The 114,198-nt window shown below is 62.0% G+C and carries 106 protein-coding genes, 1 tRNA gene and 1 pseudogene (2 of these 108 running past the window's edge); 55 read left to right on the top strand and 53 right to left on the bottom strand.

The window, feature by feature from the left end; all coding sequences use genetic code 11:
- From GRI38_RS00925 to GRI38_RS00915, 3 genes are all read right to left on the bottom strand, one after another.
- Positions 1-463, bottom strand: the 5' portion of a protein-coding gene (locus GRI38_RS00925; RefSeq protein ID WP_160682375.1) for an N-acetylmuramoyl-L-alanine amidase. The gene continues 176 nt to the left of window position 1, outside the view; 463 of the gene's 639 nt are visible here — the first part of the coding sequence; its start codon is at positions 461-463; its stop codon lies beyond the left edge, outside the window.
- A 110-nt stretch (positions 464-573) separates the two neighbouring features.
- On the bottom strand, positions 574-1,233 hold the full coding sequence (locus GRI38_RS00920) for a histidine phosphotransferase family protein (protein ID WP_160681149.1): 660 nt from the start codon (positions 1,231-1,233) through the stop codon (positions 574-576).
- Positions 1,234-1,281: 48 nt separating this feature from the next.
- Entirely contained in the window at positions 1,282-1,677 is a 396-nt protein-coding gene (locus GRI38_RS00915) for a M67 family metallopeptidase (protein ID WP_160681148.1), read from the bottom strand.
- A gap of 18 nt (positions 1,678-1,695) precedes the next feature.
- Between GRI38_RS00915 and GRI38_RS00910 the strand changes: the two genes are divergently transcribed.
- The 4 genes from GRI38_RS00910 (at position 1,696) to GRI38_RS00895 (ending at position 5,365) form a co-directional block, all read left to right on the top strand.
- The gene (locus tag GRI38_RS00910; protein ID WP_160681147.1) at positions 1,696-2,643 is read left to right on the top strand and encodes an RluA family pseudouridine synthase; all 948 of its coding nucleotides are present in this window, start codon (positions 1,696-1,698) and stop codon (positions 2,641-2,643) included.
- Positions 2,644-2,770: 127 nt separating this feature from the next.
- A complete protein-coding gene (rpoH, locus tag GRI38_RS00905; protein ID WP_160681146.1) occupies positions 2,771-3,676 on the top strand; it encodes an RNA polymerase sigma factor RpoH in 906 nt (301 codons plus the stop codon).
- Positions 3,677-3,750: 74 nt separating this feature from the next.
- A complete protein-coding gene (gene mtgA, locus GRI38_RS00900) occupies positions 3,751-4,422 on the top strand; it encodes a monofunctional biosynthetic peptidoglycan transglycosylase (protein ID WP_160681145.1) in 672 nt (223 codons plus the stop codon).
- Positions 4,403-5,365, top strand: a complete 963-nt coding sequence (locus GRI38_RS00895; protein WP_419880254.1) for a cation diffusion facilitator family transporter — start codon at positions 4,403-4,405, stop codon at positions 5,363-5,365. The genes mtgA and GRI38_RS00895 overlap by 20 nt, the downstream gene beginning before the upstream one ends.
- Before the next feature lie 9 nt (positions 5,366-5,374).
- On the opposite strand, the gene GRI38_RS00890 is transcribed toward GRI38_RS00895, so the two are convergent.
- From GRI38_RS00890 to GRI38_RS00880, 3 genes are all read right to left on the bottom strand, one after another.
- A complete protein-coding gene (locus GRI38_RS00890) occupies positions 5,375-5,854 on the bottom strand; it encodes a hypothetical protein (RefSeq protein ID WP_160681144.1) in 480 nt (159 codons plus the stop codon).
- Positions 5,854-7,125 (bottom strand): ATP-dependent Clp protease ATP-binding subunit ClpX, encoded by a 1,272-nt coding sequence (clpX, locus tag GRI38_RS00885; protein WP_160681143.1) that lies wholly within the window; start codon positions 7,123-7,125, stop codon positions 5,854-5,856. Before clpX ends, GRI38_RS00890 begins: the two co-directional genes overlap by 1 nt.
- A gap of 193 nt (positions 7,126-7,318) precedes the next feature.
- Positions 7,319-8,026 carry an ATP-dependent Clp protease proteolytic subunit gene (locus GRI38_RS00880; protein ID WP_160681142.1) on the bottom strand — a complete coding sequence of 236 codons (708 nt, stop codon included), beginning with the start codon at positions 8,024-8,026 and terminating at the stop codon, positions 7,319-7,321.
- Here GRI38_RS00880 and GRI38_RS00875 point away from each other — a divergent pair.
- A complete protein-coding gene (locus GRI38_RS00875; RefSeq protein ID WP_237487297.1) occupies positions 8,025-9,791 on the top strand; it encodes an amidase in 1,767 nt (588 codons plus the stop codon). The two genes, GRI38_RS00880 and GRI38_RS00875, sit on opposite strands and share 2 nt — an antisense overlap.
- Positions 9,792-9,860: 69 nt before the next feature.
- On the opposite strand, the gene tig is transcribed toward GRI38_RS00875, so the two are convergent.
- Positions 9,861-11,498, bottom strand: a complete 1,638-nt coding sequence (gene tig / locus GRI38_RS00870) for a trigger factor (RefSeq protein ID WP_160681141.1) — start codon at positions 11,496-11,498, stop codon at positions 9,861-9,863.
- A 65-nt stretch (positions 11,499-11,563) separates the two neighbouring features.
- Positions 11,564-11,648, bottom strand: a tRNA-Leu gene (locus tag GRI38_RS00865).
- 169 nt (positions 11,649-11,817) lie between these two features.
- Between GRI38_RS00865 and GRI38_RS00860 the strand changes: the two genes are divergently transcribed.
- The 5 genes from GRI38_RS00860 (at position 11,818) to GRI38_RS00845 (ending at position 14,690) form a co-directional block, all read left to right on the top strand.
- Positions 11,818-12,078, top strand: a complete 261-nt coding sequence (locus tag GRI38_RS00860; protein WP_160681140.1) for a hypothetical protein — start codon at positions 11,818-11,820, stop codon at positions 12,076-12,078.
- Between the two features lie 26 nt (positions 12,079-12,104).
- Complete coding sequence (locus GRI38_RS13870) at positions 12,105-12,278, top strand: hypothetical protein (RefSeq protein WP_202389812.1); 174 nt, start codon at positions 12,105-12,107, stop codon at positions 12,276-12,278.
- Positions 12,279-12,338: 60 nt separating this feature from the next.
- The gene (locus GRI38_RS00855) at positions 12,339-12,656 is read left to right on the top strand and encodes a DUF3297 family protein (RefSeq protein ID WP_160681139.1); all 318 of its coding nucleotides are present in this window, start codon (positions 12,339-12,341) and stop codon (positions 12,654-12,656) included.
- A gap of 128 nt (positions 12,657-12,784) precedes the next feature.
- Positions 12,785-14,170, top strand: a complete 1,386-nt coding sequence (gene der / locus GRI38_RS00850; RefSeq protein ID WP_160681138.1) for a ribosome biogenesis GTPase Der — start codon at positions 12,785-12,787, stop codon at positions 14,168-14,170.
- Positions 14,160-14,690, top strand: coding sequence for a DUF2721 domain-containing protein (locus GRI38_RS00845; RefSeq protein WP_160681137.1), 531 nt, complete (start codon positions 14,160-14,162; stop codon positions 14,688-14,690). Before der ends, GRI38_RS00845 begins: the two co-directional genes overlap by 11 nt.
- Before the next feature lie 202 nt (positions 14,691-14,892).
- Here the strand turns inward: GRI38_RS00845 and GRI38_RS00840 are convergent, their stop codons facing one another.
- On the bottom strand, positions 14,893-15,282 hold the full coding sequence (locus tag GRI38_RS00840) for a MerR family transcriptional regulator (protein ID WP_337191212.1): 390 nt from the start codon (positions 15,280-15,282) through the stop codon (positions 14,893-14,895).
- 75 nt (positions 15,283-15,357) lie between these two features.
- Between GRI38_RS00840 and GRI38_RS00835 the strand changes: the two genes are divergently transcribed.
- Genes GRI38_RS00835 through GRI38_RS00825 form a run of 3 tightly spaced genes read left to right on the top strand, consistent with a single transcriptional unit; the run spans position 15,358 to position 17,234 of the window.
- Positions 15,358-15,705: a mercuric transporter MerT family protein gene (locus GRI38_RS00835; protein WP_160681135.1), complete on the top strand. Its 348-nt coding sequence runs from the start codon at positions 15,358-15,360 to the stop codon at positions 15,703-15,705.
- Positions 15,698-15,910, top strand: a complete 213-nt coding sequence (locus GRI38_RS14190; RefSeq protein WP_160681134.1) for a GDCCVxC domain-containing (seleno)protein — start codon at positions 15,698-15,700, stop codon at positions 15,908-15,910. The genes GRI38_RS00835 and GRI38_RS14190 overlap by 8 nt, the downstream gene beginning before the upstream one ends.
- Complete coding sequence (locus GRI38_RS00825; protein ID WP_160681133.1) at positions 15,903-17,234, top strand: FAD-dependent oxidoreductase; 1,332 nt, start codon at positions 15,903-15,905, stop codon at positions 17,232-17,234. The genes GRI38_RS14190 and GRI38_RS00825 overlap by 8 nt, the downstream gene beginning before the upstream one ends.
- Positions 17,235-17,857: 623 nt before the next feature.
- Here the strand turns inward: GRI38_RS00825 and GRI38_RS00820 are convergent.
- From GRI38_RS00820 to GRI38_RS00805, 4 genes are all read right to left on the bottom strand, one after another.
- The gene (locus GRI38_RS00820; protein ID WP_160681132.1) at positions 17,858-18,061 is read right to left on the bottom strand and encodes a hypothetical protein; all 204 of its coding nucleotides are present in this window, start codon (positions 18,059-18,061) and stop codon (positions 17,858-17,860) included.
- 479 nt (positions 18,062-18,540) lie between these two features.
- Positions 18,541-19,890, bottom strand: a complete 1,350-nt coding sequence (locus GRI38_RS00815) for a glycosyltransferase family protein (RefSeq protein WP_160681131.1) — start codon at positions 19,888-19,890, stop codon at positions 18,541-18,543.
- A gap of 312 nt (positions 19,891-20,202) precedes the next feature.
- The gene (locus GRI38_RS00810) at positions 20,203-20,667 is read right to left on the bottom strand and encodes a hypothetical protein (RefSeq protein ID WP_160681130.1); all 465 of its coding nucleotides are present in this window, start codon (positions 20,665-20,667) and stop codon (positions 20,203-20,205) included.
- A gap of 41 nt (positions 20,668-20,708) precedes the next feature.
- Positions 20,709-21,134: a hypothetical protein gene (locus GRI38_RS00805; protein ID WP_160681129.1), complete on the bottom strand. Its 426-nt coding sequence runs from the start codon at positions 21,132-21,134 to the stop codon at positions 20,709-20,711.
- 532 nt (positions 21,135-21,666) lie between these two features.
- Between GRI38_RS00805 and GRI38_RS00800 the strand changes: the two genes are divergently transcribed.
- Entirely contained in the window at positions 21,667-21,867 is a 201-nt protein-coding gene (locus GRI38_RS00800) for a hypothetical protein (protein WP_202389811.1), read from the top strand.
- Positions 21,868-21,899: 32 nt separating this feature from the next.
- Here the strand turns inward: GRI38_RS00800 and GRI38_RS00795 are convergent, their stop codons facing one another.
- Entirely contained in the window at positions 21,900-23,192 is a 1,293-nt protein-coding gene (locus GRI38_RS00795) for a DUF418 domain-containing protein (RefSeq protein WP_337191211.1), read from the bottom strand.
- 55 nt (positions 23,193-23,247) lie between these two features.
- Positions 23,248-24,348, bottom strand: a complete 1,101-nt coding sequence (locus tag GRI38_RS00790) for an SPOR domain-containing protein (protein WP_160681127.1) — start codon at positions 24,346-24,348, stop codon at positions 23,248-23,250.
- 274 nt (positions 24,349-24,622) lie between these two features.
- Here GRI38_RS00790 and GRI38_RS00785 point away from each other — a divergent pair, with 274 nt between their 5' ends.
- The 3 genes from GRI38_RS00785 to GRI38_RS00775 are packed head-to-tail and all read left to right on the top strand — an operon-like array spanning position 24,623 to position 27,271.
- Positions 24,623-25,342 carry a ParA family protein gene (locus tag GRI38_RS00785; protein ID WP_160681126.1) on the top strand — a complete coding sequence of 240 codons (720 nt, stop codon included), beginning with the start codon at positions 24,623-24,625 and terminating at the stop codon, positions 25,340-25,342.
- A gap of 29 nt (positions 25,343-25,371) precedes the next feature.
- The gene (locus GRI38_RS00780) at positions 25,372-25,875 is read left to right on the top strand and encodes a hypothetical protein (protein WP_160681125.1); all 504 of its coding nucleotides are present in this window, start codon (positions 25,372-25,374) and stop codon (positions 25,873-25,875) included.
- A gap of 31 nt (positions 25,876-25,906) precedes the next feature.
- Entirely contained in the window at positions 25,907-27,271 is a 1,365-nt protein-coding gene (locus tag GRI38_RS00775; protein WP_160681124.1) for an SPOR domain-containing protein, read from the top strand.
- Between the two features lie 181 nt (positions 27,272-27,452).
- Here the strand turns inward: GRI38_RS00775 and GRI38_RS00770 are convergent, their stop codons facing one another.
- Both GRI38_RS00770 and GRI38_RS00765 read right to left on the bottom strand, forming a co-directional pair.
- On the bottom strand, positions 27,453-28,685 hold the full coding sequence (locus tag GRI38_RS00770) for a dihydroorotase (RefSeq protein ID WP_160681123.1): 1,233 nt from the start codon (positions 28,683-28,685) through the stop codon (positions 27,453-27,455).
- Positions 28,682-29,707 (bottom strand): aspartate carbamoyltransferase catalytic subunit, encoded by a 1,026-nt coding sequence (locus GRI38_RS00765; protein WP_160681122.1) that lies wholly within the window; start codon positions 29,705-29,707, stop codon positions 28,682-28,684. Before GRI38_RS00765 ends, GRI38_RS00770 begins: the two co-directional genes overlap by 4 nt.
- 156 nt (positions 29,708-29,863) lie before the next feature.
- On the opposite strand from GRI38_RS00765, the gene sppA reads away from it, so the two are divergent.
- On the top strand, positions 29,864-31,741 hold the full coding sequence (gene sppA, locus GRI38_RS00760) for a signal peptide peptidase SppA (RefSeq protein ID WP_160681121.1): 1,878 nt from the start codon (positions 29,864-29,866) through the stop codon (positions 31,739-31,741).
- An 81-nt stretch (positions 31,742-31,822) separates the two neighbouring features.
- Here sppA and GRI38_RS00755 read toward each other — a convergent pair whose 3' ends face one another.
- The 3 genes from GRI38_RS00755 to GRI38_RS00745 form a co-directional block, all read right to left on the bottom strand.
- A complete protein-coding gene (locus GRI38_RS00755) occupies positions 31,823-32,080 on the bottom strand; it encodes a hypothetical protein (RefSeq protein WP_160681120.1) in 258 nt (85 codons plus the stop codon).
- 75 nt (positions 32,081-32,155) lie between these two features.
- On the bottom strand, positions 32,156-32,362 hold the full coding sequence (locus tag GRI38_RS00750; RefSeq protein WP_160681119.1) for a hypothetical protein: 207 nt from the start codon (positions 32,360-32,362) through the stop codon (positions 32,156-32,158).
- Between the two features lie 2 nt (positions 32,363-32,364).
- A complete protein-coding gene (locus GRI38_RS00745; protein ID WP_337191210.1) occupies positions 32,365-33,657 on the bottom strand; it encodes a sulfotransferase family protein in 1,293 nt (430 codons plus the stop codon).
- A gap of 140 nt (positions 33,658-33,797) precedes the next feature.
- Here GRI38_RS00745 and serS point away from each other — a divergent pair, with 140 nt between their 5' ends.
- From serS to GRI38_RS00695, 10 genes are all read left to right on the top strand, one after another.
- On the top strand, positions 33,798-35,081 hold the full coding sequence (serS, locus tag GRI38_RS00740; RefSeq protein WP_160681117.1) for a serine--tRNA ligase: 1,284 nt from the start codon (positions 33,798-33,800) through the stop codon (positions 35,079-35,081).
- Positions 35,082-35,155: 74 nt separating this feature from the next.
- Positions 35,156-35,932 carry a 5'/3'-nucleotidase SurE gene (surE, locus tag GRI38_RS00735; RefSeq protein ID WP_160681116.1) on the top strand — a complete coding sequence of 259 codons (777 nt, stop codon included), beginning with the start codon at positions 35,156-35,158 and terminating at the stop codon, positions 35,930-35,932.
- On the top strand, positions 35,929-37,026 hold the full coding sequence (locus GRI38_RS00730) for a potassium channel family protein (RefSeq protein ID WP_160681115.1): 1,098 nt from the start codon (positions 35,929-35,931) through the stop codon (positions 37,024-37,026). Before surE ends, GRI38_RS00730 begins: the two co-directional genes overlap by 4 nt.
- An 86-nt stretch (positions 37,027-37,112) precedes the next feature.
- Entirely contained in the window at positions 37,113-38,534 is a 1,422-nt protein-coding gene (gene rimO, locus GRI38_RS00725) for a 30S ribosomal protein S12 methylthiotransferase RimO (protein ID WP_160681114.1), read from the top strand.
- Between the two features lie 47 nt (positions 38,535-38,581).
- Positions 38,582-39,394 (top strand): transglutaminase-like domain-containing protein, encoded by an 813-nt coding sequence (locus GRI38_RS00720; RefSeq protein WP_160681113.1) that lies wholly within the window; start codon positions 38,582-38,584, stop codon positions 39,392-39,394.
- Positions 39,395-39,511: 117 nt separating this feature from the next.
- Positions 39,512-40,951 carry a glucose-6-phosphate dehydrogenase gene (zwf, locus tag GRI38_RS00715; protein ID WP_202389810.1) on the top strand — a complete coding sequence of 480 codons (1,440 nt, stop codon included), beginning with the start codon at positions 39,512-39,514 and terminating at the stop codon, positions 40,949-40,951.
- Positions 40,944-42,755, top strand: a complete 1,812-nt coding sequence (gene edd / locus GRI38_RS00710; protein WP_160681112.1) for a phosphogluconate dehydratase — start codon at positions 40,944-40,946, stop codon at positions 42,753-42,755. The genes zwf and edd overlap by 8 nt, the downstream gene beginning before the upstream one ends.
- Positions 42,755-43,735, top strand: coding sequence for a glucokinase (gene glk / locus GRI38_RS00705; RefSeq protein WP_160681111.1), 981 nt, complete (start codon positions 42,755-42,757; stop codon positions 43,733-43,735). Before edd ends, glk begins: the two co-directional genes overlap by 1 nt.
- Positions 43,736-43,740: 5 nt before the next feature.
- Complete coding sequence (gene eda / locus GRI38_RS00700; protein ID WP_160681110.1) at positions 43,741-44,352, top strand: bifunctional 4-hydroxy-2-oxoglutarate aldolase/2-dehydro-3-deoxy-phosphogluconate aldolase; 612 nt, start codon at positions 43,741-43,743, stop codon at positions 44,350-44,352.
- Complete coding sequence (locus tag GRI38_RS00695; protein WP_160681109.1) at positions 44,349-47,123, top strand: phosphoenolpyruvate carboxylase; 2,775 nt, start codon at positions 44,349-44,351, stop codon at positions 47,121-47,123. Before eda ends, GRI38_RS00695 begins: the two co-directional genes overlap by 4 nt.
- 7 nt (positions 47,124-47,130) lie before the next feature.
- Here GRI38_RS00695 and tilS read toward each other — a convergent pair whose 3' ends face one another.
- The 5 genes from tilS to GRI38_RS00670 form a co-directional block, all read right to left on the bottom strand.
- The gene (gene tilS, locus GRI38_RS00690; protein ID WP_237487296.1) at positions 47,131-48,198 is read right to left on the bottom strand and encodes a tRNA lysidine(34) synthetase TilS; all 1,068 of its coding nucleotides are present in this window, start codon (positions 48,196-48,198) and stop codon (positions 47,131-47,133) included.
- Complete coding sequence (locus GRI38_RS00685) at positions 48,101-49,021, bottom strand: tetratricopeptide repeat protein (RefSeq protein ID WP_160681107.1); 921 nt, start codon at positions 49,019-49,021, stop codon at positions 48,101-48,103. The genes tilS and GRI38_RS00685 overlap by 98 nt, the downstream gene beginning before the upstream one ends.
- A gap of 116 nt (positions 49,022-49,137) precedes the next feature.
- The gene (locus GRI38_RS00680; RefSeq protein WP_237487295.1) at positions 49,138-49,995 is read right to left on the bottom strand and encodes a RodZ domain-containing protein; all 858 of its coding nucleotides are present in this window, start codon (positions 49,993-49,995) and stop codon (positions 49,138-49,140) included.
- A gap of 137 nt (positions 49,996-50,132) precedes the next feature.
- The gene (gene ptsP, locus GRI38_RS00675) at positions 50,133-52,403 is read right to left on the bottom strand and encodes a phosphoenolpyruvate--protein phosphotransferase (RefSeq protein WP_160681106.1); all 2,271 of its coding nucleotides are present in this window, start codon (positions 52,401-52,403) and stop codon (positions 50,133-50,135) included.
- Between the two features lie 89 nt (positions 52,404-52,492).
- Complete coding sequence (locus GRI38_RS00670; protein ID WP_160681105.1) at positions 52,493-52,648, bottom strand: YdcH family protein; 156 nt, start codon at positions 52,646-52,648, stop codon at positions 52,493-52,495.
- Positions 52,649-52,865: 217 nt separating this feature from the next.
- Between GRI38_RS00670 and GRI38_RS00665 the strand changes: the two genes are divergently transcribed.
- Both GRI38_RS00665 and GRI38_RS00660 read left to right on the top strand, forming a co-directional pair.
- Positions 52,866-53,075, top strand: coding sequence for a YdcH family protein (locus GRI38_RS00665; RefSeq protein WP_160682369.1), 210 nt, complete (start codon positions 52,866-52,868; stop codon positions 53,073-53,075).
- A gap of 99 nt (positions 53,076-53,174) precedes the next feature.
- Entirely contained in the window at positions 53,175-53,669 is a 495-nt protein-coding gene (locus GRI38_RS00660; protein WP_160681104.1) for a DUF1465 family protein, read from the top strand.
- 212 nt (positions 53,670-53,881) lie between these two features.
- On the opposite strand, the gene glpK is transcribed toward GRI38_RS00660, so the two are convergent.
- The gene (glpK, locus tag GRI38_RS00655; protein ID WP_160681103.1) at positions 53,882-55,357 is read right to left on the bottom strand and encodes a glycerol kinase GlpK; all 1,476 of its coding nucleotides are present in this window, start codon (positions 55,355-55,357) and stop codon (positions 53,882-53,884) included.
- A gap of 205 nt (positions 55,358-55,562) precedes the next feature.
- On the opposite strand from glpK, the gene GRI38_RS00650 reads away from it, so the two are divergent.
- The 4 genes from GRI38_RS00650 (at position 55,563) to nadA (ending at position 59,025) form a co-directional block, all read left to right on the top strand.
- A complete protein-coding gene (locus tag GRI38_RS00650; RefSeq protein WP_160681102.1) occupies positions 55,563-56,432 on the top strand; it encodes an MBL fold metallo-hydrolase in 870 nt (289 codons plus the stop codon).
- Positions 56,417-57,127: a DUF4230 domain-containing protein gene (locus GRI38_RS00645; RefSeq protein WP_160681101.1), complete on the top strand. Its 711-nt coding sequence runs from the start codon at positions 56,417-56,419 to the stop codon at positions 57,125-57,127. Before GRI38_RS00650 ends, GRI38_RS00645 begins: the two co-directional genes overlap by 16 nt.
- 75 nt (positions 57,128-57,202) lie before the next feature.
- A complete protein-coding gene (locus GRI38_RS00640; protein ID WP_160681100.1) occupies positions 57,203-57,946 on the top strand; it encodes an adenylate cyclase in 744 nt (247 codons plus the stop codon).
- An 89-nt stretch (positions 57,947-58,035) separates the two neighbouring features.
- A complete protein-coding gene (nadA, locus tag GRI38_RS00635) occupies positions 58,036-59,025 on the top strand; it encodes a quinolinate synthase NadA (RefSeq protein WP_202389809.1) in 990 nt (329 codons plus the stop codon).
- Between the two features lie 7 nt (positions 59,026-59,032).
- Here the strand turns inward: nadA and GRI38_RS00630 are convergent, their stop codons facing one another.
- Together GRI38_RS00630 and GRI38_RS00625 are read right to left on the bottom strand one after the other, a co-directional pair.
- Positions 59,033-59,851, bottom strand: a complete 819-nt coding sequence (locus GRI38_RS00630; RefSeq protein WP_160681099.1) for a Brp/Blh family beta-carotene 15,15'-dioxygenase — start codon at positions 59,849-59,851, stop codon at positions 59,033-59,035.
- Between the two features lie 3 nt (positions 59,852-59,854).
- Positions 59,855-60,763, bottom strand: a complete 909-nt coding sequence (locus GRI38_RS00625; protein WP_160681098.1) for a bacteriorhodopsin — start codon at positions 60,761-60,763, stop codon at positions 59,855-59,857.
- 145 nt (positions 60,764-60,908) lie between these two features.
- Here GRI38_RS00625 and GRI38_RS00620 point away from each other — a divergent pair, with 145 nt between their 5' ends.
- Both GRI38_RS00620 and GRI38_RS00615 read left to right on the top strand, forming a co-directional pair.
- Entirely contained in the window at positions 60,909-62,201 is a 1,293-nt protein-coding gene (locus GRI38_RS00620; RefSeq protein WP_160681097.1) for a DUF2254 family protein, read from the top strand.
- Complete coding sequence (locus GRI38_RS00615) at positions 62,202-63,521, top strand: DUF2254 domain-containing protein (protein ID WP_160681096.1); 1,320 nt, start codon at positions 62,202-62,204, stop codon at positions 63,519-63,521. It abuts the gene before it with no gap.
- Here GRI38_RS00615 and GRI38_RS00610 read toward each other — a convergent pair.
- Positions 63,518-64,420, bottom strand: a complete 903-nt coding sequence (locus GRI38_RS00610) for a DMT family transporter (RefSeq protein WP_160681095.1) — start codon at positions 64,418-64,420, stop codon at positions 63,518-63,520. The genes GRI38_RS00615 and GRI38_RS00610 overlap by 4 nt on opposite strands.
- A 52-nt stretch (positions 64,421-64,472) precedes the next feature.
- On the opposite strand from GRI38_RS00610, the gene GRI38_RS00605 reads away from it, so the two are divergent.
- Complete coding sequence (locus GRI38_RS00605) at positions 64,473-65,573, top strand: alkene reductase (RefSeq protein WP_160681094.1); 1,101 nt, start codon at positions 64,473-64,475, stop codon at positions 65,571-65,573.
- A gap of 23 nt (positions 65,574-65,596) precedes the next feature.
- Here the strand turns inward: GRI38_RS00605 and GRI38_RS00600 are convergent, their stop codons facing one another.
- Positions 65,597-65,995, bottom strand: coding sequence for a hypothetical protein (locus tag GRI38_RS00600; protein WP_160681093.1), 399 nt, complete (start codon positions 65,993-65,995; stop codon positions 65,597-65,599).
- Positions 65,992-66,684: a lipoyl(octanoyl) transferase LipB gene (lipB, locus tag GRI38_RS00595; RefSeq protein ID WP_160681092.1), complete on the bottom strand. Its 693-nt coding sequence runs from the start codon at positions 66,682-66,684 to the stop codon at positions 65,992-65,994. Before lipB ends, GRI38_RS00600 begins: the two co-directional genes overlap by 4 nt.
- Positions 66,685-66,774: 90 nt before the next feature.
- Between lipB and GRI38_RS00590 the strand changes: the two genes are divergently transcribed.
- Positions 66,775-67,593, top strand: a complete 819-nt coding sequence (locus GRI38_RS00590; RefSeq protein ID WP_160681091.1) for a hypothetical protein — start codon at positions 66,775-66,777, stop codon at positions 67,591-67,593.
- Between the two features lie 9 nt (positions 67,594-67,602).
- Here the strand turns inward: GRI38_RS00590 and GRI38_RS00585 are convergent, their stop codons facing one another.
- Positions 67,603-68,259, bottom strand: coding sequence for a class I SAM-dependent methyltransferase (locus GRI38_RS00585; protein ID WP_160682367.1), 657 nt, complete (start codon positions 68,257-68,259; stop codon positions 67,603-67,605).
- Between the two features lie 94 nt (positions 68,260-68,353).
- Here GRI38_RS00585 and GRI38_RS00580 point away from each other — a divergent pair, with 94 nt between their 5' ends.
- Positions 68,354-69,751, top strand: coding sequence for an MFS transporter (locus GRI38_RS00580; RefSeq protein ID WP_237487293.1), 1,398 nt, complete (start codon positions 68,354-68,356; stop codon positions 69,749-69,751).
- Here GRI38_RS00580 and arsC read toward each other — a convergent pair.
- On the bottom strand, positions 69,748-70,092 hold the full coding sequence (arsC, locus tag GRI38_RS00575; RefSeq protein WP_160681090.1) for an arsenate reductase (glutaredoxin): 345 nt from the start codon (positions 70,090-70,092) through the stop codon (positions 69,748-69,750). The two genes, GRI38_RS00580 and arsC, sit on opposite strands and share 4 nt — an antisense overlap.
- A gap of 159 nt (positions 70,093-70,251) precedes the next feature.
- Between arsC and GRI38_RS00570 the strand changes: the two genes are divergently transcribed.
- A complete protein-coding gene (locus GRI38_RS00570) occupies positions 70,252-72,351 on the top strand; it encodes a TonB-dependent receptor (protein WP_160681089.1) in 2,100 nt (699 codons plus the stop codon).
- Here the strand turns inward: GRI38_RS00570 and GRI38_RS00565 are convergent.
- The 3 genes from GRI38_RS00565 to GRI38_RS00555 are packed head-to-tail and all read right to left on the bottom strand — an operon-like array spanning position 72,348 to position 73,911.
- A complete protein-coding gene (locus GRI38_RS00565; RefSeq protein ID WP_160681088.1) occupies positions 72,348-72,917 on the bottom strand; it encodes a (2Fe-2S)-binding protein in 570 nt (189 codons plus the stop codon). The genes GRI38_RS00570 and GRI38_RS00565 overlap by 4 nt on opposite strands.
- A gap of 11 nt (positions 72,918-72,928) precedes the next feature.
- The gene (locus GRI38_RS00560; protein ID WP_160681087.1) at positions 72,929-73,147 is read right to left on the bottom strand and encodes a PF20097 family protein; all 219 of its coding nucleotides are present in this window, start codon (positions 73,145-73,147) and stop codon (positions 72,929-72,931) included.
- On the bottom strand, positions 73,147-73,911 hold the full coding sequence (locus tag GRI38_RS00555; RefSeq protein WP_160681086.1) for a class II aldolase/adducin family protein: 765 nt from the start codon (positions 73,909-73,911) through the stop codon (positions 73,147-73,149). Before GRI38_RS00555 ends, GRI38_RS00560 begins: the two co-directional genes overlap by 1 nt.
- Positions 73,912-74,048: 137 nt before the next feature.
- Here GRI38_RS00555 and GRI38_RS00550 point away from each other — a divergent pair, with 137 nt between their 5' ends.
- From GRI38_RS00550 to GRI38_RS00515, 8 genes are all read left to right on the top strand, one after another.
- Positions 74,049-75,407, top strand: coding sequence for an MATE family efflux transporter (locus GRI38_RS00550; RefSeq protein WP_160681085.1), 1,359 nt, complete (start codon positions 74,049-74,051; stop codon positions 75,405-75,407).
- Positions 75,408-75,489: 82 nt separating this feature from the next.
- Positions 75,490-77,865 carry a chemotaxis protein CheA gene (locus GRI38_RS00545; RefSeq protein ID WP_160681084.1) on the top strand — a complete coding sequence of 792 codons (2,376 nt, stop codon included), beginning with the start codon at positions 75,490-75,492 and terminating at the stop codon, positions 77,863-77,865.
- The gene (locus GRI38_RS00540) at positions 77,862-78,296 is read left to right on the top strand and encodes a chemotaxis protein CheW (RefSeq protein ID WP_160681083.1); all 435 of its coding nucleotides are present in this window, start codon (positions 77,862-77,864) and stop codon (positions 78,294-78,296) included. The genes GRI38_RS00545 and GRI38_RS00540 overlap by 4 nt, the downstream gene beginning before the upstream one ends.
- A gap of 57 nt (positions 78,297-78,353) precedes the next feature.
- Positions 78,354-78,719, top strand: a complete 366-nt coding sequence (locus GRI38_RS00535; RefSeq protein ID WP_160681082.1) for a response regulator — start codon at positions 78,354-78,356, stop codon at positions 78,717-78,719.
- Between the two features lie 14 nt (positions 78,720-78,733).
- Positions 78,734-79,828 (top strand): chemotaxis-specific protein-glutamate methyltransferase CheB, encoded by a 1,095-nt coding sequence (gene cheB, locus GRI38_RS00530; RefSeq protein WP_237487292.1) that lies wholly within the window; start codon positions 78,734-78,736, stop codon positions 79,826-79,828.
- Positions 79,819-80,682: a CheR family methyltransferase gene (locus tag GRI38_RS00525; protein ID WP_160681081.1), complete on the top strand. Its 864-nt coding sequence runs from the start codon at positions 79,819-79,821 to the stop codon at positions 80,680-80,682. Before cheB ends, GRI38_RS00525 begins: the two co-directional genes overlap by 10 nt.
- Before the next feature lie 144 nt (positions 80,683-80,826).
- A complete protein-coding gene (locus GRI38_RS00520) occupies positions 80,827-82,362 on the top strand; it encodes a putative bifunctional diguanylate cyclase/phosphodiesterase (RefSeq protein ID WP_337191209.1) in 1,536 nt (511 codons plus the stop codon).
- A 2-nt stretch (positions 82,363-82,364) separates the two neighbouring features.
- Positions 82,365-83,726: a methyl-accepting chemotaxis protein gene (locus GRI38_RS00515; RefSeq protein WP_237487291.1), complete on the top strand. Its 1,362-nt coding sequence runs from the start codon at positions 82,365-82,367 to the stop codon at positions 83,724-83,726.
- A gap of 14 nt (positions 83,727-83,740) precedes the next feature.
- Here the strand turns inward: GRI38_RS00515 and GRI38_RS00510 are convergent, their stop codons facing one another.
- The 6 genes from GRI38_RS00510 to GRI38_RS00485 form a co-directional block, all read right to left on the bottom strand.
- Complete coding sequence (locus tag GRI38_RS00510) at positions 83,741-85,246, bottom strand: tryptophan 7-halogenase (protein ID WP_160681079.1); 1,506 nt, start codon at positions 85,244-85,246, stop codon at positions 83,741-83,743.
- Positions 85,243-87,270, bottom strand: a complete 2,028-nt coding sequence (locus GRI38_RS00505) for a glycoside hydrolase family 97 protein (RefSeq protein WP_160681078.1) — start codon at positions 87,268-87,270, stop codon at positions 85,243-85,245. Before GRI38_RS00505 ends, GRI38_RS00510 begins: the two co-directional genes overlap by 4 nt.
- A complete protein-coding gene (locus GRI38_RS00500) occupies positions 87,261-88,889 on the bottom strand; it encodes an alpha-amylase family glycosyl hydrolase (protein WP_160682363.1) in 1,629 nt (542 codons plus the stop codon). The genes GRI38_RS00505 and GRI38_RS00500 overlap by 10 nt, the downstream gene beginning before the upstream one ends.
- Before the next feature lie 5 nt (positions 88,890-88,894).
- Positions 88,895-90,736, bottom strand: a complete 1,842-nt coding sequence (locus tag GRI38_RS00495) for an alpha-amylase family glycosyl hydrolase (protein WP_160682362.1) — start codon at positions 90,734-90,736, stop codon at positions 88,895-88,897.
- Positions 90,736-92,244, bottom strand: a complete 1,509-nt coding sequence (locus GRI38_RS00490; RefSeq protein ID WP_160681077.1) for a tryptophan halogenase family protein — start codon at positions 92,242-92,244, stop codon at positions 90,736-90,738. The genes GRI38_RS00495 and GRI38_RS00490 overlap by 1 nt, the downstream gene beginning before the upstream one ends.
- Before the next feature lie 126 nt (positions 92,245-92,370).
- The gene (locus tag GRI38_RS00485) at positions 92,371-95,196 is read right to left on the bottom strand and encodes a TonB-dependent receptor (RefSeq protein ID WP_237487290.1); all 2,826 of its coding nucleotides are present in this window, start codon (positions 95,194-95,196) and stop codon (positions 92,371-92,373) included.
- Positions 95,197-95,474: 278 nt separating this feature from the next.
- Here GRI38_RS00485 and GRI38_RS00480 point away from each other — a divergent pair, with 278 nt between their 5' ends.
- From GRI38_RS00480 to GRI38_RS00470, 3 genes are all read left to right on the top strand, one after another.
- Positions 95,475-96,518, top strand: coding sequence for a LacI family DNA-binding transcriptional regulator (locus GRI38_RS00480; protein ID WP_160681076.1), 1,044 nt, complete (start codon positions 95,475-95,477; stop codon positions 96,516-96,518).
- A gap of 138 nt (positions 96,519-96,656) precedes the next feature.
- A complete protein-coding gene (locus GRI38_RS00475) occupies positions 96,657-98,180 on the top strand; it encodes an MFS transporter (RefSeq protein WP_160681075.1) in 1,524 nt (507 codons plus the stop codon).
- Positions 98,177-99,562, top strand: coding sequence for an alpha-amylase family glycosyl hydrolase (locus tag GRI38_RS00470; RefSeq protein ID WP_160681074.1), 1,386 nt, complete (start codon positions 98,177-98,179; stop codon positions 99,560-99,562). The genes GRI38_RS00475 and GRI38_RS00470 overlap by 4 nt, the downstream gene beginning before the upstream one ends.
- A 21-nt stretch (positions 99,563-99,583) precedes the next feature.
- Here GRI38_RS00470 and GRI38_RS00465 read toward each other — a convergent pair whose 3' ends face one another.
- From GRI38_RS00465 to GRI38_RS00415, 11 genes and pseudogenes are all read right to left on the bottom strand, one after another.
- Positions 99,584-100,387 carry a Crp/Fnr family transcriptional regulator gene (locus GRI38_RS00465; RefSeq protein ID WP_160681073.1) on the bottom strand — a complete coding sequence of 268 codons (804 nt, stop codon included), beginning with the start codon at positions 100,385-100,387 and terminating at the stop codon, positions 99,584-99,586.
- 138 nt (positions 100,388-100,525) lie between these two features.
- Positions 100,526-101,845: a glycoside hydrolase family 130 protein gene (locus tag GRI38_RS00460; protein ID WP_237487289.1), complete on the bottom strand. Its 1,320-nt coding sequence runs from the start codon at positions 101,843-101,845 to the stop codon at positions 100,526-100,528.
- Positions 101,826-104,108 (bottom strand): glycosyltransferase family 4 protein, encoded by a 2,283-nt coding sequence (locus GRI38_RS00455; RefSeq protein WP_337191208.1) that lies wholly within the window; start codon positions 104,106-104,108, stop codon positions 101,826-101,828. Before GRI38_RS00455 ends, GRI38_RS00460 begins: the two co-directional genes overlap by 20 nt.
- A 241-nt stretch (positions 104,109-104,349) precedes the next feature.
- Positions 104,350-104,601 carry a hypothetical protein gene (locus GRI38_RS00450; protein WP_160681071.1) on the bottom strand — a complete coding sequence of 84 codons (252 nt, stop codon included), beginning with the start codon at positions 104,599-104,601 and terminating at the stop codon, positions 104,350-104,352.
- 112 nt (positions 104,602-104,713) lie between these two features.
- A pseudogene (locus tag GRI38_RS00445) lies at positions 104,714-104,926 on the bottom strand (plasmid stabilization protein); the annotation flags it as partial.
- A gap of 153 nt (positions 104,927-105,079) precedes the next feature.
- Entirely contained in the window at positions 105,080-105,658 is a 579-nt protein-coding gene (locus GRI38_RS00440; protein ID WP_160681069.1) for an NTP transferase domain-containing protein, read from the bottom strand.
- Positions 105,642-106,493, bottom strand: a complete 852-nt coding sequence (locus tag GRI38_RS00435; RefSeq protein WP_160681068.1) for an XdhC family protein — start codon at positions 106,491-106,493, stop codon at positions 105,642-105,644. The genes GRI38_RS00440 and GRI38_RS00435 overlap by 17 nt, the downstream gene beginning before the upstream one ends.
- A complete protein-coding gene (locus GRI38_RS00430) occupies positions 106,490-108,682 on the bottom strand; it encodes a xanthine dehydrogenase family protein molybdopterin-binding subunit (protein WP_160681067.1) in 2,193 nt (730 codons plus the stop codon). Before GRI38_RS00430 ends, GRI38_RS00435 begins: the two co-directional genes overlap by 4 nt.
- Entirely contained in the window at positions 108,679-109,662 is a 984-nt protein-coding gene (locus tag GRI38_RS00425) for an FAD binding domain-containing protein (protein ID WP_160681066.1), read from the bottom strand. Before GRI38_RS00425 ends, GRI38_RS00430 begins: the two co-directional genes overlap by 4 nt.
- The gene (locus tag GRI38_RS00420; protein WP_160681065.1) at positions 109,659-110,168 is read right to left on the bottom strand and encodes a 2Fe-2S iron-sulfur cluster-binding protein; all 510 of its coding nucleotides are present in this window, start codon (positions 110,166-110,168) and stop codon (positions 109,659-109,661) included. Before GRI38_RS00420 ends, GRI38_RS00425 begins: the two co-directional genes overlap by 4 nt.
- A gap of 116 nt (positions 110,169-110,284) precedes the next feature.
- A complete protein-coding gene (locus tag GRI38_RS00415; RefSeq protein ID WP_160681064.1) occupies positions 110,285-111,202 on the bottom strand; it encodes a hydrogen peroxide-inducible genes activator in 918 nt (305 codons plus the stop codon).
- Positions 111,203-111,303: 101 nt separating this feature from the next.
- Here GRI38_RS00415 and GRI38_RS00410 point away from each other — a divergent pair, with 101 nt between their 5' ends.
- The 4 genes in view from GRI38_RS00410 to GRI38_RS00395 are tightly spaced (at most 54 nt apart) and all read left to right on the top strand, a layout consistent with a single transcriptional unit that may run on beyond the window.
- Positions 111,304-111,513 carry an HP1242/YdcH family protein gene (locus GRI38_RS00410; protein WP_160681063.1) on the top strand — a complete coding sequence of 70 codons (210 nt, stop codon included), beginning with the start codon at positions 111,304-111,306 and terminating at the stop codon, positions 111,511-111,513.
- 54 nt (positions 111,514-111,567) lie between these two features.
- A complete protein-coding gene (gene nhaA / locus GRI38_RS00405; RefSeq protein WP_160681062.1) occupies positions 111,568-112,758 on the top strand; it encodes a Na+/H+ antiporter NhaA in 1,191 nt (396 codons plus the stop codon).
- On the top strand, positions 112,755-113,735 hold the full coding sequence (locus GRI38_RS00400; protein ID WP_202389808.1) for a calcium/sodium antiporter: 981 nt from the start codon (positions 112,755-112,757) through the stop codon (positions 113,733-113,735). The genes nhaA and GRI38_RS00400 overlap by 4 nt, the downstream gene beginning before the upstream one ends.
- A 16-nt stretch (positions 113,736-113,751) precedes the next feature.
- Positions 113,752-114,198: the 5' portion of a carbonic anhydrase gene (locus GRI38_RS00395; RefSeq protein ID WP_160681061.1), read on the top strand. 279 nt of this gene lie beyond the right edge of the window; only the first 447 of its 726 coding nucleotides appear in the window; its start codon is at positions 113,752-113,754; its stop codon lies off the right edge, out of view.

Here is a 114,198-nt window from a genome sequence, read left to right as displayed (position 1 = left end):
CGTCATTATCGAAGGGATCGCCCAGTTCGAGCTTCTGCGGACGCGGCAGGGCAAGGTCGTAATCCGCCAGCCGCTCCCACGGGAACAGCTCGCCCGGATCGATCTTTCGAGCAGGCGCGATGTCCGAATGACCGACAACATTTGCCCGCGGAATGTCATGTTCGCGCACGATCCGCGCCAGTAGCGGTATGAGCGCGTCTATCTGCTTTCGCGAAAAGCCGCGATAGTCGTGCCGATGCCCCGGATGATCGAGTTCGATGCCGATACTCGCCGAATTAACGTCCTTGTGGCCCCGCCAGTAGGAAACGCCGCCGTGCCATGCACGCTTGGCTTCCTCGACCAGTTGGACCACTTCGCCGTCTTCAGTGATGAGGTAATGCGCGGAAACCTTCGATTCCGGGTCGCTCAGGCGTTCTATCGCCAGCTCCGCATTGTCCATCTCGGTATAGTGAATGACCACCATCGAGATCGGCAAAGCGCGTTCATCGAAATTGGGCGAGGCGACGATCCGGTGTACGAGTTCATCGGCAGCCGGCTGTCCGCTTTCGTGATAATCGGGGCCGGCGCCCTCGCTCACCCGATCATTCCTTCAGGCTCGGGGAGCACCGCGCCGAGAACGAGCGCGCCGGGGTCGTGCTTGTACTGCAACCCGCCGCCCAGATCCTCCGCCAAGCGGGAGATCATGTAGGCCGCAGCCGTCCGGCTCGTCAGTTCCGAAGGCGAGGTCGATCCGTCGAGCGCCTTTCCGATGGTCTCGTCGAACGCCACCTTGTCGCCGGTTGCCCGAACGACGATTTCGGTCGCCCCGTTTCTCGTTTCCGCGCCGATGTCGAGCGTGCCGCCGCGGATCAGCGCATCGATCGCGATCTGCGCGAAATTCAGCATGACCTTCACCGCAGGCTTGGGTAGGGTCCTGTCGGAGAGCGCCCAGTTCAGCGAAATACGGGCATTATTGCTGGCCAGCGCATCGATCAGGTCGCGCGGTTCCTCGACAGGGACAGCTTCGCCGAAACCGCCCGCAGCCCCGAAAGCGAGGCGGAAGAATTTCAGCTTGTCGGCGCTGATTTTCGCGCTTTGCTCCAGCAATTCGAGGCACTTCTCCCGCATTTCGGGGTCCTGCTCTTCGGCGAGCAGTTCCAGCCCGTTGCTGATCGCCCCGACCGGGCTCAGCATGTCGTGGCAAAGGCGCGAGCACATCAGGCTGGCAAGATCTATGGAAGGATTGTCGCTCATGGTTATCTCGGGAAAATCGTAGCGGGACGTAACGTGACGTCACGCCTCTTAGACATCAAGGACCGTTATGGAAAGCGCTCTGAAAGTCTCCTCGTCGTCACGCCAGAACGTAACACGGTCCCGGGTCGCAATCGCCCAGATGTCGCCCAAGCCCGTCGCATGTGCCCGGTCGACGGCCGATGGTGCTGCCCGTCCGTTGGGATGCGAGTGAAAGTAGCCCACGACGCGGCTTTCGCTGCCGCGCATCGTGCGATGCACGTCGATGAGCGTCTGCGGATCGATGGTAAAGAAACGCTCCGGTTGTTCGTGTACATTCGGCGCGGGTATCAATCGCTCGATCCGGTCGCCTTGCCCCACCAGAATGCCGCAGGCCTCCCTAGGATAGGCAGCAGTAGCGAGATTGGTCATCTTCGCGAGCAGCTTGCTTGAGATTTCGACCGCCATCGGCCATCGAACCTAGTCATGGCCGAGGCTAAAGTCATCAGGGGAACACTGAAGGAGGGCGACGTCAGGCTGGACAAGGCCATCGCGCAGGCTTCCGGGCTTTCGAGGGAGCGCGTCAAGGTTCTGCTCGCCGAGGGAGCGATTGAAATCGGCGGGTCACGGGATCTCAGCGCATCGGAAAAGATTACGGCTCCGTGCGATTTCCAGATCGATCTGCCGCCCCCCGTCGCTCTCGCCGCCGAACCGCAGCAGATCGCGCTCGATATCGTTTTCGAGGATCGATACCTCGTCGTCGTCGACAAGCCCGCCGGCATGGTAGTCCACCCGGCTGCCGGAAATCATGACGGAACGCTCGTCAACGCGCTCCTCCATCACTGTTCGGGCGAGCTTTCCGGGATCGGAGGGGTTGCACGTCCCGGCATCGTCCATCGCATCGACAAGGACACGTCCGGCCTGCTCATCGTCGCCAAGACCGATGCTGCCCATGAAGGCCTCGCGAAACAATTCGCGGAGCATTCGATCCGACGCCGCTATCTTGCAGTTTGTGCGGGTACGCCGCATCCCGCCAGCGGGACGATCGCGACGCGGATCGGCCGGTCGGACAGGAACCGGAAGAAGATGGCGGTTCTGCCGGATGACAGCCAGCGCGGTAAGCACGCGATTACGCATTATGAAACGCTGCGCACGCTTGACGGATGCTCGCTAATCCAATGCCGCCTCGAGACCGGGCGAACGCACCAGATTCGCGTTCACTGTGCGTCAATTGGTCATGCGCTATTGGGAGACAAGACATACGGACGCACACCTGCGCGGCTCAGACCGCTGCTCGACAGCATCGGTTTCGAACGACAGGCGTTGCATGCGGCCGAACTCGGTTTCGAACATCCGGTGACCGGTAAAACGCATGATTTCCGGGCCGAACTGCCCCCGGACATGCTGGAACTTATCGACAAAGCCACTCGTTGAAATCGACAAAAGTCGCTGCAAATCCGGCAACTTTTGTATATATTGAGTGATGCGGCCTCACCCGCCGGACGCCTATCGAGGGTCCGACAAAGTAGCAGAGGCTGGCACATGAAAGGTTAGGGATAAAGTGAGTAATAACAAGACCCCGACGGTCCCGGCTCTCAGCGGCGAGCAAAGCCTCAACCGCTATCTGGCCGAAATCAAGAAATTCCCGGTGCTGACGGCGGAGCAGGAATACATGCTCGCCAAACGCTATGCCGAGCATGAAGACCCCGAAGCGGCGGCGCAGCTCGTCACGAGCCACCTGCGTCTCGTTGCGAAGATCGCAATGGGATATCGCGGATATGGCCTGCCCGTCTCGGACCTCATTTCCGAGGGCAATGTCGGTCTGATGCAGGGCGTGAAGAAATTCGAACCCGATCGCGGTTTCCGCCTCGCAACCTATGCGATGTGGTGGATCAAGGCCTCGATGCAGGAATTCATCCTGCGCTCGTGGAGCCTCGTCAAGATGGGGACCACGGCTGCACAGAAGAAGCTGTTCTTCAACCTTCGCCGGATGAAGAAGCAGCTCGACGCCTACGAAGACAGCGACCTCCATCCTGATGATCTCGCGAAGATCGCGACGGATCTCGGCGTTCCGGAGCAGGAAGTTATTAACATGAACCGCCGCATGATGATGGGCGGCGATGCCTCGCTCAACGTCCAGATGCGCGGTGACGAGGAAGGCGCCGGCCAGTGGCAGGACTGGCTGACCGATGACCGTCCTCTGCAGGACGAGACGGTTGCCGATGCTCAGGAGAAGCAGGTCCGGCACGAGATGCTGGGCGAGGCGATGGACGCGCTGAACGAACGCGAGCAGCATATCCTGACCGAACGGCGCCTGACGGACAATCCGCAGACTCTCGAGGAATTGAGCCAGGTCTACAATGTCTCGCGCGAGCGTATTCGCCAGATCGAAGTGCGCGCCTTCGAGAAGCTGCAAAAGGCGATGCAGCGTATTGCCGGCGAAAGGCTGATGCCGACCGCCGCTTGATGAACGGCGCAACCGAAAAGAGGCGCGATAGGATGTTCCTGTCGCGCCTTTTTCGTTTATGACCCCTATTGCCCATGATCCGAAGCATCCTCCTGTTCACCGTCAAGACCATCGCGATCTTCGTCATCGTGAGCGTGCTTCTCGTTGTAATCCTGCGCTTTCTGCCTACGCCCGTGACAGCGACGATGCTGATGGACGAGAACGGCATCACGAAGGACTGGGAGCCACTGGGCGATATCGACCGCAATCTCGTGCGGGCGGTCATCGCGGCGGAGGATGGGAAGTTCTGCCAGCATAACGGCTTCGATACCGAAGCGATCGCCAATGCCGTGCGCCGCAATGCCGAAGGGGGCCGTATCCGGGGCGGCTCTACGATCAGTCAGCAGACCGCCAAGAACGTCTTCCTCTGGCAAGGCGGCGGCTATGTTCGCAAAGGTCTCGAAGCGTGGTTCACTTTCCTCATCGAAAATATCTGGGGGAAGCGCCGGATCATGGAAATGTATCTCAACGTCGCGGAAACGGGCATCGGCACCTATGGCGCGGAGGCGGGTGCTCAGCGTTATTTCAACCGTTCCGCCGCTCGGCTGACGCCGTTGCAGGCGGCCCGCATGGCCGCTGCCCTTCCCCTCCCCAAGGAGCGATCCGTCGTGAACCCGCAAGGCTGGCTTCGCGGACACGGCAATACGATCGCCGCGCGGATTGGCGTCGTCGCGCGTGACGGACTGGATGAGTGCGTGTACCGCTAAAGCGATGGGTGGGGCGCATAATCATTCGCATGGCTCGAACGAGGGTCACGGGCATTCGCATGCACCAGCGGATTTCGGGCGCGCCTTCGCGATTGGCGTAACCCTCAACATCATCTTCGTCATCGTCGAGGCGACTTACGGTTACATCGCCGGTTCGATGGCACTGATCGCCGACGCCGGACATAATCTGTCCGACGTACTCGCCCTGATCCTCGCCTGGGCAGCCAGCATTGCGGCGCGCAAACCGGCGACCGCCCGTTTTACCTACGGTTTCAAAAGCTCCACCATCCTCGCGGCGATAGCGAATGCGGCGCTGCTCTTCATCGCGATCGGAGCGATCCTGTTCGAGACGATCAACCGCCTCAGCGAGCCCGCCCCCGTCGAAGGCTGGACGATGATCGTCGTGGCCGGGATCGGCATTGTCATCAATACGGCGACCGCGCTGCTGTTCGTGCGCGGACGGAAGAACGACATCAACATTCGCGGCGCGTTCCTGCACATGGCGGCCGATGCGCTCGTTTCCGTCGGGGTCGTGATTGCCGGTGCAGCGATCCTGCTCACCGGGCTGACTTGGATCGACCCGGTCACCTCGCTCGTAATCGTCGCGGTGATAGCATGGGGAACGTGGAGCCTCGCAAAGGACAGCCTTGCGCTCGGGCTGCTCGGCGTGCCGCGGTCGGTTTCAGAGACTAAGGTGCGTGCTTATCTCGCAACGCTCGAAGGCGTCGAAGCGGTTCATGACCTGCATATCTGGCCCATGAGCACGACGGAGACGGCGCTGACGGCCCGTCTCGTCATGCCGGACAATCGGCCCGGCGACGCGTTCCTGCGCGAGATCGCCTCCGAACTGGAACATCATCACGCCATCGGACATGTTACCATTCAGATCGAGCAGGCTCGGATCGAGACGCCAAACTGTTCGGCATCCTCTAACGACTGTTGATCGTAAGGCTTACTTCGCGACAGCCTCGGTTTCGGCGACGAGCTCGAACAGTTGCGCCGCGGTACGGCTTTCTAGTTCCTTGAAGGCTGGAGCGGCCGCCTCGCTATCGCCGGTTCCTTCGCCGCGCAATTCGTAGCGGTTTTCCTGCGCCAGTGCGAAGAAAATAAACGGATAGGACGGGTTGCGACGGTCGCTCACGAAAATGAGCGATTTCTCGTCCGTGCAGCTGAAAACGTACCACCACGTCCCGCCGAGCTGATGAATGACCGGACCCGTGCGGCATTCGAGCTTGCGCCTAACAGCGGTTGAGCCAGCCTCGACCGAAGGCGCGGCCACGGCCTGCGGCGATTGTTCGTCGACCTTGAGGGAACCCTGAGTGCGATCAGCCTTCAGCTGCGCGGTCGCCGGATGCGCGAGCGCAAGCACGGCAGAAAGGGCTGCGCCGAGCAGCAGCGGGCCCGTCCGCGAAAGACGGGCGCCGCCGGACATCAGGCTGCTTCTTCCTTCTTGCCCTTCTTCCCGGAAACGACCCGAATGGGCTCCTTACGACCCTCGACCACTTCCTTGTCGATGACGATCTCGTTCACGTCCTCGAGATCGGGCAGGTCGAACATCGTGTCGAGCAGGATGCCCTCTACGATCGAACGCAAGCCGCGCGCACCGGTCTTCCGCTTGATCGCCCGTTCGGCAATGGCGGTCAGGGCGTCTTCCTTGAAGGTCAGGACGACACCGTCTTCCAGCTCGAACATTTTGGCATACTGCTTCACGAGCGCATTCTTCGGCTCGGTCAGGATGGTGATGAGCGCATCTGCATCGAGATCGTGAAGCGTCGCGATGACGGGCAGGCGACCGACGAATTCGGGGATCAAGCCGAACTTCAGAAGGTCTTCCGGCTCGCTCTTTTCGAGCAGTTCGCCGATTCGCCGCTTGTCGGGATCAGCGACATGCGCGCCGAAGCCGATGGACCGCTTTTGCAAGCGATCGGCGATGATCTTGTCGAGCCCTGCAAAAGCCCCGCCGCAGATGAACAGGATGTTCGTCGTGTCGACCTGCAGGAATTCCTGCTGGGGATGCTTGCGACCGCCCTGCGGGGGAACGGAGGCCGTCGTGCCTTCCATCAGCTTGAGCAGCGCCTGCTGCACGCCCTCGCCCGAAACGTCGCGCGTGATCGACGGATTTTCGGCCTTGCGAGTGATCTTGTCGATCTCGTCGATATAGACGATGCCGTGCTGCGCCTTGTCGACATTGTAGTCGGACGCTTGCAGCAGCTTGAGAATGATGTTCTCGACGTCCTCACCGACATAGCCTGCTTCGGTCAGGGTCGTCGCATCGGCCATCGTGAACGGAACGTCGAACGTGCGGGCCAGCGTCTGCGCCAGCAAGGTCTTGCCCGTGCCGGTCGGGCCGACAAGCAGGATGTTCGACTTCGCGAGTTCGACGTCGCCCGCTTTGCCCGAATGCTTCAGACGCTTGTAATGATTGTGCACAGCGACGGAGAGGACACGCTTCGCGCGATCCTGACCGATGACGTAGTCATTCAGGGTCGCGAAGATTTCCGAAGGGCTCGGAACCTCACCTTGCTTGCGACCGACGATGCCAGCCTTCGTTTCCTCTCGGATGATGTCGTTGCACAGCTCGACGCACTCGTCGCAGATGAAGACGGTCGGTCCGGCGATCAGTTTCCTGACCTCATGCTGCGACTTCCCGCAGAAGCTGCAATATAGTGTGCTTTTGCTATCGGTTCCGCTCAATTTCGTCATTCCTGTCAATCCGAATCCAGTTCAAGCCAGCGGCGCCGACCATAGAGGAAACGGGAAGTTTAATGCGAGCACCGCATTTTACAATGGTCACAAAAGTTCATCCCGACACTAGCCGGAACGGCTTTATATAAGCTGAAGCGGCAAGGTTGCCGAAACGCTACCGGCGGGCCGGAGCCCGCGACGGCGTGTCGTTTCAGGACGGAGCGCCGCCGCTGCCCATTTCGTCTTCGTCCTTGATCTCGCCCTCGGGGCGCGTTTCGAAGACCTTGTCCACGATGCCGAACTTCATCGCTTCCTCCGCTTCGAGGAAGGTGTCGCGGTCCATTGCCCGCTCGATTTCGTCGAGGCTTTGACCCGTATACTTCACGTAAAGATCGTTCATGCGGCTCTTGATCCTCAGGATCTCGCGCGCCTGAATTTCGATGTCGGAGGCCATGCCCCGCGCGCCGCCGGACGGCTGGTGAACCATGATCCGCGCATTCGGCAAGGCGATCCGCATGCCCGGCTCACCCGCTGCGAGCAGGAAGCTGCCCATCGAAGCGGCCTGTCCCATGCAGACCGTCGAAACGCGCGGCTTGATGTACTGCATCGTGTCGTGGATCGCCATGCCCGCGGTCACGACGCCGCCGGGCGAGTTGATGTACATCGAAATGGGCTTCGATGGGTTCTCGGATTCGAGGAACAGAAGCTGCGCGGTAATCAGCGAAGCCATTCCGTCCTCGACCTGGCCGGTCACGAACACGATCCGCTCGCGCAGCAGGCGGCTGAAAATGTCGAAGCTCCGCTCGCCCCGGCTGGTCTGTTCGACGACCATCGGCACGAGTGCGCCGGTCACGGGATCGCGCGTGAACTGGCCCTGCGTACCGTATGTGTCGCCAAGCTGAGCGGAAAGATCGATCATGTCAGTTAGTTCCTCGGGTTTGTCTGTCGGCGCATATCTCGGTTCAAACGGCCTCATGTTCAAGGGGCAGGAGCGATTGCTCCACGACCACGCCCGTTTCGTAGCTGCGAACGCACCCAAGGTCAGGCGCGACAAGCAGTTAGCGAACGCCAACGGCCCCTGTTTCGCACGATCTTGCCAAATTCGCCAGATCTGGCGAATAGTCAGCCTCATGAAGAAAACGCTTTTCCCGTTCTCCGCCCTCCTCCTTGCTACCGTGTCGGCTTGGCCAGCCCAGGCGCAGGATGCCATCACCGTTCCGAGCGCAGAAGAGTTGGACGAAGCCGCCAATCAGCCCGTCGCGGAGCGGATCGTGAACGAACACGTCCGTCGCATCCTGCAACTCGATGATGCCGGGCCGCGGATCAACGCCGTCATCGCGCTGAACCCGAACGCGGCGACGGAAGCGCGCGAAGCGGAGGCTGCTGGTCTTCCGCTGGCTGGCCGGACCGTGCTTGTGAAGGACAATATCGAGACGCGAGAGCTGCCTACGACCGCAGGCAGCCTGGCTCTCGAAGACAACTTCACCGGGCGCGACGCACCACTGGTCGCCAATCTCCGCGAAGCGGGCGGCGTCGTGCTCGGCAAGGCGAACCTGTCCGAATGGGCGAACATCCGCGATCAGAACTCGACCAGCGGGTGGAGCGCCATTGGCGGTCTGACGCGCAATCCCCATGCGATCGATCGCAACACCTGCGGTTCGTCCTCGGGGAGCGCCGCGGCGGTCGCTGCCGACTTTGCTTGGGCTGCGATCGGTACAGAGACCGACGGCTCCATAACATGCCCGGCAAGCGTCAACGGCATCGTCGGTTTCAAACCGAGCGTCGGCCTCGTCAGCCGCACGCATGTCGTCCCGATCAGCAGTTCGCAGGACACGGCGGGTCCGATGACCAGAAGCGTCTCCGATGCAGCAATGCTGCTCAACGCCATCGCCGGGGTGGAGGAAGCGGACGCCGCCACGACCGCCGCCGAACCTCATCTTGCGGACTTTACCGAAGGTCTCGAAACGGCATCGCTCGACGGTGTCCGTATCGGCATTATGCGCAACCAGATCGGCAATCACGACGGCGTCTCCTCGCTCTTCGAGCAGGCCGTGTCCGACCTTCGCGAGGCTGGCGCGATCCTCGTAGACGTCGATTACCAGCGGCACCCCGATCTGGGCGAAGCCGAGTTCACCACCCTCCTCTACGAACTGCGCGAAGAAATGGCGCGGTATCTGCAAAGCCTTCCTGATCAGAACGGTCCGCAGACGCTTTCCGACCTCATCGCATATAACGAAGCCAACGCCATGGCGGAAATGCGCTGGTTCGGTCAGGACATTTTCCTGATGGCGCAGAACGCCACGAGCCGCGAGGAATACGAGAATGCGCGTAGCACGGCGCTACGTCTCGCCGGTGCCGAAGGTATCGATCGTCTGCTGCGTGAGAACAGCGTCGATGTTCTGATCGCCCCTACCACCGGCCCGGCTTGGACCACCGATCTCGTAAACGGCGACAATTACAGTGGCGGCATCGGGGCAGGCAGTCTCGCCGCTGTCGCGGGATATCCGCATCTGACCGTGCCTATGGGAGCGGTCGAGGGTTTGCCGGTCGGTCTCAGCTTCATGAGCCGGCAATGGGCCGATCATGAGGCGCTGAAGATCGGAGCGGCCTACGAACGGGCGCGGACAGTCAAACTCGCCGAACCGTCCTTCGACACCTTCGCCCGGCGCGTCGGGGTCCGCTAACGCCTACCGGACGCAAAAAAGCCCGCTCGATCAGGCAGACCGAGCGGGCTTTCGATTGTTTGACGGCGCTTATTTCGAAGCGGGCTTTTTGGCTGCAGTTTTCTTGGCCGCAGGCTTCTTAGCGGCTTCCTTCTTTGCCGGTTCGTCTGCCTTCGCAGACTTCGAAGCAGCCTTTTTCGTAGGCGCTTTCTTAGCGGCCGGCTTCGTTTCGCCTGCGTCTTTTTGGCTATCTTTCGAAGCAGCGGCTTTCTTCGCCGGAGCCTTCTTGGCAGCAGGCTTTTCGGTTGCTTCCTTGTCGTCCGCTTTCGAAGTGGTTTTCTTGGCCGCCGACTTCTTTGCCGGGGCCTTCTTCTTGGCGGCCGGTTTCGCTTCCGTTTCTTCTTCGGCTTCGATCGCCGCTTCGAGTTCCTCGCGTGTTACTTCGCGTTCGGTCACTTCAGCCTTGTCGAACAGGAAGTCGACGACCTTGTCCTCGTATATGGGAGCGCGCAACTGGGCCGCTGCCATCGGGTCGTTGCGGACATACTCCATGAAGCGCTGCCGGTCTTCCTGCCGGTATTGCTGGGCAGCCTGCTGGATCAGCATGTTCATTTCCTGTCCGGAGACCTGAACGTTATTGGCCTGACCGATTTCCGACAGGAGCAGCCCTAGCCGAACCCGGCGGACCGCGATCTTGCGGTAATCGTCCTTCTCCGCCTCGATCTCCTTCATCGCTTCTTCGGGATCGTCGGACTTGGCGACTTCCTGCTGCAGCTGCTGCCAGATCTGGTTGAACTCGGCTTCGACCATTCCTTCGGGCACGTCGAAATCGTGTCCGGCAGCAAGCTGGTCGAGCAGCGAACGCTTCATCTGCGTGCGCGTAAGACCGGCGGTTTCCTGCTCCAGCTGAGCGCGCAGGACGTCCTTCAGCTTCTGCAGGTCGTCGAGCCCGAGGTTCTTCGCGAACTCGTCGTCGACCTTGGTTTCGTCCTCGACCTTCACCGACTGGACGGTGATGTCGAACTCGGCTTCCTTTCCGGCAAGGTTTTCCGCCGGATAATTGTCCGGGAAGGTGACCTTGATCGTCTTTTCGTCGCCTGCCTTGACGCCCGTCAGCTGGTCCTCGAAGCCCGGGATGAACTGACCCGACCCGATAACCAGCGGCGCGCCTTCGGCCTTGCCGCCCTCAAATTCCTCGCCATCCATGCGCCCGACGAAATCGATGATGAGCTGATCGCCCTCCGCAGCCTTCTTCGTCTTGGGAGCATCCTTGTAGGACTTGTTCTGTCCGGCAATCCGTTCCAGCGCCTCGTCGACCTGCTCGTCCGTTACCGGCACCGTCAGCTTCTCGATCTTAAGATCGTCGGTTTCGGGTGCCTCGATTTCAGGCAGGATTTCCATCGCGACAGAAACTTCCGCATCCTTGCCCTGCTCGTAACTTTCGTCGAGCGAGATGTCAGGCTGCATCGCGGGCCGCAGCTTCTTTTCCTTCATCAGATCGTCGACGGAGGAACGGATGGTTTCGTTAAGAACCTGGGCGTGAAGCTGCTCGCCATGCATCTTGCGAACGAGGTTTCCGGGCACCTTGCCGGGCCGGAAGCCGGGCATCTTGACCTGCGGGGCGATCTTCTTGACTTCGCCGTCGATCTTCGATTCGATCTCCGCAGCCGGAATGGTCAGCGCATAGGCGCGCTTGAGGCCGGTATTCGTCGTTTCCTTGATCTGCATGGGGTTAAACTCAAACCTTCTTGTCAAACATGAGCGCCGGAGCGGCGAGAAACCTGGTCACAATCTGGTGCGGGCGAAGGGACTCGAACCCCCACATCGTTAGATACTGGTACCTAAAACCAGCGCGTCTACCAATTCCGCCACGCCCGCGGGCCAAACGCGACCGGAGGGCGGCGGGCGCCCCCTGATTAGCCCCGCGCCTCTATAGCGTGGGTGACAAAAGGGCAAGCGCGGCGATGAGGCGCTCGCTTTTCGCGGCTAGGGCGACGGAACGGGCCGCCTTGATGGGGCGTTGGTCGAGGGAAAGGATGCATTACCCATGGATGATTACGACAAGCCGAAGGTGCCGCCCGCAACCCCGCCCACGATCGATCCCAACGTCGATCCGGTCGAGGCGCGCGAACTGACCGACGAGGACGGCGACAATCTCGCCGAGGGCAGCAAAGAAGCAACGACGCGCGAAGAAGGCGAAGAAGCCCGCGAGAAACTGAAGGAAATTCATGACCGCGACCGGCAGGACGGCAAGGGCGAGCGTGAGCTCGACAGCCTCTCGCCCGAAACCTTGCTACCGCCCGACTGAACGCACGATCCAAGGAAGTTATTGAAATGGCTACCAAACCACCCTCCCCCGATACGATCGAACCGCAATCCCCTCCGGAAAGTCCGCCGGACACGACGCCGGCGGAGACGCCGAACGTCCCCGATCCGACCTACGAACCGCCACAGCCAGATACGATCGAGCCCGATCCCGGCCCGCAGGAAATGCCGCCGCCCGAGTGATCTTGGCGTACCCCAACGCTTCTATTGCCTGCCTTGCAAAGGCTGGGTAAAGGCGCGGCCATGACAGAAGAAACGACCCCCGAAAATCCGCAGGAATCCGCCGAAAATCGCGCTGGCGACGTGCCACCCGACCATCTGTCGGTGAACCCGCGCAGCAAGTTTTTCGACCAGGAAAAGCTCCAGCGCGGCATCGGTATCCGCTTCAAGGGAACGGAGCGGACGAACGTCGAGGAATACTGCATTTCCGAGGGTTGGGTGCGCGTTCAGGCGGGCAAGACCGTCGATCGCAAGGGCAATCCCCTGACCCTCAAGCTGAACGGTCCGGTCGAGGCATGGTACGAGGATCTGGGAGAAAATCCCCCTATTGCAAAGGCTTAGGCTGATAATCGGCGTCTTTTGCAACAATAGCTTCAATGGCACCTAAACCGCCCTCAAAGGCACCAAGCACCCGTTAAGGCGTGCCGGCGCTTGCCATTCCGTCGCCGAGAGGCCACCTCCCTCGTTCCATGAAGCCGCAAGTCATCATCATCGGCCGACCCAATGTCGGCAAGTCGACCCTGTTCAATCGCCTGGTCGGAAAGAAGCTCGCGCTTGTCGACGATCAGCCCGGCGTAACCCGCGACCGGCGCATGGGCGATGCCGAGCTTGCGAACCTGCAATTCACGATCGTCGACACCGCCGGGTGGGAGGACGAGGATCCCGACACCCTGCCCGGCCGAATGCGCGCGCAGACCGAGGTCAGCCTCGAAGGCGCGGACGTCGCCCTCTTCGTCGTCGATGCGCGCAACGGCCTTACCCCGCTCGACGAAGAGATCGGTCGCTGGCTCCGCTCCCAATCCGTGCCTGTTGTCCTCGTCGCCAACAAGGCCGAGGGCAAGCAGGGCGAGGCTGGCATTTTCGAGGCATACTCTCTCGGTTTCGGCGAGCCCGTCCCCCTTTCGGCGGAACATGGCGAAGGCGTCGCCGACCTGTTCGACGCGCTCTACCCGATCATCGGGGAGAAGGCCGATGCCGTGCGCGACGGAAAGAAGTCCGCAGGTGAGGAAGACGGTGAGGACACCCTGCTCGGCCCCCTGAAACTCGCCATCGTCGGGCGCCCGAATGCCGGCAAGTCGACGCTCATCAACCGCCTGCTCGGCGAGGACCGGCTCCTGACAGGACCGGAAGCCGGCATCACCCGCGATTCGATCGCGATCGACTGGCAATGGACCGACCCCAGGAGCGGCGAACGGCGCGATGTCCGCCTCATCGACACGGCGGGGATGCGCAAGAAGGCGAAGGTCGTCGAGAAGCTCGAACGCCTCTCGGTCGCCGATGCCCGGCGCGCCGTCGATTTCGCCGAAGTCGTCGTCCTGCTGCTCGACGCGACGCAGGGCCTCGAACATCAGGATTTGAAGATCGCCGCAATGGCGCTCGAGGAAGGGCGCGCCCTGATCGTCGCGATCAACAAATGGGACGTCGCCGAAAATGCGAGCTACCTGTTCAACGGGATCAAGGCGGCCCTCGATGACGGCCTGGCCCAGGTACGCGGATTGCCCGTCCTCGCGGTCAGCGCACGCACCGGCAAGGGGCTCGACACGATAATCGGCGCGGCGTTCGAGATTCGTGAAAGCTGGTCGAAGCGGGTTCCTACCGCCGCCCTCAACCGCTGGTTCGACGACGCACTCGAAGCCAATCCCCCGCCCGCTCCGAAGGGCAAGCGGATCAAGCTGCGCTACATCACGCAAGTCGGAACCCGGCCCCCGCGCTTCGTCGTGTTCGGAACCCGGCTGGATGCGCTGCCGACGAGTTACGAACGATATCTCGTGAACGGCATCCGCGACAGTCTCGGCTTCGACGCCGTGCCCGTCCGCGTCACTCTCAAGAGTTCGAAGAACCCCTATGCTCCATAGCATCGTGGACCCTGCGCTTACTCAGACCCTGACGGTGGCCGGCGACCTTATCGAGCGGACATCGAGCACGCGGCAGGTGCAGCAGATCGTGCAGTTGTCGCTCGCACCCGTCTTCATGCTGGCCGCCATCGGTGCGTTCCTCAACGTGATGAATGCGCGCCTGTTCTGGCTGATCGAGAAAATCGAGCGGATCGAGCGGGCGATTGATCGCGGGGCTGGCAAGCTGCGGCGGCTCGAATTGCCGGCCCTCAGGCAACGGCGCAGCTATGCGCAATGGGCGATCAATCTGTCGACGGGGGCCGCGCTCGTCATCTGCCTCGTCGTGGCGTTCCTGTTCGTGAGCGCATATATCCAGCCGCGCATCGGCACTCTTGTCGCGGGGGCGTGGATCGTCGCCGTCGTGCTGCTTTCGGGCGCGTTGCTCGTCTTTCTGCTGGAAACGCGGCTGGCGACGAACAGCGCGCGCGAGCGGCGGCAGATCTCCCAGGAAATCCGCGAGCGCGAGGAAACGTCTGACTGAATTGCGAGGGACGCCAGTCTTGTTCTGGCGAGGCTTAACCGGGGTGTTTCCCGCGTGCGGCGACTAGTACTCAGGCTCGGTTACGCCATACGCTACGGCAGCGTCTGCTTTGGTCGCGCCTTTCGTTGCAAGCGAATGTCTGACTGGGGGTGGATAGCTGCCGGCTTTATCTGGTGCGCTCGAACCTTGCTGCGCGGCCGTTTCAGTCGTTACCGGTTAAACTCTCTACCACCGGACATTGATCATGATTCCCTGTGCCGCACTGTTCGACCAATGTGGCGATAGCAATTTCCATCCGTTTGAGATCTGCTAGCTTGGTGCGAACATTTGATAGGTGCTGTTCGGCGATCGATTGCACTCGATCGCAATTCTTCTGAGGTCGGGGCGCAAGATCGAGCAGTGCTTGCACCTCTTCAAGCGAAAAGCCGAGTTCTCGTGCGCGCCGGATGAAACGGAGGCGCTCTATATCCGACGGACCATAATCGCGGTAAGCACCCTTGCGCGGGGGCGGCTCGATCACACCGATCCGTTCGTAATAGCGGATCGTCTCGATGTTGCATCCGGTTTGCTTCGACACTTCACCGATTTTCACACAGAACCCCTTGAGTCTGTAGTTGCTACAGACAGTAGATATGGCTGCGACTCGGATTCTGCAAAAGGACATTCAATGCGCAGCCTTGGCACTTGGTGGAACGGATTAGCTACGGGCGGCGGCCTCTTTGCAGCATTCGGTGCTGCCGCTTGCTGTGCGCTTCCTTTGGCACTGGCGTCGGTCGGCGTAGGTTCGGCTTGGCTTGGCAGTGTGTCACCGGTCGTAGCGCCTTATCGGTCACCGCTTCTTATCCTCGCGTCGGTTCTGCTTTTCGCGGCAACTCTCCGACTACTTTGGCAATTTCACACCGTCCGAACGTGCCCGGCTGATGGGAATTGTGGCTCACTAACCTATCGGGTTTTGACCGCCGTAGGGATCGCCATCGGTGCAGTATTGCTGATTGGAGCTTTCTTTTATGGCTGAACTGATTTTGACTTCTCGCCTGCGTTGTCCTGAGTGCGGGCACGAGAAGGAAGAGGAAATGCCGACCAACGCCTGCATGTTTTTCTATAATTGCTCGAGCTGCGGCGTACGCCTTCAGCCGCTCCACGGCGATTGCTGCGTGTTCTGTTCATACGGCACGGTCCCCTGCCCACCGATCCAAGAGGGAAATTGCTGTAGTGGCTGAGAAGTTTGACTTCATCGCAATCGGTTCCGGAACGGCTGCGCAGGTCGCTGTCCATCGCATGGCCGACGAGGGGAAGCGATGCGCGGTTATCGATTATCGGTCCTATGGGGGCACGTGCGCCCTTCGCGGGTGCGACCCCAAAAAGATGATGGTTAGCGGCGAGGAGGCGCTCGCAGCTTTCAAGCGAATGGAAGGGAACGGTATCAATGGGTCGGCTTCAATAGACTGGAACGAACTACAGGCCTTCAAGCGCAGCTTCACCAATCCTGTCCCAGAGAAGCAACAGGCGCGATACGAACGCAAGGGCGTTGCAACGTTCCACGGCAGGGCGCGCTTCGCTGGCCCCGATCGGATCAAAGTGGAGGGTAACGACCTGCGGTTCTCCCACGCACTGATCGCAACCGGAGCGACCCCTCGACCGCTTGGGATCAAAGGTGAGGAATTGTTGACCCACAGCGACGCCTTTCTTGAACTGGATACACTTCCTGATCAGATCGTGTTCGTCGGCGGTGGTTATATTGCGGCGGAATTTGCCCATCTCGCTGCACGCGCCGGAGCCAAAGTCACGATCCTCCAACGTGGCCGTCTCTTGAAGGCATTCGACCCTGACATCGTCGAATGGCTGATGTCGAGCTTTGATGATCTAGGAATTGAGATTGTGGACGCGGAGGTCAGCGGCGTGACGGACAATGGCGCGGGTCTCACGGTGCACGCTGGCGACCGCACGATCAAGACAGAACTCGCAGTGCACGCAGCAGGCAGAGTGCCCGCAATCGGCGAACTCGACCTGGAGGCGGGTGAAGTAGCTCGGGGTAAATCCGGTTTGTTGCTTACCCCGCAGCTCCGCAGCCAAAGCAATGACAAAGTGTTCGCCGCTGGGGACGCTGCCGCCAATGGGCCGCCTCTGACACCTGTTTCCAGTCACGATGCAAAGGTCGTGGTGGAGAATATACTCGAAGATAGCGGTCGAAAACCAAATTACCGGGGCGTGCCGAGCGTACTCTTCACCGAACCGCCCGCAGCGAGGGTCGGGGCGCTGGAACGCGAGGCGCGCGAAGCCGGTTTGGATTTCGAGGTGAACGCTGGATCACACCCAAGCTGGTTTTCGGCGCGGCGTCTGAACGAGGAGATTTATGGACACAAGGTTCTGATCGAGAAAGGCTCGGACCGCATTCTGGGTGCACACCTCGTCGGCCCCGACGCTGACGAACTTATCAATATTTTCAGTCTCGCCATCCGGCATGGGCTGACTGCAAACGATATTCAATCGACGATGTTCGCTTACCCGACAGCAGCGTCTGACGCAGGATACATGGTCGGTTGACGTGCGGCGACTTCACCCAGTCGCCTGAAACTCCCTAACGGATGCTGCAGATACCCATTGCTTTTCGCTAAATGATCGACCGCATTGAAGAAGCAACAAAGGTCGGCATGCGTCTGCTTTGGGTCGTTAGCTGACAGCCTGGTTTTGAACCAGAAAGCGCGCAAGTAGTCAGTCCGCTTTTGGATTCCGCGTTCTACAACTGAATGTCTGAATTGGGGTGGAAAGCGGACCCTAGCGTTCATCGTCTGATGGTCTTTGACCAATCTTGTAGCCACGTGTCAAAACCCCGCCGACCATCACGACCGCAAGAAGCCCGCACGCTATTCTGCCGATTGCTATGAAACCGTCAGAGAGTGGATCTTCCCCATTCGCAAACACAAGTCCAAGACAGCTCAATCCGAAGAAAATGCTTCCCGTCCACCATGGCAACTTGCTCACATCAGTCTCCACATTTTCCATTGCCATTTGCCGACCGTAAAAGAATGTTCGGAAAAACGAATGACCGCAATGGGGTCGTTAGCTGCCAGTCCGGTTTCAGCACACAAACCGCGATAGCAGCCTGTCCGCTTTAGGGCCTATGTCGGGAGCTTGCGAACGTCTGACTATGGGGTGGAAAGCAGACGCTAGGTGTCGTGCACTACAGTTTCTACTGCGCGGCCGTTTTCCCACCGGACTCCTAGAACCCAGATATCCAAGAAGCTCGGACATAGCAGCCAGTAGCTCATACCCGGCTCATAGCGGCGATCTTCCGGCTCGCCCAAAAGCGCGATCACTTCCGTCCGGGTCTTCCCTTCAATGCCAACCCGATATTTGAGATCGGCAAGCATGCCGCATCGTCGGTCATCATCAATGCTATTGCCGGTAGCGGCGATCCAGCTCTTCGATGTAAAAGGACGCGGGAACGTCTCCGTGAAGGGCCCTCCGGCTAGGTAGGCGAAGGGTAGCCCGACAAATAAGAGTAGCATGACACTGCATCCCGCAACGCGTGTCTTATTGGAGGTAGCATAAACCATCTAGCCAAGAATTAAGGTGCCTTGCCCTGTGGCGTCAACGAAGTCATTTGCTGCCGGTCCGGTTTCAGCACTCCGTTTAGGAATAGTCGCCATTTTTCTTTCGGCTGCATTCCGCTCACCCCCAGGGGTCGACGTTTGGGAGGAAAGCGGACGTACCGTTATTAAATCACGTAAAGGCAGAAAAACAGGATGGGCTGAACGAGGCTCCTTCATTGGACGGTCGGACGGTATGGGAGGCTGTGCAATCCAACCTGTTCCCAATTTCGCTTTTAAAGCAGCGTAAGGTCAATCTGCTATGTCCGGGGTAGAGATGACCTCCGCCGGAAGTTAGAAGATATTATGAGGCCGACGGCAGAAAAAAGAGTGATGATCGCTCCGATAGTCTCTTGCCACAGATACACTCGTTGCAGACTGTAAGTCCCGGGCTCGGCTTGAAACTGTATGACCGGGCCATGATACGCTATTTCTTTTCCGCTCTCGTTGAAAACTTTCCAGATTGGAAAGGCGGCGCGGCGAAAAGTGACGGTGCCGGCTTCGCTGATGGAAATCGTTTCGCTGCGCGATAGCTGCTCCCACTGTCGAAGATCGGGAGTACGCTTAAGTCCGTTTCGGAGCAGGCTGAGATCAAAATCTTTGGGGAGATATTCCGCGGCATCGGAATATCGTGTGACCCAGCGATCATATTGCAGTTCTTTGGAAAGGTAGCTTGCGCTCGTCACGCCCCATATCAGATAGGAGCAACTGATGAGCACCAAGGCAACACCGTATCCGCGCGACCGTTTTCCGCCCGTGGCGATGGCGGTAATTGCTGCGAACTCGACAATAGCGAGTAAACGCCAAGGGAACTGAGCTCGGGTGAGAGGCTCTATCTCCCAGATGAAGGGGACGAGACCCATCGCCGCAAGCGCGGCTCCGACAGTGACAACAGTCCAGAAGGAGTACGCAGACCAGGAAAGCGCAATCAACCCGAAGCCGAGGAAGTAAACTGCGGGATCTGACAGGCGATTACCCGATGCGAAAAATGTCCAGGTCGACGGGCTGAAGTAGCTTGTCCAAAGCATGGAGGAGGAAATCTCATCCTGCAGGGTGAGGGCTGGCAACAGGAAGAATGCCGAAAGCGAAAAGGCAAACAGTCCGCTGGCGGCTAACGGCACAAGAGCACGGGGATCTTGCCACAGTTTTCGAATTGCAAGCGGCGCAATCAAAAATATGCCGGCGAGCATCGCTGTCGGAAGATGGGTCAATATCAATCCGCAATAGGAAAGTGCCAGCAGCGGAAGAGCACGTCTATCGGGCATCCGTTCTATGGCCAGCGCGATCAACGGTAGCCATGCGAAGGCAGCAAACTCCGCTAGCGCACCCCTGACGTAGAAATCCATCAGGTGGTAAGGTGCAATTATATAGGCCGCCGCCCAAAGCATTGGCCATTGAGAACGACCCTTAAGCCAGATGTACATCGTCACGCCGGAAGCGAACAGAACCAGCAGGGCGGTTGCGTTGATCGCTGCAAGCGTGGAGAGGCCAAGAGCGTCGAAGGCTCCGGCGATCCAGAAGCTGATCGGTGGATAGAAGAAGAAAGCGGGGCTTCCAAGTTCCTCGAAACTGTAAGGCAGCCAGCGGGGATATAGGTTACCGGCAGCCATTTCAGTACCGAACTGGCTCGTCCAAACAACGTTATAGTCGACCGAGTGGGAGTGACCCGGTCCAAATAGAAAGCTTGGCAGGAGAGCTGCCACTGCAACTGCGAGCAATGTGGCAATTGCCCTACGGGTTTCTCTAGAACGCAATTGCCCGCCTCCGTCGGCCCTCGCCTGGGCAAGAAGGACTTAGCGGACTATCCTTGAAGTTCAATTAACTGTCATATTCCGATCACGAATGTCGTAAGCTCTGGCTGGCAACGCTGGCGTGGCATCAGTCTTCGGCTCCTCCCAGTACTGACCGAACCGTCGTTGGACTTAGTTGCTGACGCTGCAGCCGCTGTCCGCTTCGCAGGTTTCGATCGCCTGATTGACTGCATCGATGTCGCCGGCATCGCCGTTGTAAGAGATATTGCCCTTCGTGGTGTAGCTCGTCTGCTGCACGAAGCTCTTGTCTTCCCCGCGGATCGCAGCCGCGCCGATTGCGCCGATGGCAATCGGAACGCCTAGCGCCAGGCCTTTCGCGATTTCCGGTCCGATCGGTTCGCCCGCCGCAAACTCGCGGGACAGCATCGTTGTGTAATCCTTCCGCGAGACGTCATAGGTCGTCACGACCGTCAGACTGGGCGCGCCGCCCTTCGGATCCCCCGCGACGGTAACGACATCCTGCAGCTGCGAACCGTTCGCGAGGGTATAAGGCGGAAGCACGTGGTTACCCGGCGTCGCACACGCGCCAATGGAAAAGAGCGCTGCAAAGGCTGCGGTTGCTTTCGGTAAATTCAAATCATCCTTCTCCTGTGCGATCGGTTTCCGTTTCGACCTCGTCAATTGCTGGGCTTGCACTGGGCGCCATCGCCGCAGATCACCGTGACCGCGTCGATATCGGCATCGCCTTCGGATTCGTTCCCGCTGTTGCGGTAGGTAATGGCGATGTCGTCGGCGATTTGCGAAAGGTCGCTTGCGCCTGCTTTGGCCAGTTCCTCGGGCCGGACGATGCGCACGGACCTAATCTCGATGTTCTGGCCAAATGCGTCGAAGAATTGGGCCATCTCCGTTTCTCTCCAGGAAAGGAAGTGGGCCATACTTTCGAAAACGATCGTCGCTCGAACTTCCGCATTGTTGTAACGGTGGCGAAAGCGCAGTTGCGCGACGCCGGGCTGACTCGCGGCGAAGGTGGCCAGCATCAGGGGTTGGTCCGTCGACGTGACGTTGGCGACATGGACGCGCATGATCACCTCGGCTTCGGGCAAAGCGAGGTCCCTCAAGGTTTCGCTTTCGTTCAGCGGGACGACTGGCGGCGTTTGCGCACTGGCTGGAAGAGAAAGAGCGCTGCCGAAAATGAATAGCGAAGGTATTAGGGTCTGTCGAAGATAAGCCATGCAAGTTCCCCACTGCGAAAGCGTGTGAATAATGATGCGGATGCGTTTTCTGATATGATTAGCTATCGTTCTCATTCACCGATGTTCCTGAATCATAACAAAAGATATTCAATCCCGCGGGTGATTGGAGGATTTCCTTGATTCATCAACTGCCATCGCCTCCGACTGTTCGGATAGCCCCCGCTGGCGCATCTTTTTCGAAGGCCAGAACGCCGCAACGCCTCTTTCCTCACGGACCCACCGCCTTCCAGCATGAATTGGCCCCGCAGGACGCTCAAATGCGCAAACGAGCGCCTTGCGATGATTAGGAAATTGTGAAGGTCTTCGCGCTATCCAGTCGGAGATTGGCGAGAAACGCTCGCGTTTTCGGACCATAGGACAAACGGCTGAGGGGCCACGCACCATGATCTCATTTGCAAAATCCCTGTTGCCGGGGACCCTGCTGACCTGGATCGTGTCGATGTTCATCGGCTCGTCCGGTTCGCGCGGCGGCGTGCTTTACGTGCATTACGTCAGCTATGACGGCTATTCGGCCTATTGGTCGTGGCCGCTGTTCATCGCCGGTACGGGCCTTGCCTGGGTTATCTATTTCGTCATGGAATAACCGCCGGGCAACGCCTGCCGGTTCCCAAGTCTTTAGCGACGGATCGGAAACAGGCGGCCATAGGTGAGGCAGCGCCAGAGCCATTCGAGCGGGCCATAGCGAAACCGCTCCAGCCACGGCTTCGACCAGAGCAGCATGATCGCCCACGTCGCGACGACGACGAGGAACAGCGTCGACCGTCCCAACTGGCCGAACAAGCCCAGCGCCCAGCCGTGAAAGACGAACAGCATGAGGATGCTCGTCCCCAGATAGTTGGAAAACGCCATGCGGCCCGCCGCCGTGATGCGCGAACCGATCGCGCTGTCGGCACGCGGCGCATAGGCGACGAGCAGCGCGGCAAGCCCGAGCGTGACGGGCAGACGCGGCAGCGGACTGAACCCGAAGAAGGCAGCGAGCGATGCATAATAGCCGAGACCCTCCGATATCGCCCACCAGCCCACTGCCGCCGTCAGGAGCGAACCGACGATAACGCCTGCCCAGCCCCATTTGAGCAGCTTGCTTCGCGGGATGCCGCCATCGAACAGCCCCGTGCGATAAAGCGCCATCCCGATAAGCATGAGCGGCAGCGTTTCCAGCAAAGCGAGGAAGAAGTAGAACAGCGGATCGGTCAGGTTTTCGGTGAAATTATAAGCGACGAAATCGGCATAGCTGCCCTCGATCCTGAGGTCGGCCACTTCCTGCCCCTCGGCAAGATCGGCGGCCTTCTGCGTCATCATGCCTTCGCGCATATCGGCATAGACCGCGCTTTCGCCCAGCGGCGTTTCGGCGATGAAGTATGGGAGCGCCATGACCGGCAGGAGGAGGATCGCCCCGCTGATATAGCCGAGAAGGCCGATGATCATCTGCGTGCGCCGCGCCCATTTCAGGCAGGCGAGACCGATGAACCCGACAAAGGCGTAGGACATCAGGATGTCGCCGTGCCAGATGAAGTAGAAGTGGATCGTGCCGAACAGCATCAGCCAGAACAGGCGGCGGGCCTGCAAGGCGCGGCCCGCTCCCCTCGCCCACGCCTTTTCCATGAACAGATACATTCCCGCCCCGAACAGCAGCGTGAACAGGCCCCGCATCTTCCCGTCGATGAGGACGAGCTGGACGAGCCACAGGACGCCCGACGGATCGCCATCGCCCGACAGAAAGCCGCCCGGCCAGAAATAGGCGCTTTCGGGCTGGCCGAAGGCGACGATGTTCGCCCACAGTATGCCCATGACGGCAATGCCTCGAATGAAGTCGAGGCTGCCGATCCGCTCCTTGTTGCTCGCGCCCAGCGGGCCCGCCGTATCCGGCGTCGCTTCCCCGCCCGCATTCGTCTCGGATAGTTCGGTCACGACATTTGCCCCCTTCATGCCGATCCGCGCTGCCGCGCCAGGATGGTTAGCTAACTCAGAGCTTCTTCACGATGCAATCGAAACCGTCGCGCTTCGCCGCGGCGCAGGCTTCGCTGGCGGCGTCGTTCGTGGCAAAGCCTCCGGCATAGAGGAAAGTGAGCTTGCCGCGTTCGCGCGTTTCCCGCTTCGCATCGGCGAAATAGCTTCTGGCGATGGCGCGCTTCCACATCCGTTCGACATTGTCGGGCACGCCGAACGCTCCGATCTGCACTGCCCACGGCCCGCTCATCTGCGGGGCGGCTGGCGTCGGCGCGGGTTCGGGAGCGGGTGAAGCAGCGGCGACCGTTTGCGGCACTTCGCGAACGGGCGGCGGAGCAAGTGCTTCGGCCTGCGCCTGTTCGGGCAGACCGGCAGAGGGATCCACCCGCTCGATCGGCTGGGCGACTTCTTCGCGAGCAAAAGCGATGCCCGACGATCGCTCGGGCGTAGCGGTTGACGGCGCGTTCGCAGCTGGAACCGGCGTCGGCGCCCCAGTCTCCGACGCAAGCGCCGGAGGTCCTGCCTCCGAGAGCGCGGCAAGTTCAGCGGCCATGATCTGCGCGAGCGCGCGTCCGGCTTCGCGCTGGTCGACGGGGATATATTCGTTCATCTGCGCGAGCGCGCCGGTTGCCTGCGGCAGACCGCTCTCGTCCGCCAGCAGCAGCAGCGCATAGGCCCGCTGCCAGTCGCGCTCCGCCAGCTCTCCGTTGAAATGCGCCAACCCCAGTAGATATTGCGCGCGCGGGTCGCCGCGCTCGGCCGCCCCGGCGATATAGGGCATGGCGCGCTGCTCCTCGCCCTTCTGATACAGCAATATGCCGAGATTGTCGGTCGCTTCGAGGTGCCCCGTCGATGCTGCGAGCGCATAGAGACGCTCCGCCTCGACCAGATCGGTTTCGACGCCCCGTCCGAGGCGATAGGCCTGGGCGAGATTGAACAGGGCGTCGGGATCGCCCGCTTCCGCCGCTTCGCGCCAGAGCGCCACCGCTTCCGCGTCCCGGCCTGCTTCCCAGGCGATCGTTCCGGCGCGCACGTCCGCCTCCTGGCTGACCGCAGGTGGCGCGACAGCGACCGCGAAAGCTGCCACCCAAATGGCCGTGAGACCTGTCCTGCCCATCCTCGTCATAAATCCTCGATCACCATTCGATATTCGCGCACGAGCAGGCTCTAGCAAGAAGCATGGCAAACGCCAAAACATGGGTGCCCGAACGGCTCGCCGCGCTCGCCCGTAAATAAATCGCTGGCCGCATTCGGGTAGGACGATTTTAACCAATATTTAGGGGTCGTGTGCGATTTCCCTTCCTCGAAAGCTGAATCCGGCGTGCCCCGACCAGAAAACGGGGCATCGGAAGAAGCACTTTGGATCGAAGGCAATCGAAGGGGATAGAGCCTTGCGTGTATTGGCGTTGGCATCGCAAAAAGGCGGATCGGGCAAAACGACCCTGTCCGGCCATCTCGCAGTTCAGGCACAACGGGCCGGAGCCGGTCCGGTCGTCCTGATCGACATCGACCCGCAGGGTTCGCTTGCCGATTGGTGGAACGAGCGCGAGGCGGAATATCCCGCTTTTGCCCAGACTACCGTAGCGCGCCTCGCGAACGACCTTCAGGTCCTGCGCCAACAGGGCTTCAAGCTCGCGGTCATCGACACGCCGCCCGCCATCACGATGGCGATCCAGTCGGTCATCTCGGTCGCCGAGCTCATCGTCGTGCCGACCCGGCCCAGCCCGCACGATCTGCGCGCCGTTGGTGCGACGGTCGATCTGTGCGAACGCGCCGGCAAGCCACTGGTCTTCGTCGTCAACGCCGCAACGCCCAAGGCCAAGATCACGTCGGAAGCCGCGGTTGCCCTATCGCAGCACGGCACGGTTGCGCCGATCACCCTTCACCATCGCACCGATTTCGCCGCTTCGATGATCGACGGTCGCACCGTCATGGAAGTCGATCCGGAAAGCCGCAGCGCTGCTGAAATGACGACGCTCTGGAAATATGTCGCGGACCGGCTGGAAAAGAACTTCCGTCGTACGGTCTTTGCAGCGCCCAACCAGGCGACGCAGATGTCCGGCCAGATGCGCCCGGGCGGCGGCGGCTTCGGTCGCAGGGTCGCGCAGTAAGGCAGAAACGATCGCGTAGGGGAGACGTCATGTCCGAAGCAGGTTACGCATCCTTGTCGCCCAAGTTGCTCGCCAACAAGGGCGGCGCCAAGCCGGCCATGCGTTCGCAGATGGCGGCGATCGACCCGTCCGCAATGTTCAGCGCCGAGCGCCTCGAGGATCTCGGCTGGAACGACATGGGCGAGGACGAGGAAATCCAGGCCCAGCCCCAGACGCGCAGGATGGGCGAAGTCATCTCGCTGAACGATCACGTCATTGCGCAGGATCTCGGCAGCCCGGTCCACGACCAGCAAGCCGAACTGACGCGCGAATTGCGCCGTGGCGCAGCGAAGGCGAACGTCAAGAATTCCGCGAATGCCGGGAAGCGCGCCGCATTCACCCTGCGCCTCGATGCGCAGCGGCATCTCAAGCTGCGGCTGGCGAGCACCATGCTCGACGAGAGCGCTCAGCAGATCGTGACCGACGCGCTCGACGCGGCGCTCGCACGGCTGCCGGGGCTCGACGAACTCGCCGCCGGCATGAAACGCAAATAGAATTTCGAAGGAAAAGGACGGGGGACCCACCATGTCGCACACCAACAATCGCAAGAAGATCATCGGTCTCGCTCTTTCGACCGCACTCGCATCCACGGCGCTGGCCGGTTGCGCCGGCGGCGTTGCGCCCGAAGCGCGCGTGTCCGCCGCCAAGGCGCAGGACAAGCTGGAAGCGGGCAAGACGAGCCAGGCGATCCGCCACGCGGAAGCCGCCGTTCTTGCCGAACCGCGCAACGTCTCGCACCGCGTCATGCTGGGTGCCGCCTATCTTGAGGATGGCCGCTTCATCTCCGCCGAGACCGCTTTTGCGGAAGCGATGGAACTCGGCTCGACCGACGCCCGCGTGATCGTCAGCCGCGCGCTCGCCATGACCGCCGCCGGGCGTGGCGAGGATGCCCTCGTCCTGCTCAAGGATTGGCAGGATACGATCGATCCTGCCGATTTGGGCCTTGCCTACGCGCTGGCCGGTGAACCGGGCCGCGGCGTGCACGTTCTCGGCAATGCGCTGCGCAATGGCGAGGATACCGCAAAGGTCCGCCAGAACCTCGCCTATGCGTTCGCGCTTAATGGCGACTGGCGCGATGCCCGCCTGATGGCGGCGCATGACGTTCCCGCCGACGAACTCGGCGCGCGCATGACCGAATGGGCGCATCACACGCTGCCGGGCGCGCATACCGCCCGCGTCGCAACGCTTCTCGGCGTAGAGATTTCGCCGCAGGATCCAGGTCGTCCGGTCATGCTGGCGCTCGACAACAATCCGAGCGTCCCGCAACTCGCCGCGGAAGTCGCAGGCGAAGACTTCGTCCCGTTCAACCCGGACGAGGAATTGCCGCCGGCGCTCGCAGGCATGCCAGCCTCGTTCAAGACCAAGGAAGCCGGCATCGCCCCGCTGACCGACGTCGAGCTGGCGAACAACGAATTCGTCGAGGAGCCGCAGCCCGCTTTCGTTCCTGCTGCTGCCAAGCCGACAAATGTCGCGGCACCGGTCGCCAGCGCTTCGGTCGCCCGCTCCGCTCCGCGCGTTGCGGAAGCCGCGCCGCTGGCACGTCCGTCGAGCCGCCTGGCCCCTGCCGGCAAGACGCAACTCGCACAGCTCGACGAAGGCGATCACTTCGCACAGCTCGGCTCCTTCTATACCGAGGCCGACGCCAAGCGGGCATGGAAGATATTCCAGTCGCGCTACGCCGCGCTGAAGGACAAGCAGATGGTCATCACCAAGGCCAAGGTCCGCGGCAAGCTGTACTATCGCGTATCGGCTGCCGATCTCGCCGAGAGCAGCGCGGAAGCGCTCTGCTCGACCATCCGCAACAGTGGCGACGGCTGCTTCGCTTATGCAGCCGACCGTCCTCTGCCCGGCGCCATCGAGCGCGTCATGCGGATGGCTCGCAACTCGTAAGTAAGAATTCATTTACGTCTGCGGTCTATACAGGTCGGGCGTAAGGATTACTTCTCCCGCTTTCCTTCACTGGCAAGCGGATTACCCCAAAGCTTCCTATAGCCCCTCCCGGACCCTGTTTCCGCGGAGGGGTTTTTCTTTTCAAAGCTAACTTGTTTGACGGAGCGCATCGCGCGCTTCCTTACTCGCCGATGCGGACCCCACCCTTATAGAGTGCAACGACGCGCCCCTGCGCCGGTTGACCGTCGAACGGCGTGTTCCCCGCGCTCGCGGCCATGCTCTTGCCTTCGACGATCCACGGCTTGTCGGGATCGACGATCGCGATGTCGGCTGCGAGACCGACCTCGAGCTTTCCGGCATCGAGCCCGAGAAGCCGGGCGGGTTCGGCGGCCATAAGAGAAAAGGCTCTGGCCATGTCGATCACCTCGTCGCGCACCAGCGTCAGCGTCGTCGACAACAAGGTTTCCGCACCCGCCATTCCGGGGGCGGCATCGGCGAACGGCAGGCGCTTGTCCTCTGCACCGCGCGGATCGTGGCTGCTCGTGACGAGGTCGATCGTTCCCTCGGCAATCCCGGCGATGACCGCCTGGCGATCCTTCTCGCTCCGCAAGGGCGGCGAGAGGCGAGCGAAGCTTCGGAAATCCGCGATCGCGAGGTCGGACAGCATGAAATAGGCCGGGCTCACCCCGGCGGTTACCTTGAGGCCACGCGCCTTCGCACGGGCGACGAGTTCGATACCGGCGGCGGTGGTGACCTGCCGGAAATGCAGCCGCGCCCCCGCCATCTCTCCCAGCGCGATATCGCGCGCGATCGCGAGCGCTTCGGCTTCGGCAGGTGCGCTCGGCAGGCCCAGACGGGTTGCCATCTCGCCCGCAGTCGCAACCGCTCCGCCGACGAGTGAAGCATCTTCGGCATGGGTGATGACCGCCATGTCGAGCATCGCGGCATATTGCAGGAGGCGGAGCATCACCCCGCTATCGGCAATCCATTGCCGTCCGGTCGCGATGGCCCGCGCCCCGGCGTCGCGCATAAGGGCTATCTCCGCCAGTTCGCGGCCCTCGAGGTTCTGCGTCGCAGCGGCAAGCGGATGCACCCATAGATCGGGCTTGCCGCTCTTCGCGATGAAATTGATGCGCGAGGCGATGTCCAGCACCGGCGACTGGTCGGGCATCAGGGCGGCGCGTGTAATGCCGCCAAAGTGGAAGGCGGGCTTGTCCACCGCGAACACGCCGCAATCGACGAGACCCGGAGCGATGAGCTTGCCCCGCGCATCGACGGTCTCGTCGCCGTCGCGCGGCGCGATGTCGCCCACCGCTTCGATCATTCCGTCGACCAGCCGGATCGCACCCTGCTCGACCCGGTCGGGCAGGACCAGTCGGCCATTGACGATGGTGAGCGGTCGCACCTGTTTCATCGGGCAGCCTCCCAGCCCTCGACCCCGCGCGCGCTTCGCGTCAGCACATCGAGACACGCCATGCGGATCGCGACGCCCATTTCCACCTGCCGCGTGATGATCGAACGATCGAGCATGTCGGCGACTTCGCTGTCGATCTCGACCCCCCGGTTCATGGGACCGGGGTGCATGACGAGGGCGTCCGGCGCGGCGCGGTCGAGCCGCTCTTTCGTAAGCCCGTAAAGGTGATGATATTCGGCGGCGGAGGGAATGAACTGCCCGCTCATCCGCTCGCTTTGCAGACGAAGCATCATGACGACGTCGCATCCCGCCAGCGCCGCGTCGAAATCGTGGAACACCTCCGCCCCCATCTCCGCAATACCCTGCGGCATGAGCGAGGGCGGTGCGCATAACCTGACGCTCGCACCGAGCGCCTGCAGACAGAGGAGATTTGAGCGGGCGACCCGGCTGTGCAGGATATCGCCGCAGATCGTCACCGTCAGCCCGGTGAAATCGTCCGCGCTCTCGCCCCGCCCGTCGAGTGCATGGCGCAGCGCCAGCGCATCGAGCAGTGCCTGGGTCGGGTGCTCGTGCGTTCCGTCACCAGCATTGAGAACCGGGCAATCGACCTTGCTCGCAATCAGCTCGACCGCGCCGCTCGACCCGTGGCGAATGACGATGGCATCGGCCCGCATCGCGTTCAGCGTGACCGCCGTGTCGATGAGGGTCTCGCCCTTCTTCACGCTCGATTGCGCGGCATGCATGTTAACGACGTCCGCGCCGAGTCGCTTGCCCGCAATCTCGAAACTGAGAAGCGTGCGGGTCGAGTTCTCGAAGAACGCATTGATGATGGTGAGGCCCGACAGCGCCTCGCTCTGCTTCGCGGCACGCCGGTTGAGATCGACCCACTGTTCCGCCTCGTCGAGCAGATAGAGGATTTCGTGCCGCTCGAGTTTGCCGATGGCGAGCAGGTCGCGATGCGGAAAGGCGAGCGATCCGGCGGGATAGCGCCAGCCGTGCGGGGAAGGTCCTTCGGATGTCATTAAAGATGCGTCACTAGGCCCGTCGAGCCTGCCGGGCAAGACACAGCGGAGCACCTTTGCCACACCCGGCAAACATTCTTTCGGTGGACCTTTTTCCGCCAGCGCCTAGATTGAGCGAAATTCTATTACCCAAACGACCGGGATACGGGACATTCGATGACATTTGCAGGCAAGGTATGGCGGCTGCTGGTCGGCGTGAAGGACGCGCTCGTTCTCGTCTTCATGCTGCTGTTTTTCTGGGCGCTGTTCGCCATCCTTACCGCGCGCCCCTCGCCCGCGCAGATTCGCGAAGGGGCTTTGCTCGTCGAACTCGACGGCGTGATCGTCGAGGAAGCCTCGCTGATCGACCCTCTCTCCGCGCTGCTCGCGACGCAGGCACCGGTGAACGAGTACCAGGCACGCGACCTCGTCCGGGCAATCGACGCGGCCGCCGACGACGAGCGGATCAAGGCGGTCGTTCTCGACCTCGACACGTTCCTTGGCGGCGGGCAAGTTCACCTAAGCGAAGTCGGCGCCGCGCTCGACCGGGTAAGACAGGCGGGCAAACCGGTTCTGTCTTTCGCGACCGCCTATGCTGATGACGGCCTGATGCTGGCCTCCCATGCGAGCGAAATCTGGCTCGATCCGATGGGCGGTGCGGTCATTTCCGGTCCCGGCGGCAACCGCCTTTACTATGCGGACCTGCTGGAACGGCTGAACGTCAATGCCCGCGTCTATCGCGTCGGAACCTACAAGTCGGCGGTCGAACCCTTTACGCGCAATTCGATGTCGCCCGAAGCGCGCGAGGATGCGCAGGCGCTATACGGCGCCCTGTGGCAGGAGTGGCGCGCGAATGTTGCGAAGGCCCGGCCCGGTGCGGACGTCGCCCGCGTTGCAGATTCTCCCGCCGAATGGGTTCAGGCGTTTGAAGGCGACATTGCGCGCGCCGCGCTGGATGCGAAGCTCGTCGACAAGCTCGGCAGCCGGTACGAGTTCGACACCTATGTCGCCGGTTTGGTCGGCGAAGGGATCGACGGACCCAATTCCTTTGCACATTCCGAACTCGGGCCGTGGCTGGCCGAAAACGAAGTCGTCAATTCCGGCCGCCCGATCGGAGTAGTCACCATCGCGGGCGAGATCGTCGATGGCGAAGCCGGTCCCGGAACGGCAGGCGGAGAACGCATTTCCGACATTCTCGATGAAGCCCTCGACGACAATCTCGCCGGTCTCGTCGTGCGCGTGGATTCGCCGGGCGGCTCCGTCCTTGCCAGCGAGGAAATTCGCCGCGCGATCCTGCGCCACAAGGCGCGCGGCATTCCGGTTGCGGTCTCGATGGCCAATGTCGCGGCGAGCGGCGGATACTGGGTTTCCACTCCCGGCGACCGCATCTTCGCGGAGCCAGAGACCATCACCGGCTCCATCGGCATATTCACCGTCATTCCGACTTTCGAACAGCTTGCCAACGAGTACGGCGTGACGGCTGACGGAGTTCGAACGACGCCCCTTTCCGGCCAACCCGACCTCGTCGCAGGCTTCAATCCCGAGACCGATGCGATCATTCAGGCTGGTATCGAGGATGGCTATCGCGACTTCATCTCTCGCGTGGCAGCGGCGCGCAACATGACGCCTGCACGGGTCAACGAGATTGCGCAAGGTCGGGTCTGGGACGGCGGCACGGCGCGCCAGATCAGACTGGTCGACCAGTATGGCGGGCTCGAAGATGCACTTGCTTGGGTAGCGAGAAAGGCGGCGCTGGGCGAAGACTGGCACCCGCGCTATCTTGGCACCGAAGCTTCGACCTATGACACGCTGTTACGCCAGATTTTCTTCGATGGCGATTCAGAGGCACGACGCTCGGGTTCGCGCGATATCGTGGCCCTGATGAGCGAACGTCACGGCTCGCTGGTGGACCAAGTGCTAGCCGATGTCGCGCGCTTGCAAAGTCGCAAGGGGATGCAGGCCTATTGCCTCGAATGCCCGGCGAGCGGAAAACCGGTCGAACCCGACAGGACAAGCTCAGGATGGCTCGCGACGATTTTCTCAGTGCTCAACTAAGCGAGAACCGCCAACGCGAAACAAACGAAAAAGCGCGCGCAAGCCGCCGCCCACGCGCGCTCGAAATTCGCCAGATGTATTCTAGATCGTCTTCGCGGTCGTCGTAGTGGAGGCGCCGCTCGTCTTGGTCGACGTGCCGCTATCAGCTTTCTTCGCGTCGTCGGCGAATTTCTTCGCCAGATAGCCGCCCGCTCCGATAGCAAGCATCGCCGGCAGGCTCAGGCGCCGCAACACCGTCGTCGCTACAACGCCAAGAACTGCTCCTGTCGCACCATCGACGCCGCGGGTTTGCTTCGCCAGCTTGTCTCCGACGAAAGCTCCGATCAACTTGCCAATCATATCAATTCTCCTTTGTCCGACCAACGACGCTCCCGGTTTGCGGTTCCTCTGACAATGGCATTGCAAGGGACTGTTTCAATGCGGTTTCTGCTTTGCGGTGTAGCTCTTGGGCGGGCGCGAAGCCTCTCCCTCGGCGAAGACGACCGTATCTCCCGGCGCAATGTCCTGCGCCGCATAGCGGTCCCAGTTGCGGTGAATGAAGTCGGGCGGGCCGAAGACCTTGACCGCGTTCCAGTATCTGTCGTCCCGGAAACCGATGAAATGGACGACCGATTGCGTCACGGTCAGGCGACCTGTGGCTCCATCGTGATTTCGAAATCGCGCACGTAATCGCCCAATTCGTCCATCACCATGGCGGGCGTCAGGCCGAACTCCTCGAGCGAATAGTTATGGGGAAAGCGTTTGAGCGCGCGGGATCGCTCGAGGAAATCCTCCATACCGCCGAGCGCGGGTTCGATATCCATGTTCAGGAAAGCGTAGATGCGATCCATCGTCCCGCGCCAGTCACGGTCGACGTCTTCATAATGAACGTCGATCAGGCGATTGGCGGGTATCCGCTTTCGTGCAGCCTGCATTCGCTCGATCTGAACGCGAGTCTTTCTGAGCCATTCGCGCCCCAGCACGTCGGGGCGGACGTGATCGGAATAGATAATCGTCTGGTTCCACGCGAGCGAGGCCGCGCTGCCCACGACAGAATGGGGATCGCGATGGGTGAAGATGACCCGCGCATCGGGAAACACGTTGAGCAGCGCGTCGAGGTCCAGCATGTGCTGAGGCGTCTTCAGGATCCATGGGCGGATGCTCGATGCCTGCTGCGACCATCCGATCAGGCGAAGCAGGTCGGCCATCTGTTCATAGGCGGGCGTCGCATCCTCGCTTTCGCACCACCGGCCATAGGTCGGTATCTGCCACTGCGCCTCGTGCTTCATGCCCCACATCGAATTGACGAGCAGGCCAAGCTCTTCCTCGGGCTCATAGGGGCCGGTAGGGTGGATCGACAGGGTGCGCGGATTGGCGAGGCGCGCGACGTTCATGATCCGCGCGGCGAGAACCGGACGAAAATCTTTCTTCTTTCCGGCGAGGACTTCCTCGAAATCGGGTCGCGGAACCGGGCTGATGGTCTCGAAACTGCGCAGGTGATTGAAACGATGGTCGCTGGCGAGAAGCCGGTGCAACCGTGTCGTCCCCGACCGCATGGGCCCGACGATAACGACCGGACGCGCAATCGGGCGCAAGAGAATTTCGGGATGCCGCGCGAACCACATCTGCGCCCAGAGCCGATCCTTCAGCACCTTGTGGAACTGCTGCATGGCAGAGAAGTCCCCCGCGACATTGAGCTTGGCTTCTTCGCGAACCGAGTGGAGCAGGACGTCCATCGGTCCTTCGAACCAGCGAGAGCCGAAGTCCTCCAGCCCCGTCGCGGCGATCGCATCATCCATCAACGCCCGCCGTTCGAGGCGGACAGGCTTGACGAAACCAACGGCGCGCCCGGCCTTCACGACCTTTTCCGCAACACCGATGAAAGGCGTTCGTTGCGGCGGAACGGTCGGATTTTTGCGCTCAGGGATAAGTCTCACCTTACAGTTCAAGGTCTTAGGGCATTTTCCCCTAGCCATTGCTGCCACAATCGCAAGGATGCTCATAAACGCACATCCTGCGAAACGGTCCCCTTTTGGCTACTGGCATTTGCCTGGCGCAGAAGGCATAGGGCACGGCCATGCACGATATCCGCTTCATTCGCGAACACCCGGACCTTTTCGACCGAGCGCTGGCCCGTCGCGGTGCGCCCGCCGCCGCGCAGGAAATCGTTGCGCTCGATGCGAAAAGACGCGCGCTCGCTACGCGGATGCAGGAATTGCAGGGTCGTCGCAACGAAGCGTCCAAGGCAATCGGTCAGGCCATGGGCAAGGGCGATACTGACAAAGCCGAAGCGCTCAAAGCCGAAGTAGCCGACATCAAGCAAAGCCTTCCTGCGCTGGAAGAAGAAGAGCGCGAACTGGGGCAGGAACTCGACGACACGCTAGCCCGTCTACCGAATATTCCGGCGGAGGACGTGCCCGAAGGCGCGGACGAGAGCGACAATGTCGAAGTGACGCGCTGGGGGACCTTGCCCGAGTTCGACTTCAGTCCTCGCGAGCACGCCGATTTCGCACCGGCGCTCGGTATGGATTTCGAAACCGGGACGAAGATTTCAGGTGCGCGCTTTACCTTCCTTCGCGGACAGATGGCACGGCTGCACCGGGCATTGGGACAGTTCATGCTCGACCACCAGACCGGCAGGAACGGCTACACCGAATGTGCACCGCCCGTGTTGGTCGGCGACGATGCCATGTACGGTACGGACAAGCTGCCCAAGTTTGCGGAGGACAGCTTCCGGACGACGGACCGGCGCTGGCTTATTCCGACATCGGAAGTCAGCCTCACCTATTCGGTAGCTGGCGAAATCATCGACGAGGCGTCCTTTCCGATCCGTCTCACCGCCCTCACCCTGTGTTTCCGCAGCGAAGCGGGGTCTGCCGGGCGTGATACGCGCGGCTTCATCCGTCAGCATCAATTCGAGAAATGCGAACTCGTCAGCATCGTGCGGCCCGAAGACAGCGAGGCCGAGCACGAACGCATGACGCGCTGCGCCGAAGAGGTGCTGGAGGCGCTCGAACTGCCGTACCGCAAGATGCTCCTGTGCACCGGGGACATGGGGTTCGGCGCGCGCAAGACCTATGATCTGGAAGTCTGGCTGCCCGGCCAGGGCGCTTATCGAGAAATCAGTTCCTGTTCCAGCACCGGCGATTTCCAGGCGCGCCGCATGAACGCGCGCTATCGCCCAGAAGGCGCGAAGAAAACCGAGTTCGTCCATACGCTGAACGGTTCGGGTCTGGCAGTCGGGCGAACGCTGGTCGCAGTGCTCGAAAACTATCAGCAAAAGGACGGCAGCGTGCGCGTGCCTGAAGCACTGCAGAGCTATATGGGCGGACTCGAACGGCTCGAACCAGGCAAAGGCTGAGCTGTCCGGCTCGCGGCGAATTGCAGTGCCTGCTTGCACGGCGCGGTGCGGACGATACAAGAACGGCGAACCTCATGAGAATCCTGCTTACAAATGACGACGGCATTCACGCCCCCGGTTTTGCCGTCCTTGAGGAAATTGCGGCGCAGCTAAGCGACGACATCTGGATTTGCGCTCCGGCCGAAGAGCAGTCGGGCGCCGGCCATTCGCTCACCCTCAACCACCCCGTCCGCTTGCGCCAGCATGGGGAGCGCCGTTTTTCGGTCACCGGAACGCCTACCGATTCGGTCATGCTGGGCCTTCGCGAAGTGATGGACGCACCGCCCGATCTCGTGTTGTCCGGGGTCAATCGCGGGGCGAACCTCGGCGACGACATCACCTATTCCGGCACGGTTTCGGCAGCCATCGAGGGTGCACTGGCCGGGGTCCGCGCGATTGCGCTCAGCCAAGTCTATTCCGGTGAGAACCGGCACGAGGCGGGCGCACTGGACGATCCGTTCGAAGCGGCACGCCATTGGGGAGCGAAAGTCGTCAACAAGCTAATCGACGCGCCCCTGCCCGAGCGAACGCTCATCAACATCAACTTTCCGCCCCGCCCGGCAGACGCGGTGAAGGGAATGCGCGCCTGCCGGCAGGGTTTTCACGACTATTCCCGCGGCAGCGTAGTGGAAGGCAAAGACCCGCGCGGACGCAGATATTTCTGGTTCGGCCTGCATGCGATCGAGCATACGCTCGACCATGGCACCGATCTCGAAGCGATCGACGATGGCTACATTTCGGTCACGCCGTTGCAACTCGACCTGACCCATCATTCCTCGCTCGGCAACATCGCGGAACGCCTGTCCGAATGAGCCGCGGGAAACAGCCGGACGTCATCGGCAAGACGGACAATGCCCCACGCTCGCGGTGGCAGCAGACAAAGCCGTTGCGCCGCGCCGTGAAGATCCCCGTCTGGGGCGACCTCGGTATCCGGCTCGGCATCGCGATCTTCCTGCTCGGCATCGTCGTGATGATCCACTGGTGGGATCGCAACGGTCTCGTCGACAGTGTCGATGGCGAAGTCAGCTTCCTCGATGTCATCTACTTCACCATGATTTCCGTCACCACGACCGGTTTCGGCGATATTGCCCCCGTGACCGACAGGGCGCGGCTCGTCGAGGCGGTGATCGTCACACCGATCCGTTTTGCCGTGTTCTTCATTTTCGTCGGCACGGCCTACAATTTCATTATCAAGCGCAGCTGGGAGAAATGGCGCATGGCCCGCATACAGGAACAGCTTTCGGACCACATCGTCGTCCTCGGCTACGGCGTATCGGGCTCTGAATCCGTCGCCGAACTGATTGAGCGCGGCACCGATCCGCAATGTATCGTCGTCATCGATCCGATCGAAGAACGGCTGATCGAAGCGGAAAAGCTTGGCTGCAACATCATGGCCGCCGACGCGACGCGGGACAACACGCTTGAGGCCGTGCAGATCAATCGCGCGAAGAACGTCCTCGTTTCCGCTGGCCGGGACGATACCTCCATTCTCATCGTGCTGACCGTCAGGCATCTGGCGCCGAACGTCCCGATCAGCGTGGTCGTGCGTGCATCGGACAATGAATTGCTGGCACGGCAGGCAGGCGCGGACAATGTCATCAACCCCGTGCATTTCACCGGCCTGCTGCTCGCTGGCAGCGCCAAGGGCGCGCACATCGCCGACTATCTGGCTGACCTCGCCTCGGTCGCGGGCCGCGTGCAACTGGTGGAGCGCAAGGTCACCGAAGAAGAGTGCGGCTGCTCTATCTACAATCTTCATTCCGGCGGGCGCGGCCTCAGGGTCTATCGCAATGGCGAAGCGCTCGGTTTCTGGGAAGAAGCCTGCGAAAGTCTGCAGCCGGGCGACATCGTGGTCGAAATCGTGCCGACCAAGAACGGCACGACCAAGGGTGACGGTCACGACTGAGCGGTCGGCCTCTCGCTCACGCTAATTACAAGAAGTACGTGCCCTCTGGCGAAAGCGCTGCGACAGGTGTAAGGGCGCGGGCAATCATGAATAACGCTACGACTTTACCCGACCAGAAGAAGGTCGGCATGGTTTCGCTCGGCTGTCCGAAAGCGCTGGTGGATTCGGAGCGTATCCTGACGCGTCTGCGGGCCGACGGATATGCGATGAGTTCCGACTATGCGGGTGCGGATGTGGTTCTGGTCAACACTTGCGGCTTCCTTGATTCCGCCAAGGAAGAGAGCCTTGCCGCCATCGGCGAAGCGATCGCAGAAAATGGTCGCGTCATCGTGACCGGCTGCATGGGCGAGGAAGCCGACGCCATCCGCGCTGCCCATCCCCAGGTGCTGGCCGTCACTGGGGCACATCAATACGAGCAGGTCGTCGAAGCGGTGCACGAATACGCACCGCCGAGCCAGGGGCCCTATGTCGACCTCGTGCCGCAGCCCGGCGTGCGCCGCCAGCGCAGCGAGGAAGCGAGCGATATCGCGGATATCAAGCTGACGCCGCGTCACTACAGCTATCTGAAGATATCGGAGGGCTGCAATCACTCCTGCGCCTTCTGCATCATCCCGGACCTGCGCGGAAAGCTTGTGAGCAGGCGTGTTGATGCGGTCCTGCGCGAGGCGGAAAAGCTGGTTGCCGCCGGGACGAAGGAATTGCTCGTCATCAGCCAGGACACCTCGGCCTATGGGGTCGATACGCGGCACGAGCCGCGCGAATGGAAAGGGCGCGAAGTGCGCGCGCACATGACCGATCTTGCCCGCGAACTCGGGCAGTTGCGCACGCCTGCAGGCGAGACGCCTTGGGTGCGCTTGCACTACGTCTATCCCTACCCCCATGTCGATGCTGTCGTTCCGCTGATGGCGGACGGTCTGCTGACCCCCTATCTCGACATTCCCTTCCAGCATGCGGCACCTTCGGTGCTCAGACGTATGAAGCGTCCTGCCAACGAGGCGAAGGTGCTCGAACGGCTGAAGAACTGGCGGGCAATCTGTCCTGAGATCGCCATTCGCTCATCATTCGTCGTCGGCTTCCCCGGTGAGACGGAAGCGGACTTCGCCTATCTCCTAGAATGGCTGGAAGAAGCACAACTGGATCGGGTCGGCGCTTTCCGCTTCGAACCGGTCGCCGGCGCGAAGGCAAATGACCTGCCCGATCAGGTGCCTGAGGCTTTGAAGGAAGAGCGATACGCGCGGCTGATGGAAGTGACAGAACGGATCAGCGCAGCTAAACTTCAGGCAAAGATCGGGAGACGACTGCCCGTCATCATCGACGAGGTCGGCGCACCCGACGAGGACGGAGACATCGGTGCCACGGGGCGCAGCCAGGCAGATGCGCCAGAGATCGACGGCAGCGTGTTCTTTCGCAACGTCCCGTCCTCCCTCAGTGCCGGGGACTTCGTCACCGCAGAGATCGAGGACGCCGACGCGCACGATCTGTTCGGCTTCGTCCCGGCGAACGAATAAAGCTGGGGCGCAGCGAAACATTCGCCCGCCTCTCCCGTTCGGCAAGCATGACCACCAAAATTGATCTGTCCTTCGCTTTCGAAGCCGAGGACCCGACCGACGTCCTCCTCCAATTCGAGGCCGCTGCCATCCCGGAGCAGACGCTGGGCAACGTAACCTGCAACCTCGGTGATGCCGAGCACATTGCCCGTGTCAGCGCGCAGGACGATATCGGAGAGCGTATCTGGGTTCGCACGCAGGGCCGCTTCGACGTCGAATACAGTGCGGAGGTCGAACTCAACCGTATCCTGACCGAACTCGGCGATCTCGAACGGCTCGATACGCATGATCTGCCTGGCGAAACCGTCAAATATCTGTTCGATTCGCGCTATTGTCAGGGTGACAAGCTGCAGGGCTTCGTCAGCGACAAGTTCGGCGATCGCGAAGGCGGAGCGAAGATTGTGGCCATGCACGAATGGGTGCGCGATACCTTCAAATATACGCCTGGCGTTAGCGACGCGAATACGACCGGAGTGGACAGCTTTCTCGAACGACGCGGCATCTGTCGCGACTATGCCCACGTGATGATCATGCTGGCCCGTGCATCCGCCATCCCCGCGCGCTTCGTGAGTTGCTACGCGCCCGGTGTCGAGCCGCCAGACTTTCACGCCGTCGCAGAGGTCTTTTTGCAGGATCCGACGACCGAGGGCGGTGGCGCATGGTATCTCGTCGATGCGACCGACATGGCGAGTGCGAACGACATCGTTAAGATCGGGGTCGGCAGGGATGCGGCCGACGTGAGCTTCATGACCAGCTTCGGAATGACCGAATTCAAGGAAAAGACCGTGACCGTCACCGACGATGCCGCAAAGCAGGGCTAATCCTCGCTAAACTTATGAATACGTCTGCGTCCCTTGGCGCTTGACCAAAGTGGATGCTAACGCGCTAAACATAAGTTCGTGGGCGAGACGTACATTTCCGTAGGGGCATTTTGCATTATGGGCTTCACTGCCGGAACCTTGCTGCTTTTTGGTGCGACCGGTGATCTGGCGAAACGGATGCTGCTCCCCTCGCTCTGCGCGCTCGATGCGGACGACTTGCTCGGAGACGACCTGCGGATCATTGGAACGGCGCGTTCCGAAATGGACGATCATGGCTTTCGCCAGTTGGCGCGAGAGGCGTTGGAGCAATATCTCCCCGCCAATCGCCGGGGAAGCATGGCGCATTTCCTCAATCGCCTGACATATCAGTCGCTCGACGCGACCAGGCAGGAGGGTTACGACGAACTCGCCCGCAAGGTCGGTAAAGATCATGGCGGACTGGCAATCTTCCTTTCCACAGCCCCGAGTCTCTTCGAACCCACGATCAAGGGATTGCAGCAAGCGGGACTGACTGACGGGGATGTGCGGATCGGCCTCGAAAAGCCGCTCGGAACCGATCTTGCCAGCAGCCAGGAAATCAACGACGCCGTCGCCTCGGCGTTCGACGAAAGCCGTATTTTCCGCATCGACCATTACCTCGGCAAGGAAACGGTCCAGAACCTGCTGGCGTTGCGCTTTGCCAATCTCCTGTTCGAGCCGGTCTGGAACGCGCAATATATCGATCACGTCCAGATTACGGTCGCAGAGACGGTGGGGCTCGAATCCCGCGTTGCCTATTATGACGATAGCGGCGCGCTGCGCGACATGGTGCAGAACCACATGCTGCAATTGCTGGCGCTGGTCGCGATGGAGCCGCCAACGAGCTTCGATGCGACGGCAGTGCGCGATGAGAAGGTGAAGGTCCTGCGTGCCCTGCGGGAGGTCGCGGGCGGAGAAACCGTCACCGGGCAGTATCGCTCCGGCGCGATCTCGGGCGAGGCGGTTGCCGGCTATGCCGAGGAACTGGGCGAAGAGAGCAGCACAGAGACCTTCGTCGCGATCAAGGCACATGTCGACAACTGGCGCTGGAAGGGCGTGCCCTTCTATATGCGGACCGGCAAGCGCCTTCCCGAACGCGTGACCGAGATCGTGGTGCAGTTCCGCTGTATCCCCCACTCGATCTTCGAAGGACGCGGAGCGACGACCAAGCCGAACCGGCTTGTCATCGGCATCCAGCCACAGGAAAACATCCAGTTGTCGATGATGGCGAAGATGCCGGGCCTCGATCGGGAAGGCATCCGCTTGCGCAGCGTCCCCCTCGACATTGCGATGCCCGACGCCTTTTCCGGGACGGTTCGCCGGATCGCCTACGAGCGCCTTCTTCTGGACCTCATCGAGGGGGATCAGACGCTGTTCGTGCGGCGCGACGAGGTCGAGGCGCAATGGGAATGGGTCGATGCCATCCGCGCCTTGTGGCAGAAGAACGATCTGACGCCGCAAGGCTATAGCGCCGGTAGCTGGGGGCCAAGCTCGGCCATCGCACTGGCCGAACGTGACGGGGTAAGCTGGCATGAATAATCTGCATCCTGTCGTTGCGAAGGTGACGCAGCGAGTCGTCGAAAATTCGCGCGAGGGGCGGCGACGCTATCTGGACCTCGTCGAAGAGGCGGCGGGCCGCGATCCGAACCGCCATTCGATGTCCTGTTCCAACCTCGCTCATGCTTTCGCCGGAGCAGAAGAAGACCAGGAAGCGATCATGAAGGCCCGCGGACCCAATATCGGGATCGTGACAGCCTATAACGACATGCTGTCCGCCCATCAGCCCTATGGTCGCTATCCCGAACAGATGAAGCTGTTCGCGCGCGAGTTCGGCGCGACGGCGCAAGTCGCAGGCGGGACTCCCGCGATGTGCGACGGGGTCACGCAGGGCCAGGACGGTATGGAACTTTCCTTGTTCAGCAGGGATGCGATCGCCCTTTCCACTGCGGTCGCGCTCAGCCACGCGATGTATGACAGCATCGCGCTGCTCGGCATCTGCGACAAGATCGTGCCTGGCCTGATGATCGGTGCATTGCGGTTCGGACATCTTCCCGCGATCTTCGTGCCGTCGGGGCCGATGCCTTCGGGCATTTCGAACAAGGACAAGCAGAAGACGCGGCAACTCTACGCCGAGGGAAAGGCAACGCGCGAGGAACTGCTGCGGAGCGAAATGGGCAGTTACCACTCGCCGGGCACATGCACCTTTTACGGGACTGCCAATTCCAACCAAATGATGATGGAGATGATGGGGCTGCACGTTCCGGGAGCCGCCTTCGTCACCCCCGGCACCGGTCTGCGGCAGAAGCTGACGCGTGCCGCGACCCATCGCCTGACCGAAATCACGAAGGACGGGAACGACTTTCGCCCGCTCGCTCAGTGTGTCGATGAAAAGGCGATTGTCAACGCGGCCATCGGCCTTCTGGCCACGGGCGGGTCGACCAATCATGCGATCCATATCCCGGCGATGGCTCGGGCTGCAGGGATTGCCTTCGACTGGAACGACCTTGCCGAACTGTCGAGCGTCGTGCCCCTCCTCGCCCGCGTCTATCCCAACGGATCAGGCGACGTGAACCACTTCCATGCGGCGGGCGGCATGGGCTACGTCATCGGCGAATTGCTCGATGCAGGACTGGCTCATCGCGACATCAAGACCATCTGGGGCGAGGGCCTTGGCGATTATGCGAAGGAACCGGTCATGGACGACGATACGCTCGTCTGGCGCGAGATCGGCGAAAGCGGCGATCCCGAAATGCTCTCGACCGTAGCCCAGCCCTTTCAGTCCGACGGTGGAATGCGACTTGTCGAAGGCAATCTCGGTCGGGCATGCTTCAAGACGAGTGCGGTCGAGCGGTCGCGCTGGACGATCGAGGCACCGGCCCGTGTCTTCGAAACGCAGCGCGCGGTCGCCGAAGCCTTCAACAAGGGCGAACTCAATCGCGACGTCGTTGTGGTCGTCAGGTTCCAGGGACCGCGGTCGAACGGTATGCCCGAACTTCATGCGCTGACCCCTCCGCTCGCCGTGTTGCAGGAGCAGGGCTATCGCGTTGCCCTCGTCACCGACGGACGCATGTCCGGTGCGAGCGGCAAGGTCCCCGCTGCCATCCATGTAACTCCGGAAGCGCTGGGCGGAGGCCCCTTGTCGCTGCTGCAGGACGGCGACATGATCAAGCTCTGTGCGGAAACCGGTACGCTTTCGACCGACGCCGATCTGGCTTCTCGCACTCCGGCTCACGACGCGCAGACCGAAATGGGTCTCGGACGCGAACTCTTTGCGATGTTCCGCCATCATGCCGATGGGGCCGAGCAAGGCGGGTCCGCCATGCTGGCGAGCGCAGGGCTGTAATGGCGCAGCGCGAAGTCGTCGCTGTCGACATAGGGGGAACCCACGCCCGGTTCGCCATCGCCCGGCTGTCCGAGGACGGTTCGATCCAGCTGGAAGAACCCGAAACCCTCCATACGGAAGACCATGCGAGCTTCCAGACGGCCTGGGAGGAGTTTCAGGATCGAAAGGGCGGAACCCTCCCCAAAGCGGTTTCGATGGCGATCGCCGGGCCGGTCGGCGGGGATGTTATTCGCTTTACCAACAATCCGTGGGTGATCCGCCCCGCCCTCGTCACATCGAAGCTGGGCGTCGAACGCTTCACCATCGTCAACGATTTCGAGGCAGTCGCCCATGCCGTCGCCCGCGCGCCGGACGACCAGTTCCTTCACCTGACCGGACCGGAAGGCCCGCTGCCTGAAGAAGGGCGCATCAGCGTGATCGGCCCCGGAACAGGCCTCGGCGTGGCGCATCTCTATCGCGATGCGGACCATTATCAGGTTCAGGCGACAGAGGGCGGCCATGTCGACTTTGCCCCCCTCGATCAGATCGAGGACGCCATTCTCGCGCGCCTGCGCAAGCGGCACAACCGGGTCTCGGTGGAACGGGTCGTGTCAGGGCCGGCCATCGTCGATATCTACCAGACGCTGGCCGCCATGGAGAAGAAGGCCGTCACCGAACGGGACGACGTCGATCTATGGACCAGTGGAACGAGTGGCGAAGACAGTCTCGCCGCGGCAGCCGTCGATCGGTTTTGCCTCTCGCTCGGCAGCGTGGCGGGCGACCTTGCCCTCGCTCAGGGCGGCTTCGGCGGTGTCGTGATCGCGGGCGGGCTCGGTTACCGCATCCGGGAGACACTGGTCGGATCGGGGTTCGCAGAGCGCTTTCGTGCGAAAGGTCGTTTCGAAAGCCTGATGGCGAGCATCCCGGTTAAACTCATCACGCACCCGCAGCCGGGCCTTTTCGGAGCGGCTGCCGCATTTCAACGCCAGCACGAAGGCTGAACGACATGACCATCGACGAAATCATGCGCAAGGCACCGGTAATTCCCGTCATCGTCATCGATGACGTCGCTCATGCCCAACCTTTGGCGCGCGCGCTCGTCGCTGGCGGCCTCAACGTGCTGGAAGTGACGCTGCGAACTCCGGCAGCGCTGGAGGCGATCCGCGAGATGCGCCAGGTTGAAGGGGCCATCGTGGGTGCAGGTACGGTGACCAATCAGCGCGAGCTTTCCGACGCCCTCGAGGCAGGCAGCGGATTCATCGTCTCGCCGGGTCTCACCGAGGCGCTCGGCAAAGCAGCCATTCGTGCAGAAGTGCCGTTTCTGCCCGGCATCGCCAATGCAGGAGACATCATGCGCGGCCTCGATCTCGGCCTCGACCGGTTCAAGTTCTTTCCTGCCGTCGCTGCGGGGGGATTGCCAGCATTGAAGGCACTGGCGGCGCCGTTCGGACAATGCCGGTTCTGCCCTACAGGCGGTATCGGACCGGAGAGTGCGGCGGAATGGCTCGCCTTCGATCCTGTCCTGTGCGTCGGGGGAAGCTGGGTCGCACCCAAGGGCGCACCGGACGAGGCAACCGTGGAGCGGATCGCCCGGGAAGCACGGACGCTTCGGCCATGACACGGACTTTCGCCTCGGTCGAGGAATGCAATGAGCGCCTGCGGCAATTGCACGAACTGACACGCGAGACGCCGCTCTTCAATCCAGTCTTCCAACTTTCGCTCGACCTGTCGCGCGCGTTAGAGAACAAGAGCATGGATCTCGCGGCTTTCGGCCAGATCGTCAGCGACCTGGAATGTCGAACGCTGCGCGACCGGGCGATGCGCTTGCGCAGCCTGGTCGAACCGGAAGGCGTGGTGCTCGACGATCTGATCGAGAACGACGCGACTGTCGATGAGGCGAACGAGCTTTGGGCAAAGCCGCAACTGCACGCCGTGTTCACCGCCCACCCGACCTTCCTGCTGACGCCGGAACAAAGCGATTCTCTCACTGAAGCGGCAAGCAGGACCGGCGACATCGGAGAAGATATTTGCCTGCCGCCCGCCGACCGACCCGCCGTTACGCTGGCCTACGAACATGACCGGGCGATGCGCGCTATCGCCAACGCCCAGGACGCGCGCGACCGGATCGTATCAACTTTGCTGAAGGATGGCAGAGGGCGCTGGCCGGACGACTGGCATGACTTCGCGCCGCGCCCGTTCGTCTTCGCCACTTGGGTCGGCTACGACATGGACGGTCGGACCGACATCCGCTGGTTCGATTCGATCGGCTTCCGCCTCAAGGAAAAGGCGCAGCGTCTTGCGCGCTATGCTTCCGATCTCGAAGCAATCGATCCGAATAACCGGCTCTTGGAGAATTTGCGTAAGGCGCAGCGATACACGGAGGCGCGCGCCAAGGATTTTGCCGAGGATTTGAGCGACGCGGCGGCCCTGTCCGCTGCCGCAAACCGGCTGACTCTGGACGACCCCGACAAACTCGTTTCGCTTGAAAAGATCATAGCGGAACTGGACGAGGATGCGACGCGATCGACCGGCGAAAAGGCCATCGCCCTGCGCACGCTTGCGCTCGCCATGCAGAGCGACGGCCTCGGCATGGGTCACATCCATTTCCGGGTCAATTCCAGCCAGTTGCACAATGCCATTCGCCGGCGCGTGCCCGATAGCGGTCATCTTGATCTCGCGAGCCGCGGAGCGATCTCGACTCTTCGCGAGATGGTCGAAACCGTCGAACCTCTCGATACCAATTTCGGTGCGCTCGCCATCGAAAGCAGCACCGCAATCCGCCAGTTCCTCGCGATGGCGCAGATCCTGTCGCACATTGATGCCGACACGCCCATCCGCATGTTGATCGCGGAATGCGAGCAGCCTGCGACGGTTCTCGCTGCACTTTATTTCGGAAAGCTGTTCGGCATTGCGGACAAGATCGACGTGTCCCCTCTTTTCGAAACCGAAGAGGCTTTGGAACACGGCGGACGCTTCCTCGATGCGCTGCTTTCGGAACGCCCCTATCAGGACTACGCCCGGCGACGCGGACGGGTGGCGATCCAGACAGGTTTCTCCGATGCGGGCCGGTTCGTCGGGCAGATCGCGGCAAGCCTTGCCATCGAACGCCTGCAAGGACGCCTTGCTCAGGCGATGCGGCGAAATGACCTGACGGACGTAGCCGCCCTCATCTTCAACACGCATGGCGAGAGCATGGGACGCGGAGCGCATCCCAACGGCTTCACTGATCGACTGGAATGGCCGCTCTCCCCCTGGGCGCGCGGACGATTTGCCAAGGCTGGCATAACGCTCGAACCGGAAGTCAGCTTTCAGGGCGGCGACGGCTATCTGTTCTTCGAGACCCCGGAACTTGCCTTGGCGACGTTATCGAAGATCGTTCATCTTCGCCCGGCAGAGCCGCAAAAGAAGCAAGAGGATCCGTTTTACGAACGAACCGATCTAAGCCTCGATTTCTACAGGGCCATTCGCAGTCACCAGCGAGCTTACCTGAAAAGCCGTACTTATTCGCGCGCGATCACTTCCTTCGGGCTGGGATTGCTGAATGAAACGGGCAGCCGCAAGTCGCGGCGGCAATCGGACCTCGCCGCAGAGCGTGAGATGAGCCTGCGCCAGATACGGGCCATACCTCACAACGCCATTCTGCAACAGCTCGGCTACCCGGTGAACGTGATTGCCGGGGTCGGCAGCGCGGCCGACGACAATTACGAGGACATCTCGGCTCTCATCAACGAGAGCCCGCGCGGTCGCCAGATCGTCCGCCTCGTCCGGGCATCCAACGCACTTGCAAGCATCAAGACCGTCGCAGCCTATGGCGAACTGTTCAATTCGGCCTTCTGGGCAAGCCGACCCTATCGCGGAACCGAGGAGCATTTGTCCGATGCGTGCGAGACGCTGGCCGAATACCTCATTTCCGACGATCGCAACGGCACCTTCCGGCGGCTTGCATCGCAGCTTCGGGTCGATGCCCTGAAACTGCATCGCCTGCTCGCCCTCATTCCGGACGAAGCGCCGCTCGACGACAGGGAGACCGTTCGGCGCAGGATTGGCGTCTTACAATCCCTAAGGCTTGCCTTGATGCAACATATGTTCATCAAGATCGCGTCCATCCCACGTTTCAGCAGGGCCAACGACATCAGCCGGCACGACGTCATGGAAATGGTCTTCACCTTACGTGTCGACGACGCGCTCGCGCAGTTGCGGCGTGCGTTTCCGACGCATTTCCCGCAGATGGACGACTTCGATCTGAACGAGGGTAGCCAGTATCCCGATAGCGAGACCGACAGTTACGCGGCGATCCGGGCAGAATATATCGATCCGATCGAACAGTCCTATGCCCTCATCCTCAGGATCAGTGCCGCCATCGCGAACGAGTTCGGCGCTCACGGTTAGTCTGTTATTAGCCGGTACGGCGCGGCGGTTCTGGTCGGAAAAGCCAGGTGGCGTCGTTCGCGCTTCTCTCGGCCGTCACCAAGATACCGGCCATTGACGCGTTTTCGCCGCGACCAAGCCGTGCCGCCATCATGGCTGCTTCGCGTCTCGTGATGGACGCGCCAAGATTTGCCATGATCGCCACGACCGTTTCGGTAACGACGAGGCTCGGAGCGCGCGGCACATAGGCAAGTGCTTCTCCCCGCTCCAATACGTTGGCGGCAAAATCTTCTTTAGCTTGATCTTCGACGAATTGCAGAGCTTCGGCCAGATGCGCAGCTGAGCGAGACCATGCTTCAGCATCGATCCAGTCAGCATCTGCCAAAGCCTTGCGCACTTCGACACGGTCGAAGCTGTCATCCTCGTTCGATGGATCGCGTACCGGTTTCAGCCCAGATGCACGGACCAGCGCCTCCAGCTCGGCTTTTCGCCAGCCCAGAAGTGGTCTCATAAGGGTCACGCCGCTTCCTGGAACAACGGTGCGAGGTCTGATGCCGGCGAGGCCACCGAGCCCGCTTCCGCGATTGAGGCGCATGACCAGCGTTTCAACCTGATCGTCGGCATGATGGGCAGTGGCGAGCGCAGCCAGCCCCTTGCTGATGACCCAGTGCGAGAGGGCATCATAGCGGGCCCTGCGTGCCTCTGCCTGAAGGTTGCCAGGCGCTACCTCAATCGTGAGACTGCTATGCCCGATGCCGAGCTTCTCGCAGATTTCGGCAACGAACCGAACTTCATCAGCACTTTCCGCGCGCAAGCCATGATCGACGCTAGCGACTTCGATCTTTCCGCGAAGCACCTCGTTCGCCAGCAGCATGAGCGCCAGAGAATCGGGCCCGCCCGAAACCGCAACGCCCAGCGTGTCGCAGTCCGAACGCTCGTGCCAGAGAGCGTCGAGATCGGCGGCAAAGCGCCGCGTCAGCGCCGGATCGATCGCCTTGTCAATTGCAACGCACCTTCGCGCGCGATGCCCGATACTGGTCAGACAGCCGGCCGACCGCGAGCGCCGGATAGGTCTCGCTGAACTCCGCCAAAGCAATGCACGCGCGCTCGGTATCATCGATCGCGATCATGGCTTCGGCCAGATACAAAAGGCTGTCGGCTGCGCGGGCTGCCTGCTTGTTTTCGTTGTAGTTCTCCACGAACCAGGACGCTGCTTCGCGCGGTTTGTTGTCATCGAGATAGGCCCGGCCGAGAAGATTGCGCCCAAATGTCGCGCGGCTGTGATTGGGGTGGGCTTGAACGAATTTCGTCAGTTGCTGCTGCGCTTCGGGAAAGAAACCCGCCTCCCACAGGCGATAGCCGTACACATATTCGTCATCGCCCGCATCGCCGGTCGAGGGTTTGACGATCGCCTGAACCGCCGCGATCCGTTCGGGCGAAGGTCCCTGCACCTGTGCCGGTGCGCCGTTACCGCTGCCCGGAGCCATCCCGGTGTCGATCGCTCCTTCCCGCGGCAGGGCCGGAGCCGGCGGCGGAGCATTCGCTTCCTCGAGCATCTCGACGCGGTCCGTCAATTGCCGCAGCACATTGTCGTTGGTCTCGGTTTGGGCGGTCAGACGCTGCAACTGACGTTCGAGCGCATCGAGCCTTGCAAGGACGTCCGTCAACGCGCTGGTCGAGGGTCGGGCGATGTTCTGCTCGGCAGGCGCAGGCTGCCCGGGAGCAATCTCCGGTTCGAAAAAGCGTCCGTCGCCGCCCGGAAATACGCGGCGTTGAAGGGCGCGGATTTCCTGTTCGATCTTGCGCAACCGGGCATCGTCGGTTTGCGCCATCGCCGGTGCGGAAGTCGCCAGCAACGCCCCCGCCACCGCGCTTCCCGCAATCAGGCGCGTCGCCCTCAAGACCTGTCCTAAACCCATCCTCATCTACTCCGTCCGATCATTGTCCCCTCGCAAATATGGTGTGAGGGCGTCAGCCTCGTCCTATAATTCGGCATCGCTGAATGTGCGATAACCGTTTGCGAAACCCAAGCTCCTCAGGTTGCACCGTCTGTAGCAACCGGCGCCGCTGGCGTTTGCGTGGTTTCTTGCCGTGCGAGCAACGCCTCTGCCGAAATCGGCTGGTCGCGCATGACGAAATCGTCCTCGGCGAGTTTCGCCACGCTCTTCCCGTCGATCGTGATAGCAAAAGCATCGGGCCGCCCGGTCCATATCTGCGGATTTTCGGCATCGGCCGGGACAACGAATGTCTCGTTGCGCGACATCTGCGCCTCGTAGAGCCGCTCGCCCTCTCCATCGTAAAAACGCGCCCAGATACCATCCTCAAGCGCCGTGAAGACGACCTCACCTGCCGGATCGATCGCATTCGCCGGGGCTGCCGCCTGTTGCGTCTGCGCTGCGGCGATCGGAGCCTGCTCTTCCTCGAGCGGCGCAGGCCCCATGCCTGGCGAAAAGTAGGCACTGTAGAACGCGTAAATTCCGGCCAGCAGGACTATTGCAGCGACTATGCCGAACCAGGCGAGACCACGCGATGGCACACGAGCCGGATCGCCGGGTTCAAACTTTGCAGGACGGTCGGCATGATCGGCCTCGGAAACGCCCATTTCGGCACGAACGCGATCGGCAATCTCGCGATCGTCGAGGCCGAGCATCTTGGCGTAGGTGCGCGAAAAACCCACTGCGTATGTACGAGCGGGCAGCGCCCCAAAATCACCGCGCTCGATCGCGCTCAGATGTCGTTCCGGTATTCGCGTTTCGGCAGAGACCTGCGCCAGATCGAGACCAGCTTCGCGCCGCGCATCGGCCAGCGTCGCGCCGACGCCGCCATATCCGGCACCTTCGCCTTCGTCCATGAAACCGTCGTGGTCCTGGGTTTCGTCCGTCTCGTCGATCATTTCGTTATCCTGCGCGCCCGCGATTTATCGCTTCTCGCAACAAACAGCCTCGACGCCCTTCCTGTCAAGCGAAGCCAACAAGAAACGAGGCGGATTTCCGCCATTTCCTGCATGGTTGCGCAAGATGCTGCGCGAACCTACTCGATATCGATGTCGCGTTCGCTCGCCCAGCGCGTCAGTTCGTCGCGCATGCTTTCGGGCGGCGAAGCCAGCCAGGCCTGCATTGCCGGTTTCAATTCGTTCAAATCGACCTTCCGGATCAGTTCCTTAATCGGCCCGACCGCCGCTGGCGTGATCGACAGGCGCGTGATGCCAAGACCCAGCAGCGCGAGGGCCTCCAGCCGCCGCCCGCCCATCTCGCCGCATACGCTGAGGCGAACGTCGTAGCCTATGAGCGAACCGACAATCCGCTGGATGAAGCGAAGAATGGAAGCGTTGAGCCAGTCGTAGCGCCCGGCAAGGCGCGGATCGGCGCGGTCGGCGGCGAACAGGAACTGGGTCAGATCGTTCGTGCCGATCGACAGGAAGGAAAGGCGCGGCGCGAGCTGATCGAGCACTTCCGCTAGCGCCGGCACTTCCAGCATCGCGCCGTAGCGCACCGCGTCCGGCAGTTGCTTTTTGCGCGACTTCAGAAAAGCGAGCTGGGCCTCGAAAACGTCCTTGGCGGCGTCGAATTCCCACGGCTCGCTGACCATCGGGAACATCACGTTGAGCTCGCGGCCTGCCGCCGCTTCGAGCAATGCGCGCGCCTGCACCTTCAGCAGGCCTTCGCGTTCGAGGGCGAGGCGAAGCGCACGCCAGCCCATAGCCGGATTTTCCTCTCTCGGGCCACCATCCGAGCGGAGATAGGGGACCATCTTGTCGCCCCCGATGTCGAGGGTACGGAAGACGACAGGCTTGCTCCCAGCGATGTCGAGCACGTCGCGGTAGAGCCGCGTCTGGCGCTCGCGTTGCGGCAGCGAGGCCGAAACAAGGAACTGGAATTCCGTCCGGAACAGGCCGACGCCGTCTGCCCCCGTCAGTTGCAGCGACGACATGTCGTCCCGCAGACCCGCATTCATCATCACGACGATACGAGTGCCGCACCGGGTGAATGGCTCGACGTCGCGCAATTCCGCGTAAGCGGCGCGTTTTTCACGCGACTTGGCGGTGCGTGCCGCGAACGCGTCAATCATGGGGGCCGCTGGACGCAGCGTGACCACGCCCTGATCGGCATCGAGCAGCAATTCCTCGCCTTCCCTGATGCGCCCCCGCAAGCCGCCGACCCGCCCTAGCACCGGAATGCCCATCGCGCGGGCGACGATAACCACGTGCGACGTCAGCGATCCTTCTTCGAGGACAACGCCCTTCAGCCGCCTGCGGTCGTATTCGAGCAGTTCCGCCGGGCCGAGATTGCGCGAGATAAGGATGGAATCGCGGCGAAGTCCTTGCGTTGCCGCCGTACCGATCTGGCCGGAAACGATCCGCAGCAGACGGTTCGACAAGTCCTCGAGGTCGTGCATCCGGTCGGCCAGCAACGGGTCGTCGATTTCGCGCATCCTCATGCGCGTTCGCTGCTGGACCCGCTCGATCGCAGCTTCGGCCGTGAGACCGCTGTCGATCGCCTCGTTGATGCGGCGCGACCAACCCTCGTCATAGGCGAACATCTTGTAGGTCTCGAGCACTTCCTCATGCTCTCCGCCCTTGCCGAACTCCACCTGGACCGTCATCGCATCGATCTGTTCGCGCATCCGGTCGAACGCACGGTATACGCGCTGGCGCTCGGCCTCCGTATCCTCTGCGACGACCTGTCCGATTTCGACGCGTGGCTGGTGGAAGACCGCGTTGCCGAAGGCGAGTCCTTTGACGAGGGTAAGCCCGGACACGAGCTCCGGCTCGGTGCCATAGCGACCGAGAGCAAGCGCCTCCTCCTCGTCGATAAGCTCGTTATGGGCGATCAGCTCGGACAGGACCATGGCCGTGGTCTGCAACGCCTCGATCTCGACATCCTCGTAGCGGCGCGGTTCGACGTGCTGGACGCAAAGCACCCCCACAACGCGCTCGCGATAGACGATCGGCACGCCGGCGAAGGAATGGAATTTCTCCTCCCCCGTTTCCGGGCGATAAAGAAAGTCGGGATGCGAGCGCGCCTCCGCGAGGTTCAGCATCTCGCTCTTTTCGGCGATCGTGCCGGTCAGCCCCTCGCCGATCGCCATGCGCGTAACGTGGACCGCGCTTTGATTGAGGCCCTTGGTCGCGAACAGTTCGAGCTGGCCCTCGCGCAGGAGGTAGATCGAGCAGACTTCGCTATCGAGGCTTTCACTGACGATTTCGGCAACGCGGTCGAGCTTTCCTTGCGCGTGCATGCGCGAGGCCATGACCTCGTGCATGCCGGTAAGGATCGATCGGGCTGAAGCTGCGGCGGACATGGTTGCGAGAGTAACAACAATTTCCACTGCAAGGCAAAAGCTATCCGCGCATTATCGGCGGGGGCGAAGAATTGAGGGTCAACCGGTCTCTAGAGACCGGCCAGTTCCTCCTTGATCCTCAGCTTTGCACGCTTGAGGCGCTTGATCGTCGTATCGTCGGGATGCGGTCGGCTCTGCTCGCTTGCCAGCCGGGCTTCGAGGCCGGCATGTTTGTCGTTAAGGGCGGCAACGTGCGACGATACCATCTGCATCTCCTTCGTTTTTGGCGTTCCTGTTTTGGTCGGACCGTTCTACCGAGCGGTGCTTTCCGATTCGCGAACTTCACGATACAATCATATCTCGGTCGGTATGCGAAGGGGCAGCGAAGCATCGTCGAGACGACCGCGGCGCGTCATGCGACGAACCGTGAGCGTAATCGCTTTGCCAGGAAGACCGATTGTTCGAGGGACGAGAATGACAGGCATGACGGAACAGGAATTGCGCAAGCATCTGGGCTCGCTCCTGTCCGAACACCGCGACCTCGACGCTGCGATCGCGGCGCTGACCGAAGCCGGGCGGGAGCGCGGCTATGTCGACCAGTTGCAGATTGCGCGGCTCAAGAAGCGCAAGCTCATCCTGAAAGACCGGATATCCGCAGTCGAGGACAACCTCCTGCCGGACATCATCGCCTGATAGAGCGAATTGTGCCGGAACGGCACGGAGCTTGAATTTCAACGTTAATTTCCGCTGCTTCGTTAGCCAATCGCGCAGTTCGAGCGTATGGAAGTGGTCATGACGAACATCCTTCAGAACTCACTTGACGGCGACCCATCGCACGGAACGCTCAACGCAAAGATCGTCGAAACGCTATACGGCGAAGCGCTGATGCTGGCTGACGAGGCGCGCGAAACCTTCAACCGGAAGCGCGAGGAAGTGTCCGATATTAAAGGAAATCTCCAGGCGCTGGCGCTGTCGGTGGAGACCTTGCGCACGACGACGCGGGTGATGCACATGCTGGCTTGGCTGCTCAATCAGCGGGCCTTCTTCGCGGGCGAGTTGTCCGCTCGGCAAGTCAAGGCTTTCGGGCCTTTGCCGGAGGTCAACCCCTCCGATCCCGAGCAGGTCGCGCTGCTCGACCGTGATACGCAGGAGATCATCGCCCGATCGGAGAGTCTTCACGGCCAGATTTCGCGGCTGGAGCGCGCAAAACTGCGGGAAACGGCGGCAAACGACCAGGGAAGCATCGGTGACATCAAAGGCAAACTCGAAGCCGCTTTCGGCGGATAATCGTGTCTTTTCATGAACTTGGCCGCGCATGAGCGGTCAGCGTCCACATTGATGTCTAAACGCACCTCAAGGGCACCTAGACCCGCAATCCGGTCGTGGAACACCGAGCAAATGATGAGCCTTCCGGCATCATGGCCGGAGCAACCTCTGAGGCTCGTCGAACTCCTTTCGGCACGCCATTCGACTTCCCACCGAAGTCCAACAGAGACTGATCAGATTGCTGAGAGAGCCTTCTCCCATAATGCGCGGCGCTCGGCGCGTTCCTCATCCCCCATCTCCGGTGCGAAGATAGCCGTCTCGCCGCGCATCGCATCGGCGGCCTCTTCCAGCGAGCGATAGACCCCGGCCCCGACCGCCGCCAGCATCGCCGCGCCCAGCGCCGTTGTCTCTACCATGGCGGGGCGTTCCACCAGCAGGTCGAGCATGTTCGCGATGTCCTGCGCCATCCAGTCGTTCGCGCTCATCCCGCCATCGACCTTGAGCGAGGTCCATTCCGCCCCGTCGGCGGCGAAGGCTCGCGCAAGGTCCGCGGTCTGGTAACTCATCGCCTCCAGCGCCGCGCGCGCGATCTGCGCCCGCCCGCTCGAAAAGCTGAGGCCTGCGATGACGCCCCGCGCCTCGGCCTTCCAGTAGGGTGCGCCCAGCCCCGAGAGCGCGGGCACGATCACGACGCCGCCACTCGTCGGAATGGAGCGGGCCAGTTCCTCGGTCTCGGCAGCGGTCCCGACGACCCCCAGCGAATCGCGCAGCCACTGGACGAGGCTGCCCGCGACGAACACCGATCCCTCCAGCGCGTAGGTGCGCTCGCCGTTTAACTGGTAGAGAACGGTGCCGAGCAGGCGGTGTTGCGAGCGCGGCAGGGCAGAGCCGTTATTGGCAAGGATGAAGGCGCCCGTTCCGTAGGTCGCCTTCGTTTCCCCCGTCGCGAGGCACCCCTGCCCGATCGTCGCTGCCTGTTGGTCGCCCGCCATGCCCGCAATGGGAAGCGCCGCGCCGAACAGTTCCGGTAAAGTTTCCCCGATCGTGCCTGCGCAATCGACCACCTCTGCCAGCGCGCTCTGCGGCACGCCGAACAGGGCGCACAGTTCCGCGTCGAATCCGCCATCCGCCCCGTCGAGCGGGAGGAGCAGCGTGCGCGAGGCATTGCTCGCATCGGTGACGAAGCGGCCTCCCGTCAGCTTGTAGACGAGCCAGCTTTCGACCGTGCCGAGCGCCAGCCGACCATCTTCAGCAGCGGCGGCGACACCCGGTTCGTTGTCGATCAGCCAGCGCATCTTCGTCGCGGAAAAATAGGGGTCGAGAAGCAAGCCGGTGCGTTGCTGCACGCTGTCCTCATGCCCGTCCCGCTGTAATGCGGCGCAGAAATCCGCCGTGCGCCGGTCCTGCCATACGATGGCGCGGGCCAAGGGCTCGCCGCTTTCCCGGTCCCAGGCGACGACCGTTTCGCGCTGGTTCGTGATGCCGATGGCGGCGATGGCGGCGGCCCCGCCTGCGCGTTCGACGACCGCGCGAGCGCAGCGCAGCGTCTTGTCCCAGATCTCCGCCGCGTCGTGTTCGACCCGGCCAGGGGCAGGATAATATTGCTGCAATTCGGCCTGTTCGCTGTCGAGCACCCGGCCTGCCTCGTCGAACAGCATCGCGCGCGTCGATGTCGTGCCTTCGTCGAGTACGAGAATTCGCTGCGCCATTGTCTTCTTCGTTCCCTCCCCAACCGATCGGACATGCTTCCGCCTCCAACCGCTAGCGAACCGAGTCTTGCCGCCCGGCCCGCGCGGGTGCAAGTGACGACCGCCGAAACCTTCCCCCGCCAGACGCATCGCCGACCCGTCCCCGCCGTTATCGTCACCAGCGCGGGTTCTCGACAAAGCGGCGTTCCGCCACCATATCCCCTCCATGGCGATCCCTCCCAAACCGTGGCCGACCGGGCAGGTCGAGCAGTGCGAACCGCTCGTTGCGCGGGTCCTCGCGCCCAACCCCTCCCCCTACACCTATACCGGGACGCAGACCTATATCGTGGGCGCGGAGGAAGACGTCGCGGTCATCGATCCCGGCCCCGCCGAGCCGGATCATGTCGCGGCGCTCGTCGATGCACTGGCCGGGCGCAAGGTCGCCGCGATCATGTGCACCCATACGCATCGTGACCATTCGCCCGCCGCAGTTCCGCTGGCAGAGCGCACCGGCGCACCGGTGGTCGGCTGCGCGCCGCTCGTCCTCAACGATGCAGGACCGCGCGCCGATGCTCCGTTCGACCGGACCTACGCGCCTGACCGCGTCCTCGAAGACGGGGAAGCGATGCAGGGAACCGGCTGGACGCTGCGCGCCGTACATACGCCCGGCCACACGTCGAACCATCTGTGTTTCGCGCTCGAGGAAAGCGGCGCGCTGTTCACCGGCGATCACGTAATGGGCTGGTCGACCAGCGTCGTCGTGCCGCCCGACGGGGACATGGGCGATTACATGAAGAGCCTCGGACGCCTCGGCGAACGCGACGACCGGATCTACTATCCGGCCCACGGTCCGGCGGTGGAAAAGCCGAAACAGCTGGTGCGCGGAATGATGGGCCATCGCCGCCAGCGAGAGAACCAGATCCTGCGCCTGCTGAACGAGGATGCGCGGCCCGTGCCGGCTTTCATCGGCACGATGTACAAGGGCCTCGACGAACGGCTCATCCCGGCGGCGGAAATGTCGGTGACGGCGCATCTCATCGACCTCGAAAAGCGCGGCCTCGTAGAGCGAACGGGAGAAATATGGCAGACCGTCTGAGACCTTCCGACCGCGTGCGTTCGCCCGAAATTCGCACGGACCCGCCGCTTCCCGAACGCAGGACCGGCAATCCGCTGCGCGTCGTGCCGTGGTTCCTCGTCATTGCGCTGCTCGCCGTGGTGGCATGGCTCGGCTGGCGCGCCTTCGGACCCGATCCGGACGGCGACCCGCTGGCGACGAGCCTCATCGCGTTCGAGGAACAGAACCGGTTGACGGTCTTTTCCGCGCAGCTCGCCCCGGTCGTCTCCAGCACGGACAGCCGCTTCTTCGGCACCGTCAATTCGCGGCAGGTGGCGGTCATTCCGGCGCGCGTGGATTACACGCTCGACCTGTCGGGCGTCGATGCCTCGCGGCTCGGCTGGGACGAGGCGAGCGAAACGCTGTCGGTCCGCCTGCCGGACATCACGGTCGGCAAGCCCAATCTCGACGAGGCGCGGGCGCAATATCTGCGCGAAGGCATCTGGATCAGCCGCGAGGCACAAGACGAACTGACGCGCGCGAATACGAGGCAGGCGGAAACGCAGGCGGTGAAGAACGCGAACAACCCTGTCCTGCTGCGGCTGGCGCGCGATGCGGCCCGCGCCGCGGTGACGCAGAACCTGACGACGCCGCTCAAGGTCGCAGGCTACGAGAACGCGCAGGTCGAGGTGAGTTTCGACGGCGAGAACGCCGCTTCGGGTCAGGCGGGTAGTTGACGGATTTTCGTCCCCTGATGTAGAAAGCGTGCTCAAGGTCGCAGATCGGTTTTCTCATCGAGGGGGAGACGCTTCATGGCGACCAGTGCAAGTCCTGCAGGCGGGCAGGCGAAACGTCCAAAGACACCATTCGCGGCGGATAACAGGTTTTACGGCAGGCTGGCGGTCGCGCTCGCGTTGCTGACGTTTTTCGCTTTCGCGCAATTCTCGTTGCGCGGTCTTACCGACATGACCGCGATGCCGGCGATTACGCATCTGCACGCCGTCATCATGGCGGGCTGGGTCGGGCTTTACGTTGTGCAGGGCTGGCTCGCGGCGACAGGACAACTGTCCTGGCATCGGCCGCTCGGCTGGGCGGGCGCCGCGTTGGCCGCCCTGGCAGTCGCGACGGGCTTTGCCGTGGGCACCGTGACCCTGTCACTGGGGCGCGTGCCGCCCTTCTTCGACCCGGCCTATTTCCTCGCCCTCACCTATTGCCAGTCGCTCACCTTCGGCGTGCTGGTCGCGCTCGCCATTGCCAATCGCAAGCGGACCGACTGGCACCGGCGACTGATGCTGGTCGTCATGATCGTGCTGCTGGAGCCGGTGCTCGGCAGGCTGTTGCCGCTGCCGCTGATGGGCACGTGGTTCGTCTGGCCGCAGCTGGCCGCCCAATTGCTGGTCCTCGCCTTCGCGATGCGGCATGACGGCAAGGTGCTGGGCGAAGTGCATCCCGCGCTGACCTTAGGCGGAGCGGCGCTTATCGCAAATTTTGCGACGATCCAGTTGCTTCACCGGTTCGGCCCGTTTCGCGACTACGCCCTCGGCCTGACAAGCTGATCCAGGCAAAAAGCGCCGGAACGGCCTCGCCATCCCGTCCGTTCGACCTATATCGGGAACAGACAGCACGCAATTGACGGGATACGACGATGAGCGCTCAAGACAAGACCATGCCTGCCGGCGACGATCTGCTGGCGGAGATCGAGCGGCTGCGCAAGGAGCGCAATGCCGTTATCCTCGCGCATTACTACCAGAAGCCGCAGATCCAGGACCTCGCGGATTTCGTGGGCGACAGCCTGCAACTCTCGCAGATGGCGGCGGAAACGGACGCGGACGTCATCGCCTTTTGCGGAGTGAAGTTCATGGCCGATACGGCAAAGATCCTGTCCCCCGAAAAGATCGTGGTGCTGCCCGATCTCGATGCCGGATGCAGCCTTGAGGATTCCTGCCCGCCCGAGAAGTTCAGGGCTTTCCGCGAGAAGCATCCCGACCACATCGCGCTGACCTACATCAACTGCTCGACCGAGGTGAAGGCGCTGTCCGACGTCATCGTCACGAGTTCCAGCGCGGAAACCATCATCCAGCAGATCCCGAAGGATCAGAAGATCATCTTCGGTCCCGACCGGCATCTGGGCGGCTATCTGAGCCGCAAGTTCAATCGCGAGATGCTGCTCTGGCCGGGCGTGTGCATCGTCCACGAGGCTTTCAGCGAGACCGAATTGCTGAAGCTGAAGCAGCAATATCCGGGTGCGCCGATTGCCGCGCATCCCGAATGTCCGCCGACGATCATCGACCACGCCGACTATGTCGGCTCGACCAGCGGCATCCTGCAATTTGCGGAGACGTTCCAGGGCGATACGCTGATCGTCGCGACCGAGCCGCACATCATCCACCAGATGGAAAAGGCTCTGCCGGGCAAGAACTTCATCGGTGCGCCCGGCGCGGACGGCAATTGCGCGTGCAACATCTGTCCGTACATGGCGCTCAACACCCTGCCCAAGCTCTATACCGCGCTGCGCGACCTCGAACCGCGGATCGAGATCGAGGAAGGGCTGCGCCTCAAGGCGAAGCAGAGCCTCGACCGGATGCTCGAGATGGCGAGCGGCACCATCGGCAAGGGCGACCTCGGCAAGGTCTGATGCGCGCCTAGCGCTCCAGTCGCTCGGTCAGCATGTGCGGGGTGGCAAGGCCGAAGGCGAGTGCCGCCGCGATCCGCACGTCGAGCGCGCCGGTCCAGACGAGTGCCGCGAGGGCGATACCACCCGCCGTCGCGACCAATGTCGGCAGGGCCACCGCTTTCCAGACCGTTGCCGCACCGTATTGCGCGATCTGCCGCCGCTGGATCGGCACCGCATGGCCGACGAGAAAGATGAGGCCCACCGCCAGCACCGGGTGAAAGAACGCCGTCGCGAGCAAGGCGATCGCCGCTTCCCCGCAGCCGCGCTGGTTGCGGAACAGGGCGAAGGCGACGAGGACGCAGCCCCCCGCCCCGACAAGGGCGAGCAGCGTCATCAGCGGATCGGCCGGTGCCTGACCCAGAACCGTTTCGAACACCCGCGCGGTCTCGTCGCGGCGGAACAGCGCGCTGCCTCCGGTCGCAAGAGCCGCGATGGCATAGCGCGCCAGTTCGCCCATCGCGCAGTCGCTCCGCCCGAAATGCCACGCCGACAGCCCGAGGAACAGCGCGAGACCGGCGATCGGCGCGGTCAGAAACAGGCCGGCGACCGCCGCCCCCACGACCAGATAGGCAAGCGCCTCCAGCACGCCGTAGCGTTGCATCGTACCGCCCTGCTCGTCACCGGCTCCGTGTGAGAGGCCGGCGGCGAACAGGATGAGGCCGAGTGCGACGGGAAACGTGCCGCCCGCGAATTGTGCGGCAACGGCAAGGAAAAGCGCGCTCCACGAAACGAGGGCCCCGGCATCGTGCCAGGGCCCCCGCCTTATGATCCGCGTCGCGCGCAGCAAGCCCTAGTCTCCGCGAATCGAAGCGGCTTGCGCTCCCGCAGGCGTGGTCGACAAAGCTTCGGCTGCCGGCATGTAGCCTTCGAGCGCACTGCGCCGCAGGACGTAGCGCGACAGGATGACGCCGTAGATCAGCTTCGCCGAGATGTCGGCGATCGAGTAGAGCAGCTGGCGAACCACCACGACATCGCCCGTCAGGCCCAGTTGCGGCAGCGCGTAGGCGATCGGGTAAAGGCCCCACGTCGCGAGGAAGAACCACCAGATGTTCTTCGGCCACGCCTTGAGTTCTGCCGGACTGCTCGCAATGCCCGCGCTGATCGTGCCGCGCACTTCGAGGATCAGCCAGACGAAGAACACGGTCGAAATGATACCCCAGATATTGAGACGCGACCAGTCGCCCGCTTCGCCGAACTGGCCGTAAAGGCCTGTCCAGATCATCAGCAGCGCCGGGATCGCCATGCGCAGGGCGCGCTTGTGCAGATCGGGCCGCGACAGGGCAAAGGCGATCGGCAATTGCGTCAGGAGGATAGGAACGGTGATCGTCCAGTTACCGTAGCGAAAGGCGTTGGTGAAGGTCTCGCCATTGGCCAGCGGCTGGTAGACGGCACCCGTAAAGGCATAACTTTCCTGCCAAAGGGAGAATTCGCGCAGCAGGCTGAGACCCGCACTCGCCATGACCACGGCGGAGAGGATCGGCACGATGCGATAGCGCGGGGCAAGCTGCATGCTCGTCATCAGGAAGTAGAGAATGAAGGCGAAATGCGCGCCGTAGCTGACCATGAGGATCAGCGAGCCAGTCGTGTACTGACCGGTCGTCAGCGGGATGTAATTCTCGATATTGCCGAGCGTCGCCGGCAGCGAGCCGATTGGCGGTGTCGCCCCCTGCTGGACCGGTATTACGCTAAGTGTACTCATTGTATTTTCTCCCGAAGAGAAATTGACGAACGCACCTAACCCGGATCCACCCCCTCGCGGCTCGCATTGAGTGCCGCAACGAAACGCGGCATCGCACGTTTGGTTGCCAGCGGGTTGTCCGCCGTCATCAGGGGGAACGTTCGACATGATGGAAGGGGGTCCGGTAAAGGGCTTGTTCGGCTGGGTCCTGCACCGCCTTACGGCGAGTTACTGGTCCGTTCCGCTCGCAGCGACGATCATCGCCCTGCCCGCTTCCTGGGCGGCGCTGACCATCGATCGCGAAGGCTTCGGCGCGGATATCTACGCCGACAACCTCGCCCTCGTGCCGGTCGCCGGGGCAGCGCAGGAATTCGCGAGCGTCGTCGCCGGTGTCAACGCGGCGCTGCTGACCCTCTATTTCTCGATCACTCTGCTCGTCCTGACGATTGCGACCGCCAATCTCGGTGTCCGCCTGATCGACCGGTGGCTGGACAAGCGCCTGACGCGCATTTCGCTCGGTGGCTTGTCGTTCAATCTCATCTTCTCGCTCGTCGTCCTCGCGGCCATCGATCCCGATGCCGCGGCAGCCGATATTCCGCACGGCACGTTATGGGCGCTGATCCTGCTCGAGACCGTCAACGTCGCAATGCTGGCGGTTGCCCTGCACGATCTGGGCCGCACCATCTTCGTCGACCGCTCGATCGCCCATATCGCGCGCGATGCCGGACGGGACCGCCCGGCCATCGTCGTCGCCGATCCGTTCCAGGGGCATTTCGCCGACCGGATCGCAGCCCCTCGTTCGGGCTATGTTGAGGGGATCGACCTCGACCGCCTCGCCAGCGATCTGGCGACGCATCCGGGCCGCATCCGCTTCTGCGCGCCGCCGGGTCGGCACGTCATGGCAGGCGAACCGCTCGCGCTGCTGGAGAACGGCGGTGCGGATCACGAAACCGTGTGCCGCAGCATTCCCATCGGCCAGTTCAGAAGCGGGGGCCAGGGCGCGGTGTTCGACATTCGCCTGCTGGTCGAGATCGCCGCGCGGGCGCTGTCCCCTGCGGTGAACGATTTCTATACCGCGCTCGCCTGCGCCGACCGGATGGCCGACGCGATGGTCGCGCATGAGACGCTTTGGGTTTCCGAGGAGAAGGTGGCGGCTTACGAAAAGGCCCCGCGTTTCGAATTGCCCGGACAGGACTTCCGGGGTTTCTACGACTATCCCCTCAAAGGCTTTCGTCAGGCCGCTTCGGCTTATCCTTCCGTCACCATTCGCATGATCGACAATTTCGGCCGGGTCGCGCGGCAGGTGAACAATGCGGAACTGGTTGCGTTTCTGGAAGAACAGGCCCGCGAATGGGCTCGCCATGCCATCGAAAAGGGCGCGTTCGAGGGCGATGCGAAGGACATTCGCGAAGCGCTCAACGGCTTTCTTGAGCGGCGCGAAAAGGACACGGAAGAATAAATGGCGAAGCTGACCAAATTCTGGACTTCGGTCAATGCGAGCTACTGGTTCCTGCCTGCGCTGTTTTCACTCGTCTCGCTGTCGCTCGCATTGTTCACGATCTATCTCGACCGCAACGGCTTCGCCGACTTTCTCAACGATGTAACCTGGTTGCAGCCTGCCCGCCCCGACGGGGCGAACAACATGCTGACCGTCATCTCGGGAACGATGATCAGCGTCGCCTCGACCGTCTTTTCCATCACCATCGCGGCGGTCGCCTATGCCAGCGGCAATTACGGCCCAAGGCTGCTCACGAATTTCATGGAGGATCGCGGCAATCAGTTCAGCCTCGCGACCTTCATCGGGACGTTCGTCTATTCGATCACCGTGCTGCGGACCGTGCGGGCGGAGGACGAGGCGGCCCCCAATCTCGAAGTCGCCGCAGCCAGCACGCTGCCGGGTTTCGTCCCGCAGCTCTCGCTCCTCATCGCGTTCATCATGATGGCGTTTTCGGTGGCGGTGCTCGTCTATTTTCTCAACCACGTCCCCGCCTCCATCCGGATCAACAGCGTGCTGGAGGGGATCGGCAGGCGCCTGCTCGACGAGATCGAGGAGCGTTTCCCACGCGACAATGCCGGGGATCGCGCGGGGGCAGCGCCGGAGGGCGTCCCGATCATTGCGAAGAAAACGGGCTACATCCAGATCATCTCGTTCAAGCGGCTCGAACGACTGGCGAAGCGCGAGAATGGAACCCTGAAACTCGCCATTCGCACCGGCGACTTCGTCCATCCCGACGTGCCGCTCGCTTACTGGGCGGACATGGACGCCATCGAGAAATCGCCAGACGACGAAGTGCGCGAATGCTTCACCATGGGCAGCATGCGCACGCCGAGCCAGGACATGCAGTTCCTGATCGACGAACTGGTCGAGATCGGCCTGCGCGCGCTGTCGCCCGGCATCAACGATCCCTTCACGGCAGTCACGGCGGTTCACTGGCTCGGCGCGGCAACGGCGCAACTGGCAAAGCGCGACCTCAATCGCAGCTTCGCCGAGGACGGGGAAGAGCCCCACCTCATCACGCTCGACGACGATTTCGAGCATTACCTGACGCGCGGTTTCGGCGCGATGCGTGGGGGCGTGGCGACGAGCCGGATCGCGACGCTCGTGACGTTCGACGCCCTGGTCGATGCGGCGACGACGCTCGACGACGAGACCCGCCGCGGGCAGATCAAGCAGGAAGGCGACCGGCTGGCGGCGCAGGCGCGCGAGCATCTCGTCGGCCCGGAACTGACCGAGGTCGAGGCGCGCTACCAGATCTTCCTGCAGAAGATCGAACGCTAGGCCGTCCGCACCCGCGCAAAGACGAGCGCAATCCCGACGAGCACCATGCCCGCTATGTCCATTGCGCCCAGCACTTCCCCGAACTGCAGGAAACCATAGATTGCCGCGATGGCCGGCTGCGTCAGCAGCGCGAGCCCGATGACGAGCGGGGTGAAGTGCCGCAAGGCATAGACGAGCGCGCCCTGCCCGATCAGCTGGCTCCCGATGAACAAAGCTACGATCGGCGTCCAGTCGCGCGGCCAGACCGGCTCGCCCAACACCAGCGCGATGAGGAGGAGCACCGGAGCCCCGGCGATGCAGACGAGCGTCAGCAGGCTCCAGCTGCCCAGCGCCTTGCGCGCATCGTGCAGGACGAGGAGATAGACGGCGTAGAACAGGCCGGCGACGAGGGCGAAGACGTCTCCGACCAGCGTCGCGGCGGATATCTCGAGGCTGCGCCCCATGAGGATGCCCGCCCCCAGAAACGCCGAGACGAGCGCTAGCCACTCGCGGCCGCCGGGCCATGCACGCGCCAGCACGAAGCCGGAGACGAGCAGGACGAGGCTACCCGAATTGCCGAACAGCGTCGCATTGCCGAGCCGCGTCTGGGCGATACCGATATGCCAGCTGGCAAGGTCGAGCGCGAAGGCGATGCCGGCAACCGGCACCAGTATGGCGGCCTTTCGCGGGATGGCGAACACCTTTTCGCCGCTCGCCCGCGCGAACAGGAAAAGGAACGGCACGGCGAGCGCGAGGCGCCAGAACCCGGCCGAGACCGGCCCGGTATCCGCCACCCTTACCGCCCATGGCCCGAGCGCGAGCGCCACATTGCCGAGAAGAAGCGCCGCCCAGTGTCGCAGCAGCGGTTCGCCCGCTGGCTTTCCGGCATCCGAGGCCGCAGGACGGGTTGTAACGCTCACCGCCCAGCCCTAGCTGGCAAACCGAACCAATTCATCCACGAAGGACCAGCCTATGCACGACGTTCTCTTCCAACCCCTGACGATGGGCGCTTTCGAGGCGAAGAACCGCATCTTCATGGCGCCGCTGACACGCGGTCGCGCTTCGCAGCCCGGTTTCGTGCCGAACGAGATGATGGCGACCTATTACCGGCAGCGTGCTTCGGCGGGACTGATCATTACGGAAGCGACCGGCATCAGCGTCGAGGGGCTCGGCTGGCCCAATGCGCCCGGCGTATGGAGCGAAGAGCAGACCGAAAAGTGGAAGCTGTCGACCGGCGCCGTGCATGAGGAAGGTGGCCTCATCGTCTGCCAACTGTGGCACATGGGCCGCCTCGTCCATCCCGACTTCCTCGGCGGACAGCCGCCCCTCTCTCCCAGCGCGACGACCGCCCCCGGCCACGCGCATACGCCCGAGGGTCGCAAGGACTACGAGCAGGCTCGCGAGATGACGAAAGAGGACATCGCCCGCACGATCGAGGATTACCGGAAGGCTGCCGAGAATGCGAAGGCGGCGGGCTTCGACGGTGTGCAGCTGCACGGCGCGAACGGCTACCTCGTCGACCAATTCCTGCGTGACGGAACGAACAAGCGCACCGACGAATATGGCGGGTCGCCGCAGAACCGCACGCGCTTCCTGCGCGAAGTGCTGGAGGCGCTGATCTCCGTCTGGGGTTCGGACCGGGTCGGCGTCCGCCTCTCGCCCAACGGGGATTCGCAAGGATGCGACGACAGCAACCCGGCAGAGACGTTCGGCGCCGCCGCGGAAGTGTGCGAGGAACTGAACCTCGCATTCGTCGAACTGCGGCAGCCGGGTCCCGATGGTACGTTCGGCTCGACCGACGTGCCCAAGCAGGACGGCGTCATTCGGGCCGTCTATTCGGGCGCACTCGTTCTCAATTCCGACTATGACGGAGCCGAGGCGGCGAGCGATGTCGAGAGCGGACGCTGCGAAGCGGTCGCCTTCGGTCGTCCGTTCATCTCCAACCCCGATCTGCCCGCACGCATTGCCGCCGGGACCGAGTTCGCCCCCAATGTCAACGTTCCGCAGAGCTGGTATCTGCCGGGCGCGGAAGGCTACACCGACTATCCGACGATGGAAGAGGAAGCTGCCTGAGGCCTATCCCGGCCTGACAGGACCTATTCGACAGCCTCGCCGTCCGGCGGTGGGGCTGTTTCCTCTTCAGAGGTTGTCGGTTCGCTTTCCGCCGGTTGGCTCGCATCGCTTTGAGCAGGCTCGGTCGCCGGGCGAGCCGTGGGCCGGGACGTGGCGCTGCGGGTCGTTTCCGCATCGCCTTCCGCTTCTTCGGGCGCAGGACCCGAAAGCGTCGCCGGGCGGTCGGGCAATTGCGACGGGGCGCCGACTTCGCCGGTCGGCAGCATCTCGTCGGTGACCGAACGTTCGAGTATCTCGCCCGACAATTGTTCGTTGCCGTTCTGTTCAACGACAGGCGCGTCGTTCCCGTCGCCGCAGGCTGTCAGCAGCGCGACGCTCGCGAGAAGGGCGTAAAGGGGCAGGCGGTTCGTTCTCTTGGTCATGGCAATCGCTCCTCGGCACCGCCGACGGCAGCGAGGAAATCCCCCAACCGTAACCGCAGTGCCTCGTCGAAATCTGTTTCGCTCGCCGCATAGCCCAGTTCGGCGAGGCTGGTCACGCCGAATTCCGCGATACCACAAGGCACGATGCCCTCGAAATGCGAGAGATCGGGGGCGATGTTGACGGAAAAGCCGTGCAGCGTCACCCAGCGGCGCACGCGCACGCCGATCGCGCCGATCTTCGCTTCGCGCCCGTCGGGTCCGTCCGTCCAGATGCCGATCCGGCCCTCCGCGCGCCATGCCTCGCATCCCAGTTCGCCAAGCGCGGCGATGACCCATCCCTCGACCGAATGAACGAAGCGGCGCACGTCGCGGCCACGTTTCGCGAGGTCGAGCATGAGGTATCCCACGCGCTGACCCGGACCGTGATAGGTGTAACGGCCCCCGCGACCCGCATCGATGACTTCGAACCTCGTATCGAGCAGTTCCGCCTCACCCGCGCTCGTTCCGGCGGTATAAACGGGCGGGTGTTCTAGCAGCCAGATCCGCTCGCGCGCGGTTCCTTCCCGGATAGCACGGCTGCGTTCCTCCATTGCGTCGAGTGCATCGCGATACGGAACACGTGCTTCTTCGCACACCCATTCGGGCAAAATATCGTCGCTTTCGAAGGTTTCGGGGACAGCGGCGGTCATGAAACGCGCTTGCGTTGAAATCCGGCAACGATCAAGGGTATTCGCGCATCGGCCGGCTCGCCCGGCCAGCAACTATGGATGGGAAAGACGATGGCATTCGACATGAACGGGGCTTGGAACGAGGCGGTTCGCCTGTTGCGGCGCAATCCCGAATTGCTGGCTTTGATCGCCGGCCTGTTCGTCTTCCTTCCGACGCTCGCCATCTATCTCATCGAACCGCAGACGATGGCCGTGCCTTCCGACCTCGACCAGGCCAACCCGATTCCGCAGCTGACCGAGTACTTCCAGACGGTCGCAGGCTGGATGATCGCCTTACAGCTGGCCCAATATGCCGGGCTGTTGGCTATGGTCGCGCTGTTCGCGCGGCGCCGCCCGACGGTCGGGGATGCGATCAGGAACGGTCTCGTCGCGCTCGTGCCGCTGATCCTGACGCAGTTGCTGATAACCTTCGGCGTCATGATTACCGCCGCGCTGCTCCTGTCGCTTTTGAGCCTCGGCGGGGCGGCTGGTGCGACGATCGGCATGGTGTTGCTCTTCATCGCGGCATTCTATTTGACGGCGCGCCTGTTCCCCGTCGTCGCCGTCATCGTGTTCGAGAAGCGGTTCAATCCCTTGAAGGCGATCGGCGAGAGCTTTCGCATGACCCGCGGGGTCGGTGCCCGGCTGCTTGCCTTCCTCGCCTTGCTTGCAATCGCATGGATCGTCATCTCGCTGGTGCTGAACCTGCCCGTCGCCCTGATCGCGGCACTTGTGGCCAATCCCGAGGTCGCCCTGTTCGTCGATGCGTTTTTCGGGGCGCTGCTGTCGGCGATCGTCACCGCGGTCATCGCTGTGCTCGTCGTAGCGGTGTTTCGCCAGCTTTCGGCGGGCAGGGAGGAAGCGCCCTCGCCCGACCGCCGGGACAGCTAGGTCGGAGAGTTAGGCCGGCTGGCCCTTCCAGCCCCAGAAGAGCTTGCAGGGCAGGACGTTCCAGAGTTCGAAACCCTGGTCGATATGCGCAAAATGCTGCGCCATGAAATCGCGCGCCTTGTCGGAGAACTGATAGACGAGGAACGCTCCGCCGGGCCGCAGGACGCGGTGCGTCGCGGCAGCGATGGCCGGACCCACCCCGTCGGGAAGCGTCGAGAAGGGCAGGCCGGAAAGCACGTAGTCCGCATGTTCGTGGCCGTGCGACTGCACGATCGTCTCGACATGCTCGGCCGATCCCTGCACCGCATGAAAACGCGGATCGTCGATCGTCCGGCGCAGATAGCGGATGTAGAGCGGATTGGTGTCGATCACCACGAGGCGTCCGTCCGCCGGCAACCGATCGAGCACCGGCTGGCAGAACGTGCCGACGCCCGGGCCGTATTCGACGAACAGCTTGCACTCGTCCCACTTCACCGGGGCGAGCATCTTCTCGACGGTAAAGCGCGAGGACGGGATGATCGAACCGACCATCTTGGGATGCTGCACGAAACCCTGAAAGAAAACGCGCCAATGGTCGAGCAGCCGTGCGACACCAGTTCGTCGCCTGGCGACATTCGCCGCCTGCTTGGGATCGTAGTCGTTCAAATTGATATCCTTCGAGCGCATCTGCGACGTGGAGCGCAGCCGTTTGGCGGGATGCTTTCCCAAATTAGCTTCGCGATTGCAAGCACGAGCAGCACGCCGTAACGCCGGGCGGGCCATGAACGAGAACGCACCGCCACCGCAGATCCCGCAGCGCGGTGCCGCACGTCCGCAGACGATTTCACGCGGTCGGATGATGCTTTTGTTCGCGGTGATGCTGACGACGGCCGCGGGAAATACCGCGATGCAGTCGGTCATGCCATCGATCGGAACCGCCCTCGGCGTGAACGACGTCTGGATCAGCCTCGCCTATACCTGGTCGGCGTTACTCTGGGTCATTTGCGCTCCGTTCTGGGCGCGTCGGTCGGACCAGCGCGGGCGCAAGGCGATGATGACGCTGGGTCTCATGGGCTTCATCGTATCGATGGCGCTATGCGGTCTCGTCATGTGGTTCGGCCTTGCCGGAGCCTTGCCGGTCGTATGGACGCTCGTCCTCTTTGCGCTGTTTCGAAGCCTTTATGGCTGGTTCGGCAGCGCCGCTCCGCCTGCGGTGCAGGCCTATGTCGCCTCACGCACACCGCGCAGCGAGCGCACGCAGGCGCTGTCGCTCATCGCATCGAGCTTCGGCCTTGGCACGGTCATCGGCCCGGCCCTCGCCCCGCTCATGGTGTTCCCCGGCCTCGGCCTCGTTGGTCCGTTCGTCGCCTTTGCGCTGCTGGGCGTGGCCGCACTCTTCGCGTTGCGCCTTCGGCTGCCCAATGACGAGCCGCAATTCGCTGCGCGCGGTCGCACCTACGATGCGCCCTGGGGTGCGAGTTCGACCGACGAACAGGCGAGCGAGGAACTCGTCGAAGACGTAGTGGACGAGGACGAGGAGGACGAACCGCCCGCCCCCGTGCGCTCCGGTTCGAAGCAGAACATGGGCTGGTGGGAGCCGCGCCTGCGCCCCTGGGTCATCGCCGGATTGCTGGGCGGCCATGCACACGCGATGATCCTCGGCCTGACGGGCTTTCTCGTGCTCGATCGCCTCGGTTTGAGAAGCGATCCGGCGGCGGGAACGGGACCGGTCGCCATCGTCCTGATGTGCGGAGCCGCGGCGACGTTGCTCGCTCAATGGGGCGTCATTCCCCGCTTCAAGCTCGGCCCGCGAGCCGCCACGCTGGCGGGCGTGCTGCTGGGCGGGCTCGGCGCCGTGTCCATGCATTTCGCGCAGGATTTGCACGCGATCTCGCTCACCTATGCTGTCGCCTCGCTCGGCTTCGGCCTGTTTCGGCCCGGCTACAATGCAGGCGCTTCGCTAGCCGTCACGCGCTCGGAGCAGGGAGAAGCATCGGGCATCGTCGCCTCGATCACCGGCGCGGCCTTCGTGTTCGCGCCCGCGCTCGGCGTGTTCCTCTACAATATCTCGGACTGGTTCGCCTTTCTAACCGTCGCCCTGTTATGCGGCATCGTGTTCGCCATGGGCTGGCGCAATCTGACCCTCGACGAGATCGCGACGAAGGACCGCGCGACCTAGAGGATTTCCTCGACCCGCTCCTTCGGACGACAAAGGCGCACGCCCTTCTCTGTTTCGACGAGCGGTCGTTCGATCAGGATCGGGTCCTTCTCCATCGCTGTTAGCACCGTTTCGTCATCCGCGTCCGGTAGCCCCCGTTCCGCTGCATCTGTTCCACGCAGGCGCAGCCCCTCGGCTGGGCGAACCCCGGCGTCCCGATATAGCTGCGCGAGTTTCTGACGGCTCGGCGGGTCCTTGAGATATTCGATCACCTCGACCTGCACGCCTTCGCGATCCTCGAGCATTGCGAGCGTATTGCGCGACGTGCCGCATTTCGGATTGTGCCAAATAGTGGCCTTCATGGGCTTCTCCCTTTTCCTGTCCCATTCGGATTAGCCTGTGTCGAACGGGCATTTCAGCAAAAATCTTTCCCGCATTGTAAATAGCGGTTGCAAGTGCGAATTATTCTCAATAGCAGCGCCTCACGAAACGAGAACGATTCTCAATAAGGGGGTTACCTAATGAAGTCCGTCACTAATCGCAGCCTGCTCGCCGTCACGGTCGCGCCGCTTGCACTTGCCGCAACGCCGGCGTTCGCCGCAAGCGACAATGCCACAGAAGCCGCCGAGCAGGATCGCGACTATCTGCCGACGACGATCGTCGTCGTTGGCCAGAAGGAAGGCTATGGCGGCGAGGACGGCTCGAGCGGAACGAAGACCGAAACTGCCCTGCTCGACGTTCCCCAAAGCATCACCGTTCTGACCGAGGACCAGCTGGAAGACCAGAGCCTGCGCCAGTTGAACGACGCGCTGCGCTACGTTCCGGGCATTACGCTGGAAACGGGCGAAGGGCATCGCGACGAGGTCTTCATTCGCGGTCAGGAAACCACGGCCGACTTCTATCTCGACGGATTGCGTGACGACGCGCAGTATTTCCGCCCCCTTTACAATGTCGAGCGGGTCGAAGTCCTGAAGGGTCCCAACGCCCTCATCTTCGGACGCGGGGGCGGCGGCGGCGCAATCAACCGCGTCAGCAAGACGGCGGACGTTGCGACCCGCTTCGTCAATCTCGATGCTTCGGTCGATACGTTCTCGGCCTTTGCGCTGACCGGCGACGTCAATCTCAACGCAGCGGAGAATCTCGGCCTGCGCGTGACCGGCACTTACGAGGAGTTCGACAACGACCGCGACTTCTACGAAGGACGCTTCATCGGCATCACCCCAACGATTACCGCACGGCTCGGCGCCAACACCCGCCTTACCGCTCACTACACGTATGACGACGACAGGCGGGTCACCGATCGCGGCGTTCCTTCGCTCGGCACGGGACCGCTCACCGGATATGACGAGACGTTCTTCGGCGTACCCGGTTTCAACGAAGCGCGCGCCGAGGTTCACATCGCACGCAGTCGCATCGACCACGACTTTTCGGACGATCTCCACATCAACGCGTCTGTCCAGTACGCGAATTACGACAAGGTCTATGCCAACGTCCTGCCGCGCGGAACGGATGGCGAAACAGTCTCGCTCGGCGGCTATCAGGATTTTACGCAGCGCGAGAACCTGATCGGGCAGGCCAATCTGGTCTGGGAAACCAAAACTGGCCCGCTCGACCACATGCTGCTCGTCGGTATCGAGGGAAGCGTTCAGGACACGCAGAACGGCCGCTATGGCGTCGCTCTGTCGCGAAATTTCGTTTTTCTGACGGACCCCTACGATTTTCCTGAGGTTTCGCTGACCCCGATCTCTCGGTCGCGCGACAGCGAGCTCAAGGTCTTCTCGGCCTATGTTCAGGACCAGATTTCGTTCGGAGAATTCGTCGAAGTTATCGCGGGCCTGCGCTATGACCGGTTCGATCTCGACACATACGACATTCTGGCGGATGAGCGCGGCCAGCGGGTCGACGAACTCGTCAGCCCGCGCCTCGGTCTGATCGTCAAGCCCGGCGAAGGGCTGTCCTTCTATGCAAGCTACGCGGAGAGCTTCCTGCCGCAGGCGGGCGACCAGTTCACCTTCCTCGACCCGGCATTCGACGAACTCGAGCCGGAGAAGTTCACCAGCTACGAGATCGGCGTCAAATTCGCCCCAAAGACCGACCTCCTGTTCACCGCTGCGCTGTTTCAGCTCGACCGGACGAATACCCGCTCGACCGATCCCCTAACCAATCTCGCTGTCCTGACCGGCGAGAGCCGGGTCCGCGGCGGCGAAGCAAGCATTGTCGGCAACATCCTGCCGGTCTGGCAGGCAAGCCTCGGCTATGCCTATCTCGACGGAGAAATCCTGACGGATTCGATCTTCGCGGATGCCGGAACCACCCTTCAGCAGACCCCGCATCACCAGTTCACCGCATGGAACCGCTTCTACGCGACCGATCGGCTGTCCTTCGGTCTGGGCGGCATCTATCGCTCGGAGCAATTCACCAGCTACACGAACGAAGTCATCCTCCCTGACTTCCTGCGCATCGATGCCGCCGCCTATTACGAGGTGAACGAGCGGGTGACCGTGCAGCTCAACATCGAAAACCTCTTCGACGAGGACTACTATGCAAGCGCGCATGGCGACAACAACATCCAGCCGGGCGATCCCTTCCATGCCCGGATCGGCGTGCGGTTCGGCTTCTAAGGTTCGGCATCCTCTTCGCGTCGGGCCGGGGCGACCGGCCTGATCGCGGGGACGCTGCGCGCGGCGTCTTCCGTCGAGATGCCCGAAGTGGGCGCGGCCGTGATCGTCTCGCTGCGCCGTGCGACGCGCCCGGCCCGCTCGATCGCTTCGACGAGCCGCGGATAGACGCCGCAGCGGCAGATATTGGGAAGTGCGGCCTTGATCTCGTCAACGCTGGGCGAGCGGTTCTGTCTAAGGAGGGCGCTCGCCGCCATGACGATGCCGGGCGTGCAGAAGCCGCATTGAATGGCCTGCTCTGCGACGAGCGCCTGCTGCACAGGTTGCGTGCGATCAGCGCCGAGCCCTTCGATCGTGGTGATGATCCGCCCTTCGGATTCCGCGAGCGTGATGAGGCAGGAGCGCAGGGGAGCACCATCGACATGGACGATGCACGCGCCGCAATCGCCATTGCCGCAGCCGAATTTCGTGCCCGTCAGATTGGCTGCGTCGCGCAGCGCGTGAACCAGCGGAGTGCGCGGGTCCATGTCGAAATCGAGGGGCCGCCCGTTGACGGTCATCGCTACCATGAGTGAATTACCTATTCTGCGTAGAAATCGATGAGATGGCAGCGTTCGCAGCGATAGGCGATAACGTCGCTTAGCTGCTTCTTGTCGATCATGAGCATTCCGGCCCAGTTCCGCTCCGGCTTGCCGGGATACCACTGGGCAACGACCTGCCCGCCGCCGCTGTCACGCCCGAGCGAAATACCTTGAGCCATCCTGCCGCCGCATTTGTGGCAGGATTTCGCACTTTCCATCAGTTCCGCCAGGAATCGTCGATCTTGTCGACCCGGCGCTTCCATGCTTCGAAGTCGAACATTCCCGCACCGCCCTGGCTGCTCATCTGCGCAAGGTCGCGCTGGTGAACGTCGACGACGTCCTGCGTAACGACCTGCGCCTTGCCCTGCGAAAGAGTGGCAACCTGGATTTCGCACGCGCGCTGGAGCGACCACATCGTGAGGAACATCTCCTGAATGGTCTTGCCCATCACGACGGGTCCGTGATTGCGCAGCATCAGAACCTTGTGCTGACCGAGGTTCTCGACCAGCCGCTCGCCTTCCTCGGGACGCACGGTGACGCCTTCGAAATCATGGTAGCCGATGCGGTCCTGAAAGCTGCAAGCGTAGAAATTGGTCGGCAGCAGGCCGTCTTCATGACTGCATACGGCCATGGTCGCGGTCGTGTGGACGTGACAGATCGCATTGGCACGCTCTCCCAGATGCTTGTGAAAATGAGCGTGCTGCGTGAAACCGGCCTTGTTCACCATGTAGGGCGAATTGCCGACATTGTTGCCTTCGACGTCGATCTTCACGAGGTTGGACGCCGTCACTTCGTCATAGAGCAGACCAAAGGGATTGATGAGGAACGTATCGTCTTCGCCCGGAATCTTCAGCGAGATGTGGTTGTAGATCGATTCAGACCACCCCAGATGATCGAAGATGCGATAGCACGCCGCCAGGTTCTGCCGCGCTTCCCACTCTTCCTTGCTGCAATCCACCTGCGGTTTGATCTGCGTCGCCATGAGGCCATCTCCATCGTTTCGTTTCCCGCACTATCGCACGAAGCACGACCGCCGCACAAGTTCGGCGCGACCCCGCCCAACCCCCGGCGGGGAAAACAGTTGCGCTGGCCGCGGCTCCCGATAGTGCAGGTCCCTCGATGAGCGAGAATGCCAAACTCACCCGCGGGAGTATCGTCGGGCATCTCGTGACGCAGACCGCCCCCATGGTGCTGGGCGTCGCGGCGATCATGTCGATCGGGCTCGTCGATGCCTATTTCATCGGACAACTGGGCGCTGCCGAACTCGCCGCCATCTCCTTCATCTTTCCGATCAGCGTCGCGCTGACGAGCCTTGGTGTCGGTGTCATGGTGGGCATCAATTCGGTGATTGCCCGCGCCCTGGGCGAAGGCAATGACGAACGCGCCCACGAGCGCGCCAATGTCGGCATCGTCTTCGCCGTCATGCTCGGGGCGGCCATGAGCCTGCTGCTGTTTGCGCTGCTCGATCCGCTGTTCGGTCTCATGCAGGCCGACGAAGAGACCTTGCCGCTCATCCGGACCTATATGCAGCCCTTTGCCCTCGGCTTCCCGCTGCTCATGGCGATCATGGGACTGAACGGCGTCCTGCGCGGACAGGGAGAGGCCAAGAAGACATCCATCGTCTCCCTATCCTATGCCATCGCCAACTGGATACTCGACCCGATCCTTATAACCGGGGCGCTCGGCTTCGAGGGGCTCGGGATCGTCGGCGCTGCCTATGCGACGCTGGCCGGCTGGGCGGTCGGTATTGCGACCGGCTACATCCTGCTGCGGCGGACGCCCCTTCCCCCGCAATTCCGAAAGCTGGGCGGCGCGGATATCGGCAGTTCCATTGCCGCCATCACGCGGGTTGCCGGTCCGGCATCCTTCTCCAACGCGATCAACCCCATCGGCCTTTCGGTGCTGACGGCCCTCGTCGCGGTCGAGGGTCAATCGGCGGTCGCGGGTTTCGGGGCGGCCGGGCGCCTCCAAAGCTTTGCGGTCGTGCCCCTTCTCGCGTTGTCCGGAGCGATCGGCGGCATCGTCGGTCAGAACTGGGGCTCGGGCAAGCTCGACCGTGCGAACAACGCCTTTCTCTATGCCAGCGGTTTCTGCATCGCTTACGGGCTTTCGATCGCCTTGGTGCTTGTCTTCGCGGCGGAGTGGTTCGCGGGCCTGTTCACTGACAGCGAGGCCGTCGTCGCGCAGTTCACGGCGTATCTCGGCATCGCTGCCTGGGGGTACGCGGGCTATGGGCTGCTCATCGTAAGCAATGGCGCATTGAACGCCATTGACCGCGCTGGCTGGGCGCTTGCGCAGAGCTTTGCCCGCGTGTTCCTCGTCATGCTGCCGGTCGCCTGGCTCTTGCGGGCAAGCTGGGGCGCGGAGGCGATCTATGCGGGCGAACTGGCGGCCAATCTGGCAGGCGGAGCGCTCGCGCTTGCCATGACATGGTGGCTGCTGCGCCATCACGGGCAAATGCGACCTTCAGCTACGTAATCGACCTCCGATCACCGTATAATTATATTAACCAACATCGGTCATATCGCCTGTTCCTGAAGGTTTTGACGGAAAGTGCGACATGGACGACCTGCTGGCGGATTTCGTAGCCGAAACCCGTGAAATGCTGGAGAGTATCGAAGGCGAGATCATCGCGTGGGAAGCCGATCCCGGTGACCGCGAGCGTCTCGATTCGATCTTCCGCTTCGTCCATACCGTTAAGGGCAATTGCGGCTTCTTCGATTTTCCTCGGCTCGCAAAACTCAGCCATGCCGCCGAAGGTGCGCTCGGCGAAGTGCGCTCCGGCAGGCGTGCGGCAAATGCTCGCCTCGTCACCGCGGTCCTTTCCGTCATCGACCGCATTGCCGCGATGGTCGACGCGATCGAGGCTAAAGAGGAATTCCCCGAAGGCGGCGACGAAATGCTCGTCTCGGCCCTCGAAGACAGCGAGGGTGCCGTGCTCGACGTCGCGGCGAGCCACCCGCGCGAAGAAGTCCAGACCGCGCGTGCGAGCCAAAGCTCCGCAGCGCCCCGGTCGATCCGGCTTCCCGTCGAATTGCTCGATCGCGTGATGAGCGGCGTGTCCGACATGGTTCTTGCGCGGAACGATCTGGCGCGGCGCCTGCGCGAAACACCCGATGCGGGGGCGCTTGACGGTCCGTTCGAGCGCCTCTCCGGTATTCTTTCGGAAGTGCGCGAAGGCATCAGCCAGATGCGCATGCACCATATCGACCACCTCTATCAGTCATTGCCCCGACTGGTGCGCGATCTGTCGAACGAACTCGGCAAGCAGGTGATGATCGACTTCGAGGGCGGCGATGTCGAACTCGACCGCGAGATCATGGAGATGATCCGCGACCCGATGACCCATCTGCTGCGCAATGCGATCGATCACGGAATCGAAACCCCGTCGCGGCGCATCGCCGCCGGCAAGCGCGAGATCGGTCTGCTCAACGTCAGCGCGCGCCATTCGGGCAACGAGATCAGGCTGACCGTCACCGACGACGGGAAAGGTCTCGACCCGGCGAAAATCGTCGCCAAGGCGATCGAGACCGGCGTCGTCACCGAACAGGAAGCCAGCCGTCTTTCGAACGAGGAAAAGATCAACCTCATCTTCGCGCCCGGCCTCTCCACTGCGGAGGAGGTGAGCGAAATTTCCGGACGCGGTGTCGGAATGGACGTCGTGCGCGCCAATCTCGAACGCATCGGCGGCTCCATCAAGGTTACTTCCAAGCCCGGCGAATTCACCAGCTTCCAGTTGCAGATACCCCTGACGCTTAGCATCGTCGCTGGCCTCACGGTGCAGGCGGGCGGACATCAGTTCGCTATCCCGCAGAGCTATGTTCTGGAAATCGTCCGACGCCGCTCCTCTTCCGTCGAGACCACGACGCTAGGGGCGAACCGCCTCGTCAAGATTCGCGGCAATCGCATACCCTACCTCGCCCTGCATGACGTACTGGCACTTCCGAAGAACGCTGGCAAAGACGAGGGGGAAGCGTCGGACCTCGCCGACATTCTCATCCTCGTGCACGTAAGCACCGGCGATCGCTTTGCGCTCGGCGTCGATTCGATCTTCGATTACGAGGATCTGGTCGTCAAACCGCTCGCCCCCGCGATCATGGCCACCGGCTTCTATTCCGGCTCGACCCTGCTCGATAACGGTACACCGATCCTCATGCTCGACATGAGGGAGATTGCGGCGAAGCATAATCTCGTCTCCGCGACGCGCGCATCGAAGTCGCCCTCGCTCGAGGCAGACGCCAAGAAGATCGTGAAGAAAGCCGCCGAAGTCATGACCTTCGAGACGTTCGACGGGCTCGAATGCGCCGTGCGGATGCCGATGGTCCTGCGCATCGATACGATCGATCCGGCGACGATCGACTATCACGGGAAGGTCGCGCAGACGATCATCGACGACCGGCTCATGCCGCTGGTCGGGATCGGGCCGCAGCATGAAACCGAGGAAACGGTACGCACACTGCGACTGTCCGACGGCACCAGCTCGCTGCTTTACGCCGTGGCGCGCATTTCCGACACGCAGCCGCTCACTTCCGAAATCGTCCCGAGCGACGACCCTGCCTATGAGGGAACCGTCCTGTTGAACGGTCGCCCGGTTCGCCTGATCGACGGCCACCAGCTGTTCGCGAAGTTCGCTCGTCCGGACGAAGCAAGCAACGGGCTGTCCTGCGCATTGCCGGACGACGAATGGTCGAAAGCCATTCTGGAACCGTTGGTCGTCGCCGCTGGCTATCGCGTCGAGCGCAATGTCGAAAACTGCGATGTCGCCATCGTCATGGGCGATGCGCCGCCTGCGCAAACCGAACAAGCAGCGGGCCGCGTCATTCGTCTCCGCGAAACCGAAATCGCCCGCGAGAGCGAGCAAGGCACCGTTTACCGCTACGACCGCGACGCGCTCGTCGCTGCCCTGTCCCAGGCAACCGGAGGGAACGCCGCATGACCGAGATGCTGCTGATTGCCAATATCGACGGTCGCCGTGCCGCGATACCGGCTTCCGAAATCGCTTCGGTGATCGAGATCGAGGAGATCGTCGCCGTACCCATGGCACCGTCCCACATCGTGGGTCTTACCGCCATGCGCAGTCAGGCGTTGACCGTCGTGTGCTGCCGTTCTTCGCTGGGCCTGGTGCCCATGCAGTACAAGCGCGGCGACCGAGCGGTCGTCATCAAGATCGACGGACACCAGTATGCTCTGCTTGTCGACGAGGTCGAGGGGGTCGTCATGTCGTCCTCGGAACCTGAACCGGTCAAGGGCGGGTTCGGCGAACACTGGAACCGGGTTGCGCTCGGCAAGGTTGAGACGTCCGGGGAGCCGGCCGTGCTCATCGATCACAAGCAGATCGTAAAGGGGCCGCAAGCCCTCGCGGCTTAAAGGAATAGTTACCACTGTCGCTTAGGCAAACACACGACAAAACAGGGTTGGCACGAAATGAAAAACTGTCTGGTAGTCGATGATTCGCGGGTGATCCGCAAGGTCTCGCGGCACATTCTCGAAACGCTCGGCTATTCGGTTTCCGAAGCCGAGAACGGTCAGGAAGGCCTCGAGCGCTGCGAGGAATCGATGCCCGACGTCGTCCTTCTCGACTGGAACATGCCGGTCATGACCGGGATCGAGTTCATCACGCATCTGCGCCAGCGCGAGGGAGGCGACAAGCCCAAGGTCGTCTTCTGCACCACCGAAAACGACGTATCCCATATCCGTGAGGCGATCAGTGCCGGGGCGGACGAATACGTCATGAAGCCGTTCGATCACGAGACGCTTCAGATAAAGCTGCAACTGGTCGGTATGGGCTGAAGGAGGCCCGACCGATGAACGCTCACGCCAGACTTGAGACCGACCGGACAGACGCCACGCCGGCTATTCGCGTCATGGTGGTCGACGATTCGCTGACCATTCGGACTATCTTCTCACGCATAGTGAACGCCGATCCGCGCCTCACCGTCGTCGGTGATGCCGGCACGGCCGAAAAGGCGCTGATGAAGCTGAAAATGGCGCCTGTCGACGTCATCATGCTTGATCTCGAAATGCCTGGCATGGGTGGGCTCGAAGCACTTCCCAAGATGCTCGAAGCCTGTCCCGAGGCACAGATCCTCGTCATTTCGGCGCTGACCGACGAAGGAGCCGAACATACCATTTCGGCCCTTTCGATGGGCGCGGCGGACACGATGCTCAAGCCAATGCCGGGCAAGTTCGACGAAGATTACAAGCGCGCCCTGATCGAGAAGATCTTCGCGCTAGGAGGCGTGCAACCGGCGGAAGGTATCGCAGCCAAGCAATCCGCACCCCCCCAGCAGGCAAAATCATCCGAACAGCGCAAGAGCGGCAAGATCCTGGCGATCGGCGCATCTACCGGCGGCATCCATTCGATGAACGTGGTGCTCGGCGGGCTGGAGCGCGATTTCACCGCGCCGATCCTCATTACCCAGCATCTTCCCTCGTCCTTCATGGCGGTCTTCGCCCGGCAGATCGCGGTCGCTTCGGGCAGGCATACCGTCGTTGCGGACCATGATATCGAACTTGCAGCCAACACGATCTATATCGCCCCGGGTCAGGCACATCTGACCGTTCGCCGCCGCGGAAACCGCTATGTAACTGCGCTCGATTACGCGCCGAGCCGCTCGGGTTGCACGCCTTCGGTCGATCCGATGCTGCATAGCCTCGCTGATGCGACCGACGGGCATGCAACCGCGCTAATCCTTTCGGGAATGGGCCGGGACGGCATCTACGGCGCAACCCATCTGTTCGAAAGTGGTGGCACCATCCTCGCGCAGGACAAGGAAAGCTCGGCTGTCTGGGGAATGCCGCGCGCCGTCGCAGAAGCAGGCCTTGCGAAAATCGTTGCCACTCCCGAACGCCTCGCCGAGGAAATTGCTCTGACGATGGACGCATCGGCATGGAGATAAGCGCAGCGTCCCAGGACTATATCCGCGACCTCCTTGAGACCCATACCGGCCAGCAGATCACGGACGAGCGTCGTTGGCGGATCACGACCGCACTGGCCGGGATATTCCGCGAATACGGTATCAGCAATGTCGATCAACTCGTCTGCCTCCTCACGATGCCCGGGCAAGCCCAGCTCGCACAGCGGGTCGTCGAGGCGCTGCTCAATAACGAGACCTATTTCTTCCGGGATTTCCCTTATTTCGAGACGTTGAAGAACACGGTTCTTCCCGAACTGCGCGAACGTCGCGCCGATAGCCGCCGGTTGCGAGTCTGGTCCGCGGGATGTTCGACCGGGCAGGAAGCGCTCAGCCTTGCGATGATCTTCAGCGAACAGGCTGAAGACTGGCGCGACTGGACGATCGAAATCATCGGCAGCGACGTTTCGCGCAAGGCGATCGAGACGGCCAAGGCCGCGACCTACAGCCAGTTCGAAATCCAGCGCGGCATCAGCGTTGCGCAAATGCTCAAGTTCTTCAGCGAAAGCGAGCAAGGGTGGCAGGCCGATCCGAAATTGCGCAGCATGACTCAGTTCCATGTCGCCAATCTGCTTGAGGCGCCCGGCCCGGCCCTGCCATACGACATCGTTCTTTGTCGCAACGTCCTTCTCTATTTCGAGGCAGCGACACGCGCGCGAGCCTTCGAACGCATACATCACAGCCTTGCAGCCGATGGCTGGCTGATGCTGGGCGCGGGCGAGACGGCGCTGGGCCAAACTTCTCTTTTCGAGCCGGCGCAGTGCGGTAACGCGCTTTATCGCCATAGCTGCGAAGCGGTGACGCGGCGGCGCGGAACGCCGCGCAGCAAGGCGGCCTGAAAGTCTTTCCAGCGGCGGGTAAGCACCGAAAACGAAGGTAAATTCGCGCTTTACGCTTCATTAGCGAATAGTGGTTAACACCGACAATCGAGAGATTTGGGGGAAGTCCGCAAAAGGCGGCAGACTGCATATAAGGGGTGACGCGTGAAATCAGGTTCCGGCATCGGCAGCATGGGCTCGCGGGCCTTCATCGTCCTGCCGCTTATCGTCCTGTCCGCTCTCTTCGTGGTGATCATCGGCATGCTGGTCGCGACAGCCACCATCTCGTTCAAGGAGCACGGCTCCATCGTGTTCTACGGCAGCCTGCTGTATTTCAGCGCGGTCTTCATGATGTACCAGGCAGGCATCAGCGGCCTCAAGAAGATGCACCGCGCCTCGCTCACCGACCACCTGACCGGCCTTGCCAATCGTAAGGCGTTCCATCTCGATATCCAGGAATTCGGGAACGCGCAGACCGAACTCGCTGTCGCCCTCATCGATCTCGACGGGTTCAAGCAGATCAACGACCATTTTAGCCACGTCGTCGGCGACCGGGTCATCGAGGAATGTGCGCGTCAGGTTCGAGCAATCTGCGCCGACGAGGCGACCTGCTATCGGCTTGGCGGCGACGAGTTCGTCCTCATGATGCACGGACCGCTCGCCGGAACCCTGCTCGAAGGCATTTCGCGCAGTATTCTCGAACGCCTGACCATGCCGATCGAGGTCGAAGAACGCCGGATAACCCTGGGCGCAAGCATCGGTCTGTCGCGTAGCGGCACAGGCGAAAATGTCGGCTCGTCCGAATTGCTGCGCCGCGCGGATGTTGCGATGTATGTCTCGAAGCGCGGCGGAAAGATGCGCTGCACCTGGTTCAGCAAGGATTTCGATCGCAGCCGCGAAGCGATCCGCGAAATGGACGATCAGCTTCGCGTTGCTCTGACCAATGACGAATTCGTGCTGCATTATCAGCCGCTCGTCGATGCGAGGAACCGCGAAGTGGTCGCCGTCGAAGCCCTCATCCGCTGGAACCACCCCGAGAACAAGGCCGTCGGCCCGCACGTCTTCATACCCGTTGCCGAAGAAACGGGTCTCATCAATCCGATTGGCCTGTGGGTGCTGCGCCGCGCATGCCTCGACGCGCTCTCGTGGCAGGACATCAAACTGTCGATCAACATTTCCGCAGCCCAGTTGCGCAATCCCGAATTCCCCGTTCAACTGGGTCACATCCTCGAGGAAACCGGCTATCCGGCAGAGCGTCTGGAACTCGAAATCACCGAGACCTGCCTCGTCCTCGATCCTGTCGTCGCCGAACGCAGCCTCGACGTCATTCGCGGTTTCGGCGTCAACGTGGTGCTCGACGATTTCGGTACCGGCTACGCCTCGATCGGTTTTCTGCGCCAGTTCCGCTTCGAGAAGCTGAAGCTCGACCGCTCGCTCGTCGTCCAGGCAGGCGAGGATGCAGGAAGCCGCGCGATGATGCTGTCAACGATTACCGTCGCGCGAGCGATGCAAATGGACGTGACCGCCGAGGGCGTCGAAACGCAGGAACAGGCGGACATGGTCCGCGCCGCGGGGTGCGACCAGATTCAAGGCTGGCTCTACTACAAGGCGATGCCTGCCGCCGAAATTACCAAGCTGCTGGCAAAGACAACTGCCGACGATAATTCCGAACCCGCTCCCATGACTGGAACGACAGCATGAACATGATGTCTCATGAATTCGACGCCCCTTCGCAGGCTGCGCCCTTCACCTATGCCGACGACATCGGGCCGGTGACGCGCTTCTATCGCGAACGCCCCACGCCGCAAAAAGTCGGTCTTACGATCGGTGTGCCCGCTGCGATCATGCTGGCGACAAGTGTTACCGCGATCTGGGGCTTCTCCCGTATCGAGGAGATTGCGAAGAGCGGCGGGGCGGACGTTGCCGAACGCATCCACGGGCTCGAAACCATCCTGACAGTGGTGCTGGTCATCATTGCACTTGTTGGAATTGCTGCGACCTTGGCCCTGTTCAAAGTTATTCAGACCGACATTGTCGGGACGAACCACAATCTGAGCGACGCGATGCGTCGCATTGCCAATGGCGAAACCAATATCGTCGTGCCCTGCCGGGGCCGGGTCGACGAATACGGAACGATGGCGGATGCCCTCGAATCTTTCCGCGAACACGCAATTGCCTTCGAGGAAGCACGCCGAGAGAAAGAAGCCCTACGCGGACAGCAGGAAACGCAAATTTTGCGCCTCGCAGCCGATTTCGAGCGGACCATCGGCAGCGTCGTAACGAACGTCTCGAGCGCGTCGGTGCAGCTCAATACGACGGCCAGCGAATGGGCCCGGAACGCGGAACTCTCGAATTCCGAGACCGAGCGGGTCGTCGCCGCAAGCCAGGAAGCCTCCGTCGGCAGTACGGCAGCGGCGACGGCCAGCGACGAATTTGCCATGTCCATCGGAGAGATCAGCCGACAAGCTGCCACCAGCGCCGAACTGGCCCGCGCTGCCGCGGATTCCGCTGACGAGGCCGATTCCGCGATTTCAAACCTCTCTGCCTCTGCGGAACAGGTCGGCCAGATCGTCGAATTGATCCAGTCAATCGCCCAGCGCACCAATCTGCTTGCGCTGAACGCTTCGATCGAAGCGGCCCGCGGCGGTGAAACGGGACGCGGCTTCGCAGTTGTGGCTTCCGAAGTGAAGGAACTCGCCACGCAAACGAGCAAGGCGACCGAGGAAGTCGCTGCGCAAATCCGTGCCATGCAGGATTCGACGGGGGCGAGCGTTTCCGTCCTGCGCTCGCTCAACAAGCAGATCCAGCAGCTCGAAACGACTGCCATTTCCATTGCTACAGCCGTCGACCAGCAATCGGTTGCCGGACAGGATCTCGCACGCAGCATCGACATCGCCGCGCGAAGCACCGACGAAGTTGCAGAGCGGGTCGGCAAGGTTCGCGACATGACCGCCTCGACGGGCAGCGCCGCAACACAGGTGCGTCAATCGAGCGACGAACTGGCTTCGCAAGCAAAGCTATTGCGCGGTCACGTCGACACCTTCCTGAAGCAAATTCGCAGCTGATCGCGTCCGTCAGTTCAATCGGCAGGACCGCCGATGCCGGCTGACGGAAAGTTGATCGTGCAAGCCTTCATCATCGCGTCCAGTCGGCTCATCTCCGCCGGCTGAGCCTGCGGCGGGCACGTCACGAACTTCTCCTGCGGCGGGAAGCTGCCGTAACCTGCGAACAGGCAGTGCCAGCTGGCGCTCGAATAAGCCTGAACCGGATAGAGTTCGACGTTCGCAGCACCGATGTCCTTGTGCGTGAACCAGGCCGTCATCATCGCCTTCAGCCGATCGGAAAGTTTCGAATTCTCGGCATTCTCTCGCCAGTAGGAGCCGTCCGAGCGCTGGTTGAGCCGATAATGCGCAACGATGTAATCGCGGATCGCATCGTAACGTTCGGCGATCTGGTCATTGAAGCGATCGCGATATTTCGCCGAAAACCCGCCTTCCTCGTAGGCGTCGGCAAATTCCGTCGCGGTCGCGATGACGATGTGCAGCGCCGTCGCTTCCAGAGGCTCAATAAAGCCTTGCGACAGTCCGGCGGCGAGGCAATTCGCCGTCCAGCTCGTTTCGAGCCGTCCGACGCGCATCTTCAGAAAGCGCGCCTCCGCGGCAGGGTCGCGCAATCCGGTGGCCTCTCGTAGTTCGCGTTCCGCATCCTCGTCCGAAATATGACGCGAGGAATAGACATAACCGTTTCCGGTCCGTCCGGTTAACGGGATGGACCAGCGCCAGCCGGCAGACATCGCGACGCTTTCTGTCTGGGGACGAAAGTCTTGCGGTCGCGGTCCGGGCAGGACGACGGCCCGGTCATTGAAGAGGTTGTCGTCGAAGGAGCGATATCGCGCCCCTAGCGCACCTTCCGCGATGATCGCGCGAAAGCCTGAACAATCGACGAAAATGTCGCCGTCCAGCCGACGACCGTCATCGCATAGCAGCGCGGCGACGTTGCCGTCCTGATCCAGCGGCACGCCTGTCACCTTCGCGGCGACATGCTCGATACCGCGGGCGGCGCCCCATTCCTTTAGGAACGCGCCGAGCTTGTAGGCATCGAAATGATAGCCGTAGCTCGGGGCAAACGGAAAATTCTCCGAAGGGTGCGGCGATCGACCGAGTTCCGCAAGCCTCGCCGAAAGGAAAAACCGGTCGGGCAGGCAGGCAACGTCGAATGCGCGCCGGGCCAATGCGCAATTTCGCAGGAAAGCCGGTTCGGAATGAAGGTCGACGGGTCCGGGAAAGGGGTGGAAGTAGCTTTCGAAGCCGGGCCGCTCGCTCCAGCCGGTAAAGCGGATGCCGAGCTTGTAGGTAGCATCGCAGCGGACCATCCAGTCGCGCTCCGCAATTCCCAGATAGTCGAACAAGGCCTTCAATTGCGGGGTTGAGCCCTCGCCGACGCCGATGATGCCCGTAGCGGGGTCCTCCACGACCGTCACGCGGCCGCCGCGCTCGCCCCATCGGCGATGCAGCAGGCTTGCGGTAATCCAGCCTGCGCTCCCGCCGCCAAGCACGACGACATGCGGGGGAGTCGGTTCGCTCACTCCGGGACGAGTTCCATGGCGAAGCCCCCGGCTCGCGCGATCCGCAGATCGATGCTGTCGCCGGCGCGTAAGGTGCTCGTTTCGACATCCATCGCATGGCGGTTCGAGCCAAGGCCGTCCGCATCGGCGCCATCGCGCCAGATCGTCGCGCGATAGCTCCGCCCGATTTCAAGGAAATCGAGGTCGACGCTGACGGTCCGCGCCTCCTCGTCCGTGACCCCGCCCACATACCAGTTTTGCGACTTGCGGTCCTTGCGCGCCATCACGGCGTAGCGTCCGATCTCGCCGTCGAGCACCTTCGTCTCGGACCAGTCGACCGGAACCCGCTTCACGAAATCCAGGGCTCGCGGCCGGGCGGCAAGATTTTCGGGCAGGTCCGCCGCCATCTGGATCGGCGAATAGATGACGATGTAGAAGGCCAGTTGGCGCGCGAGCGTCGAGGGAATATCCGGCGCGCTCGCATCGCGACCTTCGAGGCTGAAAACGCCCGAGGTGTAGTCCATCGGTCCCGACAACAGGCGGGTCCAGATCATCGTGGGCACATGATCCGGCTGATTTTTGGGTACGGCCCAGGCGTCGTATTCGGCACCCCGGGCGCCTTCCCTGCTGACCCAGTTGGGATAGGTCCGGCGCAATCCGGTATCCTTGACGGGCTCGTGCGGATTGACGGCGATCTGGTGCTCGGCCGCTTCCTTCACTACGCGAAGATGATGGTTCACCATTTCCTGCCCGTCATGCCAGACGAACGTCTCGCCGCCAGAGTCATTATCGGCGATCACCCCGCCCGCATCCGCGACATAGCCAGTTTTGACCGCATCGATGCCGAGCCCCTCGTAAAAGGCCATCGCCGCCTCGAGCTGCCTTTCATAGTTCTTGATGTTGCCGCCGGTCTCGTGATGGCCGATGATCTTTACGCCTTTTTCGTCGGCATAGCGCGCGACTTCGACGATGTCGAAATCGGGATAAGCCTTCGTGAAGTCGAACTCGCGACCATTGCCGAACCAGTTACCGTCCCACCCGACGTTCCAGCCTTCGATCAGGACACCGCGAAAACCGTTGGCGGCTGCGAAATCGATGTGACGCTTCGCATTGGCGGTCGTCGCACCATGCCGCTCCCCGCTGGCCCAGCTCGACTTGTCGAGGTGCATTTCCCACCAGATGCCGATATATTTGTGCGGAGTGAACCAGCTTACATCGCCCAAGGCATTGGGTTCGTTGAGATTGAGTTCGAGATCGCTCTCGTAAAGGCCCGCCGGATCGTCGGCGATGCGGATCGAGCGCCACGGCGTGTGGAAGGGAGCCTCGCGCACGACCTTCGGACCCCGCGGACTGGGCGCCAATTGCGCGCGAAACCTCGTGTCGGACATGCGGCGCAGCCACATGCCCGAATAATCGACGAGCGCCGCTTCATGTAGCGAGACGTAGGGCCCGCCCTCCAGACGGAAAGTGATGGGCGTGTGCGCCGTCGATACGGCACTGGCCGGGGTTTCGCTGTAGAGATATTCGTAACGGTTCCAGTCGCCGGCCGGGATCCACCATGCCGTTCCGTCCGATGCGAAATTGAACTCCGTCAGTTCCTCGGCAATGTTGGCCGTTTCGAAATGCGGCTGCTCGGGAAACTCGTAGCGAAAGCCAATCCCGTCGTCGAAGACCCTCAAGCGCACGATGATCCGGCGCGGCGTATCGTCCTTCTCGGCGAACGTCAGCGCAAGTTCGTTGTGCCGGTCGGTTACGAATTGCCGCTCGCCCCACGGCTGTTCCCAAACGGTGTCCGCGCTGTTGCGCACTTCGCCGACGATTTCGAAATTGCGCCGCATCGGATCTGCGTCGGTGAAATTGAAGCCGAGCTGCGATTTGGCGACGACCGGTTCGCCGTCCAGCGCAACCTCGTAGAACGGTATGCCCTCCCCGTCCGCATCGAGGGTCACCACGATCCTGCCATCGGGCGAGGCGATCGTTTCAGCCTGTGCCGCCGTCGCCGTCCAAAGGGCCGTTCCAACGGTCAGCAGAGTGGTCAGTCGCATGATGTTTCCTCGATGATGATTGCCCCGAACGGTCCGAGCATCAACGCATCCGATCCTTCGAGCGAAAAGAGCACTTTGCCCGTCCCATTGCCGTCCAGTTCGCGCGTCCGGTCACCGAGATTGAACAGGCAGCGCAGGCGCTGGTCGGGCGTGGTGCGGATGATTTCCAACAAGGCTCCGTCCGTTCGACATGAGCGAACATCGCCGATCTGCAGTGCCGGATTTCGCTTGCTCAAGCGCAGGACGTCTCGCGTGAAATTCAGGAGAGAGCCCGGCTGGCCGTCCTGTTCATCGACGGCTTTCTCCCGATTGAGAGGTCCGACCGGCAGCCAAGGTTCGCCCCTCGTGAAGCCAGCGTTTTCCTCTTCGGCGCTCCACGGCATCGGGGTACGAGCGCCGTCACGCGAAAGGGTCAGCGGCCAGTTCGCGATGGCTTCGGGATCATGCAGCTGGTCGAAGGGAATATCGACCTGTGTCAGTCCCAGTTCCTCGCCGTAATAGATGATCGCGTTCCCGCGCAGGCTCATCAGCAGCAGCATCTTCAAACGCGCGAATTCGTGCCGCTGGTTCGCTTCGCACCAGCGCGACAAGGCCCGGGGCGCATCGTGGTTCTCGAAGGCCCAGCTCGGCCAGCCGACATTGTCCTCGGCCGGCCACTCGGACAGCGCGGCGCAGACGAGTCCCGGCGTGAACACGTCCGCATAAAGGAAATTGAACCCGTAAGCGGAATTGAGATGCCGGTTGTCCGCGGTAAAGGCTTTCATTTCCGCCTCCGCTTCGTCGCCCCCGACTTCGGCCACGGTGAAGATTGCGTCGTAGCGATCGGTCAGTTGCCTGATCCTCGAAACGAACTTGGCAATGTCGGGATGCGACTGATTGTAGCGGCGGATCTGGTAATCGAATGGTCGGGTGCGCGGCCGGTCGCTCGGCGGAGCGGGCGGATTGTCGCGTAGTTGCGGATCGTGCATCAGGAAATTGAGGGCATCGATCCGGAACCCGTCGACGCCCTTGTCCAGCCAGAACCGGGCGACGTCCAGCATTGCGGCCTGAACGCCCGGATGATGGCCGTTCACCTGCGGCTGGCTGCTCAGGAAGTTGTGCAGATAATACTGCCCGCGGCGTGCGTCCCACGTCCATGCGGGGCCGCCGAACACCGATTGCCAGTTCGTCGGCGGTGAGCCGTCTTCCTTCGGATCGGCCCATACATACCAGTCGGCCCGGTCGTTCGTCTTGCTCGCACGGCTTTCCGCGAACCAGGGATGCTCGTCGGAGGTGTGCGAATAGACCTGATCGATCAGCACCTTCAGTCCGAGTTCGTGAGCCCGGCTGACGAGCGCATCGAAATCCGCAAGCGTGCCGAAGATCGGATCGACATCGCAGTAATTTGCGACGTCGTAGCCGAAGTCCTTCATGGGCGAAGTAAAGAAGGGCGAGATCCAGATGGCATCCACGCCGAGCGAGGCGACATAGTCGAGCTTCGACGTAATGCCCGGAAGGTCGCCGATCCCGTCGCCGTTGGAGTCCATGAAGCTGCGGGGATAGATTTGGTAGATCGCTGCCCCGCGCCACCATTCGCGATTGCCTGCGGGCGCATCCTCGACGGTCTGATCGGACGCCATCACGTTCATCGGGCGTTCGCCGCGCGACATACGGCCCAGCCGAAGGCTGGCAGTTCGAGGCGGACGCTTCCCCGCGCGTCCAGTTCGGCAGGGCACTGGCCGGCGAGCGTCTCCAATTCTGTTGCGTCGTATCCGAACCGGCTTCGTGCGGTCAGCGGCTCGGCGCTCGTATTGAATGCGACGAGATATTCGCGGCCCGTATCGGGATCGAAGCGCGACACGGCGAACAGACCGGGCTCGAGGTCGTAGCTGCGCACGACCTGCCGCCCGCGTGCAAGCGCCGGGTGCGCCTTTCGCAAGGCTGCAAGCTCACTGATCAAGCGGTAGAGCGGATGCGCGGTATCGTAGTTCTCGGTCGCAGTCGTCGCCTGCGTGCCGAGCAGGTCGTTGTCGTTGTAGCTGGCGGTCGCACTGGCAAACATGTCTTCGCGTGCAGCCTGGTCGTTGCCGTCACCCACGAACCCCTGCTCGTCTCCGTAATAGATGACGGGACTGCCGCGCAAAGTCATCAGCATGGCGTGGCCGAGCATCACGCGGGCAAGCAATTCGTCTTGCGAGATGCCGGGAAGACGTTCTTTCACGAGCGTCGAGAAGCGCCCCATGTCGTGATTGCCGAGAAAGGTCGGCAGGGTCCGGGCGGTCGCTTCGCCCCCTTCATACAGTACGTCGCCATCGAACATCTGCGCCATGACCTCAGGCGAGGCGACACCGCTGACAGCTTGCATGACGGCGGTCTGGAAAGCGAAGTCGAGTACTGCGGGAAAGCCATCGCGGCGCGTGTACTGAGCGATGTATCCACTGTCGGGCGTGTCCTTGTAGACTTCTCCGAAGATGTGGAAATTGGGAATGCCCTCCTCCTGTGCGATCGCCTGCATTGCTGGTACGAAGCTCTGCCAGAATTCCGGATTGACGTGCCGCGCCGTATCGATGCGGAACCCGTCGATGCCGAATTGCCGAATCCAGTCGCCATAGATGTCGATCATCCCGGACAGGACACGGGGGTGTTCGGTAAAGAGATCGTCCAGTCCGACGAAATCGCCGTAGCGACTGCTCTCGCCGCTGAAGGTCGTATCGCCGCGATTGTGGTAGTAGATGGGATCGTTGAGCCAGCCCGGGACCTTCACGCCGCGTTCGTCCGCCGGAACGACGGGCGTATAGGCGTAGCCGGGCTCGACCAGTTTCGCGAAATTCTCTTCGGTGCGTATCTCGTCGCCGAGAAAACCGTCATTGATCGGCTCGCCATCCGGTCCGAGCCGCCGGGAATAGGGATAGTCGCCGAGGCTTCGATAGACGTAATCGGTCGCATCGCCTTCTTCATAGCGAATGACGTCGGCGGTGTGATTGGTGATGATGTCCATATAGACCTTCATCCCGCGCGCATGGGCGGCATCGACGAAGGCCTCGAACTCGGCATTGGTCCCGAAGTGAGGATCGACCTGCGTGAAGTCGGTGACCCAGTAACCGTGATAGCCCGCGCTTTCGTTGCCTGGCGGTCCTTGCACTGGCTTGTTCTTGAAGATCGGCGCGAACCAGATGGCGGTAACGCCAAGCCCTTCGATATAGTCGAGTTTTTCCGTCAGGCCGGCCAGATCGCCGCCATGAAAGAAGCCTTTGTCGGACGGATCGAACCCGCTGACGAGACGCTCGTCCGGCAGTCCCCCACGATCGTTCGTCGTGTCGCCATTGGCAAAGCGATCGGGCAGGACGAAATAGACGATCTCGTCCTCCGGCAACCGGTCCCTGAAGTCCTGCGCCGCCTCCTGCGCCGATGCCGACGGAACGGCCACCGTCTGGCAGCCTGCCAATGCGAGCGCGGCAAGGGTCAGCATAGTTTGATAGCGTAGCATCATGCGGTCTTCCGATGTTCTGGAGGCATGCAGAATGCACGCAGGAATTGGACGTGGTCGGGCATTCTCGCGACCGTTTCACGATTGCGATCGGTAATGCGCGACATCATCGCGGCGAGATCACCCTGAGACATGTTGCCCGCAATCGGGTGAAAGGTCGACGGAATGACGCCCTGCCCCACGAGCACCTGCAACCATCCCTCTTGCGTGAAGAGTTCTTCATGTTCCCGGTGAATATATCCCGCCGCCTCGAACTGTCCGATTTTTGCAGCAAGGCTATCGGGCACCGACATCGCCCGGCAGCGATCCCAGAAAGCCTCGCCCTGTCGACCATTCGCCTTGTAGTGCAGGATGAGAAAGTCGCGAATCCGCTCCCATTCGAAGCTCGTCTGCCGGTTGAATTCGCGAACGATGGCAGGATCGGGTCTCTCGACCGGAAGCATCGTCAGGAAGCGCGAAAGCGAGGACTGGATGAGGTGGATGCTGGTCGATTCCAGCGGCTCCATGAAGCCAGCCGACAAGCCCAGCGCCAGGCAGTTTCCGACCCAGTGCTCCGCCCGCGATCCGGTTGCGAAGCGCAACCGGTTGGGTTCGCCCTCTTCCGACCCGTCCAGTCCGCCAAGCAGCATGTCGAGCGCCTCGTCGTCGGACAGATCGGCGCTCGAATAGACGAGCCCATTGCCGATCCGGTGCTGGAGGGGGATGCGCCATTGCCAGCCCGCCCGGCGCGCCGTCGCCGTTGTGTAGGGCGTGAACTCTCCCCTCGTTGCGCAAGGTACGGCCACCGCCCGGTCGCATGGCAGCCAATGCTGCCAGTCCTCGAACCGGCTGCCTAGGGCTTCGCCGAGAAGGAGGCTGCGAAAGCCCGTACAGTCGAGGAAGAAGTCGCCGCCAACTTTGCGTCCATCGTCGAGCGTCAGAGAGGCAATTTCTCGCTCGTCCCGCTCGACGCTCACGATCTTGCCGGCGATGCGCGTGACGCCTCGTGCCTCGGCATAGCGCCGCAGGAAAGCGGCATAGAGGCCTGCATCGAAATGATATGCCCATGGCATGTCGGGTGCGGGCTTGCCCGGTTCGGAGCGCCACATCTGTATCTTCAGCGCGCAGGCCGCCGTTTCGTTGAGCGAATAGGCGCCCAATTCTTCAGCGAAACCTTCCTCGCGCGCCCGCAGCCAATATTGGTGGAACGGCAGCAATCCCGCCGGATGCCCAACCGGACCGAAGGCGTGCATGTAGCGTGTTCCCTCGCCCGCCCAACCGGCGAATTCGATGCCGAGCTTGAAGCTGCCCTTGGTCTCCCGCAGGAACTCCGCTTCGTCGATGCCGAGCCCTGCATTGAACAGGCGGATCTGCGGTATCGTGGCCTCGCCGACGCCGACAGGGCCGATCTCTTCCGCCTCAACGAGAGTAATGCGACCGGTAGTAAAACGTGACAGAGCAGCCCCCGCCATCCATCCCGCGGTCCCGCCGCCGGCAATCACGATGTGCTGCGCTGTTGTCCTGTCCATCATCCCTTCCCGGCTGCTGAGACCCCGCAATCGACGAGGTGCTGCGGACAGTGCCGCCGCATTATGGAGCGGAGCGGACGAAACATCCCGTGAGAGATTATTCGCCCGCCCCGCTCATGCGACGAACTAGAACCTGTAGGTGAAGCCGGCGAGGAAGCGGCGGCCATATTCCTGGTTGTCGATGACCGCCTCGGGCACCGGCACGTCGAATTGCGATACGAAGGGCTGGTTCGTGAGGTTCTGACCCTGAATGTAGACCGACAGGCCTTCGAGCGCGCTGCCATCCTGGAAGTCGTAGCCGATCTGCGCATCGACGATCGTCTCGGCGCGTGCGAGGCGGCGCGTGATATTACCGCCGAACCCGGTGAAGTCCGCCAGGAACTCCGAGCGATAGCGCACGCTGCCGCGGGCGTTGAAACCCCATTTCTCGAAATAGGCCGTGCCGTTGGCCACCCATTTTGAGTAACCTGGAATAACGTCGATCTCGCCTTGTGCATTCTCGATCTCGGTCTTGGTATAGCCGACGCCGCCGGTGACGCCGAAGCCGTCGAGCGTTTCGGTGAAGGTGTCGAGCGGCAGCGTCGCCGATAGTTCCGCGCCGTAGAAATTGCCGCCACCCGTATTCACTTCGGAGTTCAGCAGGCCGATCGGGGTCGCCGGTGCCTGTCCGACGGGCAGCGGGAAGCCGGTGTAATCGAAAACCGCCACGTCGTTGTCGATGTAGCTGACGATATCCTTGTAGAACAGCTGGAGCGCCACGACACCTGCCCCGCCGCCAAAGTATTTCTCGATGTTGAAGTCAACTGCATTTGCGCGGTAAGGGCGAAGCGCCGGGTTGCCGCCGTTGCCGCTGATGTAAGGATAGGCTCCAGTCGGACTCTGTCCGTCTTCCTGCGTTACGATATTGTAGCCGATGGCAATGCGCAGGTCGTCGAGCTGCGGTCGCTGGATCTGGCGCGATGCGGCGAGGCGGAAGACCCATCCGCTGTCGAGCCTCAAGGACAGGTTCGCACTAGGCAGGACGTCCCAGAAGTCCGCACCGCCCGATACATCGATGCGATCCTCTGCTCCGTCTCCGTCGACGTCGGCGAAAGCAACGCCGTCGGACTTTTGGACCGTATTGATCGCCTGAACGCCGAAGTTTCCGGTCAGCATGCCTGCGCCGAGCTGCTGCTCGACGTCGAACTGGAGATAGGCCGTCATCAGGTCTTCGGTGATGCGATAGGCCTTGCGCGGAATGTCGTTGGAGGTGTTCGGCTCGAGGATCAGCGTGCCGTCGTCGATGAGCGTGCGCGCATCGTAGCTGACGATCGGCCCCAGGCCGAGATAGTCGAGATTGGTCGGGCGAAGGAGCGCATCCGACGGAACCGCCAGTTCGGTGAGGCCATCGCGCAGACGCACGAGGAACTCGTCCGGCACGAGGCTCTTCGACCGGTCCGTATAGGCAAGGCCGAAACGGGCTGCGGATACGAAGCCTTCAAGTTCCTTGGCGACGCCGACGCGGTACTGCTTCAACTCGTCTTCAAGGATGCGGTTGTTGTAATAGCCCGCCTGCGGAACGGTCAGGCTGCCGCCCCAGCCGAGCGGATCGGTAAGGACGATGAGCGTCGGATCGCTATAATCGAGCGAGGGGCTGAACACCGTGCCCGTCGTGCCGGACTGGAAACCGATCGTGTCGGTCACGTCGTCCGCGGCAAACTCGTCGCCCACGCGGTTCGGATCGTCCCAGTTGAAGCCGGTGCCGGCATAACTCTCGATGCTCAGCTCGTTCCGGTCGGTCCTCGAATAGCCGAAATCGAAAAAGGCGCTCCAGCCGTCGTCGCCTTCATAGGCGAGGTTCAGGCCGCCGGAATAGAGGTCGGCCTTGCGCTGGAAGATGTCGTTGCGGACTACGCCCTGGACGTTCTCGAACGTACCGGAGGTTGCGAATTCGCCGAACTCGGTGGTCGTCGTCGTTGCGGTGGACGGATCGAAAGTCGTTCCGAAGAAGCTCAGGGGCAATTCGATGCCGCGCTTGGACTGGTCGTCGTCGAAATTGGAGTAGAACCCGTCGACGGTCGCCATAAGGTTGTCGCTGAGCCGGGCCTGGAACGTGCCGTTCACCCCGATGCGTTGCAGCTGGGTCGAGGTGACGAAACTCTTGCTGCCGGCGATCGCGAAGGGGCTGCCCGCCTCGCCGCTTCCAGAATAGCCCCAGGCATTGAATTCCTGCAATTGATATGGCTCGTCCGTATAGGCCGCAGAGAGCGCGACGCCGAACGTGTCGTCGGCAAACTGGTCGACATAGGTCGCGTTGACGCGATAGCCGAACTCTTCCGAACCGGCATTGAGCTTGCCGAGATCGGCGTAGGAACCCTTAGCGCCGATGGCGAAGACGCTTTCGCGCGCTTCGAGTGGACGGATCGTCCGCACGTCGATCGTGCCGACCAGGCCCTGTCCGACGAGGCTGGCGGAGGGCGTCTTGTAGACGACGACCTGATTGACGACTTCGGAGGGATACTGGTCGAACTCGACAGCACGGTTGTCGCCGGTCGAGGTCTGCTCGCGTCCGTTGAGCAATGTCTGCGAGAAGTCGGGGCCGAGGCCGCGAATGGCGATGACGTTGGCACGGCCGTTCAGGCGCTGCGAGGTCACGCCGGGCAGGCGCGCAATCGATTCCCCGATGGAATCGTCGGGCAGCTTGCCGATGTCTTCGGCCGTCACGGATTCGAGGATCAGGTCGCTATTGCGCTTCTCGGCGACGGCAGTTTCGAGAGACTGACGAAAGCCGCTGACGATGATGACGTTCTCAGGGGTCGCCTCGACCGCCTCGTCCTCATCCGCGATGTCGGTATCGACCGGATTGGCTTCCTGCGCCAGCGCAGCGCTCGGCGCCATGCCCGCTGCGAGGACGATCGCCATTGCCGTACTGCTGATCCCGGCGCCCAAGAGGTTACGCTTCGTTACCATCATTCTCTCCCAGTCCCCTGCCTCCCCGGGCAGTAAAAATAGCTGCATCGCTGCTCGCTCGCGACCCATCGCAAGCATTACAGTTTTGCGTCTTGACCGAATTTGCGGCCGGGAAAAGGGGGCATACGTATGTTTGTGCAACGCAGCAGGATGCTGAGCGAGGAGCGGTTCGCAGCGTTCGACCGAGGGTTGCGACGCCGCTGGCAATTGCCGTTCGGTTCGGTTTCCTGCTAAGCAACGGCGCAGATAAAACCGAACTCAATTCGGGGACTGGAGAGGATATGGGACGCAAGCCGTCCGACCGGCCGACCTCGTTCGACATCGCCTACCGTGCGGGCGTTTCGCAGCCCACCGTCAGCCGGGCCTTACGGGGCGACAAGTCGGTGAGTCTCGCCACGCGGGAACGCATCGAGAAAATCGCCCGCGAACTCAATTACACGGTCGACAAGAATGCTTCCTCGCTGCGGTCGCAACGCTCCAACACCATTGCCCTGCTCTTCTTCGAAGACCTGACTTCCGATGAAGGAACCATCAATCCTTTCTTCCTCTCGATGCTCGGTTCGATCACGCGAGCGAGCGCCAATCGCGGGCTCGATCTTCTCATTTCCTTCCAGCGCATGGAGGATGACTGGCATACCCGCTATCACGACAGTCACCGCGCCGACGGTCTCATCCTTCTCGGCTATGGCGACTACGAGATCTACAAGCGCAGGCTCGAAGACCTCGTCAGTCAGGGCACGCATTTCGTCAGGTGGGGCGCAACCGGCGGCGAGAATATCGGACCGACGGTCGGTTCCGACAATATAGGTGCAGGCTATCAGGCGGGACGACACCTGATCGAGATCGGACGGCGGAACATTGCCTTTCTCGGACGGGCCGATGCTTCCTATCCCGAATTTTCCGACCGTTATCATGGTCTGTGCAAGGCCATGCGCGAGGCGGGGATCGAGCCCGACGACGCCCTGCGCCGCGACGCGCTGACGACCGAGGGCGACGGGATCGCGGCAACGCGGCAACTCGTCGAGAGCGGCTGCGAGTTCGACGCGATCTTTGCCGCGAGCGACCTCATCGCCATCGGCGCACGACAGGTGCTTGCCGAGGTCGGTCGGCGCGTGCCGGAGGATGTGGCGCTTATCGGGTTCGACGACATTCCCGCGGCCGCGCAATCAAACCCACCGCTCAGCACGATGATGCAGGACATGAAGGGCGCAGGCGACATGCTGCTCGACGTCCTGACGGAAGCGATCGAAGGCGGTGAGCCGGAGGGCCGACAATTGCCCGCACGCCTCGTGGTGCGCGAGAGTACCGTCGGCCACGACGGCTAGCCCCCCCTCCTACACTAACGTTGTCACAACCTCACCTTGCGGGCGCCCGCCCGATACATTCGTATGCAACTTGTGGCTTTTCCCGTTTGGTGCCAGCCATGCGGGAAAGGCGGCAAGGAGGCGACAGTTCTCCGCCCCATGCGGGAGGATGAGGTGATTTCAGGCGAAAAACCGACACAGAGTTTCTGGGGTCTGTGGAACATCAGTTTCGGGTTCTTCGGCATCCAGATCGGCTTCGCCCTTCAGAACGCCAATATGAGCCGCGTCTTTCAGTCGCTCGGAAGCGCGATCGACGACCTTCCCGCCCTATGGGTCGCAGCGCCCCTGACCGGGCTGCTCGTGCAGCCGATCATCGGGCATCTGTCGGACCGCACATGGCTCGGCCGCTTCGGACGTCGCCGTCCCTATTTCATGCTCGGTGCGGTGTTGGCAGCGCTCTCGCTGTTCCTCATGCCGCTATCGGACGTCCTGCTGATGGCCGCGCTCTTGCTCTGGGTGCTCGATGCGAGCCTCAATGTTTCGATGGAGCCGTTCCGTGCATTCGTCGGCGACATGCTTCGGCGCGATCAGCACACGGCGGGCTATGCCGTGCAGACCGCCTTCATCGGAGCAGGCGCCGTCGTCGGATCGATCGTGCCCTGGGTTATGTCGCAAATCGGCGTCGCCAATATCGCCGCTGATGGAGGCATTCCCGATACGGTGCGCTACAGCTTCTGGCTCGGCGGGGCGCTCCTCTTCCTCGCCGTCCTTTGGACGGTGCTGACGACGAAGGAATACAGCCCGTCGGAAATGGCGCAGTTCGACGGTGGCCTGCCCGCTTCGGGTGAAGCAGAGCAAGGACAGGCGCTGGCTTCGAAGTCCTACCTCGGCAGCGGGGTCTGGATCGTGGCCGGAGCGATCGTGTGCCTGTCCGTCGCATCGTTCGATCTGGAGAAGGAGATGTACCTTCTCGGAGGGTTGCTCGTCGCCTATGGGATCCTCAATGCCATCGCCATTTCGCTGGCGCGCGGCGGCAATACGACCGGCATGCTGACTTCCATCGTCGGCGACTTTTCCGGAATGCCGCCGATCATGAAGAAGCTCGCGCTCGTGCAGTTCTTCAGCTGGTCCGCACTGTTTATCATGTGGATCAACACGACGCCCGTCGTCACGCAATATGTCTATAACAGCACCGATACGGGCAGTGCCGCCTACAATGAAGGCGCAAACTGGGTCGGCTGGCTGTTCGCCGTCTATAACGGAGTGGCGGCGGTTGCCGCCCTTACCCTCCTGCCTTGGCTTTCGCGCAAGTTCGGCAAGGCGAAAACGCACATCTTCGGCCTGCTATGCGGGGCGCTGGGCTTTGCCAGCTTCTTCGTCATTCGCGATCCCGAACTGCTGCTCGTCTCGGAAATCGGCATCGGCATCGCCTGGGCCTCGATCCTTGCCATGCCCTACGCCATCCTCGCATCGAGCCTGCCTCAGGCGAAGCTCGGCATCTTCATGGGCCTGTTCAACATCTTCGTGGTCGTGCCGCAATTGCTGGTGGCGACCGTCATGGGAAGCATCATGCAAGCCTTCTTTCCGGGAGAGCCGATCTGGACGATGGCCTTCGCCGCCGGAACGCTCGTCCTTGCAGCCCTTGCCATGATGCGCGTCGAAGTACCGGGAGAAAGCCGATGAAACTTCTAAAGAGCCTCTGTGCTGCAGCCCTCTTGGCGGCTTCCGCGCCTCTCATGGCGCAGGACGAGGTATGGACACCCGAACCTGTCGTGACGATCGAGAACGCGGACTGGTCGCGCGATGCGGTCCTCTACCAGATCAATACGCGGCAATTTACCGAAGAAGGCACCTTTGCCGCGGCGCAGGAGGAACTGCCGCGGCTGAAGGAACTCGGCGTCGACATTCTTTGGCTCATGCCCGTCCATCCGATCGGCGAGGTCAATCGGAAGGGCACGCTGGGTTCTCCCTATTCGGTGAAGGATTATACCGCCATCAACCCGGAATTCGGGACCAAGGAAGAGTTTCGCGCCTTCGTCGATGCCGCCCACGACCAGGGCTTCAAGGTCATTCTCGACCTCGTGGCGAACCATACCGCCTGGGATCATCCGCTCGCGAGGGAAAATCCGGACTGGTACGAGAAAAGCTGGGACGGGTCGTTCCGGCCGACGCCGTGGTGGGACTGGTCGGATATCATCGACCTCGACTGGAGCGAGCCCGGCGTGCGCAAGCATATCGGCGAGGCGATGGAATACTGGGTCCGCGAATTCGACATCGACGGCTATCGCGCGGATGTCGCAGGTTACATCCCGCTCGATTTCTGGGAAACCATGCGCGGGCGGCTCGAAGCCATCCGCCCCGTCTTCATGCTCGGCGAAGTGCAGGATACCGCCTTCCACCACGAAGCGTTCGATGCGACCTATGCATGGGACTGGCACAATACGTCGAAGGCCGTGGCGAGCGGCAAGGCCGGTCCGACTTCCTTCTACGGCTATTACGCCGAGAACGAGAGCCTGTGGCCGCGCGAAGCCATGCGCATGACCTATATCGAGAATCACGACAGCAATGCGTGGGAGGGGTCGGTCACCGAGAACTATGCGAACGGGCTCGCTGCTGCGACCGCGCTGTCCTTCACCGGCGAAGGACTGCCGCTGATCTATAACGGCATGGAAGCCTGCAACACCAAGCGGCTGGAGTTCTTCGAGAAGGACCCGATCGACTGGAGCCTGCTCGGTGACGAAGAGGCCTGCCCCTACGGCGTACTCCTTCAGGACCTGATCGCGTTTCGGAAAGATAATTCGGCGCTGGCGAATGGGCGCTGGGGTGCGCGAATGGAGAAAGTCGAGACGGACAGCCCGGAAAACGTGCTCGCATGGGTCAGGCAGAACGAAAGCAACAAGGTTCTCGGCCTGTTCAACTTCTCGGCCGAACCTGTCCAGGTTTCGTTCAAGGACGGTCTGCCCGCAGGGACCTATTCGACATTCGCAACCGGCGAGACGGTCGTGATTACCGAGGACAGCTCCGTTCAGCTGGCACCATGGGGCTTCGCGCTCTATTCGCGCTGATCGGATCGGACCGCTACGGTCTCAGCGCAGCTGCTCGACGGAAGAGTGCTTTCCGGAACTTTCATTGAGGTCCGGCGAGAAGAAATAGCGATAGTTCAGGTTTTCGGCTTCCCTCTCCCGGTCCTTGATCCGGTAGGTCGTCCGCGTCGTCCGTTCAATGGCTTTCGCCGCCAGGAGCGACTGAATCGTCCGGTTCAGATGAACCGCGCTCATGCCGAGCATGTCGCTGATCTCGATCTGGGTCATGATCGGATCGATCTGCTCTTTCGGACCTTGCGGCGTCGTCAGCTCATCTTGCAGATCGAGCAGGAAATGCAGGAACTTGTCCTCCGAACGCCCCACGACGAGCGTCCGCATTCGCTGTAGCGATCGGTAGGCCCGTGCGTTTTCGTGCAGGCTCAGCGCGTTTTCCAGCGCCGGACGGTCGGCGCACGCCTTTCGCAGCGCCTCGGCGGGCAGGCGAAGCAACTGCGCGCCAGCCTTGACCTGAATGTCGGTCGACAGGGAATTCATCGCGAAGCCGCGCCAGTTGCAGATGGACCCGCCTCTGTAGACATCGGCAATGAACCGCCGTCCATTGGGCAGGATGCTGAAGGTGAAGGCGCATCCTTTAACCAGCAGGTAGAGCGTATCCTGCTCCTCCTTGCGCGACCATAACGTCGTGTCGCGCATGATCGTTTCAGGCTCAGCCGAACCTATATCCAAGGAACTGAGGCTGAGATCGTCATCGAATTTGGTCAGACGCTCGGACAGACGCCGGAGCGGATTGCCCTGCGGCAAGGGATGACGCGTGCGGTCGAAATTATGAATGAGGAGTTGGGTCATGGTTCTTCGCCCCTGAAAAGACAGTCGGATCATCGACTATGACTTTTCCGGCGCGACTACCCCGCTGGATGAAATTTTCGTCCCTCATACTGAAACCAACCGCTCGCGCCGTCGTTGTTCCAATCTTGCTAAATGTTATTAATCTTGTTGATCTATGATTTGAAACATTTTTTCCAGCGAAACGGTAGCGAAACCGACCGCGCTGTCAGAGATGCCGTAGGGTATGAATAGGCGGTCTTCGACCCGCATCGCACCGCAGGTATAGACAACGTTAGGCACATATCCCGATCGATCCGCATCGACCGCGGTCAGGATCGGCTCCGGCGTGCGCCCGATAACCTTTGACGGATCGTCGAGATCGAGCAGCGCCGCCCCGAGGCTATATTTTCGCATCGCGCCGACGCCATGCGTCAGGATGAGCCAGCCGCGATCGGTCCGGATCGGGCTGCCGCAATTGCCGATCTGGATGAACTCCCATGGGTATTTCGGCCCCATCAGGAACGTGCCTTCGCTTTCCCAATGATCCAGCCGGTCGGATTTGAGGAGGTAGAGGTTCTTGCCGTCCTGCCGCCCGATCATGGCATACTGACCGTCGATCTTCTCCGGGAACAGTGCCATGCCCTTGTTCCGCCCCGCCCGGCCCTCGATCGGCTCGAGATCGAAGGAGACGAAATCGCGGGTGCGCAACAGTTCGGAACGGATGCTCGAACCCGAATAGGCGGTGTAAGTCCCGACCCACTCGTAATCTTCCCCGCCGTGATCGAAGCGGACGAGGCGCAAATCCTCGAGGCCACCCGCCTGCTGTTCGGTGATCGGGAAGATGACGGTGTTCGACAGATTGCTTTCGAGATTGCGATGCACGGTGACGCTGCTGTCGGCATCGGTCAGCGTGCTGTCCTCTAGTTCGACGGAGGTTGCAAACGCGCTTTGCGGCCATAGGCCGAAGGTCCCGTCCCCTTCGGCAATGCCCTCGCGAAAGGCGATCGAACTGATATGTCCCTCGCCCACCGCGCGCAGGCTCATGACGAAGCGACAGGCGTCCTTCGCCATGCCGCTCTGGTCGGGATGGGGAACGATCGACGGGTTCATCAGGGCCGCGGCGGCATAGGTGTATTCGTGACAGAAATACGCGCCGACCAGCTTCTTCTGCGTTTCGGAAAAGTCGTATTTGGCAAGGTCGAGCGAGCTTTCAGCTTCGCGATAGCGCTCGATGAACATCCGTTCGATCTGCCAGTGCCGCTCCTTGAAGTCCGACAGCACCTTGTCGTATTCGCGGGTCACCGCCTCTTCCGGCAGCGAGGCGATATCTTCGATCAGCCGGACCGCCCGGTCGCCGGGCGCGCTACGCGCCTGCCATCCCAGATGGAACGGTCGAAGGACGACCCGCGACGGGTCGGCATGAAGACGAAGATCGAGCAGATCCAGCGGACCGCCCGAATTATCGGTTGATGACCTCAAATTGCTCTCCAGCCGCCTTTGCGCGTTGCTGCTTGAGCATCTCTAAAACGGAATAATGCGCCAGTTGAAAGGCCAAAATCGATTCCGCTCCGCAATTTTCGTTCAATCCGCGCGGCGTGATCCCGTCACGGCAGATGCCAAGCCCGACATCGGCGAGCACCACGCCCCGATCGTTCGCTCCGAAAAACCAGTTCCACGCCTTCAGTGCACCGTTCAGACGCGCTTCGTCGCCGGTAATGCGATAGGCTGCACGATGCGCGTCGATCGACGCCGAAGCCTCCAGGGGCTGCTGGTCGAACGGAACGTAGTCATGTTCCCGGCCGAAGCTTTCCGATCCGATCGGCCGGAAATATCCCTTGGCCGAAGTCTGCTGCTGCTCGATCCAGCGCAAGGTGTGAAGGCCATCGGACAACGCCTCTTCGTCACCGAGCGTCGATGCCGCCTCGATCAGCGCCTGTGGCAGCCGCGGATTGTCATAGCCCAGAACCGCTTCGAACCACGTCCAGTCGGGCCGGCGGCTCTTCGCGAGGATCGACCGCAACAGGGCGACACCCTGCCTCAGCACTTCGAGCGAAGCGCCATGGTCCGGATCGCGGCGCAGGAACGCGCAGGCTCCGAGCATCGAGAACGCGATCGCGCGCGGCGAGCCGAGGTCGTCGAAGCGGGGCAGCACCCGGCAATAAAGTTCCGCCGCCCAGTTCCTGATATCGGGCTGCGGATTGATCTCCGCCGTTTGCGCCAGGGCCCAGAGGGTACGGCCATTGGAATCTTCCGACCCCTCGTCCTCGCACCATGTCCTGTCGAAGCTTATGAAGTTGCGAAAACGCCCGAGTTCTTCGTTCCAGGCGTGCTGGATGAACGAACCGTAGCGCTGGCTGTGCTCGCGCCGCGTCGGTCCGGCGAGATCCTCGGCGACGTTCATCAGCATGAGAGCCCGTGCATTGTCGTCGAGACAGTAGCCGTGCCTCCGGTCGGGAATAGGACCGATGGAATGTTGCAAAATGCCGGTCGCATCGCTGATTCCGCGAACCCCGGAAAAGTCTGGGGTGCGCATGGTCGCGACATTCAGCCGAGCCGTTCGGGGCCGTTCCTCGCAGACCGCTTCGATTAGGTTCGCGCTCTTGCGGGCAAATTGAGGCCAGATCGTTTCCCGCCCCTTCGCATAGGCGCGTTCCTGGAGTTTGCGCAGCTTCTCACGGTCATCGAACAGGTCGATCACGGCCGCAGCGATGGCGTCCGAGGAATTCGGTTCGATCAGCACGCCGACGTCATTGGCGAGCAACTCGGTCGCATGGGTGTAAGGGGTCGAGACGACCGCCTTGCCCAGCGCCACCGCATAGCTCAGCGTTCCCGACGTCGATTGCTGGAGATTGCCGTAGGACGTCAGATAGACGTCGCACGCTTCCAGCTGGTCGAGCAATTCGTCCGTTTCGAGAAAGCGGTTGTCCCACTCGACATGCCGGGACATGCCGAGTTCCTCGATCCGCGCCTTCAGGCCTTCGCGATAGCTTTCGCCCTGTCGCGCGACGAGCTTCGGGTGTGTTGCGCCCACGATCCGGTACAGGACGTTCGGACAGGCCTCGGCGATGGCGGGCAACGCCTCGATCACCCTTTCCAGACCCTTGCCCGGGCCAATCAGGCCGAACGTCATCATGACGTCGCGTCCGTCGAGGCCGTGCGTCTCCTTGAACTGCTTCTGCCGTCCGAAAGGGCGATCGGGCGCACCATGTTCGATCACCGATATGCGGTCATGCGGCGCGCCATAGACGCTGGCGAGCAGATCGCGCGAGTGGAGTGACATCACCATGATACGCGACGACCGCGCGACCAGATGCTCCAGAATGGCTTTCTGCTTATCGGTCGGCTCGGACAGGACGGTATGGCACGTCAGGATGACGGGAGCGGCCAGCCGATCGACGAAGTCGCAGACCATCTGCCCGTTCTCTCCGCCGAATATACCGTATTCGTGCTGCAACCAGACAGCGTCGACCCCGCTGTCGTTGATGGCGTTCGCAGCATCCCGATACGCTTCGACGTCATCGAACTGCACGACCCGCTCGACGCGGTCGTAATCCAGATTCTCGCCGGCGTCGTCGAGCGCATAAATCTGCGTTTCGACATTCGGACGATGGATGCGCAGCTGCTCGGAAAGATCGTTCGTGAAGGTCGCGATACCGCATTTGCGCGGCGTGTAGGTTCCGATGATCGCGACCCTGCGCTTCTTTGCTTCCGAAGCTGGTCCGTCATGGGGAAAGAACAACACTTTTTCCGACTTACTGCCTTCCTTTGAATGGGAGTTTTGCTGCACTTGCAAAAACCTCTTTTCGATCGAGCGAATAAGAAACGAAACGCACGAAACGGACAAAGTTCCCCGGATTTGCGCGATTTATAACAAAGTTGAAATGGTCGTTCGGCTCGGCGCGATTGAAGACCGGATCGGCTTGGAGGCGAGAGTTGTTGCGATGCAGCAATGCCTGCAAGCTTTGCAGCGGACCGACTCGCTATCAGTTCTTGCTGATAAGCCGCGCTTCGAAGCCTTCGTTTTTCGCCTTTGCCGTATCGACCGAGCGTCCCGCCGACCAGTTTTCCTGCAGGCGGACCTTGGGGTTCGGGGCGCACCAGATTTCGCCGCTTTCGTCGAGCGCGGTGACCCAGAGCAAATTGTGCTCCTGCCCGTAATCGATCACCGCGATGGCGATGCCCTTCCCGCGGTCCAGGACCGTGACCGGTATCGGCGGATTCAGCTGAGTAAACATTGCGGGTTCCAGACCTTATCGCTTCAACGCATGGTCAATGCGCGGCGACACCTTCCGGGCCCCCGAATATCAAACATCAAAGAATTGCCGCCGGGAAAGAGCGTCAGTCGCTTTTCTTTCCGCCCTTGCGCGAACTCTCGTTCGTGTCTTCCTGCCCGCGCCCGGAACCGGACTTGTTGCCGCCGCCGCTTTCCTTATTGACGGTCGCCCAGGCCCGACGCTCCGCTTCGTCTTCGGACACGCCGCGATCCTCGTAACTTTCCTCGATATGTTCGGCCTTGCGCTTCTGCTTGTCGGTGTATTTGTCCTTGTCGCCTTTCGCCATGGCTCTCTCCTTCCATCGATCGGGTCGAATTATTGACTTGTATGATAGATCGACGAAGTTGCCGTGGGGCGGGTTCCGCTTTTAACTTTTTACAAGAGGCGGCGAATTTTCGCGTTTCGCGCACCGGCCAAATGCCGAACCTTTCCAACCGGCTTAGCCGCCCTTGATCATGGCCTCGGCATCGTTGAGGGCCTTCTCGGTATCAATGTCGAACAGTTCCCGATCGGACGCGGGCAACAGGATTTTGCAGTCCGGCCACTCGAGACTTCCCGCGCCGCGATCGCCGCGAAGGCTTAAAAGTCGCACAAATGCACCGTTCGGGAAGGCTGCAGGCACACCGGCAGCGCCGCTTGCCTGCCTCGAAAAGACGACACCATCGGTCGCTGCCAGCCTGCCGAGATGTTCCACCGAAACGAAGGGCATGTCCGCCAGACACAGCACGACACGGTCGAAATTCGCCGCAGCGCGGACACCTTGCCGGATCGACGAAGCGATCCCTTCGGCCGCCTCGCCGTTCTCGATCGGAACCCATTTTTCCCGCATTCCCGCCAGTTTGCGGGCTTTGTCGAGGACGAGGAAGCGAGCGCCGAACCCGGTTCTCTCGCAGGTTTCCGCTGCCCAGTGCCACAAGGGCCTGCCGCCCAGCAATGCATCCAGCTTAGGCCCGCCGAACCGTTTCGACTGACCCGAAGCAAGCAGGATCAGCCCGGTTCGATCAAACCGTTCGCTCACGCAAAGTCTCGTATCGACCGACGATTTCCGTAAGTGCCGACAATGCGAGATTGGCAGGCGACTTGCAGCCCGGCAGCAGGCCGACGGGGCTTACGATCCGTGCCAGTTCCTTTTCGTCGCAACCGGCCTGTAACAGCGCCAGCGTGCGGTTATGGCGCGCATTCTCCCCGCCTTGCGCGCCGATATAGAAGGCGTGTCCCTCAAGCGCTTCCGCCAATAAAGGCAACTCCCACTCGTGATCGTGGAACAGCAACAGGATGGCAGTCCAGCGATCACCCGCGCCCTCTCCGCTGCTCTGCCCGAGCGTCAACTGGTCCTTCTCAAACGGTTCCACCGCCACGCCCGCCGCATTTCCGAGGCGGAAGAAGGCATCGAGTTCCGGTCCTTCGCCGAACACTTTCACGAACAACCGGGGTGTATAGGCCCGACATTTCAGAGGCGAGGGCTCGGGCAATGCGAGTTTGGCTGCCTTGCGTCTCTTGAGGAGTTTTACGGCCCTGCGCGCCTGCGTCCGGTCGGGAGCGGGGTCGAGCAGGATATCCAACCCGCCGCCGCACGGCAGGCGGAAATCGATCATCTGCGAGCCGGCGCCGTAGCGCACGACCTTTGGCCCCTCGATCCTGCGAACGTCGCTCGCTAGTTGTCTTTCGAGACATCCATCAGCGAGACTCCCGACGACCGATCCGTCGGACCGAATGGCAAGTTGTGCGCCCAGTCGCCGTGAAAAGCTGCCGTCTATGCCTACGATCGTGCAGAGGGCCACTCCCGGCTCGCATGCAGCGATCAAGGCCGCATGGTCCTCGTCATGCCGCGTGTCGTCGGCGGTCAGGATCATGCGTTCTCTGGCATGGCGGCAATGACGCGGTCCGGTGTCATCGGATAATCCAATACGCGCGCACCGCAGGCGTTGTAAATCGCGTTGGCAATTGCCGCAGCTCCGCCGCACATGCCGAGTTCGCCAACGCCCTTCGCCTGAATAGCGCTTGCGAGCGGATCGCGGCCATCGAGCAGCAGTATTTCTACTTCTGGCACGTCCCGATTGACCGGAACATGGTACTCCGCAAGGTCGCAATTCGCGAGGTGTCCGTCGCGCGGATCGAACTTCAATCCCTCGGTTAGAGCCAGCCCGATGCTCCAAGTGACGCCCCCGAGACATTGCGAGCGCGCTGTCTTGGCATTGAGGACGCGGCCGAAACCGAACGAGCCGAGCATTCGGTTTACGCGGGTCTCGCCGGTGTACCGATTAACGCGGACCTCAGCGAAAAAAGCGCCGAACCCGGAAGCCGTATAATCCTCGGAGATCGCACCCGGTTCGTAGTGACCTTCCGCGCTAATATCCGCCCCGTCGAGCAAGTCCGTCAGGGTCGCGCCGTTCATCACACGGCCGTCGGACAGGGAGAGCTCGTTCTCCGAGACACCCGCCTTCTCGGCCACCTGCTTTCGGACGGCCTCGCAAGCGACGAATACCGCCGAACCAATAGAGGCCGCACCCCAACTGCCGCCCGAGCCCGGACCACGCGGATGGTTCGTGTCGCCGAGGTCTACCAGCACCTTGTCGACCGGCAGACCGAGCATCTCACCTGCAAGTTGGGTGAGGATGGCATAGGTACCCGTCCCGATGTCGGTCATATCGGTCTCGACAAGCGCCGTACCATCGGCCTTGAGCGTGACCCGTGCCTTGGCCTCGGAAACGTTGTGGACGCGCGCAGCGCTCGCCATGCCCGTCCCAATCCACCATTCGCCTTCGCGTTTCTGCATCGGCTTGCGCGGACCCTTATCCCAGCCGAAGGCTTCGGCTCCTTTTGTGAGACACTCGGCAAGCGAGTGATCGGTGAACGGCAGATCCTTTGCCGGATGGCGTTCCGGAATGTTGCGAAGGCGCAGTTCGACGGGATCGATGCCGACTTTCTCCGCCAGCATGTCCATCGCGGCTTCGAGGGCAGGCATCCCGACCGCTTCGCCCGGAGCCCGAACGGAACCAGCCGTCATGCGATGGATGCGAGCCACCTCCAGTTCGAGCAGGCGGTTCTCGCCGCGATAAAGGAACTCGCTCGATTGAAGGACAGGTTCAGCGAATTCCTCTCCGGGAAGGTTGGAAACCCGTGCTTCGTGCCCAAAACCGATGAGCTTGCCGTCTTCGTCTGCCGCAAGGCGCAGCCTCTGCCGTGTCTCAGAGCGCCGCATGACGCATTGAAACACCTGCTGGCGGCTCATGACGACGCGAACCGGACGTTGCAATTCCATCGCGGCCACGCAAGCTGCCACAGTCTCTTCGCTCACGCCGAGCTTCGAGCCGAAACCGCCGCCGACATAGCGCGCGATCAGGCGAATCTTTTCTTCGTCGAGATCGAGGCTGTCGGCCAGTTCCGAGATATTGTAGTTCAGCATTTGCAGCGATGCATGGACCGTAAGCTTGTCGCCATCCCATTCGGCGATTGCGGCATGCGGCTCCATCGGCGCGGAATTATGACCTTCCGTCGTGATCACGACGTCGACGCTATGACGCGCGGAATTCATCGCTTCGGCCAGATCGCCCATCTTCGTGCCGTCGCCTTGGGCTTCCGCATCGGCTTCTTCCGGATCGACGATGGCATCGTCCTCGACGCGATATTCGATCTTCAGGTGCTTTGCCGCGTCACGTGCTTCCTCGAAGGTGCGCGCGACGACGACCGCAACCGGCTGTCCGAAATATCCGACCTTTCGCGCAGGTTGCGCCGGGGCTTCGCCCGCCGTGCCCTGAGCAGCCCGCGCAGTCAGGCGCGGGTCGTCGATAACGGCCTCCACGCCGGGCATGTCGAGGACGGAAGACGCATCGATATTCGTGACCTCGCCTTTCACGATCGTCGAAGTGACGATCACACCCTCGAGGCACCCGTCGATCTTGTATTCGGCGGCATAGGGCGCGGTTCCGGTGACCTTCGGCAGACCGTCCGGGCGTGATACGTCGCGCCCGAGAATACCCTGCTTCATGTCGTCGAGGCGGCATTCCTTTGCCGCTTCATCCTGCTTTACGTGAATGTTCATTGGTCGACTCCCGTCGCTTCGCTGAGGACCGCGTGCAATGTCCGGCGTGCGAGCGGTATCTTGAAATCGTTCTCGCCATAGCCTTGCGCATCTTCGAGAAGCAGATCGGCAGCCTTGTCGAACAACTTCCGGTCAGGCGCTTGCCCAACGAGCAGATTGCTGAGGCGCTCGTCGTGCCACGGTATGTGCGCAACTCCGCCGAAGGCGAGGTCGGCACGGGCGATCATGTCGCCCTCCATCTCGACGATGGACGCAATCGACACCAGCGCGAAAGCGTAGGACGAGCGCTCCCGCACCTTGCGGTAGGACTGACGTCCCGCGACAGGCGGCGGCAGAACGACCGAAGTGATTATCTCGCCTGCCTCAAGGACGTTGTCGCGCCATGGCGTATCGCCCGGCAAGCAGTGGAAGTCGCGCACCGGGACCGTTCGCTCGCCGCTTTCGCTGGCAATCTCTACTTTTGCGTCCAGCGCCGACAGGGCGACTGCCATGTCGCCGGGATAGGTAGCGATGCACTGAGAGGAGGTGCCGAGGATGGCGTGAAGACGGGCGATGCCCTGAATGGCACCGCAGCCCGAGCCTGGCTCCCGCTTGTTGCAGGGTTGGTCGATATTGGTGAAATAATAGCAGCGCGTCCGCTGGCACAGATTACCCCCGGTCGTGGCGCGATTGCGCAGCTGCTGGGTCGCTCCGGCGAGGATCGCACGCGCAAGAACGGGGTAATTTCGGCGAACGAGGTCGTGAGAGGCAGTCGCGGTGTTGGTCGCAAGCGCACCGATGCGCAAGCCGCCATCGTCCGTTTGCTCGATCTCCCTCATACCGACCTTATTGATGTCGACGAGGCGTCGAGGCGTCTCGACCTGCAGCTTCATGAGGTCGAGCAAGTTCGTACCGCCGGCGATGTAAGCCGCTTCATCGGCATCGGCCAATTGGCCTGCATGGGTGAGGCCATCGGCGCGTTGATAGTCGAACGGTCTCATGCCGCATCCTCCTTCGCAGCATCCCGGATCGCCGCGACGATGTTGGGATAGGCGCCGCACCGGCAAAGATTGCCGCTCATGCGCTCACGTATCTCGTCCGCAGTCAGTTCGACTTCTCCCTCGAGGCTTTCGCTCGCGTCACTGGGCCAGCCATTGTCGATTTCCTGAAGCATGGCGGTCGCGGAACAGACCTGTCCCGGCGTGCAATAGCCGCACTGGTAGCCGTCATGCTCGACGAACGCCTTCTGCAGCGCTGACGGGTTTTCGGGATTGCCGAGCCCCTCGATCGTCGTAACGCTGTCGCCGCCATGCATTACCGCAAGCGAAAGGCAGCTATTGATCCGCATTCCGTTCACGAGGACGGTACATGCTCCGCACTGCCCGTGATCGCACCCCTTCTTGGTTCCGGTGAGACCCACGTGCTGGCGAAGAAAATCCAGCAGACTCACGCGCGGGTCTGCCGGGATGGGATACTCGGTCTCGTTTACGGTAATCGTTTCGGTCAAAGCTCATCTCCTGCACTCGTCCTACTAACGAGGCGAGAGATGGGTCCGGCTTTCGACTTTGTTACACGGGGGTCACGCCGGATCTTCCCGTGCCGATGCGACCGTTCGTCGCTAATTCAATCGCTGGCTGGCGGCGCCATCTTACACCGCGCTTCCTCTGCGATGATGGCGCCGATCTGCGCGTAGAGGTCGGCGAATGCCGCCGATTGCCGCCAGGCAAGGCCGACGCTCCGATACTCGCTCCAGCCTGCTGGTTCCACGATCCTGACGACATCGAGACCACCGGCGCCGGAACGGACGTAAAGTTCCGGAAGCACCGCAAGGCCTACACCGGAACCGACCATCTGCTGGAGAGCATCGAGGCTCGTTCCTTCATAGTCCGACAATATCTCGCTGCCGAACGCGGCGCAGATCCGCTCGAGCTGCCAGTGATAATGATGTCGGCGGTCGAGCGTCAGGAAGGTTCGCCCGGCGAAGTCCTCCTTGTCCGGAGCCGGAACCTCAACGAGCGGATCGTCCGGCGGAGCAACGACATGCAGCACCTCGCGGAAGAGAGGTTCGACATGCAGGTTGCGACCCGTGACGGGCAGAGGCGACAGGACCATGTCGAGTTTGCCGGCGGCCAGCTCCGTTAGCTGGATTGCCGGGATACCCTCGCGAATGAACAGGCGCAGGTCGGGATAGCGGGCGTGTAACGTCTTAATGACGGACGGCATCAGATAGGGGCCGAGCGTCGGGGTCACGCCGAAGCGGATCGATCCGGCGAAACGGCGCGCAGCACGATCAGTTGCATCATCGAAATCGCGTAGCGCGCTCAGAACGTTCTGCGCGCTCGACAACAACTCCCTTCCTGCAGGGGTCAGTTCCATTCCTGACGGAACACGGTCGAACAGGCTCAAGCCGATACGCGCTTCCAGCTTGCGCAACTGATGGCTGAGGGCCGGCTGGGTGAGCCCAAGCGCCTGCGCGGCATCGCTCATATTGGCGAGATCGGCCAGCTTCTCAAAGATCTCGATCTGCCTGATGCTTGTCATAAGCAGCTATTACTAAAACTTATCGGTTCGGTGCAACAGTTGGAATTGGATAATGAGCTTCGGCGGCAATACTTTCGAAGATAGAAAGATGGAGCATTTCCATGAGAACCAAACCGTCCGACGGAGCAGTCTCGCAACCTTACCTGCGGAAGCTGATCCGCGAACATCGCTTGCTCGACCGGCGAATAGACACGACCAAGGCGATCGGTAGCGCAGAGAAACTGAAGGATCTGAAACGGCTGCGCCTGCGCCTGAAGGACCGCATCGCAGCTTTGCTAGGAAACACCCCCGGGCGCAGTGTCCCCCTCTGAGCCCATGCGGCGATCGGCCAATCCCCCCTCCCCGGTCGCCGCAACCTTTTTGTGATGATCCGAACGTCCCCTGCCCGGCGCTTGCGCGCATTTATCGCCAGCGAAAGCGCCGGCGGCGTCCTTCTCATGATCGCCGCGGCAATCGCTCTTCTTGTCGCGAATTCCCCCCTTCTTCCGAACTATCAAGCCTTTCTCGAAACGCCGGTCGTATTCGCCGCTGGCGATCTCGTTACGATCGACAAGTCGCTGCTCCTGTGGATCAACGACGGTCTGATGGCGCTGTTCTTCTTCCTCATCGGACTGGAGGTGAAACGGGAGATTGCGACCGGCCAGTTGCGCAGCTGGAAGCAGGCTTCGCTGCCAGTCTATGCGGCAATTGGCGGCATGGTCGTGCCGGCGCTCATATTCGCGGGATTGAACTGGAATTCGCCTGACAATCTGCGCGGTTGGGCCATCCCCGCCGCAACCGATATCGCCTTTGCACTGGGCCTCCTCTCGCTTCTGGGTTCGCGAGTACCGGTTGCACTGAAAGCCTTGCTTCTCGCGATCGCCATTATCGACGACATCGGCGCAATTGCCATCATCGCACTGTTCTATACGGAGAACATGAATACCGGAGCGCTGCTTCTGGCGCTCGTTCCTGCGGCGGCGATGCTCCTTCTGAACCGGAGTGGCGTCGCCCGCACGATCCCTTATTTCCTGCTCGGCGCAATCTTGTGGATCTTGGTCTTGAAGTCGGGGGTTCACGCGACGCTGGCGGGAGTGGTTACGGCCATGTTCGTACCCATCGCGACCGGTGAGGAACGCCCGCTCGAACGGCTCGAACACGCTCTCCACCCTTGGGTGGCCTTTCTTATCCTTCCCCTGTTCGCCTTCGCCAATGCGGGAGTGTCGTTCGCCGGGGCAGGACTTGAAGCGCTTGCCGCACCCCTCTCTCTGGGAATCGCGGCCGGGCTGGTCCTGGGAAAACAAATCGGGATTTTTGGAACCTGCTATCTGGCAGCGCGCTTCGGCTTCGCATCGCTGCCGCGCGGCATTACGTTCCGACATATCTACGGCCTGTCATGTTTGGCAGGGATCGGTTTCACGATGAGCCTGTTCATCGGCAACCTTGCCTTTGCCGACCCGGCCAGCATCGCCGCTGTCAAACTCGGCGTCCTGAGCGGATCTCTTGTCGCAGCGATCGTAGGCATGGCCGTTCTGCGCAAGGCAGAGGTTCGCGAAGACCGGAACGCAAACGCATGATTATAGCAATCGCCTTTCTTCTCGGCGGTCTGATCCTGCTGGTCGTCGGCGGAGAACTGCTCGTCCGTGGAGCCGTCGGGCTCGCCGAAAAGGCAGGCGTCAGCGCTCTTGTCATCGGTCTGGTGATCGTGGGCTTCGGAACGTCCATGCCTGAGCTCGTCACCAGCGTCGAGGCAGCCATGGCCGGATCGCCGGCAATCGCCTGGGGCAATATCGTCGGCTCGAACATAGCGAACAGTCTGCTCATTCTCGGCGCTGCGGCGATGGTAGCGCCTATCGCCATAAACGCGGCCAACCGGCTGCGCGACCCGGCTGTGGCTCTTGCGGCGAGCATCCTCCTGCTCTTGCTGGCAATGACCGCGATCGGCAGCGTACTGGTCGGCGTCCTGCTGCTTGGCGGGCTGATCGCTTACATCGCCTGGTGTTACGTGGAAGAGCGACGGGTCGAGCCTGCCACGGTTCACAACGCCCCATACGATCGCAGTCAGGCGCTCGAAATGACCGACACCGGCCTGCACGAAGAAAGCACGGGTTGGACCAAACCCTTGTTGCTGACAGTTGTGGGTCTAGCCGTATTGATCGGCGGCGGCAGACTTCTCGTAACCGGAGCGATCGATCTGGCGCTGCTCGCAGGCTTGACCGAGACTCTCATAGGCCTGACGATCGTGGCTGTCGGAACCTCCCTTCCCGAGCTCGTCACATCCGTGATCGCGGCGCGAAAAGGCGAAGTCGAGGTAGCCTTCGGAAATGTCGTCGGCTCCAACATATACAATATTCTCGGGATCGGCGGAGCCACCATGCTGCTCGCTCCGGGGTCCATTCCGGCAAACTTGCTTCCGTTGGATATCGGTCTGGTGCTGGTTAGCGCTCTCGTGATCCTTGCGCTTGCTTTCATACGCGGCGTGACGCGGCTCCCGGGTCTCGCGCTGCTGCTCGCCTATTTCGCCTATCTTGGCTTTCTTGTCCTCAACGCGTGATCAGAAGGAGAGTATCATGATTTCAAGACGCAACGTGCTGGCTGGTGCTGCAGTAGCTGGCGGAACACTCGGGGTGAGTAACGTCGCCGCAGCGCAGGCTCCGCAACCCGCGCGCCTCGCGCCGGTGGTCGACGGGAAGACCGCCCTGTCGCCCGACGAAGCGCTCGAATTGCTGATCGAGGGTAATCGCAACTTCCTCAACGACGTGCCTACCGCGGCACCCGTCGGCCGCGAACGCAGGCTAGAGATTGCGCAGGGCCAAGCCCCGTTCGCAGCCTACGTCACCTGCTCCGACAGTCGTGTGTCGCCCGAAATCCTGTTCGGCCGCGGCCTTGGCGAACTTTTCATCATTCGCAACGCCGGCAACACTGTCGATACGGTCGCCTTGGGCTCAATCGAGTACGCCGTTGCCGAGCTGGGCGTTCCCCTAATTGTTGTGATGGGTCACGAATCCTGTGGAGCG

The sequence above is a fragment of the Parapontixanthobacter aurantiacus genome (assembly GCF_009827635.1).
Taxonomy (GTDB): domain Bacteria; phylum Pseudomonadota; class Alphaproteobacteria; order Sphingomonadales; family Sphingomonadaceae; genus Parapontixanthobacter; species Parapontixanthobacter aurantiacus.
This window is presented reverse-complemented; position numbering and strand designations above follow the sequence as displayed.

Excerpts from the sequence above, each read along its gene's own strand:
- GRI38_RS00880 (WP_160681142.1), bottom strand. The coding sequence starts at position 8,026 with ATGATCGATCTTTCCGCTCAGCTTGGCGACACATACGGTACGCAGGGC.
- GRI38_RS00585 (WP_160682367.1), bottom strand. The coding sequence starts at position 68,259 with ATGCGCTCGAAGGATATCAATTTGAACGACTACGATCCCAAGCAGGCG.
- GRI38_RS00555 (WP_160681086.1), bottom strand. The coding sequence starts at position 73,911 with ATGGCGACGCAGATCAAACCGCAGGTGGATTGCAGCAAGGAAGAGTGG.
- GRI38_RS00490 (WP_160681077.1), bottom strand. The coding sequence starts at position 92,244 with ATGGACAGGACAACAGCGCAGCACATCGTGATTGCCGGCGGCGGGACC.
- GRI38_RS00590 (WP_160681091.1), top strand. The coding sequence starts at position 66,775 with ATGGCATTCGACATGAACGGGGCTTGGAACGAGGCGGTTCGCCTGTTG.
- cheB (WP_237487292.1), top strand. The coding sequence starts at position 78,734 with ATGAACGCTCACGCCAGACTTGAGACCGACCGGACAGACGCCACGCCG.
- GRI38_RS00545 (WP_160681084.1), top strand. The coding sequence starts at position 75,490 with ATGGACGACCTGCTGGCGGATTTCGTAGCCGAAACCCGTGAAATGCTG.
- GRI38_RS00855 (WP_160681139.1), top strand. The coding sequence starts at position 12,339 with ATGACAGAAGAAACGACCCCCGAAAATCCGCAGGAATCCGCCGAAAAT.
- GRI38_RS00665 (WP_160682369.1), top strand. The coding sequence starts at position 52,866 with ATGACGGAACAGGAATTGCGCAAGCATCTGGGCTCGCTCCTGTCCGAA.
- GRI38_RS00755 (WP_160681120.1), bottom strand. The coding sequence starts at position 32,080 with ATGATTGGCAAGTTGATCGGAGCTTTCGTCGGAGACAAGCTGGCGAAG.
- GRI38_RS00815 (WP_160681131.1), bottom strand. The coding sequence starts at position 19,890 with ATGGCTGCCGGTAACCTATATCCCCGCTGGCTGCCTTACAGTTTCGAG.
- GRI38_RS00640 (WP_160681100.1), top strand. The coding sequence starts at position 57,203 with ATGGCGACCAGTGCAAGTCCTGCAGGCGGGCAGGCGAAACGTCCAAAG.
- GRI38_RS00435 (WP_160681068.1), bottom strand. The coding sequence starts at position 106,493 with ATGATCCTGACCGCCGACGACACGCGGCATGACGAGGACCATGCGGCC.
- glpK (WP_160681103.1), bottom strand. The coding sequence starts at position 55,357 with ATGGCGCAGCGAATTCTCGTACTCGACGAAGGCACGACATCGACGCGC.
- GRI38_RS00835 (WP_160681135.1), top strand. The coding sequence starts at position 15,358 with ATGCGCAGCCTTGGCACTTGGTGGAACGGATTAGCTACGGGCGGCGGC.
- GRI38_RS00500 (WP_160682363.1), bottom strand. The coding sequence starts at position 88,889 with ATGGCGTCCGATCAGACCGTCGAGGATGCGCCCGCAGGCAATCGCGAA.
- GRI38_RS14190 (WP_160681134.1), top strand. The coding sequence starts at position 15,698 with ATGGCTGAACTGATTTTGACTTCTCGCCTGCGTTGTCCTGAGTGCGGG.
- ptsP (WP_160681106.1), bottom strand. The coding sequence starts at position 52,403 with ATGTCCGCCGCAGCTTCAGCCCGATCGATCCTTACCGGCATGCACGAG.
- GRI38_RS00680 (WP_237487295.1), bottom strand. The coding sequence starts at position 49,995 with ATGATCGACGAGACGGACGAAACCCAGGACCACGACGGTTTCATGGAC.
- GRI38_RS00410 (WP_160681063.1), top strand. The coding sequence starts at position 111,304 with ATGAGAACCAAACCGTCCGACGGAGCAGTCTCGCAACCTTACCTGCGG.
- GRI38_RS00645 (WP_160681101.1), top strand. The coding sequence starts at position 56,417 with ATGGCAGACCGTCTGAGACCTTCCGACCGCGTGCGTTCGCCCGAAATT.
- GRI38_RS00450 (WP_160681071.1), bottom strand. The coding sequence starts at position 104,601 with ATGTTTACTCAGCTGAATCCGCCGATACCGGTCACGGTCCTGGACCGC.
- nadA (WP_202389809.1), top strand. The coding sequence starts at position 58,036 with ATGAGCGCTCAAGACAAGACCATGCCTGCCGGCGACGATCTGCTGGCG.
- surE (WP_160681116.1), top strand. The coding sequence starts at position 35,156 with ATGAGAATCCTGCTTACAAATGACGACGGCATTCACGCCCCCGGTTTT.
- GRI38_RS00875 (WP_237487297.1), top strand. The coding sequence starts at position 8,025 with ATGTCAGTTAGTTCCTCGGGTTTGTCTGTCGGCGCATATCTCGGTTCA.
- zwf (WP_202389810.1), top strand. The coding sequence starts at position 39,512 with ATGGGCTTCACTGCCGGAACCTTGCTGCTTTTTGGTGCGACCGGTGAT.
- GRI38_RS00650 (WP_160681102.1), top strand. The coding sequence starts at position 55,563 with ATGGCGATCCCTCCCAAACCGTGGCCGACCGGGCAGGTCGAGCAGTGC.
- GRI38_RS00505 (WP_160681078.1), bottom strand. The coding sequence starts at position 87,270 with ATGCGACTGACCACTCTGCTGACCGTTGGAACGGCCCTTTGGACGGCG.
- GRI38_RS00465 (WP_160681073.1), bottom strand. The coding sequence starts at position 100,387 with ATGACCCAACTCCTCATTCATAATTTCGACCGCACGCGTCATCCCTTG.
- GRI38_RS00770 (WP_160681123.1), bottom strand. The coding sequence starts at position 28,685 with ATGAAACAGGTGCGACCGCTCACCATCGTCAATGGCCGACTGGTCCTG.
- eda (WP_160681110.1), top strand. The coding sequence starts at position 43,741 with ATGACCATCGACGAAATCATGCGCAAGGCACCGGTAATTCCCGTCATC.
- GRI38_RS00600 (WP_160681093.1), bottom strand. The coding sequence starts at position 65,995 with ATGACCAAGAGAACGAACCGCCTGCCCCTTTACGCCCTTCTCGCGAGC.
- GRI38_RS00920 (WP_160681149.1), bottom strand. The coding sequence starts at position 1,233 with ATGAGCGACAATCCTTCCATAGATCTTGCCAGCCTGATGTGCTCGCGC.
- GRI38_RS00560 (WP_160681087.1), bottom strand. The coding sequence starts at position 73,147 with ATGGAAAGTGCGAAATCCTGCCACAAATGCGGCGGCAGGATGGCTCAA.
- GRI38_RS00660 (WP_160681104.1), top strand. The coding sequence starts at position 53,175 with ATGACGAACATCCTTCAGAACTCACTTGACGGCGACCCATCGCACGGA.
- GRI38_RS00730 (WP_160681115.1), top strand. The coding sequence starts at position 35,929 with ATGAGCCGCGGGAAACAGCCGGACGTCATCGGCAAGACGGACAATGCC.
- GRI38_RS00625 (WP_160681098.1), bottom strand. The coding sequence starts at position 60,763 with ATGAGTACACTTAGCGTAATACCGGTCCAGCAGGGGGCGACACCGCCA.
- GRI38_RS00890 (WP_160681144.1), bottom strand. The coding sequence starts at position 5,854 with ATGTCCGGCGGCGCCCGTCTTTCGCGGACGGGCCCGCTGCTGCTCGGC.
- GRI38_RS00620 (WP_160681097.1), top strand. The coding sequence starts at position 60,909 with ATGATGGAAGGGGGTCCGGTAAAGGGCTTGTTCGGCTGGGTCCTGCAC.
- GRI38_RS00915 (WP_160681148.1), bottom strand. The coding sequence starts at position 1,677 with ATGGCGGTCGAAATCTCAAGCAAGCTGCTCGCGAAGATGACCAATCTC.
- lipB (WP_160681092.1), bottom strand. The coding sequence starts at position 66,684 with ATGACCGCCGCTGTCCCCGAAACCTTCGAAAGCGACGATATTTTGCCC.
- GRI38_RS00765 (WP_160681122.1), bottom strand. The coding sequence starts at position 29,707 with ATGACATCCGAAGGACCTTCCCCGCACGGCTGGCGCTATCCCGCCGGA.
- clpX (WP_160681143.1), bottom strand. The coding sequence starts at position 7,125 with ATGACGAAATTGAGCGGAACCGATAGCAAAAGCACACTATATTGCAGC.
- GRI38_RS00685 (WP_160681107.1), bottom strand. The coding sequence starts at position 49,021 with ATGGGTTTAGGACAGGTCTTGAGGGCGACGCGCCTGATTGCGGGAAGC.
- GRI38_RS00415 (WP_160681064.1), bottom strand. The coding sequence starts at position 111,202 with ATGACAAGCATCAGGCAGATCGAGATCTTTGAGAAGCTGGCCGATCTC.
- serS (WP_160681117.1), top strand. The coding sequence starts at position 33,798 with ATGCACGATATCCGCTTCATTCGCGAACACCCGGACCTTTTCGACCGA.
- GRI38_RS00670 (WP_160681105.1), bottom strand. The coding sequence starts at position 52,648 with ATGGTATCGTCGCACGTTGCCGCCCTTAACGACAAACATGCCGGCCTC.
- sppA (WP_160681121.1), top strand. The coding sequence starts at position 29,864 with ATGACATTTGCAGGCAAGGTATGGCGGCTGCTGGTCGGCGTGAAGGAC.
- GRI38_RS13870 (WP_202389812.1), top strand. The coding sequence starts at position 12,105 with ATGGCTACCAAACCACCCTCCCCCGATACGATCGAACCGCAATCCCCT.
- GRI38_RS00565 (WP_160681088.1), bottom strand. The coding sequence starts at position 72,917 with ATGGTAGCGATGACCGTCAACGGGCGGCCCCTCGATTTCGACATGGAC.
- GRI38_RS00570 (WP_160681089.1), top strand. The coding sequence starts at position 70,252 with ATGAAGTCCGTCACTAATCGCAGCCTGCTCGCCGTCACGGTCGCGCCG.
- GRI38_RS00615 (WP_160681096.1), top strand. The coding sequence starts at position 62,202 with ATGGCGAAGCTGACCAAATTCTGGACTTCGGTCAATGCGAGCTACTGG.
- GRI38_RS00540 (WP_160681083.1), top strand. The coding sequence starts at position 77,862 with ATGACCGAGATGCTGCTGATTGCCAATATCGACGGTCGCCGTGCCGCG.
- GRI38_RS00480 (WP_160681076.1), top strand. The coding sequence starts at position 95,475 with ATGGGACGCAAGCCGTCCGACCGGCCGACCTCGTTCGACATCGCCTAC.
- GRI38_RS00580 (WP_237487293.1), top strand. The coding sequence starts at position 68,354 with ATGAACGAGAACGCACCGCCACCGCAGATCCCGCAGCGCGGTGCCGCA.
- edd (WP_160681112.1), top strand. The coding sequence starts at position 40,944 with ATGAATAATCTGCATCCTGTCGTTGCGAAGGTGACGCAGCGAGTCGTC.
- GRI38_RS00720 (WP_160681113.1), top strand. The coding sequence starts at position 38,582 with ATGACCACCAAAATTGATCTGTCCTTCGCTTTCGAAGCCGAGGACCCG.
- tig (WP_160681141.1), bottom strand. The coding sequence starts at position 11,498 with ATGCAGATCAAGGAAACGACGAATACCGGCCTCAAGCGCGCCTATGCG.
- nhaA (WP_160681062.1), top strand. The coding sequence starts at position 111,568 with ATGATCCGAACGTCCCCTGCCCGGCGCTTGCGCGCATTTATCGCCAGC.
- der (WP_160681138.1), top strand. The coding sequence starts at position 12,785 with ATGAAGCCGCAAGTCATCATCATCGGCCGACCCAATGTCGGCAAGTCG.
- GRI38_RS00790 (WP_160681127.1), bottom strand. The coding sequence starts at position 24,348 with ATGGGCAGGACAGGTCTCACGGCCATTTGGGTGGCAGCTTTCGCGGTC.
- GRI38_RS00845 (WP_160681137.1), top strand. The coding sequence starts at position 14,160 with ATGCTCCATAGCATCGTGGACCCTGCGCTTACTCAGACCCTGACGGTG.
- GRI38_RS00425 (WP_160681066.1), bottom strand. The coding sequence starts at position 109,662 with ATGAGACCGTTCGACTATCAACGCGCCGATGGCCTCACCCATGCAGGC.
- GRI38_RS00535 (WP_160681082.1), top strand. The coding sequence starts at position 78,354 with ATGAAAAACTGTCTGGTAGTCGATGATTCGCGGGTGATCCGCAAGGTC.
- arsC (WP_160681090.1), bottom strand. The coding sequence starts at position 70,092 with ATGAAGGCCACTATTTGGCACAATCCGAAATGCGGCACGTCGCGCAAT.
- mtgA (WP_160681145.1), top strand. The coding sequence starts at position 3,751 with ATGATCCGAAGCATCCTCCTGTTCACCGTCAAGACCATCGCGATCTTC.
- GRI38_RS00860 (WP_160681140.1), top strand. The coding sequence starts at position 11,818 with ATGGATGATTACGACAAGCCGAAGGTGCCGCCCGCAACCCCGCCCACG.
- GRI38_RS00525 (WP_160681081.1), top strand. The coding sequence starts at position 79,819 with ATGGAGATAAGCGCAGCGTCCCAGGACTATATCCGCGACCTCCTTGAG.
- GRI38_RS00820 (WP_160681132.1), bottom strand. The coding sequence starts at position 18,061 with ATGCTTGCCGATCTCAAATATCGGGTTGGCATTGAAGGGAAGACCCGG.
- GRI38_RS00515 (WP_237487291.1), top strand. The coding sequence starts at position 82,365 with ATGATGTCTCATGAATTCGACGCCCCTTCGCAGGCTGCGCCCTTCACC.
- GRI38_RS00780 (WP_160681125.1), top strand. The coding sequence starts at position 25,372 with ATGTCCGAAGCAGGTTACGCATCCTTGTCGCCCAAGTTGCTCGCCAAC.
- GRI38_RS00775 (WP_160681124.1), top strand. The coding sequence starts at position 25,907 with ATGTCGCACACCAACAATCGCAAGAAGATCATCGGTCTCGCTCTTTCG.
- GRI38_RS00895 (WP_419880254.1), top strand. The coding sequence starts at position 4,403 with ATGAGTGCGTGTACCGCTAAAGCGATGGGTGGGGCGCATAATCATTCG.
- GRI38_RS00430 (WP_160681067.1), bottom strand. The coding sequence starts at position 108,682 with ATGAACATTCACGTAAAGCAGGATGAAGCGGCAAAGGAATGCCGCCTC.
- GRI38_RS00495 (WP_160682362.1), bottom strand. The coding sequence starts at position 90,736 with ATGCTACGCTATCAAACTATGCTGACCCTTGCCGCGCTCGCATTGGCA.
- rimO (WP_160681114.1), top strand. The coding sequence starts at position 37,113 with ATGAATAACGCTACGACTTTACCCGACCAGAAGAAGGTCGGCATGGTT.
- GRI38_RS00800 (WP_202389811.1), top strand. The coding sequence starts at position 21,667 with ATGATCTCATTTGCAAAATCCCTGTTGCCGGGGACCCTGCTGACCTGG.
- GRI38_RS00470 (WP_160681074.1), top strand. The coding sequence starts at position 98,177 with ATGAAACTTCTAAAGAGCCTCTGTGCTGCAGCCCTCTTGGCGGCTTCC.
- GRI38_RS00550 (WP_160681085.1), top strand. The coding sequence starts at position 74,049 with ATGAGCGAGAATGCCAAACTCACCCGCGGGAGTATCGTCGGGCATCTC.
- GRI38_RS00605 (WP_160681094.1), top strand. The coding sequence starts at position 64,473 with ATGCACGACGTTCTCTTCCAACCCCTGACGATGGGCGCTTTCGAGGCG.
- GRI38_RS00400 (WP_202389808.1), top strand. The coding sequence starts at position 112,755 with ATGATTATAGCAATCGCCTTTCTTCTCGGCGGTCTGATCCTGCTGGTC.
- GRI38_RS00695 (WP_160681109.1), top strand. The coding sequence starts at position 44,349 with ATGACACGGACTTTCGCCTCGGTCGAGGAATGCAATGAGCGCCTGCGG.
- GRI38_RS00910 (WP_160681147.1), top strand. The coding sequence starts at position 1,696 with ATGGCCGAGGCTAAAGTCATCAGGGGAACACTGAAGGAGGGCGACGTC.
- GRI38_RS00485 (WP_237487290.1), bottom strand. The coding sequence starts at position 95,196 with ATGATGGTAACGAAGCGTAACCTCTTGGGCGCCGGGATCAGCAGTACG.
- glk (WP_160681111.1), top strand. The coding sequence starts at position 42,755 with ATGGCGCAGCGCGAAGTCGTCGCTGTCGACATAGGGGGAACCCACGCC.
- GRI38_RS00475 (WP_160681075.1), top strand. The coding sequence starts at position 96,657 with ATGCGGGAGGATGAGGTGATTTCAGGCGAAAAACCGACACAGAGTTTC.